The sequence below is a fragment of the Streptomyces albiflavescens genome, assembly GCF_014645835.1.
GTDB lineage: Bacteria > Actinomycetota > Actinomycetes > Streptomycetales > Streptomycetaceae > Streptomyces > Streptomyces albiflavescens.
Genome location: NZ_BMMM01000001.1, coordinates 57,318 through 172,660, shown reverse-complemented (window position 1 = coordinate 172,660; position 115,343 = coordinate 57,318). Strand labels below are relative to the sequence as shown.

The following is a 115,343-nucleotide window of genomic DNA, read 5'->3' as shown; positions in this document are numbered from 1 at the left end:
GCACCATCTGCACGCGGGCGGCTTCAGCGGGCGCCTGTTCGCCGTGAACCCGAAGGTCACGTCGCTGTTCGGCGTGCCCTCCTATCCGTCGGTCAGTGCGCTGCCCAAGGTGCCCGATCTCGCGGTCCTCGCGATACCGGCCGACGCCCTGACCGCCACGGCCGAGGAGTGCGGCAAGGCCGGCGTACGAGCCCTGCTCGTGGTGTCCGCCGGGCTCGACAGTGATCAGGCGGATGGGCTCATGGCGGCGTGCCGCACCTACGGTATGCGGCTGGTGGGACCCAACTGCCTGGGCATCTCCAACACGGACCCCAGGCTCCAGCTCGACGCCACCTTCGCCGCCGACCACCCGCGCCCCGGCACGGCGGGCGTCGCCGTGCAGTCCGGCGGCGTCGGCATCGCCCTGCTCGACGGGCTGTCCCGGCTCGGCATTGGCGTCTCGTCCTTCGCGTCCCTCGGAGACAAGTACGACGTCAGCGGCAACGACATGCTCCAGTGGTGGGAGAGCGACGGCCGCACCGACCTGGCCCTGTTGCACCTGGAGTCCTTCGGCAACCCGCGGGCGTTCTCGCGCACCGCCCGGCGCGTAACTCGCCGTATGCCCGTCCTGACCGTCGACGCGGGCCGCACCGAGGCCGGTCGCCGGGCCGCCGCCTCGCACACCGCGGCCGCCGCGACCCGGACCATGACCCGGCAGGCGCTGTTCACGCAGGCGGGCATCACCGCCACCCGCTCGGTGGGCGAACTCCTCGAATCCGCTGCTCTGTTGCACTCCCAGCCGCTTCCGGCCGGGACCCGGGTGGTGATCGTCACCAACGCGGGCGGTGCGGGCGTCCTCGCGGCGGACGCGTGCGCCGAGGCCGGACTGTCCCTGCCGGCCCCCAGCCCCGAACTGATCGACGACCTGCTCGACGTGCTGCCCCAGGGCGCTGCCGTGGGCAACCCCGTCGATGCCACGGCGGCCGTTTCGGAAGAGCAGCTCAGGGACGGTGCGGACCGGCTCCTGCGGTACCCCGGCGTCGACGCCGTACTGCTGGCCCTCGTCCCCACCGCGGTCGCGGCAGCGACCGGCGACGACCTCGTCCGGGCCCTCACCGACGGGCCCGGCCGTCGGGAACGGCCGGTGGCCGTTGTCCGGCTCGAGCAAGACCTGCCGGTCAAGCTGCTGCCCGCGCGGGAAGGCGGCACCGTCCCGTCGTACGCCGAACCCGGCGCGGCGGCACGGGCGTTGGCGCACGCCGCCCGTCGTGCCGCCTGGCTGAACCGGCCGGCCGGCACGGTCCCGGAGCTCGCGGAGGTCGACTCTGCCCGGGCGCACACGGTCGCCGAGACCTACCTCTGCGACCACCCGGACGGCGGCTGGCTCGACCCGCGCACCTGCGCCGAAATCCTCGCCTGCTACGGCATTCCACAACTGCCCTGGGCCTGGGCCGAGACCGAGGACGACGCCGTCATCGCCGCCGAACGGCTGCGCGGCCCCGACGGCCGCGTGGCCATGAAGGCTCACTGGCCCGGCCTGCTCCACAAGAGCGAACAGCGCGCCGTGCACCTCGATCTCCAGGGAGACGCCCAGGTGCGCGCCGCCTTCCGGGACCTCGAGACCCGATTCGCCGGACTCATGACCGCAGTGGTGGTCCAGCCGCTGGCCGCGCGCGGCACCGAACTGTTCGCGGGCGTCGTCCAGGACGAAGTCTTCGGCCCGCTCGTGCTGTTCGGGCTCGGAGGCACCGCGACCGAGGTGCTGGCCGATCACGCCGCGCGCCTCGCCCCGCTGACCGACCACGACGTCCACGACCTGATCACCGCCCCGCGCTGCGCACCGCTGCTGTTCGGCGCACATGGAAGCAGGCCGACCGATCTCGAAGGCCTCGAACAGCTCCTGTTGCGCCTGTCCCGCATGGCGTGCGATCTGTCGCAGGTCGCCGAAATCGACTTCAACCCCGTCCTCGCGACACCGGCCGCAGTCACCGTGCTCGACGCACGTGTCCGCCTGCTGCCGCGCCGTGCCCAGGACCCCTATCTGCGCCGACTGCGCTGAGGAGGAACAGACATGAGGCAGAACAAGGTCGGATCCGTGATGGCGACGGAGGTCGTCACGGCCGTATACGGCACCCCGTTCAAGGAAGTGGTACGGCTGCTCGCCGAGCACCGCATCAGCGGGCTGCCGGTGATCGAGGAGGACGACAAGGTCCTCGGCGTGATCTCCGAGACCGACCTGATCGTCCGGCAGGCGGAGACACCGGACCCGTACGGGTCGAAGCGCCGCTTCCGGCTTGCCGAACTGACACACCACGCCCGCCGACGGGCCGCGAAGGCGCACGCCCGGACCGCTGGACAGCTGATGTCCGTGCCACCGGTCACCGTGCACGCCGACAACACCATCGCCGAGGCCGCCCGGACCATGGCGGAGCACCGCGTGGAGCGTCTGCCCGTGGTGGACGAGGAGGACCGCCTCGTCGGCATCGTCACCCGCCGCGACCTGATCCAGGTCTTCCTGCAGCCGGACGACGTGATCCGCCGTGCGGTCATCGAAGAGGTGCTGGTCCGCTCGCTGTGGCTGATGCCCCGGACCGTTGAGGTCTCCGTGGTCGAGGGTGTGGTCACACTCGACGGCCACGTGGAGCGCAAGAGCGAGGCGGAGATCGCCGTCTCCATGACCAACCGCATCGACGGCGTGGTCGCTGTGGTCGACAAGCTCTCCTACCGGCAGGACGACTCGCACCTGCGGCCGGACGAGCCCGCCATGCACGGGGTCACTGAGGAATGGCTGCGCAAGCTGTGAGGGGAGGCGCACCGTCATGCCGAGCAACGTGCTGGTCACCTACGGAACGACCAACGGATCGACCGCGCGCATCGCCGAGACCATCGCCGAAGTCCTGCGCAAGCAGGGGGTCTCGGCCGAGGCGATGCCCGCTCCGTCCGTGACGAACATCGAGTCGTACGACGCCGTGGTGGTCGGCGGCGGTCTGTACGCGGGGCGCTGGCACAAGGACGCCCGCCGCTTCGTCCGCCGGCACCGCCGCGCGCTGGCCGGGCGGCCCCTGTGGTTCTTCAGCAGCGGTCCGCTCGACGCCACGGCCTCGGAGCGGGACATCCCGCCCGTGCCCGGCGTCCGCCGCGCCATGAACCGGCTCGACGTCGAGGAGTACGCCACGTTCGGGGGCTGCCTCGAAGCAGGGGCCAAAGGATTCGTCGCCAGAAAGATCCTCTCCTCGGGCAAGGGCGGAGACTTCCGTGACTTCGGGCAGATCGAGGCATGGGCCGTCCGCATCGGCGCCGAACTCGTGAACGAGTCGCAGACGAGCTGAACCGTGCAGGCCGCCTCCCGCCCGCCACCTCCATGCCCTCGCTCGCGGACGAGGGCGTGGAGGTGGCGGAAGGACCAACTGAGGCGCCGCGGCGACATCGTCGAGGCCCGGGCGGATGTGTTGTTCGCCGTCGTCCCGTTGGTCGGCACACCCTTGGTGGTCTGCTTGTACTGCGTACAGGATTCCTGTCTTCGGCGCTTTGAATGGTGATGACCAGGACTCAGGGACAGTACGGCGAAGGCACGGGCAACTCGTCCGAGCTGCTTTGTCTGTCGTGCCGGTCGGAGGAAGCGACGAGCGGGGATGGGCGCGGTGGTTCCGAGCAGCATCCGACCAAGCTGCGACTCGATGGGCTGCTGGGGGAACTACGGGTGAGCATCTATGCGGTGTGCGGTACCCGGGATCGCTTGCACGGCCTGCTGGAGGCGGTGCCGTCGGTGGGGCCGGGGCTGGATCTGCCGCAGATCGGCGATGGGTGGAGAGGGCAGATCGGGGCGCTGCCCAGCGGGCATGGGCTGCTCGGCGAGCTCATCCGGCAGTCGGAGCCACTGCGGTTGCCTGAGCTCCTGGAGCGGCCGGCGTCCTATGGCTTTCCGGCCAATCACCCGCAGATGCACTTCTTTCTCGGCGTGCTGATCCGGGTGCGCAACGATCCCCGCATGGGCGAGGGTGAATTCCAGTGGTCCGGGCTCGGGCCCATGGTGGCGGTGCCCTCCTGGGCCGCGGGCACCGGCCTTCGCCCTCCAGGACCGGAAGAGCGCTGATCTGCCACTGCTCCATCAGTTGCACGATCTCCTTGAAGTTGGCTCCACGGCCGATAGCGGCGACGGTGTGGGTCACCACATCGCTCACGATGTGCGGACTGCCGTGCACCGTGGCTCCTTCGTCGATTCCTACTGTTCCGTGGGTGCGCCGACGCGGCAATTGTGGTCAACGGGGGCTGCCACTGCCGTAGGGGGCGTACAGGTCCAGCAGCCGGGTCCGGGTCGACCGCAGCCGGTGGGCGACGATGCCGCCCACCCACTCGGCCACCCTCAGGCCCAGCGCGGGATCGTCGTGGCACATCGCCCGCACCGCTACGGCGTCGAACTCATACGCGCGCACCGGGCTCGTCGCCTCGGCCCCCAGATGCCAGGTGTGCGGCCCGAACAGCCAGGACCAACCGATGAGTTCGTTGTGCCCGAGGGTCTCGATGACGGCCGCGCGGCGGCCCGGCACACGTATGTCGAGGGCCACGGTGCCGGTCCGGATGATCCAGAACCGGTCCGCGCGCATGCCCTCCTCGAAGAGGCGTGCCCCCTGTGGGAACGACACCTCCCGGGCGATGTGCATCAGCTGCTCCCGGTGTTCGGCAGGCAGCACCCGCAGCATGCTGGATGTGGGGGTAGCGTTCATGGTCCTGCCTCTTCCTGGAGCGCGGCTCCGCCAACTCCAACCTCGTCTTGAGCACCGGCTTTCGCTATGGGCCACCCGGCCCCGAGGCGGGGCCGCATGGCATTGGCCACCATCCGGCATGGCTCGTTCTCGGGTGGGTGGGGTGAGGAACGCCGCGGGCTCGCCCACGTGGGACTCCACCGAGGCTGAAGTTCCCTCGCAAAGGCCTGCCCGGCCCCAGCGCATGCGCCCGCCCCGGCACCAGGCTCGATGGGCGAAGAACAATCCACTGGCAAGCATTCAGGAGCTGCGGATCACGGTTCGACGCCGGTCGGCTCGGCTCGGTACGACGAGTTCGCCGGACCACCGTCCGAGACGGTGGCCGCGAGAAAGAAGCCGATGACGACGTACTGCGGGATGGCCAGGATCCACCACTTCACGAGCACGACGCCGCGGGAGAGTCGCTGTGGGTAGGGGCGATGTCGGGTCGCGCGGGGTAGTCCGGGTCCTCGCCGAGGCTGAACGTCACGCTTGCCACGGTGAAGCCGATCCAGAGGACGGACAGCACCACGTAGTGGGAGATGGCCAGGATCCGCTTCAGCAGCCGCAACCACCAGGACGACGGCGCGTCAAGACGTGCCATCACCCGGACCGGGCGGTCCGGGAGCCCCAGGGTCGTCCAGCACCTTCACCCCGGCCATGAGCCGCCGGTTTGGGCCCATGGCCCGTCCTGGCCGCCTTCCGCGCGACGCCGCGAGGGCCGTGTGGGGCCTCGATTGGGAGGCCTGCCGGACTCCCCTGGCCCAACCGGCCCCGGATCAGGTGGTCCGGTGCCCCCACTGCGGTCCGAACTGGTCCCACTCCCGGTCCCACTGCTCGTAGCGCCGCTGGTCGAGCCGCCAGTGTGCGACGCGCCCCGCGGCGTAGGTGAGGCAGCCGAAGGCGAGCGCGGCCCCGGCGCCGAACAGGGGCGCCTCGGTGGCCGCCGCCGAGGCCGTCGAAGGCTCCGTGGTGAGCTGCCCCTTGGCGTCCAGCCAGATCACGACCTTCGATCCGGCCTTCTGCCCGGAGTCCATCAGCGCCCGGCCGGTGCGGAGGGAACCGTCCGACGATGTCCAGCGGACCTTCGCCCGGACCCGGTCGTAGGTCGTGCCTTCCCCGGTCGTCATCGCCCCGGCCGTGCTTTCGACGAGGACGGCTCCGACCGAGTGCCGCTCATGGCGCAGCTGCGCGATGGATTCATCCGGCTGGGGGACCACCGGCTCCCTGCCGAGCCGATCTCAGGCGGCTTCAGTGCCTTTCCCTCAGCCGAATGTCACATGCGCTGCAGCCCGCGCCCCGCCCGCTGCGCAGCACTCGTGGTTCAGCGATCTGTTGGTCCTGACGGCCGCACTCGGTCCGGCAAAGGGGAGCGGCCGGCCCATGCGGACGCCATCTGTCGGCGTCCTCATCCGGCTTGCCGACGTCCTGGGGACCGGCGTGGCAGCTCTGCGTGGCGGCGACGCTGCCCGGTGCCGGCCAGGCTGCCCGCCATGCCGAATTGATCGAACCGAGCACCGAGGAGTGCCGGGTACGGTTCTTGGGGCACGGCATCGGAAGGCTCGCGATAGACACCCCGGAGGGGCCGTTCGTCGCAGCTACACCTTCGTCGACGGTTCGGTCACCTTTAGGACGGCACCCGATTCGCACCACGGCCGTCGGAGCCGATGTCGCCTACGAGGTCGATCACATCGACGAGGCACTCAGCCAGCGCTGGAGCGTGCTGATACGCGGCCGTGCCTGGGCCGTGACGGACCCGGACATCGTGCACAGGCTGCAGGCGCTCGCGTACAGCGGTCCCCGGGCTGGCGGCGAGCGTGGCATGTGGGTGAGCCTCGATCCTCGCAGCATCACCGGGCGCCGGATCGCCGTGCGCTGAGGGTCCGGTGCCGAACGTCGAGGTCGCTGTGGGCCACTCTCCGGACGTGTTGGACCGATGGGCCCTCGCCCTTGATCCTTTCCGGCCCGCAGGATGAACGCCTACGGCTGTACTGCGTGAAAGTTGAACCCGGCTATGTACCCCAACGACGGCTTCCGTGAACTCGACCGGAGTGAGTGCCTGGGCCTGCTGGCCACGGTTCCCGTCGGCCGCATCGTGCACACGCGTCATGCTCTGCCTGCGGTCCTACCGGTCAATTTCTGCCTGGACGCTGATTTCGCCGTACTGCTGCGTACTTCGGAGGACTCGGAACTGGCCTGTGCGATCGATGGTGCGGTGGTCGCCTTCGAAGCGGACGAAGTCGACGCCGCAGCGCACTCCGGCTGGAGTGTCGTGGTCACCGGCCGCGCCACGGTGGTGACCGACCCCGACGAGCACCGTCGGTTGTCGCGGACCGGTCCGCTGTCGTGGGTGGCCTCACCCAAGGAGGCCTTCATACGCATCGAGTCCGAACTGGTCACCGGCCGTGAGCTCGTCGGTGGGCGCACGGTCTACGGGGTGGATCTCCAGTCCTGAGAATGGGATGGACCTCCAGTCCCGAGAGTCGTCGGCCCGGCGCCGCGAGCTGCGGGAACCGTCCAGGGGCCGCGTGTCGTCTTTGACCGCGCGGAGAGCTCTGCAATCGGAGGGCTGAGTGTCGGCTGCACGCCGGGCAGAGGCCGTGCTCATAGCCACCCTGGAGGACCGACTATTGGCATCGTCGTCGCTTTTGGCGGCGACGCCCTGCTGCACCGGGACGAACGCCCCGACGCGGAGACCCAGCGGCCCCACATCGACCGAGCCGTCACCGCACTCGCGGCTCTCGCCCATGACAACGACTGTCGTCGTGACCCACGGCAATGGGCCCGGGTTCTCGGCGCGCAGCCCCAGGGCGTGATCGGCTTCGACCGGCCGGCCAAATTCATCGGTCAGGCGTACCCCCGTGACCCGGCCCAGTCGCTCGCCGTTCGCGACCCAGCCACGCCAACTACACCAGTACGAGGGCGACGCGGACTTCCTGGCCGGCCCGACCGAGCGCACCCGGGCCGTGCAGGAGATGACCGGTGAGCTGTTCCCGGAGGAGCGGCGCAGGGCCGGTGCCGCATCGTGACGAGAAGTACAGCGCTCGGCTCGTGCAGATCGTGTTCCGCGACAGTGCCCGGCTCCAGGTAGAGGCCGCCGAGCACGCGAATGAGCTGGGCGGTCCAAGCAGCGGCCCGCGCAGCGGCTGTACGACGACGGAGACGTCGACCGCACCCTGAACTCCTCCACACCGGACCGACCGGCACAGGGCCGCCATGGCCCGCGGAACCTGGCTCACGCCGCACCACGCCGGACAATTCCTCGGGTAGGCATGGGCCCGTCTCATCCTGGAGAGGGGGCAGACCCCGGACGTAGGCGTATCCGAGTGGGGATGGGAGCCCCGGTGGTACAGGGGCCCCTCCAGACCTGAGGTCGAGCCCCTCGGCTCATGTGCCCTGTCCTGCATCGGAGTTGGCTGAGAGTGAAGGAAACGACGCCGATGCGAAGGGAGTTGAGAACAGTGGGTACAAGTCTCACACCGCAGTTCTGGGAGATGTTCGCCGTACTGCTGGTTGCGGCCGTGGGTGTGACGTTCGTTGCCATGGTGGCGCTCGACGCGCTCGCCGTCCGGCTGCTGCGGCGTCGCGTACACAGGTCGCCGACGGCGGCGTCGCCCCGGCCGGTGACGGTGGACCACCGTATGCCTGTCGGCCACTGAGGTCTGGCACAGAGACCGAAGCTGGGAAGGTGGCGCGCCTTGAGCACTGGCCGAACGGCGGTGCCGCCGTCGGACGCCCGGTACTGCCGTTCGCTGGCGGGTCCCAGGAGGCCGACGGCTACCGGGCGACGCTCGCGGACAGCCAGGCCACGTCGAGTCGGCGGCTGCTGGTCGCCGCCGAGCGGGCCGGTCGGCGCAGGACGGCCATGCACGGCTCCTGGACCTCACCGCTGAGCTGCGGGCCGCCAGGACCGGATACGCGAGGAGGGGCACGGGGGTGATGCGGATTCGCTCCGGCACCGGCGTGACGCGAGTGACCCGCCTGGTGCGGGCAATGTACGCGGTGTTGGCCCGGTCAGCTCGGCTGCGGAGGATTACGGGCGTGATCGACGGCGTACCGGTGTGCCGGTAGGGCCCGAGGCGCTCCATCTCGAACTCGCCGTCGGGCCGGGGGACTTCGGCTCACAGATGCACGGTCGGCCATCCGCAACACCGTGCAGCGACGGTTCGGGCTGACGCGTCCTAACGGCCTCGCCGACCGACAGCAAGGCGTACACGGGCACTTGGTGCATGTCGGTCATGGCGAGTCGTCCCTCCGGACCTCGGGTGCTGCGACCCGCTGAGGTGGCCGGGCCTGAGCAAAAGCGGGCACGCGGGCGAGCCGGACGTCCTCAACTCCCGCTCGTCCGGTCCGGCAAGGGCTCTCCGAGTTCGGTTTCGATTGCGTCGGCCATCGCGCGCAGTACATCGAGGGTCCGCTCGGCCTCGGTCTCGTCGACCTCGGCGATGGCGAAGCCGACATGGACGATGACGTACGTTCCGACGTTCGCCTGTGGCGCGTAGGCGAGACACACTTCGCGTCGTACGCCGCCGAAATCGACCGTGCCCATCCGCACACCCGCGCTGTCGCGAACGTCGAGAATCCGGCCGGGGATACCCAAGCACATGGCGCTCATCCTTCCGTGGCTTGGTTCGCGAGGAGGGCGGATGCCACGGCCGCCTGCCCGTAGCTGATGCCCCCGTCATTGACCGGGACCGCGTTGCCGGTCAGGACCCGCAGACCCTGGGCGCGCAGCAGGCGGCTCACGTCGGTCAGCAGCCGTCTGTTCTGGAAACAGCCGCCACCCAGGCATACGGTGTGCGGGGCCCCGGCGGCGACGGCACGCTCGACGAGCGCGGCGGTGACCTCGGCGACGGTGGTATGGAACGCGGCGGCGAGGTGGGGCACTTCGGCCTGGTTGGCGAGTCCTTCGAGCAGGGCGGTGAGTGTGGGGGAGGGGTCGTACACCCACAGGCCGTCCGCCCGCGTCAGGCGCCAGGGGAGCGCGTCCGTGCGGAGGTTGCCCGCGGCGCTCTCCAGGGCGACAGCGGCCTGCCCTTCGTATGAAACCGCGTTTCCGAGGCCGAGCAGACTCGCCGCGGCGTCGAACAGCCGTCCCGCGCTGGAGGCCCGCGGGCAGTTGACCCCGCGCTCCACCATGGCATGGACCGAGTCCACCTCCCGCACGTCAAGTCGGCGCGTGAACGGCTGCGAGAGCCATGGTGCGGGCCGGGGTACGCCCAACGGCTCCGCTCCGTAGAGATAGCCAAGTGCCATCCGGGCGGGGTTGCGGATCGCGGCCTCCCCGCCGGGCAGCGGCGCGCGGCCGAAGCGCCCCACGCGGCGATAGTCGGTCAGGTCGGCGACCAGAATCTCGCCGCCCCAGAGGGTGCCGTCGTCACCGAGGCCGAGGCCGTCGTAGGCGACGCCGAGGAAGGGCCGCTTCAGGCCGTGCTCGGCCGCGACCGCCGCGACGTGTGCGTGGTGGTGCTGCACGGGGATCCGGTGCTCGGTGGGCTGGGCGTATGCCCATTGTGTGGACGCATACCCAGGATGCAGATCGTGGGCGACCGCGCGCGGGGCGACGCCGGTGAGACGGGTGAGATCCCTGTACGAGGTCTGGAAGGCGTCGTATGTGGCCGCGTCCGCCAAGTCTCCCGTGTGTGGACCGAGATGGGCCCGGCCGCGCTCGGCCAGCGTGAACGTGTGCTTGAGCTGGGCCCCGGTTCCCACCAGGGGGAGGGCGGCGGGGACCGGGAGCGGAAGGGGCGCGGGGGCGTACCCTCGCGCCCGCCGGAGCGTGAGCACGCTGCGGCGGACTGTCTGGACGACGGAGTCGTCATAGCGGGCGCGGATCGGCCGGTCGTGGGTCAGAAAGCCGTCCGCGACCGCTTCGAGCGTCCGGCATGCCTCGGCGTCGTCCGTGGCGATGGGCTCGTCCGTGAGGTTGCCGCTGGTCACGATCAGCGGTCGATCCAGCTCGCGCAGGAGGAGATGATGAAGCCCTGTGGTGGGGAGGAAGAGGCCGATTCGGTGGGTGCCGGGGTGAACCTCGGGAGCGATGAGCGTGCCGGTGCCGCCGACCCGCTCATCCGGACGGGCCGGAGAGTGCCCCTGGGGACGTCGTGGCAGCCGTGCGGAGAGCAGCACCACGGGCCCTTGCGGCGAAGCGAGTACGTCGTGCTCCGTGCGGCTGAGGTACGCCAGGCGTCGTGCGGCTGCGAGGTCGGACACCATGACCGCGAACGGCTTCGCGGGCCTCCGCTTGCGCCGCCGCAACTCGGCCACCGCCACCGGATGGGTGGCATCGCACACCAGCTGATAGCCGCCGATTCCTTTCACCGCGACGATGCCGCCGCTCGCGACCGTCTTCACCGCAGCCCGCAGAGCCTCGTCCTCCCTCAAGCCGCCCCAAGCGAGACGAGGTCCGCACACGGGACACGCGACAGGCTCGGCGTGGAAGCGCCGGCCGGCCGGGTCTTCATACTCTGCGGCGCAGGCGGGGCACAACGGAAAGCGTCGCATGGTGGTGCTCTCGCGGTCGTACGGCAGGTCGTCGATCACGGTGGCCCGTGGGCCGCAGTCGGCGCAGTTGATGAACGGATAGCGGTAGCGGCGGTCCCCGGTGTCGAACAGCTCCCGCAGGCAGGCTTCGCAGGTAGCCGCGTCCGGCGGTATCTCGCGCGGCAGGACGGCTGCGTCCGTGTGGCTGGCCCGCACGGCGAACCCACCGAGAGTGCGTGTCATATCGCTGGGCACATCCGTCACCCGCACGTGCCGGACGGCAGCCAGAGGTGGTGCCTGCTTGCGGATCCTCGCGACCAGGTCGCGCAGGACGGCAGGGCGGCCGGAGGCGGTCAGCTCCACGTGGCCGTCGACGTTGCGCACCCATCCGTCGAGGCCGAGCGCGGTGGCTGTCCGGTGCACGTGCGGCCGGAAGCCGACTCCCTGGACCCGGCCGAAGACTTCGATGTGCTGTGTAATCCGTTCGCTCATGGTGCGTCCTCGCGGGGACCGCGCGCGGTGTCACTGCGGTGCCGCGCGATGTCCCCCTCCACGCTGAGGGCCAGGGCGTCCACCTGAGCCGCGACCGGATCGGAGAGACCTGCGCCGAGACTCCTGTCGGCGCCCTCGACGGCGTACACCACGAGATGGCCCGGCAGCCGGTCGAGGACGCGGGAGAGCTCGATGGCCTCGCCGAGGCCCAGGCCGTGCGAGCTCGTCGCCCCCGCCTGCCTCCACTGCGCTCCGCCGAGGGACAGTCGGTGGATGCGACCGGGGCGCGGAGGCTCGGCGTGTGCGGCATCGACAACCACGGCGAGCTCGGCGTTCTCCCACAGGCCGAGCAGGCGGCCCGGGTCGCCGTCGCAGGTCTCCAGGACGATTCCGGGCGGCAGCGGGCGGCTGATCGCACGCTCGGCGAGCCGTGTGATCACCGCCCACCCCACCCCGTCGTCGTGGCGGAAGTCGTTGCCGACACCGATCACGACGATTCGGGCCGCGACAGCCATCCGTCCGCTCTCTTCGCACCCTTGGGGCATGTGGTCATACTCGGCCTCTCCGATAGGGGACAGCACGGGCCGAACGTCCCCGGCAAAGGCCGAACCGCCCCTACATCTCCCCGGGCGACGGTGTGACGGTGACGGTGAACCCCTCGGCTGCGCGATCTCCGCAGCCGGACGAAAGGCGGTGGGGAGGATGGAACTGCCCCTGGTCGTGGGTGTCGACGGATCGGATTCAAGCCTTCTTGCGATCGACTGGGCGGTGGACGAAGCGGCCCGGCTCGGCCTGCCGCTGCGGCTCGTGTACGCCTCCCTGTGGGAGCGCTACGAAAGCGCCGCGCTACCGGGCAGTCTGGAACGCCCCTCCGAGCGGGTGGTGGCGGAGAACATCGTCGGATCCGCGGCGGAGCGCGCCCGACGGCGCAATCCAGGTCTGAAGGTCTCGACGGAGCTGGTGCCCGAGGAGCCGGTGGACGCCCTGCTGCGCGAAGGCCGCAACGCGACGGCCGTGGTGACGGGATCACGCGGCCGCGGTCAGCTGAAGGGCCTTCTGCTCGGCTCGGTCGGCCTGGCGGTGGCGGCTCGCGCCCACTGCCCCGTGATCGTGGTCCGCGGCGACAAGGCCGGACTGGAGGACGCGCACGAGCGGATTCTGCTCGGCGCGGGGGACTCTGCCACCGGTGCTGAGGCGGTGCGGTTCGCCTTCCGCGAAGCCGAGGCACGTAAGTGCGTTCTGGATGTCGTACGTGCCTGGCGCTGCCCCGCGTACGAGACCACCGACCATCCCCGGCTTGCCGACGAACCGGAGCGTTACCACGAGGAGCGGGCATCGGCCCTGCTCGACGCCGTGCTCCACGACGCGGTGGCGGACCACCCTGGTGTCCGGGTCCGCCGGACGACGGTCGAAGGGCCGGCCCGCAAGGTGCTCCTGCACCGCTCTTCCGCCGCGGACCTTCTGATCATCGGGGCCCAGCGCAGGCACGGCCACTTCGGCCTCCAGCTCGGACGGGTGGGCCACACCCTGCTGCATCACGCGGACTGCCCGGTGGCGATCGTGCCGCAGCCTGCGTGACAGTGTCCCGGGCCCAGTCCCTGGGCCCGACCGTCGGTCAGGAATTTACGGCTCACAAGCGTACGAGTTCGAGAGCCCGGACCTGGGGTGTGTCGCTTCGGCGAACTCGGCGGCTGCGTCCGCTGCTTCATGGGCGTCGATGTCGAGCGTGACTCTGTCCGGCTGATGAGGCGTGCATGTGCGGGCGACGGTGCGCGGCAGCGATATCACAGGGCAGTAGGAGGACCCGGCGGCGGCCGGGTCCGTCGCCCTGGTAGCCGGCGAAGCCCCCCTCCTCGCGCAGTGCCGCCGCGGCCGCTCCGACGAGCCGCCCCCGCCGGTCAACGCCGGTTGCCGGACGGTGAGTTGAGCCTGAATGGGTTCCATCATGGCCTCTGGGGGACGGCCGCTTCTCAGGCGCATCCAGTCCGTTCGGCGGCGAGACATGGACCATCCGTAGCCGCAGCCCGCGCGGCAGGCCTCGTGCGCTGCCCGGTCGGCTGAGCAAAGATCGCTCGATTCCTGCAACGACCGCTCCCTCCATGACAGTTCACCTCCCGGGCGGAGGGCACGGCCTTCTGGCATTGACATCGGTCTTCAGTGCCCGCGTGTGCGCAGGGGCCGGATGGCCTGGGCGAGGGCCTCGCGGCCACTCCCAACGGGACTGAGGCGGCGAGACGCTGGCAGGGCACGAAGGAGCTGGATCCAACAGAGGAGGTGTGCGACATGCTTGTGCCCGTCGTCGCTGGAATCGACGGTTCCGCCGAGAGTCTGGCCGCTGCCGAGTGGGCCGCCCGCGAAGCCGTGCGCCGCGAGTGTCCGCTGCGTCTGGTGCACGCCTGGAACTGGAGCCCACGCTCGGCGGACGGAGCAACCGACAACGCTGCTCAGCGGCATCTGGCGCGGCGTGTCCTGCACCAGGCGGAGGGCCGCGTCCAGGGCGCGCATCCCGGCGTGCGCCTCTACGAGGAGCAGGTCGAGGGTCCTGCGACCGCGGCTTTGCTGAACGCCGCCGAACAGGCCGAACTGCTGGTGCTCGGTTCGCGGGGACTGACCGGTCTCAGCGGGTTCCTGGTGGGCTCGGTAGCCCTGGGCGTGGTGGCGAAGGCCACCCGTCCCGTAGTCCTCGTGCGAGCCGGCGAGGACCAGGAGGACGAGCATCTCCCGGCGGATGACGGGAGCACGTCCATGCGGACCGGCTATCGGGACGTCGTCCTGGGCATCGACCTGGGCGATCCGTGCGACGAGGTGATCGAGTTCGCCTTCGAGGCGGCGAGGTTGCGCCATGCTCGTCTCCGGGTGATCCATGCCTGGCAGCCGTCTTCTCCCGTCAGCCTCGGACCTGGGGACATCGGTCTGGTGCGCCCTCCGCAACGCGAGGGGGAATGGGAGGGGTTCCTCAAGGCCGTGCTGCAGATCTGGCGGGACAAGCATCCCGAGGTTGACGTCGTGGAGTCCGTGTCGGAGGGCAAGGCCTCGACCGCAGTGATCCGCGCCGCCTCCGGAGCGAGCCTGCTCGTCGTCGGCCGCCGTACCACCGAGCGGCCGGTGGGACGACGCATCGGTCCCGTCGCGCACGCCGCAATCCATCACGTCAGCTGCCCTGTGGCCGTTGTCCCGCACGACTGAGATACGGGATGGGCGATGAGCGCACGCACGGACATCACTCGTGCGGGGGCCGGGTGGCCTGACGCACGGCGGCTGTTCAGTGCCCCGGACCGCCCGTGCCTGCGGCCGTCGCGGTCGACGCGGCGGCCGAGCACCGGGTACGAGCGGCACGAACCATGTGTCAACCGACCCTGGACGGGGGCTCGGTGGCCCCTCCACGCGGTCCTTTGGCTGCGAGACGCTGCTGGTAGAGGGAGGTGAGGACGATGCTCAAACCGATCGTGGTGGGTTTGGACGGCTCGCCTGAGAGTGTCGCCGCCGCGAGCTGGGCGGCCCGGGAGGCGGTGCGCCGCGGGCTGCCGCTGCGGCTCGTGCATGCCTGGGAGGGGCTGCCGAGTGACGACGAACCCGTCACCCTGCCCGAACTGCAGGTGCCCCAGTACTGGGCGCGCAGGATTCTGCGCAGCACGCTGGACCGGGTCACCGAGACCTGTCCGCAGTTGTATGTCAGCGCCGAACAGATCAACAAGCCCCCGATCGCCGCTCTGTTGGCCGAGGCGGAGAAGGCGGAGCTCCTGGTTCTCGGCAACCAGGGGCTCGGGGGACTCAGCGGATTCTTCGCAGGCTCCGTGGCATTGGCTTCGGTGGCGCAGGTGCGGCAGCCGGTCGTGTTGGTGCGCGCGGGCTGGAGCGCGGCGGACGATCACATGCCGGACAGTGACGGCCGCCCCTCTGTACGGACGCCGTGCCGCGAAGTGATGCTGGCCGTTGACCCGAAGAACGACTGCGGCGCGGTTCTCGACTTCGCTTTCGAAGCAGCCAAGCATCGCGGCGCGTCCCTGTCGGTCATCCACGCCTGGCAACTACTGCTGCACAGCCCGGGCGGCACGGACCAGGAAAGCGACGCGTCCGCCCAACGGGATGCGGAGAGCGCCCTCGCCCAGGTGATCGCACCCTGGAGGGAGAAGTATCCGACCGTGGAGGTCCGGGCGCAGGCGCACCATGGCCGTCCGGCGCCTGCGCTGACGCGAGCCGCACAAGAAGCAGGCCTGCTGATCGTCGGCCGCAAAGTCCGCCGCCAGGCGGTGGGGAGCCACACGGGACGTGTTGCCCACCTGGCGATCCACCACGTGACCTGCCCGGTCGCTGTCGTCGCGCACGACTGAGCCACGATACGCCAGGCACCTGAGCACAGCCCGTTGGCGTTCGGAGCGGGGCCGGCGGTGGCCACCTTGGCCGTAAGGAGACACGTCGATCTCGCGCGTTCCACGATGCCCGCCTGATCGAGGTGTCTGCACGGCAGCCACCGTTTACCCGCGGGGTCCGCGCGGACGAAATCGACAAAGAGCAACGGCGTGCGCACGGAGTCCACGGCGGGAGGGCAGACAAATATCCCGCTCGCCCGGGGACACCCCCACCGGGCATGGCCGGCGTCTGTCCGACCTTGCCAAGGCCGGGGCAGCGACTGCGGAGGAGTTCATGAACACCCCCGCTGTCACGGTGCACCCTGGCGCCACCTTGGCCCAGGCGGCCAGGATCACGGCCATCAGGCGCGTCAAGCGGCTTCCTGTGGTCGACGACGAGGGCATGCTGCAGGGCATTGTCCGCCGTGCCGATCTGCTGAAGGTCTTCCTGCGGCCGGACGAGGAGATCGAGGAGGAGGTCAGCCGGACGGTGGTGTCCCCCTCTTCCCGGCCTTGAGCCACGGCATCCACGTGAGCGTGCACGAGGAAGTCGTCACCCTCCGCGGAACGGTTCGCGACACCTCGCTCGCCACGCGCCTGGTTCGCGCCGTGGAGGGTGTCGTGGACGTCGAGTCTCAACTCTCGGACGAGTCCGCCCCGGCCGGACCGGAGAGCGCGGAGTCACCTTTCGCGAGTCCGTGAAGCCGTCGAGCGGGTTCGCTCCTCGGCCGTCGCGGAATCTCGCGGTGGAATGCCCACGGGGAAAAGACGGCAGACCCGTTGCCCATCACTGATCTGGCGGGCTGATGCGGCGCCCCGTGAGGCGTGTGGGCCGGATCGACACCCACATCTCGCGTTCGCCTCCAGCCCATGGCTTGCTGTGGACGCGGTCGGCCAGCCGTCGCGCCGCGTCGGGCTCCGTAACAACACGCGCGGGGCCGACCACGAGCACGCTCCAGCCCTGGCTCATAGCCTCGTCCACATGGTCGACTTCGAAGGCGACCTCCGTTCCCACGGCCGCAGCCGGGGCCGAATCCGGCGCGGTCCGGAAGACGATCGAGTCGTCGACGACCGTGTAATTGACCGGAATGACCGCCGGGCCGTCAGGGGTCGACACCGCGACGCGCCCCAGGCCATGTGTGGAAAGCCGGGCTCGGCATTCCTCCGGGCTGAGGTCCCGCAGTTGAGGATCGAGGAGTGCCTGGCCCTGGCCGGGCGGTAGATCGATTCCGCCCCCGCGCAGGGCGGCGACGGAGGTGCCCAGTGCGGCGGCAAGTCTGATGACACTTGCCAGGCTCGGTTCGGCCGGCCGCTCTTCGAGGTATGCCAGGTACTGCGGTGCCATTCTGGCGCGGCGGGCTGTCTCTGCCCGGGTGAGCCCCTGCCGCCGACGTTCGGCGGCCACACGTCGGCCGAAGTCACTGGGGCTGGACGCCCCTTCGGGCGGGGTCGAGACGGACACGGCACCCACCTGCTGACGTGCCTCACTCGTGCTCGGCCCAAGGTGGGCAGGGTTCCCTCCTGATCCGTGCTCGAGGTGATGGATGTGCGCGTCCGGCCCGGGGAACACGAGCGTCACCTCGTCCGTATCCGACCAGTGCACGTCGTAGGGAGGGGTTCCGTCCTCGTGGTGGAGTCCGACAATCTCGCCGTCGCGCCTGGCGCCGCCGGTGGCCGGGCTTTCGACAACGAGTTGATCGCCGAGGTGAGCTCGCATGATCGCCGCCCTTTCCTCAGAATGGTGCTGTACCCAACGTGCCACGCGCGGCGTGCCGCCGCACGGCCCGGGCAGCCCCAGCCGGGGGGCCGAACGGACCCGTCTCCGGCCGACCGGCCTCCAACTGGTGCCGATGCCTGCGGGCGTCTGGTTTCTGAGACGGTTGACGCGTGACCACGCGTGACCACGTCTCACCGCCACGGCCTGGAAGGGAGAGGCGCCCTCTCTCTGGCACCACTACGTCGCCTACCGCGCGTTCGTCCGTGCCAAGGTCGGGCTGATCCAGTCACGCCAGGCCGCGGTCGGCGCGGAGGCAGCGGCACGCCGACTGATCACAGCGACCCTGCGGCACCTTCGTACAGCCGCTGTCAGCCTGACGCTCGTGGGCGGGCTCCCGGGCAGCGGGAAGTCCACGCTCTCCGGCGCACTGGCCGACCGCCTGGGAGTGACACTGCTCAGCAGTGACCGCCTCCGCAAGGAGCTGGCGGGCATCCCGGCCGAGGCGCCCGCGGCCGCCGGCTACGGCGAAGGCCTCTACACGCCGGAGTGGACCGACAAGACTTACGCGGTCCTGCTCGACCGCGCATCCGCCCTGCTGTCCTGCGGTGAGTCCGTCGTCCTGGACGCCACCTGGTCCGCTACGGGACAGCGTGAAGCCGCCCTGCGCATGGCGGAACGCGCCAGCGCCGACCTGGTTGCTCTGCACTGCCAGGTTCCGGGTGAGGTGTCGGCGGCCCGCCTGACCACCCGCACACCCGGGGCATCCGACGCCGGCCTCGAGGTGGCGGCCGCCATGGCGGCCGCGGAATCGCCATGGCCCGAAGCCGTCGTCGTCGACACGAGCGGCCCCTTGGAGGCCTCGATCGTCCGGGCGCTGTCAGCCGTTCGCCCTTACGGCATCGACCGGGCCCCGTATTCCGCCGCCCCTACATGGAGCCGGACTAGGAGGCCGGCTGCGACCATGCGGCGGCGACCTGTGTGCGGGCGACGTCCAGGCGCGCGGAGACGGGCACCGCGGTCAGGATGTCGATCTCGCCGTACAGCTCTACGACGAGGGCCCTGCCGACGGCATGTTCGCGCAGGAGGGGTGCGGACTGGATCTGGGTCTTGCGCATGTGCCCCAAAAGAGTGGGAACGAGGGGCGGGTCGGGAGGGCCGATTAGTTCCCCTGAGGTGCCATATGGGCACTTTCGACGGCCGTGGGGCGAAGACGAGGATGTGACCAGTCGCGTCCCGCGGCGTGGGGGCACCGCGCGTCTGGTGCAAGCCAGTGGAGCCTGTACCTTTGCGGGAGTGGCGCAGGGGACGCTCCCGCAGGGAGCACCGGGGTGTCGACGTTCAGCGTCCGGTGCGGCGGCCCCCGTGCTGTGTTCCCTCCACACGCCTTCAGGGGGAGAGCTCAGCGGCGCGGAGAGTCGGTCTCGGTGGCCGGGCCGTCGGTGTCGTCGACCTCGAACCTCAGGTCTTCCAAGACGTCGACCACCCCATCCACACCGCGACACAGCCGCAGGGCGACCGGAATGACGCTCTTGCGGTCTACGGTGCCACGCAGGGTGACACGTCCGTCGACGACATGCGCGGTCACCGTGTCGGGCGGGAAGCCCAGCGCGCGGATCAGCACATCTCCGGTGATCTCCTCGCGGATGGCGCGGTCCCCACGGAGGAACACCCGCAGCAGGTCGGCGCGGCTGACCACGCCGATCAGTCGACCGGACTCGTCCACCACCGGCAGTCGCTTGACCCCGCTCCGCTCCATCGCCTGGGCCGCCTCGACCACGGTCCATTCGGGGTGCGCGACGACGGCCGGGCTGGTCATCAGCCCGTCTGCCGTGGTCGCCTCAGCTTTGGTGCGCTCGGCCGACCGTGGGTGCAGGGAAGGCAGCAGTCCGGCTGGATCGAGTCGGCTCGCCTCTCTGCGCAACAGGTCCGCTTCGGACACCACTCCGACGGGCCGGTCGGTGTCGTCCACGACCGGAACGGCCGTGATGTCGTGCTCCGCGAGCAGTTTGGCGATCTCCGTGAAGGTCGCGTTCTGCTGCACGCTCACGACAGCTGTCGTCATCAGCTCGCTCACAATGCGGTGCCGCATGGCGTCTGCCTCCTTCGGCGTTTCCCCATCTCTACACTCCGACATTTCGGGTGGCCTCGTACGGAAGCCTGGGCCACACCTGAGGCCGCCCTGCCCGGCCCAACCTGACCGTGCGGCCGATGATGGCCGCCGGACGCCTGCCCGCGTCGTTCCTGGTCACCCACACCTTCCCGCTGAACCAGATGGAGGAGGCGTACGACGTCTTCTCCCGGGCCGCCGACACCGGCGTGCTCAAGGTCGTCCTCGGGGAGCAGCCCCACGACACCGTGGCCGTCAAGGCTGCCGACCAAGGGAAGCGAAGGAGGATGTCCGACCAGACACCCTCATGGATGCCCTCGCGCACTCCGGCCGGAGCGTCGTAGTAACTGGTCGCGCCTCTTTTCCGGACTAAAGAATTGATCACGAGACGGCCTCCTCGGTCCCGGACTCCTACCTCTGGACCTGACGACAAGTAACTGGTGGGTGGCTTTCGGGTAGTCAGGTGACCCGCTTCCCCCTGACCGCCGTCTCGTTGGGCTGAACGAATGGCCCGCGATTGACGACGAAGGGGCGGACCTGTGGCGGGAGTGGTTGCCAGAGGACGTCGTCGAGTGGTGGAGGTTCCAGCGGCTCGGCCTCCCGCTGTCGGTGCCGGCGGCCGGCCCGTGCCAGATGGTCGGCTTCGCCGGAAAGGCCACCCCGGGAAGCTGATCACCACGTTGGCGCCGGTCTGGGCGCTGCGGGAGAGTGGACATTCCAGGCGTTTCACCCGAGGAGGCCCTATGAGGCTTCTCATTCCGGTGTTCTCGCCCTTGATGGGGACCTGGGGAGGTCTGACGCGCGTTTTCGCCGTGGCCGAGGGAGCCCTGGCGGCCGGCCATGAGATCGCATGCTGCGCTTCGGGCGACCTGGAGTCCCGCCTGCGGCAGCGTGGGTACCGGGTCTTCAGCGGCCCGCCCGCGACGATGTTCGGCCTCCCGGCTGCGCTCTCACCGCGTCCATGAAGACACAGCAGCAGGTAAGTCATGGCTAAGCGGTTGGGGGACCGGATCCGCTCCTACACAGGGGCGGCCGGGGGCCGTCGAGGCCATGGCCAAGACCTGGAATCTGTGAACACGGACCGTCGCGCGCTGTCGAACAAGAGCGCGGCCAATCATGGCACCGAGGGCCACGCCACAGACCTACGATGACATGGTCCGTGTCGGCTTGGGGGGCGACGCGTAACTGAACATGCCGCGACGTGATTTGAAGTCGCCGGCAGGGTGGTCGCCGACACAATCCGCAGGTCACCGGCTTGCTCAACGGGTGCTCACCGGCATCGTGACGCGGCGCGGCCGACGACCGAAGGCTCCTGCGGCAATGCGGCATCCGGCCCGCGAGTGCAGCGTGAGACCCCAGCCAGCCTTTGGCGGCGTTCCAAAGTCATGGCGCAACTGGGGTTCAGTGGGCTGAGCCTCAGGGCCCATCCCGTCGCGTACGTCAGGGGCGCGGGGTGTCGGTGAAGACGGGCATTCCAAGGTCGACCGGTTGCGGCCGCGGCCGTCTGCGGGGGCCCGGGTGAGACTGGTGACCCCGGCGCGGTGGCGGGATCGAGGCTGCCCTGGAGTCCTTCGACTTCGCCGAGCCTGTCACTGCCTCGGGCCTCGCGGATGCGTTCGCGGAGGTTCTGGATGATCTCGAGAAGGCGGGGCCGCTGGCGGGCGTCGATCTGGAGGACGGGGCAATGGATGCAGGCGTGTTCGTGCTCGCAGGGGTGCCGTAGGGCCGTCCGCAGGTGGCATGAGAGACCTTGCGCAGCTCGAAGTACTGCTGGAAGTCGTGCCATTCCTGCTCGGCGGGCTCGCGGTGTCCCTCTTGCGGGCGCTCGGCTCGGTGGCGGTCAAGGAAGCGGGTTGCCCGGTCCCATTCGACTTGGATCACGCGCATCCACCGCCACCAACGCAAGCGGGTCGTAGGCGTAGCTGAGGATGTTCCCAGCCCGGTTGTCCCGAGCGACAAAGTCGATCAGGAACCTGCTCACCGGCTCCATCGCCTTTCCCTGCTCGTCGAAGGCACAGCCCCGGTCCCTTCGGCCCGCCCGTCCCCAGCGCGGTGGGCGGACCGACTGGATATCACGTGATGTCGCGTCCAACTCCGTTGCGCCCCTTCATCGTTCGGATGCGCAACAAGTAGCCGCTGGACCAGGCAGGCGCTGCACACGACTTCGGCACATCGCCCCGTAGTCCCGTCGGGCCTCGGTGGTGACTGAACCCGCAGAGCATGAGCGGTTGCCCGGACCGGCCCTCGTTCCTGGATGGCAGTGGGGGACCGTACGCATACGTCCGCGAGGCCTTCGGTTTATGCGGCGGATTCATCAACGCCTGGCCGTATGGGATTGTCCACGGCACGTCGGGCACCCTCGTCCAGCCCGAACGGCCCATCCGCTAGCGGCGCAGTGGGTCGGGTACTGGCCTGGCAGAGGGGGCAGCCCAAAGGCGGAGGTGCGGGGACGGCAGCAGGCGCGCTCGCGTGGGCGCCGCGTCGACGCGGCGCTCATCCCGCGTCGACCTGTAGCGGTACTGTCCATTCCAGGAGGGTGCCAGTGGGCTCGTTCGGCATGAGGGCGAAGGTGCCGCCGAGATTCTCGGCGCGGGTGGCGATGTTGGCCAGACCGCTGCGGCGGGTGGCTGCGGGGTCGATGCCGCGGCCGTTGTCGGCCACCCGCAGCCGCAAGGTGGCATCGGTGCCTTCGACTCCGATGTCCACGGCACTGGCGCCGGCATGCCGGGCGGCGTTGGAAAGGGCTTCGCGCAGCACCGCGAGAAGCTGTTCGCGGTGGTCCTCCGGGACGTCGGTGTCCAGCAGGCCGCTCATGCGCAGAGCGGGGGCGAAGCCAAGCGTCTCCGCCGCCTGGCTCACCTCGGCCACCAGCCGGGCACGCAGACCGGTGGCTTTGGAGCGGTCACTTTCGCGCAGGGCATAGATAGTGGAACGGACGACCTTGATCGTGTCGTCGAGGTCGTCCACCACCCGCTGGACGCGGTCGGCCACCTCAGGTCGGTCGGTGAGGCGGTTGAGGACCGATTGCAGACTGAGCCCACTGGCGAACAGCCGCTGGATGGCCAGATCGTGCAGGTCGCGGGCGATGCGATCGCGGTCGTTCAGGACGAGCAGCTGCTCGGCGTCACGGCGGTGTTCGGCGATCTCCAGAGCGAGCGCGGCGTGACCGGCGAACCCGGCGATCATCTCGACGGTGGCATCGGGGAACGCGGGGCCGCCCTGTTGGTTTGCGACCTGCAGGACACCGCGGACGCGCTCGGGAGTGCCCAGCGGAATCAAGAACGCCGGACCCAGTTCCAACGCAGAGGCACTCTCGGCCTCCGCGCGCGGATCCTGGCTGAGAGACGTGCTGACGATCGTCTCACCGGAGCTGAACACCTTGGCGGCCAGGCTGGTGCCGTCGGGCAGGGCCAGGCCCTGCAGCCGGTCGGCGTCGGTTCCGTCCGCTGCCTCGATGACCAGGTTTCCCGCCGCGCCCACCGGCACTGCCAGGGTGACCAGGTCCGCGCGGGCCAACTCCCGCACCGTGGCGGTGAAGGAGCGCAGGACCTCGGCGGGATCGGCGCCCGACAGCAGGGTACGGGTCAGCTCGCTGCTCGCCGCCAGCCAGCGTTCGCGGCGGCGCGCGTCGTCGTAGAGCCGGGCATTGTCGATCGCCACGCCGGCCGCCGCGCCGAGCGTGCGCAGTACTGCTTCGTCTTCTGCGTCGAACTGCGCCCCGCCGTTCTTCTCAGTCAGGTACAGGTTGCCGAAGATCCGGTCGCGGACCTGGACCGGAGTTCCGAGGAATGTGGTCATCGGCGGGTGGCCGGGCGGGAAGCCGACGGAGTCCGGGTGATCGCTGAGTACAGAGAGGCGCAGCGGGTGGGGCTTTCGGATGAGCAGGCCGAGGATGCCCTCGCCCAGCGGATAGTGGCCTATGCGGGCGATGGTCTCGTCGTCCACTCCCACCGTAATGAACTGCTTGATGCCGCCCTCGTCGCCGACGACCCCGAGCGCCCCATAGCGGCAGTCGACCAGCTGCACCGCGGACTCCACGATCTGATGCAGCACCACGTCCAGGTCCAGGTCGCTGCCGATGGCCAGGACCGCGTCCAGCAGGGTGTGCACCCGGTTCTGGGTGCCACGGACGCGCTTCACCTGCTCCTGCAGCTCCTCCAGCAGTTGGTCCAGGCGCAGCTGCGGCATCGATGGACCAGCGGCCGGTGCCTGCGGATCGTGCGCGCTCTGGTCCATTCGTGTCCCCCTCCCTCACACCGTGGTCCCATCATGCCCGAGTGGCCCCTTGCGCAGTCGAGCGCCTGTACTGGACGCGGTAGGCATCGGCCCACTGGCCGGGACGTACCCTGCCCGGCCGATGGGCCGCCGAATGGGCCGAAACCTGCCCGGAGCACTGGCAGCGGATGCGCTACTCACAGAGGTTGCTCCGCTCGAGCCACGGCCCGGAAGCCGCGTGCACGCCGCAGGCCCCGGCAACGGCTGACGGCGGCCGGCCCGGCAGACCTGAGTGTGAGAGGTGTCATCCGCATCAGTCGCGTTGGAACTGTGCTTTTCCGGGACTTTCACTCTGCTCCCTGCCAGTGCGAACGCACCGCCGGGCTCATCCATGAGGGCGTTGTGGAGCTTTTGTCAGACAATGGCGGGGGAAGGGGCCTCGCCCGTCCCGTCCGGGCGCAGTCGGAGAGTCCACCTGTCCGAGGGGCTCCAAGGTGCAGGCGAGGCTCGCCGGACGAGAGCCGCCCGTTGGTCCCCAGGGAGGTGTCATGCCGGTGCCACCGCTTGAGATCACGTCCGTTTCGGCGCTGGTCGCCGACGCGACTGCCGCTCCGTCGATGCATAATGCGCAGCCCTGGAGATTCCGCTTCCTACGCGACAGCCAGACCGTGCAGCTCCGTGCCGACCTGGAGCGCGCCATGCCCGGTACCGACCCCGACCGCCGCGCGCTGCATCTGGGCTGCGGTGCGGCCCTGCTCAATCTGCGCGTCGCCGCGATGCGGGCGGGCCGGCGGCCGGACGTTCAGCTGCTGCCCGACTCCACGGACCAGTCGCTGCTCGCCGCGGTTCGTCTGTCCGATCCTGTCGACGCTGAGGCCCCAGACTCCCTGGCTGAGCTGTATCCGGCGATCCGCCGACGGCACACCAGCCGTTGGCCGTTCGCGGACACCGACATCCCGGCCGACGTTCAGGCTGCCCTCGTCGACGCCGCCCGGGAGGAAGGCGCCCAACTGCTCTTCCCCTCCGCATGGCACGTGGATCTGTTGGAGGAGCTGGTCCACGACGCCGAGGGCCGCGACGCGGTGGACCCCGGCCGCATGGAGGATGTGGCGCGCTGGACGCGTATCGGCGCCGACGAGGCGGACACGGCGGTCGAGGGCATCCCCGAATACGCCTTCGGCCCCCGCAAACGGGACGGCAAGGCACCGGTGCGCGACTTCGCCGGCCGCCGGGCGGTGGCCGACCGCGGAGCCACCGCCTTCGAGCGGAACCCGCACCTGGCGCTCCTGGGGACACGGGAGGACCGGCCGAGGGACTGGTTGTGCGCCGGACAGGCAATGGAGCGCGTCCTCCTGCTGGCCACCCACCACGATCTGGCCACCTCCCTCACCTCGCACGCCCTGGAGTGGCCGGATCTGCGTGGCCTGGCGCGCGATCCGCTGTCGGACATGGGCCACGTACAGATGGTCCTGCGCCTCGGGTACGGCCCGCAGGGCCCGGCCACTCCACGCCGACCGGTGCGGGATGTGCTGGACGTGGAATAGGCCGGTGCCGGCGCTTCCGGCCCACCAGCGCATCCACGGGGGTACTCGTAGCCCGCAGCTCGTGAGGGCTGTCGTGCCCCGCGGCCATACGCCAACTCGACCGACACTCGGCGGATGGAACGGTTCCTGTTCAAAGTGCACCGGATCTCGGGCCCGATGCGACAGAACCCGTACTGCGGGACCAAGGTCCCGGCAACTGGGACCGGTCGCCTCAAGGCGTCCCACGCGACGAGGGATTGACCCGTGCACGGCACACCACGACAGCCCCGAGGCCGACTCCTAGTCCGCGACAGCGGCTTCGGCGGCAAGAACATCCGGACTCCGACCACACGCCCGCCCGGAGTTTGCGGCGCCATCGCGAGACCGGCGCCACGCGAACTACCTCCGGTGCAGGGTCTCGAGCGCGCCCGCCAGTACGTGGGGATCGTGGTGCCCCTTGTAGACCTCGGGCGGCCGCTTGTCGAGCCCGAGGAGTTGAGCGACCGCTGTCCACGCGGTGCGTACGGAGTACTCGACGGTGAAGACGACGTCGTCGGGCACCTCGGCGAACTGACCGATGAAGGCGAGGTTCACCGACCCCTTGGGCACGACCTCGGGGCGGTCGTCGCGGCGTCGGACGAGGAACTGGCTGGTGATGTACGGCATCAGACAGGGCACGACGGTGGAGGTCTTCCGGACGCGGTCCGTCACGTGCTTGTCGAACCGCAGATGGTGTAGGACCTCCTCGAGGATCTCCCCGCCCGAGCACATCGTCATCGGCTTCACGGTGTGGTTGCCCGCCCGGCCGGGGAACAGGCCGTAGCCCCACCAGACTCCGACGTCCTCGGGCTGGTCGCGGTAGACGGGCTGGCGGTTGGCGACGATGGTGAGCAGCCAGTTGGAGTCGGTGAAGGTCATCAGGCCGCCCTTACCGGTCTCCCGGCCGCTGAACTCCTTGAGCGCGTCGAGGAAAGCCGGGTCCTTGGTCGTGACGGTGAACGACTCCCACCGGGACTCCTTGACGTGCTTGTCGAAGGCGTCCGGATTGCCGAAGTCGTCGCGTCCCCTGGCCAGTCGGTGCCAGAGCAGCCACGCGTCCGAGCGCCGGGGAGGCGGCGGCGGTGCCGTGGTGTGCGAGCCGAGGCTGGAGGCGTCGGTCATGGAACCGTTGGTGACCAGGACGAGGTCCGAGGGAGCCACGTCGATCTGCTCGTCGCGCCCGTTGCGGGACAGGTAGAGACGGTCGACCGTGGTGCTCCGGTGCCCCGGCACGAGTCCCAGGTCGATGACGTGGCATCCGGTGTGGAGACTGACGCCGCGGTCCCGCAGCCAGTCCGTCAGAGGCCGCACGATGGAGTCGTACTGGTTGTAGCGGGTCCGGTAAATGCCCGACATCGACGAGAACTCGGGGAGGAGGTGGATGAAGCGTCTGAGATAGCGGCGGAACTCGATGGCGCTGTGCCAGGGCTGAAACGCGAACGTGGTGCACCACATGAACCAGAAGTTCGTGGTGAAGAAGTGCTCGCCGAAGCAGTCGGTGATGCGCTTGCCGTCCAGATGTCCCTCCGGGACTGCCAGACAGCGGACCAGGTCCAGCCGGTCCCGCTCGGAGAACCCCATCGAGCGGGCGTCGACGATCTTTCCCTCCTCGTCGACGAGACGCGAGATGTCGTTCCAGGCGAACTCCTCGTGCCCGGCGAGGATGTCCTGCGTCACCGACACCGCGGGGTCGTCGAGTGAGGGAATGCCGGACAGCAGGTCATACGTGCAGCGGAATTCGGCCTCGAACATCCGCCCGCCGCGCATGCTGTAGCCGGCGTCCGCCGTGCCGCCCGCGTCCAGGCTGCCGCCCATCCGCCGCTGCTCCTCGAAGAGATGGATGTCCGTTCCGTCGAAGCCTCCGTCACGGATCAGGAACGTCGCCGCGGCCAGCGCCGCGATGCCGCTGCCCACCAGATACGCCTTCGCCATCACACAACTCCTCGTTCTCGCCCGTCGACCGGGAATCACACAGCCCACGGTTTCCTGCGGCCGTGGCCGCCGTCAGTGAGCCGTAGGTCACCGGTGTGGTCCGGTCGGCCCTGGAACGGCCCTGCACAGCGCCCGCGCGCAGGCGCGCGAAGAGGATTCGGCCCGGTCGGTGGGCCGTCACCGACCGGGGCTGTGCGCACCGGACGCTCACGTCCCGTGCGGGTCCGCCGCGTTGCCGCTCGCTTCGGAAGGACGGGAGGCCGGGTCGGCGCCGCGCCAGGGCGGGGTCGTCGCCCGGTGGCCGCTGTCCCGGGCGGCCTTGGCGGTCTGACGGCGCAGCCGGTCCTGGAGCTGGTCGACGAGCTCGTGGCCGGTGGCCTCCTCGGCGTGGACGACCACTTGGCGGTCACCGACGTGCAGCTCGGCCGTGGCCGACCAAGGGCGGTCCGCGTGATGGGCGGCTGCCTTGGTGATCCGCACCTCACCGGTGACGGCGGGCAGTCCCGGCCGGCCCGCGACGGCGTCGATCTTCACTCGCGCGTACGTGAGGGTCTCCTCGTCCACCGCGCCGTCGGAGCGCAACCGCACCGCGGAAGTGGTTCGGGCTTGGGCGTGGTCGCCGGTCATATGGATTTCTCCTTCAGAGCATCAGGATGTCCGTCGTGGTTCAGGCGATCGGACCGGGCAGCCACAGGTCGGGGCCGAAGACTTCGTACCGGACGCGCCGTGCCGGGACTCCGGCGCGCAGCAACTGGCCGCGCACTGCGCGCATGAACGGCAGCGGGCCGCACAGGAACACCGTGGCGCCGTCGGGCAGTTCGACTCCGTCCAGGTCCATCAGGCCGACGCGGGCGGCGGGTTCCTCCGGTCCGGGGTGCTCGTACCAGAACACGGCTCGGGCGGCCGGCAATTGCTCGACGAGTCCCCGCGTCTCGGTGCGCAGGGCGTGTTCGGCAGGGGAGCGGTCGGCGTGCAGGACGAGGACCCGCCGGCTGGATCCGATGGCGGTGAGATGAGCCAGCATGCCCGTCATGGGCGTGCAGCCGATGCCCGCCGAGACGAGCACGAGCGGAGCGGTGGCGTCGGCCGGATCGTCGAGGACGACATCGCCGAAGGGTGCGGAGAGCGTGAGCTCGTCGCCCGTGCGAACCCCGTCGTGCAGCAGGTTGGAGACCTCGCCGTCCGGCCCGCCGGCCGGGCCGGCGACCCGCTTGACGGTGATCCGCCGCAGTTCCCCGCCCGGGTCCGAGGACAGACTGTACTGGCGCAACTGGAGTACGCCGTCGGGCATGCGGACGCGAATGCTCACGTACTGACCGGCCCGAGCCCTCGGAGCGGGTTCATCGTCGGCCGGACGCAGCACGAAGGACACCACGTCCGGGGTCTCGTCGCGGCGTTCGACGACCGTCCATTGTCGCCAGGTCCGGCCGGGCAGCATTCCCGCGTTCTGATACAGCCGGGCCTCCTGGCCGATCAGGGCACCGGCCATCAGCCAGTACACCTCGTCCCAGGCGGCGGCCACCTCCGGGGTGACCGCGTCGCCGAGGACCTCGGCCATCGCGCCGAACAGGTACTTGTGCACGATCGTGTACTGATCGTCGGCGACCCCGACAGCGGCGTGCTTGTGGGCGATACGGCTCAGCAGGGCGTCGGGCCGGACATCCGGCTCCTCCAGCAGCGCGGTCGCGAACACGGCGATCGAGCCGGCCAGGGCACGGCGCTGGGCGCCGTTGGCCTGGTTGCCGCGGTTGAACATCCCGTCGAGCAGCTCCGGCCGGTCGCGGAACATGGCGCCGTAGAAATGGCTGGTGATCTCGTCAAGTGACTCGGCCACCACGGGCAGTGTGGCCCGCACCACGTCGGCGGACTCTGTGGACAGCATGAAGCCTCCCGGGAAAAGGGGGGATGAGAGAGCAAAGGGGCCGCGTCGACTGGGCGGCGGTCTCTGTGTAGCAGTCGTCGGCCTGCGATTCGGCGTCGTTTCGCGGCACCGGGCGAAGAGGGGCCGAACGGCCCCAGCGACTCGTCCCCATCGGCCCCAGGGGACCTGCTCGTGACGGGGCCGTACGGCGCCGCACCGGGCTCCCGACGGCCCTGTCCGCCGTAGCTGCCGGGGACAAGCATCGAAACCGGAGACGTCCGAGGAATCCCGCGGACGGTGTCGGGAACGTATGCGGAGGCAAGCGATGACGACGGTGGCCTCGATAGAAGCGTCGGTGTGGCGTGGGTTCGTGGGGGAGCGCTGGCGCGACCGCGTGGACGTGCGCGACTTCATTCAGGCCAACTACACACCGTACGAAGGGGGTTCGGCGTTCCTGGTCGGTCCCACGGGGCGCACTCTTGCCGTCTGGCGCAAGGTCAGTGCGCTGTTCCCCGAGGAGCGGCGGAAGGGAATCCTGGATGTCGACCCCGGCACTCCGTCCACCATCACCTCGCACCGGCCGGGCTTCATCGACCGTGAGCGGGAATTGATCGTCGGCCTGCAGACCGACGCCCCGCTCAGGCGGGCGATCATGCCCAATGGTGGACTGCGGATGGTCGAGAACGGGCTGAAGGCGTACGGCTACAAGGCCGACCCTTTCGTCACACGCGTGTTTGGGACCTACCGCAAGACCCACAACGACGGTGTCTTCGACGCCTACACCCCCGAGATGCGCGCCGTCCGTAAGGCCGGGATCATCACCGGACTGCCCGACGCCTACGGCCGCGGCCGGATCATCGGCGACTACCGGCGGGTGGCACTCTACGGCACGGCACGGCTGATCAGGGCCAAGCGGGCCGAGCGGGCGCTGCTGGACGAGCGGCCCTCCGGCGCGGATGTCATCCGCGACCGCGAGGAGCTCGCCGAGCAGATACGGGCGCTGGGTGAGCTCAACGAGATGGCGACCTCCTACGGCTGCGACGTCTCCCGCCCCGCCGCCACCGCCCAGGAGGCCGTCCAGTGGCTCTACCTCGGCTTCCTTGCCGCGGTGAAGGAGCAGAACGGCGCCGCGATGTCGCTGGGCCGCACCTCCACCTTCCTGGACGTCTACCTGCAGCGCGACCTGGAGGAGGGCTCGATCGACGAGTCCCGTGCCCAAGAGCTGATCGACGACTTCGTGATCAAGCTGCGGATCGTACGCTTCCTGCGCACCCCCGAATACGACGCGCTGTTCTCCGGTGACCCGACCTGGGTGACGGAGTCCATCGGCGGCATCGGCGCGGACGGCCGCCCGCTGGTCACCCGCACCTCCTTCCGCTTCCTGCAGACCCTCTACAACCTCGGTCCCGCGCCCGAGCCCAACCTGACGGTGCTGTGGTCGCCCCGACTGCCGTCTGGGTTCAAGGAGTTCTGCGCCCAGGCATCGATCGACACCAGCGCCGTCCAGTACGAATCCGATGAGCTGATGCGCCCGCGCACCGGCGACGACACCGCGATCGCCTGCTGTGTGTCGGCGATGGCGGTGGGGAAGCAGATGCAGTTCTTCGGGGCACGGGTCAATCTCGCCAAGGCACTGCTGTACGCGATCAACGGTGGCCGGGACGAGATGAGCGGCGAGCAGATCGCTCCCGAGGCTCCCGCGCTGACCGGTGAGTACCTGGAGTACAAGGAACTGTCGGCGGCGTACGACCGGATGCTGGACTGGCTCGCGGCGACCTATGTCAACACGCTCAACGTCATCCACTACATGCACGACAAGTACGCCTACGAGCGCATCGAGATGGCGCTGCACGACCACCCGGTGCACCGCTTCATGGCCTGCGGCATCGCGGGTCTGTCGGTCGCCGCGGACAGTCTGTCCGCCGTCAAGTACGCACGGGTGAGGGTCATTCGGGACAGCACGGGGCTCGCTGTGGACTATGAGACCGAGGGGGAGTGGCCCGCGTACGGGAACAACGACGATCGCGCGGACGCCATCGCGATCGGGCTGGTCGAGTCCTTCATGGCGAAGGTCCGCGAGCACCCCACCTACCGGAACGCCGAGCACACCCAGTCGGTGCTGACGATCACCTCGAACGTCGTCTACGGCAAGCACACGGGCAACACCCCCGACGGCCGGCGCGCCGGACAGCCCTTCGCACCCGGCGCGAACCCCATGAACGGCCGCGACCGCCACGGAGTGGCCGCCTCCGCGCTCTCGGTCGCCAAGCTCCCGTACGAGCAGGCACGTGACGGCATCTCGTTGACCACGACGATCACCCCGGAGGGGTTGGGCCACGATCCGGTCGAGCGGGCCGGGAACCTGGTCGGCATCCTCGACGCGTACGTGTCCTCGGGCGGCTTCCACATGAACGTCAACGTCCTGGACCGGGCCACGCTGGAGGACGCGATGGAACACCCGGAGAAGTACCCGGAATTGACCATCCGGGTCTCCGGGTACGCCGTCAATTTCGTCCGCTTGACGCGCGAGCAGCAGCTCGACGTGATCAGCCGCACCTTCCACGGAGCGCTGTGAAGACCGTGACCAGCGGCCGGATCCACTCCTGGGACCTGTCCACCGGCGTGGACGGTCCCGGGACCCGGTTCGCCCTCTTCGTCAACGGCTGCCCGCTGCGCTGCCTCTACTGTGCCAACCCCGACACCTGGCACATGCGCGACGGGCGAGAGGCCACCGTCGACGAGGTGATGGCGGAGATCGACAAGTATCGGGCCTTCGTCACCACGGCCGGGGGAGGAGTGACCATCACCGGCGGCGAGCCGCTGCTGCAACCGGCCTTCACGGGTGCGGTGTTGCGTCGCTGCAAGGAGTCCGGACTGCACACCGCGCTGGATACCTCGGGCTTCCTCGGCGCCCGTGCCACCGACGAACTGCTCGCCGACACCGACCTGGTGCTCCTGGACATCAAGTCCTTCGACATCGGCACCTACCGGAAACTGACCGGCGGAGAGCTCGCCCCGACCCTCAACTTCGCCACGCGTCTGGACCGGCTGGAGACCCCGGTCTGGATCCGCTACGTCCTGGTCCCCGGCTGGACCGACGACGAGAGAGCCGTCGCTGGACTCGGAGCCTTCCTGGCCGGACTGCGCAACGTGCAACGCGTGGACGTCCTGCCGTTCCACAAACTTGGCGCCCACAAGTACGACGCGCTGGGGATCCCCTTCCCGCTGCGCGACACGCCCGTGCCGGACCCGGATCTCGCCGCGCGCGTGCGCGGGCAGTTCAGGGAGTACGGCCTGCGGGCGCTTTGACGAGAGACGGGCAACCGAGTACGGGAGGGAACGGAAATGACTGCTCACCATGTGGTCGTCGGAGTGGACGGCTCCCTGGTCGCCACGCGGGCGCTGGACCGAGCCACGGCAGAGGCGAAGCGGCGCGGCGCAGCCCTGCACATGGTGTACGCCGTGCCCGACCGGGACGAGGCCGGACCGGTCCTGGCGGCCGCCGTCTCACGGGTGCGCGACCGGCGCCCCGATCTGCCGGTCATGGCCTCGGCCTTCGAGGGCCGCGCCGTGGACGCATTGCTGCGTGCAGGGCGGGGCGCCGATCTGACCGTCGTCGGCACCCGTGGGCTCGGCGGCATCACCGGCCGCTTGCTCGGCTCGGTGAGCCTGCGTCTGGCCGCACACACACGCAGCCCTCTGCTCGTCGTACGAGGCGACCATCTGTCGCGGGAATGCGGCAAGGTGCTGCTTGGTGTCGAGAACGACGCCGACGCGGCGGCGTATGCCTTCGCGGAAGCCGAACGCCGCAGTGTGAGTCTGAACGTCCTGCACGCACGGACGAACCGGCACCTCACACCCGAACTGCCTGCACTGGTATCCGCCACAAGCCCGGGCCAGGTGGAGGCTGTCCGTCTCGCCCGGAGCGAGGAGGCGGTGCCCCGTTTCACTGTGGCAGAACTGCGGGAGCGGTACCCACACGTCGGCGTCGACACCCGCACGGTCCGTACCGGCCCGGCGCACGCGCTCCTCCAAGCGACCCGCGACGCCGATGTCGTCGTCATCGCCGCGCACCGCCGCCCCGGTCGGCTCCGGCCCTGGCCGGGCTCTGTGACCCGCACCTTGTTGCACCACTCCCACTGCCCGGTGGTGGTGGTCCCGGTCGCGGTGGGCGACGGCCCGAGCTCCTGAACCGATCACGGCCCGGATCGGGGCCGAAGGCCCGTCTCTTCGCCGGGAGGCCCACGGATGGGCCCACCAGGGGGCCTGAGCGGGACCGACCGGCCCTGTCCGCGGCAGGGCGGGTGGACGCAGGGTGGGGTCAGTGCGGACCGGCACGTGACTTCGACCCGGAGGGAATCCACCATGCCCGACGTCCTACCGCAGCAGGCGCCCGCCCCGATCACGGACGGGGAACTGCAGGCCCTGGACGCCCACTGGCGTGCCGCGAACTATCTGGCGGTCGGTCAGATCTACCTGATGTCCAACCCGTTGTTGACCGAGCCGTTGCGCGCGGAGCACGTCAAGCCGCGACTGCTCGGCCACTGGGGCACGTCGCCGGGCCTGAACCTGGTCCACACCCACCTCAACCGTGTCATCAAGACGCACGGTCAGGACGCCCTGTGCATCTGGGGTCCCGGGCACGGTGGCCCCGCGGTTCTGGCCAACTCCTGGTTGGAGGGTAGTTACAGCGAGACCTATCCGGATGTGAGCCGCGACGGGGCGGGCATGGCGCGGCTGTTCCGACAGTTCTCCTTCCCGGGCGGCGTGCCGAGCCACGTCGCGCCCGAGACACCCGGCTCCATCCACGAGGGAGGTGAACTCGGCTACTCCCTCTCACACGCGTACGGCGCCGCCGTCGACAACCCGGATCTGCTCGTTGCCTGCGTGATCGGCGACGGCGAGGCGGAGACCGGCCCGCTGGCGGCCTCCTGGCACTCGAACAAGTTCCTCGACCCGGTGCACGACGGTGCGGTCCTGCCGATCCTCCACCTCAATGGATACAAGATCGCCAATCCGACGGTGCTGTCCCGGCTCCCCGAGCCCGAACTCGACGAACTCTTGCGGGGATACGGCCACGTGCCGATCCACGTCACCGGCGACGACCCGATGACGGTGCACCGTGCCATGGCCGCCGCCATGGACGACGCCCTGGACCGCATCGCGCTCATCCAACGCACCGCGCGCGAGGAGGGCATCCGCGAACGGCCCCACTGGCCGGTGATCGTGCTGCGCACCCCCAAGGGCTGGACCGGTCCGGCCGAGGTCGACGGCCTTCCTGTGGAGGGAACCTGGCGCGCCCACCAGGTCCCGCTGGCGGCCGTGCGGGACAACCCGGAGCACCTGCGGCAGCTGGAGACCTGGCTCAGGTCGTACAAGCCCCAGGAGCTCTTCGACGAGCACGGCCGTCCCCGCGAGCAGGTGCTGGCCTGCGTTCCCGACGGCGCCCGGCGCCTGGGCGCCACCCCACACGCCAACGGCGGACTCCTGCTGCGCGAGCTGCCGCTGCCGCCTCTGGAACGCTACGCCGTCCCGGTGGACAAACCCGGTGCGACCCTGCACGAGCCGACTCGTGTCCTCGGCGATCTGCTGGAGCATGTCATGGAGTCCACCGGCGAGCGCCGTGACTTCCGGATCGTTGGCCCGGATGAGACGGCTTCCAACCGGCTCCAGGCAGTCTTCGACGCGAGCGGCAAGGCCTGGCAGGCCCAGACTCTGGAAGTGGACGAACACCTGGACCGGCACGGCCGGGTCATGGAAATTCTCTCCGAACACCTCTGCCAGGGCTGGCTGGAGGGCTATTTGCTCACCGGCCGGCACGGGCTCTTCTCCTGCTACGAAGCCTTCGTGCACATCGTCGACTCGATGGTCAACCAGCACATCAAATGGCTGCGCGTCACCCGGCGGCTGCCGTGGCGCGCGCCCATCGCCTCCCTCAACTACCTGTTGACCTCGCACGTGTGGCGCCAGGACCACAACGGCTTCTCCCACCAGGACCCGGGGTTCGTGGACCACGTACTCAACAAGAGCCCCGAGGTCGTACGGGTCTATCTGCCACCGGACGCCAATACCCTGCTGTCGGTGGCCGACCATGTGTTGCGCAGCCGCGACTACGTCAACGTCGTGGTCGCCGGCAAGCAGCCCTGCTTCGACTGGCTCACGATGGACCAGGCCCGGGCCCACTGTGCCAGGGGCGCCGGTATCTGGGAGTGGGCCGGCACGGAGAACGGTGAACGGGAACCGGACGTCGTGCTCGCCGCCGCGGGCGACGTCCCCACCCAGGAGGTGCTGGCCGCCGCGCAGTTGCTCCGTACACATCTGCCGGCACTGGTCGTGCGGGTCGTCAACGTCGTCGACCTGGCCCGGCTGCTGCCCGCCGAGGAGCACCCGCACGGCATGCCCGACGCGGAGTACGACGCACTGTTCACCCGCGACAAGCCGGTGATCTTCGCGTACCACGGCTACCCGTGGCTGATCCACCGCCTGGCCTACCGCCGGGCCGGCCACGCGAATCTCCACGTGCGTGGCTACAAGGAGATCGGCACCACGACCACTCCGTTCGACATGGTGGTCCGCAACGACCTGGACCGCTACCGCTTGGTGATGGACGTCATCGACCGCGTGCCGGGCCTGGCCGTACGTGCCGCCCCCGTACGGCAGTTGATGGAGGACACCCGGCTGCGCCACCACGACTGGATCCGCGCACGTGGCACCGACCTGCCCGAGGTAGCGGACTGGACCTGGGGTAGCTGACCGGGCCCTTCACCGAGGGACGTTCGGCCTCATCGTCAGGGCCCCGCAGACCCTCTGAACTCCCGTGCCGCAGCGGGACATTGGAGGTGAAACGAGAGTCGGAACGTCCTCTCGAAACGGCTTTCTGGAAGGGATGAGCATCATGGCAGTCCACGAGCACCCCCACCGGCACACGGGGTTCCGCCTCCCGTCATTTCGCAGGACAGGCACCGCGTCCGTTTCCGGTGCGACGGCGGCTGCGGCGGTCACGGCGACCCGCTCGTATGTCTTCGCGGGCCTGCGTCTGTTGACCGGGTTCGTCTTCCTGTGGGCCTTCCTGGACAAGACATTCGGTTTTGGCTACGCGACCGGATCTGGCAAGGGCTGGATCGACGGAGGCTCGCCGACCAAGGGCTTCCTCAGCGGTGTCGCCGCGGGTCCGATGGAGTCCACGTTCCACGACTGGGCGGGTGCGGGCTGGGCCGACTGGCTGTTCATGCTCGGCCTGCTCGGTATCGGCCTGGCGCTCGTGTCCGGTGTCGCGCTGCGGTTCGCCGCGGTGGCGGGCACCGCGATGATGGCGCTGATGTGGATCGCGGAGTGGCCGCCGGCCAAGCATCTGTCCGACGGCTCGCTCAGCATGTCGACGAACCCGTTCGTCGACTATCACCTCATCTACGCGGTGGTCCTGATCGCCCTCGCGGCGGCGGGCGCGGGCGCCACCTGGGGTTTGGGCAAGGTGTGGGCGCGGATCCCGTTCGTCAGCCGCAACCCCTGGCTGCTCTGACACAGCCAGTCGGCCCGGATCGGGGCGCCACCGCGATGACGCGGTGGCGCCCCGTTTGCGTGGCTGCGGGCCATGGGCCACGGATGGTGCCGGCTCGGGCCGTGTGCCACCGCATGGGCCGGTCGGCCCCAACCGGGGACCAGCGGCCTCTCCAGTCGCACGGCTCCGGCCGCGAGACTCGAATGCATCCGCGCCTGAGAGAGGTACTTACATGCCCCGCAACGTCACCACCGGCTTGGACGGCACGCCCGAGAGCCTTGCCGCGGCAGACTGGGCCGCCCGCGAGGCGCTGCTTCGCGGCCTGCCCCTGCGCCTCGTACACGCCTGGAAATGGCAGCCCTACACGTACACCCCGCTGGGCGGGGTCTCCTTGCCACCGGAAGCGATCGATACCGAGCGCAGCTGGGCCAAGCGCGTGCGGGACGAGGCCGAGGCCGTGCTCTCGCGCCGCTATGCCGACCTGCGGATCAGCGCCAGCGAGGTGGCGGAGCAGCCGGTCCCCGCTCTTCTGGCCGCTGCTGAGGAAGCCGAGGTGCTGGTACTCGGGTCTCGTGGACTGAGCGGAGTCGCCGGTTTCCTGGTCGGCTCCGTCGCACTGGGCGTCGTGGCCCGCGCCGAGCGGCCGGTCGTCCTCGTTCGCGCAGGTGAGCGCGCCGACAACGAGCATCTGCCGGACACCGGCGGCATCGCGTCCGCCGCTACCCCGTACCGCGACGTCGTGCTTGGGCTGGACCTGGAGAACCCCGACGACACCGTGATCGAGTACGCGTTCGACGCTGCTGCGCGTCGTGCGGCGAACCTGCGCGTCGTCCACGGTTGGACCCTGCCGCCCTACTACTACGGCTACGGCGGTGCTCTCGACCCTGAGCTCAACGCCGAACTGGCGGCGCAGGTGCGGCGCAGGCTGACCGACGCGCTGCGGCCGTGGCGCGGGAAGTTCCCGGGCGTCGAGGTGAACGAGCAGGCTGTGATCGGCGGAGCGGGCTCCCATCTGGTGGACGCCTCCCGTGACGCGGCCCTGGTCGTCGTCGGACGCAGGAAGCGTCACACGCCATTCGGCAGCCATGTCGGTGCGGTGACCCAAGCAGTGCTGCACCATGCCTCCGCGCCGGTCGCGGTGGTCCCACACGACTGAGCGCACGCTCTGCACGGTTCGTGCGGCCCCGGGAATGAACTTCCCGGGGCCCGCGTGTTGTCGTGTGGAGCGGCGGCGGCACCGCATGACCTGGGCTGTGAGCGGTGGTTAAGCAGACGGCGTCGGGCCAGGTGGATGCCACCGCGATGATGTCACCCACGTCCAGCAGCACGCCGACGCCGAGCCACGGCTCGAACCAGATCGCCTTGAGGACAAGCCCGCTTGAGGCCGAGACAAGTGCCGACGCTGGCCCACCAGTCACTGCCTGCGATCACCCCGGCGCGGGCCGGCTTGCCGGTCTGCTGCGCCGCGGCCGCGAGGGAGGTGGGCATCTCCCATGTCGTGGAAGGGCGGGTTCCGGTGCGGTCCTGCGCCGCGCCGTGGATGGCCGCCTGCCGGGCCAGGCCAAGGGAGGCGAACAGGGGTCTCGGCGGGTGAGGTGCAGGTTGCGGGCGACGGCGTTGGCGGCGAGCGCGTCGGCGGGGCGGCCCATGTGCTGGCACATGGTTCCCGCGTGACTCCAGATGCGGAACTTGATCGCCTGGTCGCCGGACATCTCGGCGAGGGCCTGGGCCTCACGCCTGTGCGCCTTGGCGACGTCGTAGCGTCGGCCGTCGATGGCGGCCCACATCGCCGAGGAGCGGAAGGCTGCTGCGGAGGCGTAGAGGTTGCTGCGTACGCGCTGGGTGGCGCTGCCCGCGTTCTGGAGGTTCAGCGCCTCGTCGGCGAGGGCGGCGGCCCGCTGCTCGATGCCGAGTTGTCCGCCGTGGCGGTGGTCGCTGGCGATGATCTCGGCGAAGCGCTTGTTGAGGCGGTTGACGTCACTCATGCCGATGCGGCGCGGTGACGCGGTGCCGGGCGCGGCTGCTGCTGCGGCGGCAGCCGCCGCAATGCCGCCGACGAGGGTACGGCGCTTCATGTCGGGGTCCTCCTGCTGCGGTGGGGCTGGGGTGGACGAAGGCGGCCCCGTGGCACGAACCCTAAAGCGATGGCGGGTAGTCCGGTGACGTCCTCAAGTGCCTTGCTGGTAGCAGACTTTGGCCACGTGACCCGGCCTGCTTTCCAGGCCCGGACCGATGAGCCGTCGAGGCCGCCTGGCCGCCCGGTCAGCCTCTCTAAAGCCGTGTTCACAGCGTCGGCAAGGCTGTTGGAGCTGTAGCCGCGTTCGGCCATCCACGCCTCAAGAACAGTGTTGCGCGTGGTGTCCATTCACGCACGGTAACTCTCACGCCCCAGATCTCGGCCGAGCGCGACACGGGTACGTGTCGGGGTCGCGGACGAAGAACCGTCGCGCCTGCCGGCGCTCAGCCAGACCGATGAGGACGACGAGTCGGGCCGCGGACTGCTCCTCATCGATGCCGTCGCCGACCGCTGGGGCTACGACCTGCAAGGCTCCGGCAGACGCCCATGGGGCAACGGGGCGGCGCCGTCCTGTCCGGCGCCGCGTGTACCGGCCACACCAGCATCCGACCCCGACCCGACCGCCGACCATGATGGCCCGACCACGGTCACGATGCGACAACACCCCTGACGACCAGGCCGACATCCCCGCCGATATCCCCTCCGACAACTGACAGCGTGCTGCCACGCCGTGGGCGGCATATCCACAGGTCACCACGCCCGTCTGGCCGTGGTCGGAAGCCCGACATCCCCCTCTGCACGCCCCCGCGCTCGCCCCAAAACATGAAGAGAAACAGGTGACAGGGGACGACGGGCGAACGAGGCGGGCGCGCGCCGACGGGGATCGGGGCCGCCGTTACCCGTGTTGCGCGTCGGCGGAGCCTCCGCGCTCGTGCACCGGACGCGGCGCACACCAGCAGTACCACCAGGGCCTGGGTGTCGGATTCGTTCACCTCGGCCAGGATCGCTGTGCCGTGGGTGCTATGTGCTGTGCGAAGCGGCCGCCGGCGCGGGTGACTTCGGAGGCCCGCCAGTAAGTGCGCATTGCGCTGGACGATGCGATACATCCGCGCAGGCCCGCGCGCGCTTCTATGGTTCTGGTGGGCGGGTCAATGAGTCGGGGAGCCTGGGTGAGGCTTCGCGCAGTTGCGGTGCGGGGGAGGGGAACGGCATCGCGACCGGCGTGATGGCCTGGACCACGGTGACGCTGCAGCCCGGCCGTTATGAGTTGGTCTGCAACTTCGCCGGTCACTACACGGTCGGCATGTACACCGAGCTGGATTGCTGGCCGACGGTCGCCGTGAGGTGTCTCAGCGCAGCAGGAGAGGTCGGGCCTCCGGTCACCTGCTGTCGCCGGCCTCCGTCTCGGGGAGTGCGGCCCGCCCGGCCTCCAGGCGGGCGACGGGGACGCGGAACGGCGAGCAGGAGACGTAGTCGAGTCCCGCGCTGTGGAAGAAGTGCACCGAGTCCGGGTCGCCGCCATGCTCGCCGCAGACTCCGATCTTCAGTCCGGGCCGAGCGGCGCGGCCCTCGGCGACCGCGATCTCGACCAGGCGTCCCACGCCTTCGCGGTCGATCGTCTCGAAGGGGGACACCTTGAAGATGCCCTTGTCGAGATACGCGGAGAAGAACGCTGCCTCGACGTCGTCGCGGGAGAAGCCCCATGTGGTCTGGGTGAGATCGTTCGTGCCGAAGGAGAAGAATTGCGCTTCCTGGGCGATCCGGCCGGCGGTGAGGGCCGCCCTGGGCAGCTCGATCATCGTGCCGACCGGGCAATCGACAAGGACGCCGGTGACCTTGCTGACCTCGGCCAGTACTCGCTCGATCTCCTCCCGCACGAGTCGCAGTTCCTCGACCGTGTCGATCAGCGGAACCATGATCTCCGCCCGCGGATCGCCGCCGGCCCGCTTGCGTTCCACGACCGCCTCGGCGATCGCCCGCACCTGCATGGCGATCAGGCCCGGAGCCACCAGCCCCAGACGTACGCCGCGCAGGCCCAGCATCGGGTTCTCCTCGTGCATGCGGTTCACGGCGTCGAGCAGCTCGGCGTCGTGCGTGCTGGGCGCCTTGCCGTGCGCCTCAGCGGCGGCGATACGCACGGCGAGTTCCGTGCGGTCGGGCAGGAACTCGTGCAGTGGCGGATCCAGGAGACGGACGGTGACCGGCAGACCGTCCATTGCCGCCAGGATGCCGACGAAGTCCCGCCGTTGCAGCGGGAGGAGCGCGTCGAGCGCCCGCTCACGTTCGGCGTCGGCGCGGGCCAAGATCATCGCCTCGACCAGCTGCCGCCGGTCGCCGAGGAACATGTGCTCGGTGCGGCACAGCCCGATGCCCTCGGCGCCGAACCGGCGGGCTCGGGCGGCGTCTTCGGGGTTGTCCGCATTCGCCCGCACCCCCAACCGCCGTACACCATCAGCCTGTTGCATGGCGCCCACCACGGCGTCGACCAGCCCGGCCGAGCGCTCGCCGGTTTCGAAGTACCGCATCACTGCGGAGTCGACCAGCGGAGCTGCGCCTGAGTAGACGGTGCCCTCGGAGCCGTCGACGGAGATGACCGTGCCCTCTTCGACGATGGTGTCGCCCACCCTGAAGCGGCGCTTCTGCGTGTCCACGGTGATCTCCTCGGCACCGCACACGCACACCTTGCCCATGCCGCGGGCGACCACGGCCGCGTGGCTGGTCTTGCCGCCGCGACTGGTCAGGACGGCCTGGGCGGCGACCATGCCGGGCAGGTCGTCGGGGGTCGTCTCCTGCCGTACGAGGACGACCTTCTCCCCGGTGGAGGCCCGGCGGACCGCCTCGGCGGAGTCGAACACCACCGCGCCTACGGCGGCGCCCGGCGAGGCCGGGATGCCGTGCGCGAGCGCGTCGCCGACCGCTGAGGTGTCGAAGCGGGGGAACATCAGTCGGGCGAGCCCGTCCCCGCTGACGCGGGCCAGGCCCTCGTCGGGGGTGATCAGATCCTCGTCCACCAGCTCGGCGGCGATCGCGAACGCGGCCTCGGCGGTACGCTTGCCGACCCGGGTCTGCAGCATCCACAGCGTGCCGCGCTCGATGGTGAACTCGATGTCGCACAGATCCCGGTAGTGGTTCTCCAACGTCCGCAGGTGGCCGCACAGTTGGGCGTACGACCGGGGATCCAGGTGCTCCAGGTCGGTCAGTGCAACGGTGTTGCGGATGCCCGCGACGACGTCTTCGCCCTGCGCGTTGGGCAGATAGTCGCCGTACAGGCCGCGGCGGCCGGTGGCCGGGTCACGGGTGAAAGCGACTCCGCTGCCGGAGTCGGATCCCAGGTTGCCGAAGACCATGCGCTGCAGATTGACCGCGGTGCCCAGGTCGTCGGGTATGTGCTCGCGACGCCGGTAGAGCCGGGCGCGCTCGCCGTTCCAGGATTCGAAGACGGCGAGGATCGCCCGCCGCAACTGCTCTGCCGGAGCCTGCGGGAAGTCCTCGCCGGTCTCCTGGCGGATCAGCTCCTTGTAGGCCTCGACGAGCCGCGAGAGGTCGGTCGCGTCCAGCTGCAGGTCGTCGGCCGCGCCGCGCGCCTCCTTGAGGCGGGCCATGGCGTTCTCGAACCGCGCGCTGTCGACGCCCATGACCGTGCTGCCGAACATCTGCACGAGACGGCGGTAGGAGTCCCAAGCGAAGCGCTCGTTCCCGGACGACTTCGCCAGGCCGAGCACCGAGTCGTCGTTCAGGCCGATGTCCAGGATCGTTTCCATCATGCCGGGCATGGAGAAGCGGGCCCCGGAACGGACGGAGAGCAGCAGCGGTTCGTCCCGCTGCCCCAGCCGCCGTCCGGCGGCCTGTTCCAGAGTCGTCAGATGGTCGGAGACCTCGAGGGCCAGTCCCGTCGGCTCGGCCCCGGTGGTGAGGAAGGCCCGGCAGGCCTCGGTGGTGACCGTGAAGCCGGGCGGCACCGGCAGACCCATTCGGGTCATCTCGGCCAGGTTGGCGCCCTTGCCGCCGAGCAGGCCGGCCATGTTGCGGTCGCCCTCGCTGAACTCGTACACGTACTGGACCATGACGGTGCTGTTCCTTCCGGCTTCCGAAAGAATTGGGACCGGTCCTCCGCCGCGCGTCGTGGCAGGGTGGCGCACGACGTGCGGCGTCAGGCAGCAGGGGCTCACATCTCGAATACGATGCGTGCCTTGACCCGTCCGTCGAGGACCTCGGCGATGGAGTCGTTGACGGTGTCCAGAGGGCGGGTCTCGTAGATCACCTGGGTGCGCCCGGCGGCGTGCAGTCGGAACACTTCGTCCAGGTCCTGCCGGGTGCCGACGATCGAGCCGATGACGGAGGTGCCGTTCAGGACGGTGTCGAAGATCGGCACCTGAATGGTGCCGCCGGCGGGCAGGGCGACCATGACCAGCTTGCCGCCGCGCCGCAGACCGCCGTACACGGAGACGAAGGCCTGCTCGTTGACCGCCAGCGCAAGGGCGGCGTGCGCCCCGCCGTGCTGCTTCAGGACCTCGGCCGGGTCCTCCTTACGGGCGTCGATGAGGATGTCGGCGCCCAGTTCCCGGGCGAGTTCGAGCTTGTCGTCGGTGACGTCGATCGCGGCGACGGTCGCCCCGGCGATCTTTGAGTACTGCACGGCGAGGTGGCCGAGGCCGCCGACGCCGGAGATCGCGACCAGCTGGGTCGGACGGACCCCCGCGATCTTGAGGGCCTTGTACGTGGTCACACCGGCGCAGGTCAGCGGGGCCGCGTCGCACGGGTCGATGCCGTCGGGGACCGGCGCGGCGAAGTCGGCGGGCGCGAGCATCTTCTCGGCATACCCGCCGTCCACGCTGTAGCCGGTGTTCCGCTGCTGCTCGCACAACGTCTCCCTGCCGGACAGACAGTACTCGCAGCGCCCACAGGCCCATCCCAGCCAGGGAACGGCCACGCGTTGACCGACAGCGAGGTGGGTCACCCCCTCGCCGAGCGCCTCCACGATGCCGACACCCTCATGGCCCGGGACGAAAGGTGGGGTGGGCTTGACCGGCCAGTCGCCCATCGCGGCGTGGATATCGGTGTGGCACAGCCCGGACGCCTCGACACGGATACGGACCTGGCCAGGGCCTGGCTCCGGGTCGGGGCGCTCTTCGATCACGAGCGGCCGGCCGAATGACCGGACGACTGCTGCCTTCATCTGACGCTCCTCAGGTCTGGCTGTTCGGTGCGCGTCCAGCGTCGAACGGACCCTGGCGCGGCGGCAGGTACTGGACGGCCTCGGCGGTGGGGCCGCTTGGCCCTCAAGCCCGACGAAAACGGCCCGCAGTCGTGCGGGATTGCGGCCGGGGCAGCTGCGTGAAGCAGCACGGCGTGGACAATCGGACCACCGTCGTGCTCGGCGGCCGATCGAGCGTTCGACGGCACCATCACCACCGGGCGCCGGACCCGGACGAGCACCTGTTGCCCGACGGAGTCGAGCAGGAGACCGGCGACGGCGCCGTGGCCGTTGGAGCCCACCACCAGCATCTGTGGTGTCCAGGTCCCCGCGCGGCGGGCCCATCGTGTGGCTGCCGGATCCAGGCGTGCACCAGATGCGGAGGCGGCGTGCGGCGCTGTGTCTCACGGGCGGCGCGGTCGGCTGCGGCCAGAATCTCGGCGGAGCTGTCCGGACCGACGGTGGTAGCGGCCGGATCTGGGTAGGCGCCGGAAGCGGACATCCCATGGAACGGCGGAACACCAGAGGAAAACGGGCCGACCGGCCCTGGGAGTTCGCCCCGGGATCGCGCAAGATCTGCGACAGGAGAGGGCCGGTCCCACCCAGCAGGTGGATTCCGGACCAGGACAGGGACGACGCAGGACAGGAGCCGTTGATGACGGACAGCGAGCAGACCGCCCCCAAGGCCCCGATCCGGGTCTTTCTGCTGGACGACCATGAGGTCGTACGGCGAGGGGTGCACGACCTGCTGGACGACCAGCCGGACATCACCGTGGTCGGCGAGGCCGCCACCGTCGAACAGGCTCTGGTCCGCGTCCCCGCCCTGCGCCCGGACGTGGCCGTGCTCGACGTCCGCCTGCCCGACGGCGACGGCGTGACCGTCTGCCGGGAACTGCGCTCGCGCATGCCCGACCTTGCCTGCCTGATGCTCACCTCCTTCGACGACGAGGAGGCGCTGCTCGACTCGATCATGGCCGGCGCGTCCGGCTACGTACTGAAGCAGATCCAGGGCTCGGACCTGGTGTCGGCGGTGCGCACGGTGGCGGCCGGCCAGTCCCTGCTCGACTCCAGCGCCACCAGCAAGCTGATGGCCCGTCTGCGCGGCGAGCAGACCAAGGAACCCGAACCGGACGCCCTGCCGGACCTGACCGGACGCGAGCGGGAGATCCTCGCCCTGATCGGCGAAGGCCTGACCAACCGTCAGATCGGCCAGCGGCTCTACCTCGCCGAGAAGACCGTCAAGAACCACATCTCCCGCCTGCTGGCCAAACTCGGCGTGGACCGGCGCATCCAAGCCGCGGTCATCGCCACCCAGGCACAGGAACGGCTGAAGCAGGACAGGCACTGAGACGCCTTGTTGTACGGGGCCGCGGTCCACTGGCCCGAACGTCCCTCACCCGGCCCCCGTACGGCCCAAGCCCGATCCGATCCCTGCGAGCAGGCTGGCAGCGCACACCAGACGCGGACCGATCGGGAGGACAACGGACATGAGCGTGCGGGTGGGAATCAACGGCTTCGGCCGCATCGGGCGCAACTATCTGCGCTGCGTCCTGGAGCGCGCAGAGAGTGGGAACGGCACGCAGGTCGAGGTGGTGGCGGTCAACGACCTCACCTCCCCGGCGGCGCTGGCCCACCTGTTGGAGTACGACTCGACCTACGGCCGACTACGCCGCACCGTCGAGCACGACGACACCTCACTCACCGTCGACGGGCATCGCATCACGGTATCCGCGGAAGGAGACCCCGGAGCCCTGGCCTGGGGCAAGCTCGACGTGGACGTGGTCATCGAGTCGACCGGCCGCTTCCGCACCCGCGAGGACGCCGGACTGCACCTGAAGACCGGCGCGCGCAAGGTACTGCTGTCCGTACCGGGCAAGGGAGTCGACGCCACCCTGGTCATGGGTGTCAACGAGGACACGTACGCCCCGGAGCGGGACCACGTGGTCTCCAACGCCTCCTGCACCACCAACTGCGTGGCACCCATGGTGAAGGTGCTGGACGAGCAGTTCGGCATCGACAAGGGCCTGATGACCACCATCCACGGCTATACCAACGACCAAGTGGTCCTGGACGGCCCGCACAAGGACCCGCGCCGCGGCCGGTCGGCCGCCGTGAACATCATCCCGACCAGTACCGGCGCAGCCCGCGCGGTCGGTCTTGTCCTGCCGGAGCTTGCGGGCACTCTGGACGGCATCGCCGTCCGTGTGCCGGTCGTGGACGGCTCGTTGACGGACCTGACCGTGGTGCTGAACCGGCCCGCGACCGCGGACGAGCTCAACGCCGCGTTCCGCCAAGCCGCCGACGGACCGCTCAAGGGGATCCTGCGTGTGTCCGATGCCCCGATCGTCTCCCGAGACATCGTCGGCGACCCTGCCTCGTGCGTCCTGGACGCCCCGCTCACCCAGGTGCACGGCGAACTGGTCAAGGTCTTTGGCTGGTACGACAACGAGTGGGGGTACACCAACCGCCTTCTCGACCTCACCGAGTACGTAGCCGCCCGGCTTCCGCAGACCTGACAGACCGAGAATCGAGAGGCGGCAGGTGGCCGCCGACCTGGGCATCGCGGCCGGTCGGCGGCAACACGCGGTTGCGCAGCGTCCCCCGGCTGATCTTTCCAGAGGACCAAGTTCTGGAAGGAGATCAGCGCGATGACCGCATCACAGGGTGTGCCCTGGTTAGGCGAGTCAGTCGGTCAGGGCATCGAAGGCGGAGCGGTAGCAGGGCAGGATCGGCGTTCGGCCTGGCGTGGAGGGAGACTGAAGGCGCTTGCCGGCTTCAGCGGGAGACCGAAGGCGCTTCTTCAGCCTCGGCCAGTGTCCGCTGCGCCGTGCGACGGGGCGAACGGGGCCCCTCCGGGCCGTACCCCAGGCGGATCATCATCTGCGCGTGATCGCGCCGGTCGCTCGTCGGCGGTACGAGCTGCTCGCGCAGATCGGGCCACTCCAGTCCTTGGTGCAGCAGCGACGCCCGTATGCCATGGGCGGTGGCCACCAGCAGGACGCGTTCGAGCGCCTGCCCGGCGCGCAGCCAGTCGGTCCGCCGATCGTGAGCCGTGGACAGCACGACGATCGACGGCTGCTTCTCGAAGAGGCGCGCGGCCAGCACGGCCGGGTGCCGGTGGGCGTGAAAGTCCCGCATGGGGACGCGCTCCCGGAAATCCTGTGGTCCCAGAGCCTCCGGCGGCATTCCCAAGGCCGTGCGGTCCGGCTCGTGCACCCAGCGGCGACTTTCCGCAGCCCTGTCGGGGTCGGCGGTGTTGCGGTGTTCCGCCTCGGTGGTGATCTGCAGCAGGCGGTCGGTTTCACGGGGCGAGGGACGGCTCAACCGCGCGCCTTCGGTGTGGGCGGCCTCGGCGAGTTCAGTGAGTACGGCGGCGGGCAACGGCCGCTCAGAGAAGGGGAGACGGCTGCTGTGCCGACGCCACAGAGCGGCGTACAGGTGCGCGGGCGAGGGAGTCCTGGCGGGGCCGCCGAGGCGTACGGTGCCAAGGAGGTCCGGCTCGTCGGGACGGGGCAGCAGGCGGGTCACCGGTTCCCAGCCGAAGTGCGTGACCGCCACCTGCAGATTGAGGAGGGCGCAGCCGACGGAGACGTGCAGGGCGCGCCCGGCCGGATCGGCGTAACGCAGACCGCGGCTCGTAGCGGCGCGGATCTCCAGGGCAACGGTGTCCCGGTCGAGCCGGAAGCGCCAGGGCTGAGTGTTGTGGATCGAGGGGGCGGCAACAGCCGCGGAGACCAGGGTCTCCAGGGTCGGGACGTCGAGCGTCGGGGTACTCATCGGGAACTCCTCCCGGCCCCGCGCCGCGCGGGCGGCGGGGCTTTTCGGTTGGCGCTCCCAGCGTGAGGCGTCCGGGAGTGGCGGCAGGAGGGGCCGTGAGGCCTCTCGCGGCGCCGGATGGCCCAGCTGTGTGTCACCTCGGGGGACGCTCACCGGAATCGGGCTGGTCCAGCTAGTGCCGCGACAGGCAACGTTCGCCCCGTCGCGACGCCCGGCACACACTCTCGCCGCACCGGGCACAAGCCCAAGTACATCCAGTACGAGGGCTTGCACCCGGCACGCCGAGAGCACGCACCGGACGCCGCTCCTTGACGGGCAAACGTTGCCTGCCGCGGCACTAGGAGGCGAGAACCGCCGCCTGACCCGGCGGTGGACGCCCAGCTTGGCCAGCGGCCGGGAAATGCGGTTCTTGACCGTCTTCTCCGAGAGGTAGAGCTTCTTGCCGATCTGACGGTTGGTAAGGCCGTCCCCGATGAGCGCGAGGATGTCCCGCTCACGCGGTGAAAGGCCGGCCAGTTCGGGGGCGGTGGCCGGAGCATCGGCGGGACCGCGCGAAGGGAGCGCATCAGCCGGGCGGTCGTCGCGGGATCGAGCATGGACCAGCCCGAGGCGACGGTGCGCACAGCCGATGTCAGATCGGAGCCCTTGATCTGCTTGCGCACATAACCCGCAGCGCCGGCGCGTCGAGCAGGGCGTCCTCGTCGTCGAACGATGTCAGCACCAGCACGGCCAGCTCCGGCAATTGGCTGCGCAGTTCGCGGCAGACCGCGATCCCGTCTCCGCCGGGCAGACGTACGTCGAGTACGGCGACATCCGGGCGGAGCACCCGGCCACGGACGAGCGCGTGTTCGGCATTCTCGGCATCGCCGACCACGGGATGTCCGGTTCGGCCTCCAAGAGGTCGGACAGTCCGCGTCGTACGACCTCGTGATCGTCCAGCAGGAAGACCCGGATCGGGTTCTGCTCCGTGGAGGTGCGTGCCTTGGTCATGACGCCCCCTTAGTTCCCATGTGGCTGACGGACTACGGGCTGTCCGTCACGACGGTCACCGCCCGCCGGGACCGGGTGCACCAGGGCCGACCGGCCCCACTCCTCTCCATCATCTGCCCTGTCCTGCCCACTCGCCGCGGACCAGCGGCCCCTCCCGGCGACGATCACCCGGTGACACCGTTCATGCGGTGACGGAACTCGTGCTTGTTGTGCCGGTGAGGGGGTGTGACCGATGCGGAAGGTAAAGCGCACGAAGGTCCGAGGGTGGCGGTGGCGGCACAATGCGCTGCGGCGGCATAGCGATGCGGTGGAGGCGTGGGTCGTCCTGGCCACCTGGGCGACAGCGACGGTCGGCGGTGCTGCTGTCGGCGTTGTCGGGGCGCACGCCATGGAGAGCGCGGTCCAACACGAGCGCGCGGGGCGACACTCGGTCGTCGCCGTGCTGCTGGAGACTGCGCCGACCGGCGTGCGTGATGTGGCCACCGGCGTGAAATATGACCAGGTGAAGACAAAGGTGCGCTGGACGGACAAGGACGGGACGGTGCGCACGGCCCAGGCTGCCGTGAAGGCCGGCGCCAGGGCAGGCGCCACAGCGACCGTGTGGACGGACGGACACGGTCGGCTGGTGACGGCTCCCACCAGCCCGACGGAGGGGGCGGCGCGTGTGGCGCTGGCCGGAACGGGGGCCGCCCTGGCCGGCGGCTTCTTGATCCTCGTGGGCGGACTCACGGCGCGTCTGCGCATCGAGCGTCGGGCCACCGAGCGATGGGGCGAGGAATGGGACCAGGTCGGGCCGCAGTGGGGGCGCAAGACCAGGTGAGGGCCCGACGCGGTCGGGCTTCCACCGCGTCCTCTCCCGCTCCACGTATCCGGGGTCGACTGCGCTGATCCAACGCGCCAACCGAGCCGTCGGCGACCGGCGTGCGGCTGGGCGACGGTCCCCGAGCCGGAGGTGCGCGCGGCGGGCGACCGGTACCCGTGGGCCGAGGCTCGCCCCGGTACGCCGGGACCGGGACGGGGATCAGCGCCTGCAGCGCTCGCAGCGCAGGGGATTGTGGAACCGTCGGTGAGGCAGATCCGCACGACTGCGGCTCCGCCGGGGACGTCCGCCGGGACGATGAAGCTGAAGCTGGAGTGGGTGCTCGAGCCACACACGACGTTGGGGCTGAGTTCGTCCCCCAACTGCCCGTCGTGGGCGTCGAGGGTGTGCGCACGGGGCGCCCGGCAACTGGCCACGTCGGCCGCGCTCACCGACTTGTGCTCCCCGTCCACAACGACCGACGGTCGTACCAGGTGATGAGGTCTCTCGCGTACGTGTTCCCGACGGTGATGTCGAATTCGCTGATCGGGTAGTCGGCGGTGTGGGCGTCGGCCGCGAGGGCGCCCAGGAGCGTGCCGGTGGTGGCTGTGTCACTTCTCGTGGATGTCGTTTCGACGCGAGTTCGGGAGCCACGTGGCGCGCATTTGCATGATCAATGTCGGTGAGAATCGATGTCACTGTGCCGCTGTGTCAGCCCGTCAGGGTCGGCACAGCGGGCTGGTCATGGACGTGAGCGTGTCCATCTCGAGCCAGGGCGCGGTGCGAAGGTTTGCCGTGTGATGCCGGAGATGATGGCTCACTGCGGCTCCAGCAGTTGGGCGGTGCGTCCCACGCCACCTTCCGCCTCGGCATGGACAAGCGGCTTGGCCTGTCTGCCCACGGAAGCTCCGGCTGTGGGTTACCGCTGGCTGGTGGCGATGTAGGTGCCGTGCCAGGTGTGATACCAGACCTGTCCGGTGGAGGAGTTGACCGACAGCATGCCGGTGATCTTCCCGGACTTCATGGTATGCAGGGTGTAGTAGCCGGGGTAGGACTCCGGATCGCCTGCGGTCAGTGTGCTGTCGTGGTCGTGGAGCCACTGCTGGGCGATGTACTGGGCCTGCGCGGCCGAGATGCGGGCCGTGCTTCGGCTGCCGTAGTGCATGCCGTAGTCGGTGTTCCACATCATCGCCGGCCCGTACTCGATCTGAACGGCTCCGTCAGCGGGGTTGACGAGGACCTCGGTGGCCGGATGGCCGTCGGTGGTCTGCAGTTCGGCGTAGAAGTTGCGGGAGAACTGCATGATCTCGCCGACCCGCAGGCTGAGCCGGTCGGCGAACGCTGTCGCCCGCTGCCTGGCCTGGTCAAGGGTCTGTACCCGGTTGCCGTTGCCCGCCAGCCACCAGTTGCCCATCATGCCGTTGCCCATCATGCCGGGCCCCCACGAGCCGGAGGAGCCGCCCATCATGTTGGAGCCGCCGTTGTCGCTCCACACATCTGGGCCCCACCCGCTGGTCGGGCCCGCCGGAGTGGAGGTGTCGCCGGGAGTGCTCGGTGTGCTGCTGCCTGGGGCGGTGGGGCTGGCCGAAACTGCGGGGGTGTGGATGGCGGCTGCACCGGAGGAGGGGCTGCCGTTCTGGCCGCAGCCACCGATGGCCACGGTGCCCGCCAGAGCCAGGGCCGCCACAGCAGCGACATGTACACGCCTTGGGATCATGCTCATCACCTCCGAGTCCGGCCCCCCGTCGGTGGCCGCCGGACGGTGGCCGCCGGTGTCTCTGCTTCCCAGCCTCCCCCGGCCGGCCGGCCGACACCCAGGGCCGTTCGGCCCGCACCCGACGACGAGCGACCCTCACGCTCTGACGGTGGCCTGGACACAAGCCAGCCCCGGCCCCTCTCACCAGATGGGCCGGACACCTCGACCGATTGCGGCCGACGTGGCCGTGTCCTGACGCGGACTGTGCGTGTTGGGGCTGTGACAGACCCATGCATGTGCCGTCGGTACCAGCTCTCCGCCGGCCTTGGTCCGGGGGCCGTAACTCAGCCGGACGGCGACCGGTGGCGGGAGACCCCGGGCTGTCGTGGCCCTCGACGGGTCCCGGAGTCTTCCGCCTGCCTGGTCAGCCGACGACGGTTTTTTCGGCCAGGGCCTTGGTGTGGGCCAGGCGGTAGGACTCGGTGCCGGTCTGGATGATCGCGCCGTTGAAGGTCAGCCGGTCGACGATCGCGGCGCGATCTCGGCGATGTCCAGGGCGTCGTGGAGGGGCTCACACCCTCGGCACCAGAGCGCCCGCGGCGACCCAGCCACGTACTTCACACAGGCGAGGCGGAGGCGGGCGAAGGATGAAGCGGAGCTCTGCGGGTCGCGCCGCTGTTGGTAGCTGCGACGCGGACGACCAGGCCGGACGCCCCGCGGCAGATTGCGGCGACCATGGGCGTTCATGACATCGCTCACGATGTGGGGCCGTGTGTGGCGACTCCTTGGTCGCGGCGGTTCGTGGGTCGGTCATCGATGACCGCCGCTGCCGTACGGGGCATACAGGTCCAGCAGCCGGGTGCGGGCCGAGCGGAGACGGTGGGCGACGATGCCGCCCACCCATTCGGCGACCGCGAGGCCCAGCTCGGGGTTGTCGTGGCACATCGCCCGTACGGCCATGGCGTCGAACTCGTACGCGCGCACCGGGGTAGTCGTCTCCGCCCCCAAATGCCAGGAGTGCGGTGCGAACAGCCAGGACCAGCCGACGAGTTCGTCGGGTCCGAGGGTCTCGATGACGGCCGCCCGGCGGCCGGGTACGTGCATGTCGAGCGCGATCGTGCCGGTGCGGATGATCCAGAACCGGTCGGCGCGCCCACCCTCGTGGAAGAGGCGGATTCCCTGGGGGAACGACACCTCGCGGGCGAGATGCATCAGCCGCTGCCGGTGCTCGATGGGCAGTGCCCGCAGCATGCCGGCGGTGGAGGGAGCGTTCATGACCGGCCTCCCGGACGGACGGACGAACCTGCCGCTTCCATTCTGTGCCGGGGCTTCGGCCCGAACCATGGGCCACCTGGCCCCACGCCCGGTACACCCGGCATCACGCGCCGTCCTCGGCCGCAGTGCACGCTCCGGCCGGCGTCTTCGGCTGCGGCGCACGCCTCGGCCGGCGTCTTCAGCTGCAGTGCACGCCCCGGTCGGCGGCAGCAGGCGTACGTCGTGCCGCGCGCCCGCGCATGCGTCGACAGCCGACTGCGCCGATCGCGGAGGCCGTGAAGGTTGCCGCCCCGGCGGTCAGTCATAGGGCCGATCGGCCCCCGCCGAGTACCTCTGGCCCCTCCAGCACGAACACCCTGGACACGACGCTGGAATCGGTTCCCCCGATTCAGGAGGTGGAGACCATGCCCCACACCGTGACCGCCGGCCTCGACGGCTCGCCCAAGAGCCGGACGGCCGCCGAATCGGCGGCCCGTGAGGCCGAGATGCGCGGACTGCGGCTGACGCTGGTCCACGTCCGGGAGCCCGAACCGGACCGTGTCGAGGCTCCGCGCCCGTGCCACCGCGTGATCGGCTCCATCGTGGGTACCCGGCAGGCCCCCGACGAGGTGTTCCGGCCACCCGCCGCGGGCTGCAGCCGGGTGGTCTCCCCGTCCCGCCCCTCGGCCTCGGCCGACGCATCCTTCCAGGACGTCCCGCACGGCCAGATCGACGCGCGGACCGTCTTCGAGTTCCCCGACGGAAGGTGAGGATCATGGAGCTGCCGCTGGTCGTGGGTGTCGACGGTTCCGAGCCGAGCCTGCGCGCCGTGGACTGGGCGACGGACGAGGCAGGCCTGCGCGGACTACCGCTCCGGCTGGTGTACGCCTCGCTCTGGGAGCGCTACGAGGGCACCTCGCTCGCTCAGGGCCTGGACCGCCCCTCGGAACAGGTGATGGCCGAGGACATCGTCGACGCGGCCGCTCGGCGGGCACACCGCCGTGACGCGGAGGTGAAGGTCTCCACCGATGTGCTGCCCGAAGAGCCGGTCTCCGCACTGCTGCGAGAGAGCCGCAGCGCCACCGTGATGGTCCTGGGCGCCCGAGGCCGCAGCGCCATCGCCGAACTGCTGCTCGGGTCGGTCGGTCTCGCCGTCGCCGCCCGCGCCCACTGCCCGGTGATCGTGCTGCGCGGCAGCCACGACAACCAGGCGAAGTCCGGAACCCGACAGCGCATCGTGCTGGGTGTCGGCGAGGAGCCGCAGAACTCCGCGGCCGTGCGCTTCGCCTTCCAGGAGGCGGAGACACGAAAAGTCGCTCTGGTGGCTGTACGGTCCTGGCGCCACCCTCCGCACGAGACCACCGGCCACCCGTCGCCGGCCGGTGAACCCGCTGGTGTCCACGAGCAGCGGGCCACGGACACCCTGGACGCCGCGCTGAGCGAGGCCGCCGCGGACCACCCGTCCGTGGAGCTGCACCGGCGCACCGTCGAGGGCTCCGCCCGCAAGGCGCTGCTCGACGCCTCGGCCACCGCCGACCTGCTCGTCGTCGGGGCCGAGCGTCGCCAAGGCCACTTCGGGCTCCAGCTCGGCAGGGTGGCGCACGCCGTGCTGCACCACGCGGCCTGTCCGGTCGCCGTCGTACCGCAGCGGATGCGAACGCGGTGACCGGCTCGGAGACCTGCCGCGTGATCGGGAACGCGGCGATCGGGATCGCGCGGTCGGGCGCATGTGCTCGACACCGGCGCGGCCCGCCGCGCGGCGGCTCATGGCGCGGTCCGCGCGACCCGGGGTCCCCCAACGCTCGGAGACCTCTTTGGCCGTGCCCTCGGACACGCCGCCCGCTCCGCCCGATGACGTACCTCGACGACACCTCTCGATGACGTACCTCTATGACTTACGGAGTGACCATGCCCAAGGTCGAAACCCAGGCCAACACCGTTCTGACCGACGAGGAACTGCGCACCCTGGACGCCCACTGGCGGGCCGCCAACTACCTTGCCGTGGGCCAGATCTACCTGCTGGCCAATCCGCTCCTGACCGAGCCCCTCACCCCCGCGCACATCAAACCGCGGTTGCTCGGCCACTGGGGTACCTCACCCGGCCTGAACCTCGTCCACACCCATCTCAACCGCGTCATCACATCTCGCGGTCTCGACGCGCTGTGCGTGTGGGGCCCCGGCCACGGCGGGCCCGCCGTCCTCGCCAACTCCTGGCTGGAGGGCAGCTACAGCGAGACCTACCCGGACGTGACACGGGACGCGACGGGCATGGAGAGGCTCTTCCGGCAGTTCTCCTTCCCCGGCGGAGTACCCAGCCACGTGGCCCCCGAGACGCCGGGTTCGATCCACGAGGGCGGTGAACTGGGCTACTCGCTGGCTCACGCGTACGGGGCGGCCCTCGACAACCCGGATCTGCTGGTGGCCTGTGTGATCGGCGACGGCGAGGCCGAGACCGGGCCGCTCGCCGCCTCCTGGCACTCCAACAAATTCCTCGACCCGGTGCACGACGGCGCCGTCCTGCCGATCCTGCACCTCAACGGCTACAAGATCGCCAACCCGACCGTGCTCGCCCGTCTCCCCGAGCACGAACTCGACGCGCTGCTCAAGGGATACGGCCATGAGCCGATCCACGTCACCGGCGACGACCCGCACGAGATCCACCGCGCCATGGCCGACGCCTTCGACCAGGCCCTCGATCGCATCGCGCTCGCGCAGAGGTCAGCACGTGAGAACGGTGTGTCCGAGCGGGTGCGCTGGCCCATGATCGTGCTGCGTACGCCGAAGGGCTGGACCGGGCCCGCCGAGGTCGACGGGGTACCCGTGGAAGGCACGTGGCGCGCCCATCAGGTGCCCTTGGCCGGTGTCCGCGAAAACCCGGATCATTTGCGGCAGTTGGAGACCTGGATGCGCTCGTACCGTCCGGAGGAGCTCTTCGACGCCGAGGGACGGCCCACCGCCGACGTCCTCGCCTGCGTTCCCGACGGCTCCAAGCGCCTCGGCGCCACACCGCACGCCAACGGCGGTCTCCGCGTCCGTGACCTGCCGATCGCGCCCCTCGACCGCTTCGCCGTCCCCGTCGACAAGCCGGGCGCCACCCTGCACGAGCCCACCCGGGTCCTCGGCAAACTCGTCGAACAGGTCATGAGGGACACGGCAGATCGCCGCGACTTCCGGCTCGTCGGCCCCGACGAGACCGCCTCCAACCGCCTGGAGGCGGTCTTCGGTGCCACCGGCAAGGCCTGGCAGGCGCAGACCCTTCAGGTGGACGAACACCTGGACCGGCACGGCCGGGTCATGGAAATTCTCTCCGAACACCTCTGCCAGGGCTGGCTGGAGGGCTATCTGCTCACCGGCCGGCACGGGCTCTTCTCCTGCTACGAAGCCTTCGTGCACATCGTCGACTCGATGGTCAACCAGCACATCAAGTGGCTCAGGACATCGCGGGAGTTGCCGTGGCGCGCCCCGATCGCCTCGCTCAACTACCTTCTCACCTCGCACGTGTGGCGCCAGGACCACAACGGCTTCTCCCACCAGGATCCCGGCTTCGTGGACCACGTACTCAACAAGAGCCCGGAGGTCGTACGGGTCTATCTGCCGCCGGACGCCAACACGCTGCTGTCCGTGGCAGATCACGTCCTGCGCAGCCGCGACTACGTGAATGTCGTGGTCGCCGGCAAACAGCCCTGCTTCGACTGGCTCTCCATGGACCAGGCCCGCGTGCACTGCGCCCGCGGTGCCGGAATCTGGGACTGGGCGGGGTCCACCGACGGAGACCGAGAACCGGATGTCGTCCTCGCCTGCGCGGGAGACGTCCCGACCCAAGAAGTCCTGGCCGCGTCCGATCTGCTGCGCCGCCATCTGCCCGAGGTCGGCGTCCGTGTCGTGAACGTCGTGGACATGACTCGGCTGCTGCCGCGAGACGTACACCCGCACGGGATGAGCGACTTCGAGTACGACGGACTGTTCACCTCCGACAAGCCGGTCATCTTCGCCTATCACGGCTACCCCTGGCTGATTCACCGGCTCGCCTACGGCCGCACCGGCCACGCCAACATGCATGTCCGCGGCTACCGGGAGATGGGCACCACGACGACGCCGTTCGACATGGTCGTCCGCAACGACTTGGACCGCTACCGCCTGGTCATGGACGTCATCGACCGGGTCCCCGGCCTCGGCGTCCGTGCCGCCGCCCTACGCCAGCAGATGGCCGACGTCCGCACCCGGCACCACGCCTGGATCCGCGAACACGGCACCGACCTGCCCGAGGTGGCCGACTGGAGCTGGACCGCCTGAAGACAGCGGCTCTCCTCTGCGCCCCCTGGTGCCGTGGGGCGCAGAGGCGAGCCGCCCGAAGGACTACGAACCGGTCCGGTCGGTCACGTCCCTGACCTTCCACCGCTGGTTGGATCCGGAGTTCGGAGTCCACATCGTGACGGCGGTGACTCCGATGGATCCCAGAAGCCGTCGTGTGCGGGTACGGCGTGCCGAGATGTGCTCCCAACTCGTCGGTGGACGTTTCGGTGACGAAGCCCCGTCCTCTGGTCGCGGGCCGCCGCAGCACGGCGACGACCCTCGGGGAGAGGACGGGGCCCCGTCGTCAGGTCGCGGGCTGTCGCAGCACGGCGACGTCCCTCGGGGAGAGGACGGGGGCGCCGTCGTCTCCGGCGTGACCGATCAGGAGTTCCCCGGAGAGTCCGGTCAGCGGCACCGTCTCGTCGGTGCGGTTGACCAGGAACAGATAGCGGCTGTCGGCACCGCGGCGCACGATCAGCTCGACGCTGCCCCGTGCGCCGTCGGGCAGTTCACTGCGGACATCGGCCGGGGCGAGCAGCCGCGGCAGCAGGCCGGTGAGGCCGTCCACGCCGAGCCGGGTGGAGACGTACGCGGCCGAACCCCGGCCCACCGTGCGCCGGGTGACGGCGGGGCGACCGGCGTAGGGGCCGCCGCGGTAGTGGGACAGCACCTCCACCTCCGGGTCGGTGACGGTGATCCGGTCGGTCCACAGGGTGCCCGTGGTGCCGCCGTCCGGCCCCGGTTCCAGCTCGACCGTGTCGCCGTCGAGCAGCGGCCCGAACTCCTCGATGCTGATGCCGAGCAGCTCGCGCAGGGCTCCCGGGTATCCGCCCAGCCAGATGTGGTCGTTCTCGTCCACGACGCCGGAGAAGTACGTGGTGACCAGGTGACCGCCGTGCTCGACGTACCGCGTGAGCTCCTTGGACAGCGCCGCGGACACCATGTGCAGCACGGGGGCGATCAGCACCTCGTACCGGTCGAGGTCGGTCCGCGTGGTCACGATGTCGGCGCGCACGCCGAGAGCGAGGAGGGCGGAGTACCAGTCGAGCGCCTCCTGACGGTAGTCGAGGCGGGAGGTCGGGTGGGAGTCCTGCTCACTCGCCCACCACGACTCCCAGTCGAAGACGATGCCGACCCGGGCCGGCTCGCGCTCGGTTCCCGCGACCGGAGCCAGCGTCCGCAGGGTGTGGCCGAGGTCGGCCACCGCACGGAAGACCTCGCTGTCGCGCCCGGCGTGCGGAACCATCGCCGAGTGGTACTTCTCGGCGCCGGCCGCCGACTGGCGCCATTGGAAGAAGCACACGGCGTCGGCGCCGTGCGCGACGTGCAGCAGCGAGTCACGGGCCAGGTCGCCCGGCCGTTTGGCCAGGTTGACGGGCTGCCAGTTCACGGCACTGGTGGAGTGCTCCATGAGAAACCACGGACGCCCGCCCGCGACCCCGCTGACGAGGTTGGCGGAGAAGGACAGCTCGTCCCGGTCCTGCGGGCCGGGCAGGACATAGTGGTCGTTGGAGACGAAGTCGATCTCGTCGGCCCAGTCGGCGTAGTTCATCCCCTTGGTGCCGCCCATCACCATGAAGTTCGTGGTGACCGGAACACCGGGCGTGATCTCGCGCAGCAGGTCCCGCTCCGCGCGCAGATACTCCTTCAGCGCGTCGGAGGAGAAACGCTTGAAGTCCAGCTGCTGCGTCGGGTTCGGGTAGGAGGCGGCCAGCCGGGGCGGCAGGATCTGCTCCCAGTCGCTGAACCGCTGGGACCAGAACGCGGTGCCCCAGGCGTGGTTGAGGCCGTCGAGTGTGGAGTAGCGGGCGCGCAGCCAGTCGCGGAAGGCACGGGCCGCGTCGTCGGAGTAGTCGTAGATGTTGTGGCAGCCCAGCTCGTTGGAGACGTGCCAGGCCACCAGCGCGGGATGGTTCGCGTACCGCTCGGCCATCTTCCGCACCAGGCGGAGCGCGTGGTCGCGGAAGACGGGCGAGGTGGGACGCCAGTGCTGGCGGCCCCCCGGCCACAGCGTCTCACCGGAGGCGGTCACCGGGAGGATCTCCGGGTGCGCCGTGCTGAGCCAGGGCGGCGGGGAGGCGGTCGCGGTGGCCAGATCGACCCCGATACCGCCCGCGTACAGCAGGTCCATGACCTCGTCGAGCCAGGTGAAGTCCCACTCGTTCTCGGCCGGCTGGATGCGCGCCCAGGAGAAGATTCCCACCGAGACGATGGTGACGCCGGCCTCGCGCATCAGCCGTACGTCCTCCTCCCACACCTCGCGCGGCCACTGCTCGGGGTTGTAGTCGGCGCCGTACGCGAGGCGTGGGGTGGGGTCACCGTCCGGCCCGTGCTGCAACTGGGACAGGAGGGTGGAGATCATGGTGGTCCTTCCGGTGTGCTGCACGGGGCGGCGCGAGGTACGTGGTTGTTTCCGAGCGGCTGCCGCTGAGCGCCTGCTCCTCAGCGGCAGCCTTCAGGCGGTTACTTCTGGACGGTGAAGCCCTGCTCGTTTCCGTACTTGACGGAGGCGTCCTGCCAGGACTGCAGACCGGCGGTCAGCTTGGTGCCGGAGACATAGGCCTTGCCGACGGTGTCGTTGAAGATCGAGTTGGCGTAGACCTGGTAGGGCAGGTACGACCAGTCCGAGGCGACGTTCGCGGCCGAATCGGCGAAGATCTTGTTGGCCTTCTGCCCGCCGAAGTACGGGAATTCGGTGTTCTGGAAGGTGCTGGACTGAAGGTCAGCGGTGGTCGCCGGGAAGGCGCCCGCCTTGAGGCGGGTCTGCACGCCCTTACCGGCGTTCGCGTACTCGGCGAAGGCGTAGGCGAGTTCCTTGTTCTTGCCCAGGGTGGGCAGTGCGAGGGAGCTGCCGCCGTTCTCCGCGCTGGCCTTGTCGCCCGCGGTCCACGCGGGCAGCGGTGCCGCGCGCCAGTCGCCGGAGGCGCCCTTCACACCGGTGGCGAAGTTGGCGGGCATCCAGGCGCCGGTGGCGAGGGTGGCGATGGTGCCGTCACCGAGCCCCTTGTACCAGTCGTCGGTCCAGCCGGAGATGGGGGCGAGCAGCTTCTCGTCGAGGAGCTTCTGCCAGACGGCGGTGTACTTCTTGGCGCCCGCGTCGGAGAAGTTGATCGTCACCTTGGTGCCGTCGACCTTGTAGGGCCGCGAACCGGCCTGCCACAGCAGGCTGGTGGTCTCGCCCGCGTCGCCGGTGTCATTGGCGATGTACGCCTTGGGGTCGGCCTTGTGCAGGGCGCGGGCCGCGGTGAGGTACTCGTCCCAGGTGGTCGGCACCTTGATCTTGTACTTGTCGAAGACCTTCTTGTTGTAGAACAGCGCCATGGGCCCGGAGTCCATGGGCAGGGCGTAGATGTTCTTGGTGCCGGCCTTCACGGCGTTCAGCGGGCCGGGGGAGTACTTGCTCGCGAGCTTGTCCGCGCCGTACGGCGTCAGGTCGTCGAGCCCCTTCGTGAGGGCGTACTGGCCCAGCGCGTAGTACTCGATCTGCGCGACGTCGGGGACGCCCTTCTTCGCCGATATGGCGTTCTGCAGGGCCTTGTACTGGTCGTTGCCGGTGCCGGCGTTGACCAAGTTGACGTGGACCGCGGGGTGTTCCTTCTCGAAGTCGGCGGCGACCTGCTTGAGCGTGGGCTCCCAGGCCCACACCGTGAGGTTGCCGCCCTTCTTCAGGGCCGCGTCGACGTCCTTCGCGGAGACCGGCTTCGAGCTGGAGCCGCTGTCGTCGGAGCCTCCGCAGGCGGTCGCCCCCAGGGCGAGAGCGGAGACGAGGGCGAGGCCGCGCAGCAGGCGGCGAGGGTTCATGTGCATGGACGTGCTTCCACTTCGTCGTGGCCGAAACCGTGCCTGATGAGGGTTGAGAACTGTGCGAGAGAGGGGTTGTTGCGGGGGCTTGAAGGGGGTTACTCCTTGACGCTTCCGGCGGCGAGCCCGGACTGCCAGTACTTCTGGAGCAGGAGGAACGCGGCGATCAGCGGCAGGATCGTGATCAGTGAGCCGGTGATCACCAGGTGGAAGACAGGGGTGCCGCCGGCGGTCGCCGCCTGGGCGTTCCAGCTGTTCAGGCCCAGCGTCAGCGGATACCAGTCGGGGTCCTTGAGCATGATCAGCGGCAGGAAGTAGTTGTTCCAGGTGGCGACCATCGTGAACAGTGAGACGGTCACGATGCCGGGCGCCAGCAGCGGCAGGACGACCTGGAAGAAGGTGCGCAGCTCGCCCGCGCCGTCGATGCGGGCGGCCTCCATCAGCTCCGCGGGCACGGCCTCGGTGGCGAACACCCACATCAAGTAGAGGCCGAAGGGGGAGATGAGGGAGGGGATGATCACCGCCCACGGGGTGTCGGTCAGCCCCATCTTGCTGAACATCAAGAAGGTGGGTACGGCCAGGGCGGTGCCCGGCACCGCGACGGCACCGATGACGACGGCGAACACCGCACGCTTGCCCGGGAAGTCGAACTTCGCCAGCGCGTAACCGCCCAGCACCGCGAGCAAGGTGGCACCCCCGGCCCCGAGCGCCACGTACAGCACGGTGTTCAGCAGCCAGCGGGAGAAGACGCCGTCGTTGTAGGTGAACGTCTCCTTGATGTTGTCCCACAGGGCGAAGTCGCCGTTGAACCACAGCCCGAACGAATGGGCCAGCCCCTCCTGGGTCTTGGTGGCGCTGATGACCAGCCAGACCAGTGGTACGAGGGAGTAGAGCAGGATCAGTCCGGTGAGCACGGTCAGCAGCACACTGCGCCGGGGGCGCCCGGGACTGTGCCGACGCGGCTTGCGCAGCCGGGGCACGGCGCCGGACGAGCCGGCCGAAGGACGTGCGGGCTGGGAGACGGTGGTGACAGAGCCGCTCATCGCTTCACGCTCCCTTGCGCATGCCGCGCAGCTGGACGACGTAGGCGATGACCATGGTGATCACGCCCATGACGATGGCGACCGTCGCGGAGTAGTTGTTCTGCTGGCCCGAGAAGGACAGCGAGTACGTGTAGTAGTTGGGGGTGTAGTCGGTGGTGATGGAGTTGGGCGCCAACTTCTGCAGGATGCTCGGCTCGTTGAACAGCTGGAACGTGCCGATGATCGAGAAGATCGTCGCGATGACGAGGGCGCCGCGGATCGCCGGGAGTTTGATGGCGGTGATGACGCGGATCTGTCCGGCGCCGTCGATCTGCGCGGCCTCGTACAGCGAGTGCGGGATGACGCGGAGCGTGGAGTAGAAGATCAGCATGTTGTAGCCGACGAACTCCCAGGTGACGATGTTGCCGATCGATGCCAGGATCAGATCGGGCCCGAGCGGGTTGGGCAGCGAGACGCCGAAGGCGTCGTTGATGTCGCTCACCAGGCCGAAACGGGTGCCGTACATGAAGCCCCACATGAGGGTGGCGACCACGGCGGGTACCGCGTACGGCAGGAAGATCGAGATCCGGAAGAAGTCCTTGCCGTACAGCCGTCCGCTGTCCAGCGCGAGCGCGACGAGCAGGGCGATGCCCAGCATGATCGGCACCTGCACCAGCAGGAACAGCGACACACGTGCCAGGGAGTCCCAGAACTGGTGGTCCTGCAGGGCCTGTTGGTAGTTGTCCAGGCCCACGAAGGTGGTGCCGCCGATGAGCTGGGTGCGGAAGAGGCTGAGGTAGATCGAGTACGCGATCGGAGCCAGGAAGACGAAGGCGAAGACCACCGCGAACGGGCCGATGAACCCCCACCCTGTCCAGGAACGGCGGTCCCGTTTCGCCGGAGGTGGGGTCGGGGGCCGTGTCGCGGCCGCGGGCGGTTGTAGCGTCGTCATGTCGTTCCTCGCTCGTCCATCTCGGAACCGGCGTCGTACGCCGTCGCGATGTTTACGCAAACATCAAGGTCCGGAGGATGCCTCCGGCTGTTATGTTTACGTAAACATCTGATGGCGGCATGTCTACACTGCCCCAATGTCGGCGGTCAAGGGTCGCCTGATGAAACAGCGACTCAGGTAATCGAGGGAGACGGGTGGACACAGCGGACGGTGCCTCGACGAGCAGGGATCGGGCACGCACGCGTACGGAGAAGCGGGCCGCGCGGCGCACACAGAGTGCGTCCATGGCGGATGTCGCGCGCCTGGCCGGCGTCTCCTCGCAGACGGTCTCCCGGGTGTCCAACGGTTACGCGGGGGTCAACGAGGAGACCCGGCAGCAGGTGCTCGCGGCCATGAAGGAGCTGGGCTATCGGCCCAACAGTGCCGCCCGCGCCCTCAAACGCGGCGAGTTCCTCACCATCGGCGTCATCACCTTCAACCTCTCCACCACGGGCAATATGCGCACCCTGGAGGCGATCGCCACCTCCGCGGCGCAGGAGGGTTACGCCGTCACGCTCCTGCCCGTCGCCGTTCCCACCCAGGACGAGGTGCGTGGCGCCTTCTCCCGGCTGGGCGAGCTCGCCGTCGACGCCGTCATCGTCATCATGGAAGTGCATCTGCTCGACGCGGCGACCATCTCCCTGCCGCCCCACGTCCAGGTCGTGGTCGCCGACTCGGACGCGGGCGACCGCTACACCGTGGTCGACACCGACCAGGCCGGCGGAGCCCGTGCCGCCGTACGCCACCTCCTGGACCTGGGGCATCGCACGGTCTGGCATCTGGCCGGTCCCGAGGAGTCGTTCGCGGCACAGCGCCGTGCCGACGCCTGGCGCCTCGAACTCGCCGATGCGGGACGCGTCCTGCCACCCGTCGTACGAGGCGACTGGTCGGCGGAGTCCGGCTACCGCGCCGGTCTGCGACTCGCCGGCGAGAAGGACTGCACCGCGGTGTTCGCCGCCAACGACCAGATGGCACTCGGGCTGTTGCGGGCCCTGCACGAGCGCGGCCGCAAGATCCCCGACGACGTCAGCGTCATCGGCTTCGACGACATCCCCGAGGCCGGCTCCTTCCTGCCTCCCCTGACCACCGTCCACCAGGACTTCGCCGAGGTGGGACGCCTCTGCGTCGAGGGAGTGCTGCGGCGGATGCGCCACGAGGGGGCGGAGCACGGCACCACGCTCGTCCCCACGAAACTCGTGGTGCGCGACAGCACCGCGCCGGCCCCTCTTGCCGCGGGCGAGTAGAACGGCGCCGCGGCGCGCAGGGCCGCCGCGAGCAGCACGGAGGGAACGCCGTTCTCCCTCGCGCAGGCCGCCTCGCCCGGCTGCAGGAGGCATGGCCCCCCCGCCCGGCCGGGGCCCGGCGGCCGCCTGGACGTCACCGCTCGCCGCCCTCTGACCTCACGCGCGCGTGCGCGACACGCCCGTGTGACCGATCATGGATGTTCAGCGGGTCGCAGACTCCCGGGACCCGAGGAGGATGCCGGTGGCGCCGGACGTTCCTGCCGCGCAGCCCCTGATCTCCAGCGACGTCGAGGCGGTGCTGGCGGCGGCGGGCGGCCTTGTCGCGGGCCTGCCGCTCGGCCGTGAGTACCGAGTACTGCGCCGGATCTTGGAGGGCACAAGGGCGGGAGTGGCCGTACTCGACACCGAACTGCGCTTTCTGTACGTCAACCCGCGCATGGCCCGGGTGGACGGGCTGCCGGCCGAGGCCCACCTCGGCCGCACCCTCACCGACGTCCTGCCGGGAGTGCATCACGCCGAGCAAGTCCTGCGGGAGGTGCTCCGGGACGGGCGGCCCCGCCAGCTGGTCGCCACCGGGTTCACCCATGCTCCCTCGCCTCCCGCGCGCCGCGTGTGGCGGGCGACGTACCACCGGCTGGAGGACGAGCACGGCAGGATCGTCGGGCTGGTCGGCGTCGCTCTGGAGATCACCGAACCGAGCCAGTATCTGCGCGAGTTGGAGCGCGCCCAGCAGCGTATGGCGCTGTTGGACACCGCGGTCACGCGGATCGGCACGACCCTGGACGTCGAGGCCACCTGCGCCGAGCTGGCCGACTTCGTGGTCCCCGGGCTCGCCGACGCCGCAGGCGTGGAGCTGTTCCAGCAGGATCGGCCCTCCGGGCGGCGCGGGACTCCGCCCGGAGTGATGCGGCTGCGCCGGGCCGCGGCCAGCTTCGCACCGCAGCTCAGGTCCGCGCTGCGGGAGATCGGCGCGATCGGTGTGTCTATGGAATACGAAGCGGGGTCACCGATCCGGCGGCGGCTGGACGCCGGAGAGTCCTGGATGCACGACCTCTCGGCGGGCGACGTGCCCGAGGGACCGTATGCCGGCCGGGTCGCCCGGTATCGCGCCCTCGGGGTCCATTCCCTCCTCATCACACCCCTGGGCACCGAGGACCGTCTCCTCGGCACCCTGTCGATGATCCGCGCCGGACCCTCACCCTCCTTCACGCGCGAGGACGCCGTGGTGGCAAAGGAGTTGGCGGCCCGCGCCGCCCGGGCCCTGGACCGGGCCGTCCGCTATGCCCGCGACCATGCGATGGCCCTGGAGCTGCAGCGGGCCCTGCTGACCGAGCCGACCGTCCCCCACCCGAACCTGGAGACGGCCTTTCGGTATCTGCCGGCGGACGACACCACGGTGGTCGGCGGCGACTGGTTCGACGCCCTTGCCCTGTCCCGTGACCGCAACCTCCTGGTCATCGGCGATGTCATGGGCCACGGAGTCGAGGCGGCCGTCGCCATGAGCCACTACCGGTCCATGATGCGGGCGCTGGCGGACACCGGACTGCAACCGCACGAGATGCTCCAGCACGCCGACCGCATGGTCGCCGACGCCGGCTTCGACCGGGTCGCCACCTGCCTGGTGGCCCTCGGCGATCCCCATGCCAACACCGTCTCGTACGCCAACGCGGGACACCTGCCTCCCCTTCGGCTCACTCCGCAGGGACACCCCGAGATCGTGCCCCTTCCGGTGGGTCCACCGCTGGGCACCGGGTTCGGCTCGTACGAGACCGTCACGCGCCCGGGTGTGCCCGGCGGGACCCTGCTGCTCTACACCGACGGCCTGGTGGAACGCCGGGACGAGGACATCGACGAATCCCTCCGCCGCCTCACTCGGCTGAGACTCTCTCCACGAGACAGTCTCGACAAGATCGTCGACGATGTCCTGGCCCAGCTGATGAGCGGTCCCGCGGAGGACGACGTCGCCGTGCTCGCCGCCCGCGTGCACCGCCTCACGCGCCACTGAGGCACGTGGGCGAGGTGCACGCCGGTCTTCTCGCGCAGGAAGACCGACAACTTCCTGGGGGAGCGCCCTCGGTGTGTCAGCGATAGAGGGCGGGGCGCTCGATCAGTCGGACCTCCGTCCGGCGGCCCTCCGCCTGGGCGCGGACGCCCGCCTCGCAGACGGCTGCCGCGGCGTATCCGTCCCAGCTGCTGGGCCCGGTGACCTCGCCGCGCAGCGTGGCGTCGACCCAGGCCTGGACCTCGCGGTCGTAGGCGTCCACGAACCGCTCCACGAAGTCCGGGGCGACGGAACCGCCCCACCGTCCCGCCGTGTTGACGAGCATCCCGTGGGCCTCGCCGATCCGTGCCGTGCCGTTCTCGCAGACCGCTTCGGCCTGTACCTGGTAACCGAAGCGGCAGTTGACGTAGATCTCGACGTCGACCAGGGTGCCTCCGTCCGTCTCGAAGACGACGAACTGCGGGTCGGACAGGCCTTCGGGCGCGTTGCCGGAGGGCTTCGGCTTCATCACCGTGACCGCGGTGATCTCCTGATTCAGCAGCCAGCGGGCGACGTCCATCTCGTGCACCACGGAGTCGTTGATCAGCATCTGCTCGGTGAAGTACGGCAGGACGTCGGCGTTGCGGTGCCGGTTGTGCAGCATCAGCGGCCTGCCCAGTTCGCCGCTGTCCAGCAGTGACTTGAGCTTCAGGTACTCGGCGTCGTACCGCCGCATGAATCCGACCTGGACCCGCCGGTGGCCGAGCTTCTGCTCGGCCTCCATGACGCGCAGCGCGGAGGCCGCGTCCGGTGTGAGGGGCTTCTCGCACAGCACCGGCAGGTCGTGCTCGAAGGCGGTGAGCAGCGCCGCCTCGTGGGCCGGGCCGGGCGAGGCGATGATCACGGCGTCGACGTCGTCCGCGGCCATGGCGGCGGACGGGTCGGTGTACGCGGTGCAGCCGTCGATGCCCGCGGCGAGTTGCTTGGCCCGTTCCGCGTCGAGGTCCGCGACGGCGGTCACCCGTGCCCCGCTGATGACCTCGGTGATACGGCGTACGTGGTCGGCCCCCATCCGGCCGGTGCCGATGACGGCGATGCCGAGCGTTCCGCGCTGGGTCATGGTGTTCGGTGGTCCCTTCGGGTGGTTCAGGCGCCGCAGGAGCGGAGGAACGTGCGGGTGCGCACGGCGATGGGCAGCGGCTTGTCCGGTTCGCAGGGGTACATGTCCTGCTCGACGATGGCGAACAGTTCGACGCCCAGGCGCTGGGCCGCGACCAGTACCGGCTCCAACTCCGGTACACCGGAAGGGGGTTCGCACATCACGCCGCGCTGGACGGCGGGACCGAAGGGCACCTCGTTCCTGACGACGTCGGCGAGGATGTCGGGGTCGACCTGCTTGAGGTGGAGATAGCCGATCCGCTCGCCGTAGGTCTCGATGAGCTTCACGCTGTCGCCGCCGCAGTAGGCGTAGTGCCCGGTGTCCAGACAGAGGTTGACCAGGTCGGAGTCGGTCGAGTCGAGGAAGCGCTCGACGTGTTCCTCGGTGTCGATGTGGGTGTCGGCGTGCGGGTGGACGACGATGTCGAGTCCGTACGTCTCCTTGACCTCGTGGCCGAGCCGCTCCATACCCTTGGTCAGGTGGGCCCACTGCTCGGCGGTCAGCTCCGGCGGCTCGAGGATCTCGGCGGTCTTGTCGTCCCGCCAGAAGGACGGGATGACCACCAGGTGCTTGGCGCCCAACGCCTGGGTGAGCGCGGCGACCTCGCTGACGTGCTTCCAGGTGGACTCCCAGACCGAGGGTCCGCGGTGCAACCCGGTGAAGATCGTGCCGGCCGACACCTTCAATCGACGCTTGTTCACCTCGTCGGTGAGCCGGGCCGGGTCGGTCGGCAGATAGCCGTACGGGCCGAGTTCGATCCAGGAGTAGCCGGCCTCGGCGACCTCGTCCAGGAACCGTTCCCAGGGCACCTGCTGCGGGTCGTCCGGGAACCAGACACCCCAGGAGTCGGGGGCCGAGCCGACCCGGATGCGGTCGAGGGGAGTGGTCATCTCAGGAGGTCCCTTCGGAGGAGGCCGCCACGGGTGCCTGGAGGTCCTCGGCTTCGGGGAGCTCCTCGACGTCGACGCCGCGGACTTGTGCCAACTCGTGCTTGAGGGCCGCGAGTTCGGCGCCGCCGGCCATGTGGTTGGTGAGCTCTTCCAGGCTGACCTCGCTGCGGTCGGCGCTGAGTTCCATGGTGCCGAGGCGCAGGACGCTGAAGTGGTCGCCGACCATGTAGGCGTGGTGCGGGTTGTGGGTGATGAAGATGACGCCGAGGCCGCGGTCGCGGGCGGCGGCGATGTACTTGAGGACGACGCCGGACTGCTTGACGCCGAGTGCGGCGGTCGGCTCGTCGAGGATGAGCACGCGGGCGCCGAAGTAGACGGCGCGGGCGATGGCCACGGACTGGCGCTGGCCGCCGGAGAGGGTGCCGATGGGCTGGTCGAGGTCGTCGAGGACGATGCCCATGTTGCGCAGTTCCTCGTCGGCGGTCTTCTTCATCTTCTCGATGTCCAGGCGCCGGACGGGCCAGGGGCCCTTGGTCATTTCGGAGCCCAGGAAGAAGTTCCGCCACACCGGCATGAGCGGGACGGTGGCGAGGTCCTGGTAGACGGTGGCGATGCCCTTGTCGAGGGCTTCGCGGGGGGTGGTGAACCGTACCGGCGTGCCGTCGACGAGGAACTCGCCCTCGGTGTGCTGGTGCAGCCCCGAGATGATCTTGATGAGGGTGGACTTGCCGGCGCCGTTGTCGCCGAGCACGCAGGTCACCTTGCCGGACTGGACGGTGAGCGAGACGCCGTGCAGGGCACGGATGTTGCCGTACGACTTCCCCGCGTTGCGGAGTTCGACGAGCGGCCGGTCTTCTTCGGGCATGGTGTCCTCGATGATGGCGCCGTGGGTTCCGGTTCCGTTGGTTGTCATGCGGTCACCTCCGGGTCGCCGTGCGCTGGACCCACAGATTGATCAGGACGGCGCCGAGCAGCATCACGCCGAGGAACGCCTTGAACCAGTCGGGGTTCCAGCCCGCGTACACGATGCCCTGGTTCACCATGCCGAACATGAAGGCGCCGAAGACCGGGCCGATCGCGGAGCCGTAGCCGCCGGTGAGCAGACAGCCGCCGATCACCGCCGCCGCGATGTAGATCAGCTCCTGGCCGACGCCTTCGCCGGACTGCACGGTGTTGAAGGAGAACAGCTGGTGCATGCCGACGAACCACGCGCCGAAGCCGACGGTCATGAACAGTGTGATCTTGGTGAAGTTCACCGGCACGCCGACCGCGCGTGCGCTGTCCTTGTTGCCGCCGACGGCGAAGATCCAGTTGCCGTACTTGGTGCGCAGCAGGACCCAGGTGGCCAGGGCCGCGAAGACCAGCCACCACACGACGGTGATCTTCACCTGGACACCGCCGACGTCGAACGACGAGGCGAAGATCTTCTTCGCCTGGTCGAAGCCGTCCATGGTGCTGATGTCGTCGGTCGCGACGTTGCCGGTGACCAGCTTGGTGACCGCGAGGTTCACGCCTTGCAGGATCAGGAAGGTGCCCAACGTGACCAGGAAGCTGGGCAATCCGGTGCGGACCACCATCCAGCCGTTGAAGGCGCCGATCCCGAGCGACACGAGGAGTGCGACGATCACGCCCACCCACACGTTCATGGTCAGCTGGTAGCTGAGCATGCTCGCGGTCAGCGCCGAGGTGATCACAGCGACACCGGACGACAGGTCGAACTCGCCGCCGATCATCAGCAGGGCCACCGGCAGCGCCATGATGCCGATGGTCGACGACTGGTAGAGGACCGTGGCCATCGAACTGCCCTGGCGGACCGAGGGGGCCGCGATCAGGAAGAAGACGAGCACCGCGACGGCGCCGAGGAAGACACCGACCTCGGGCCGGGCGAGCAGCCGCAGCGCCAAGGGGCGCTGTGAGGTGCGGCCGTCGGTCTCTTTGGGGCCGGGGGCCGGCGGTGTGGTCACCGCCGGCGCAGCCTGGGGGGACATGCTCATCACCGAGTGCCCTTCGCGGCGAACGAGGCCACGGCGTCGACGTTGCTCTTGTCGACGAAGGCCGGGCCGGTCAGCACCGGCTGCTCACCGCCACCGCTGTAGTTGCCGTTGTTCTTGTACAGCCACAGGGAGTCGACGGCGAGGTAGCCCTGGAGGTAGGGCTGCTGGTCGACGGCGAACTGGATGTCGCCCTTCTTGATGGCCTTGGTCAGGTCCTTGTTGAGGTCGAAGGTCGCGACCTTCGCCTTGCTGCCCGCGTCGCCCACCGACTGGACCGCGGTCAGGGCGTACGGGGCGCCGAGGGTGACCACGTAGTCGATCGCGCTGTCCTGCTTGAGCTTGGCGGTGATCGTCGACTTCACGGAGGGCATGTCGGTGCCGTTGACGTACAGCGTCTCGGTCGTGCCCGAGAACGTCTTCTTCACACCGTCGCAGCGCTGGGTGAGCCCGATGTTCCCCTGCTCCTGGATCACACAGACGGCCTTCTTGGCGCCGATCGAGTTCAGCCTGTTGCCGAGCGCCTCGCCCGCCACGCCCTCGTCCTGTCCGAAGAACTCCATCAGGCCCAGCTTCTTCCAGTCGCTCACCCCCGAGTTGAGGCCCACCACCGGTATGTTGGCCGCCTTCGCCTTGCTCACGACGTCCTTCATGGCGTCCGGCTTGGCCAGGGTGATCGCGATGCCGTCGACCTTCTGGTCGACGGCGTTCTGGACGAGGTTGGCCTGGCTGCCCGCGCTCGGGTCGGCGGAGTAGACCAGCTTGATGTTGTCCTTGGCCGCGGCGGCCTCGGCGCCCTTGCGGACGATGTCCCAGAACGTGTCGCCGGGAGCCTGATGGGTGACCAGCGCGACTGTCATGCGAGGGGTGTTGGCCTTGCCGGCCGACGCGGCGGCGCCGCTTTCCTCTGCCTTCTTGCCTCCCGAGCCGCTGGAACAGCCGGCGACGAGGAGGGCGGATGCCGCCGCGATCGCTACGACTGGGGCGATTCTGCGAGAGCGGGGGTGAAACGTGCGGTCCATCTTTCCAGCACCTCACTGTGCGACAGGGGAAGGGAACGGGACGGCGCGGGGCGCGGTGCCCGTGCGGGCCCGGACGGGCAGGTCCGGATCTTGAGCCGGTGACGAGGCTGTTTCGTTGGGACGGGATACAAGTCCCTGTTGCACCCACCTGTCAATACTTTGTTAAGACATCATTTCCTGAGCAGGTCCGAATGTCAGTACAAAGTCTTGACAGGAGCTTGCTGTGCGTCCTACACCTAAGAGGCATCGGGCGCCCCTTTGCCCGCATCCCACGCATCAGGAGCGTCACGCATGCCTGAGTCCGCTGAATCCTTCGACGTCATCACCATGGGACGTATCGGCGTCGATCTCTACCCCCTGCAGACGGGTGTGCCGCTCGCGCAGGTCGAGTCCTTCGGAAAGTTTCTCGGCGGCTCGGCGGCCAATGTCGCGGTGGCCGCCGCGCGCCTGGGCCGCGCCACCGCGGTGATCACCCGCACCGGCCAGGACCCCTTCGGCACCTATCTCCACCAGGCGCTCAAGGAGTTCGGCGTCGACGACCGCTGGGTCACGCCCGTCGCCGCGTATCCCACGCCGATCACCTTCTGCGAGATCTTCCCGCCGGACGACTTCCCGCTGTACTTCTACCGGCGGCCCAAGGCGCCGGACCTGGAGATCCACACCGACGAGCTGGACTTCTTCGCCATCCGCGCGGCCCGCATCTTCTGGATCACCGGCACCGGTCTGAGCGAGGAGCCCAGCCGCTCGGCCACGCTCGCCGCCCTGAAGGCGCGCGCCAAGTCGGGCACCACGGTCTTCGACCTCGACTGGCGCCCGATGTTCTGGAAGGACCCCGACAGCGCGCGCCCGTACTACGCCGAGGCGTTGCGCCATGCCACGGTCGCCGTCGGCAACCTCGACGAGTGCGAGATCGCCACCGGGGTACGCGAACCACGGGCCTGTGCCCAGGCTCTCCTCGACGCCGGTGTGGAACTCGCCGTCGTCAAACAGGGTCCCAAGGGAGTCCTGGCCGTCCACCGTGACGGCACCGTCGCCGAGGTCCCGCCGGTACCGGTGGAGGTCGTCAACGGCCTCGGCGCCGGAGACGCGTTCGGCGGCTCGCTCTGCCACGGTCTGCTGTCCGGCTGGGAGCTGGAGAAGACCATCCGGTACGCCAACGCGGCCGGCGCGCTTGTCGCCTCCCGGCTCGCCTGCTCCTCCGCGATGCCGACCGAGTCCGAGGTCGAGGACCTCCTCGTACGCGGCTGACCGAGTCCGAGGCCGAGGCGCACCGCGAACGCGGCCGACCGACGCCACCCCTGAACGGAGCCTGTCTTGAGCATCAGCATCCCCGACCTCGTCACGGTGCGCGCCCGGCACCCGGAGGCCATCGCCGAAGCGGCCGCCCGCCGTGTCCGCCGCCCGCTGATCGGCGACAGCGGCCGCCTGATGATCGTGGCCGCCGACCACCCCGCGCGCGGCGCCCTCGGTGTCGGCGAGCACCGCCTGGCCATGGCCAACCGCGCCGACCTCCTGGAACGCCTCTGCGTCGCGCTGTCCAGGCCCGGTGTGGACGGGGTGCTGGCCACCGCCGACATCCTGGAGGACCTGCTGCTCCTGGGCGTCCTGGAGAACAAGGTCGTGATGGGCTCCATGAACCGTGGCGGGCTCGCGGGCGCCTGCTTCGAGATGGACGACCGCTTCACCGGCCACCGCGCCGAGGACATCGAGCGGCTCCGCTTCGACGCCGGAAAGCTCCTGCTGCGCATCGACTACGACGACCCCGGCTCCCTGGAGACCCTGCAGACGACGGCCCGCGCCGTCGACGACATGGCAGCCCGCCGACTGCCGCTGTTCGTCGAGCCGTTCATATCCCGCCGGGTGGAGGGCACGGTCCGCAACGACCTGAGCGCCGAGGCCGTCACCCGGTCCATCGCCATCGCCTCCGGGCTCGGTGGCACCTCCGCCTACACCTGGCTCAAGCTGCCGGTCACCCACGACCCCGACGACATGGCCGAGGTACTGGAGGCGTCCACCCTGCCCGCCGTGCTGCTCGGCGGCGAGGTCGGCAGGGACCAGGAGGGGGCGTACGAGAGATGGCGCAAGGCCCTGCGACTGCCCACCGTCCAGGGCATGGTCGTCGGCCGGTCGCTGCTCTACCCCGCCGAGGGCAGCGTCGAGACCGCGGTGGACACCGCGGTCGGCCTGCTCTGAATGCCCGTTCTGCCCTTTCTGAACCCCTGTTCAGCTTGTTCTGAGCCCCGTACAGGAGCCACCCGATGACCACCACGCACCACCTTCCCGCGGGCAAGGCCACCGCCGACGCCTACACCGTCGACGTCACCCCCGAGTCGGCCGGCTGGGGCTACTCCAGCCTGCGTGTCCTCGAACTGCCGCCCGGTGGCTGGCACGCCTTCGACACCGGCGACAGCGAGTGGATCGTGCTCCCGCTGTCGGGCGGCTGCACCGTCGCCGTCGGAGGCGACACATTCCGGCTCGCCGGGCGCGAGAGCGTCTTCAGCGGGGTGAGCGACTTCGCGTACGTCCCCCGGGACGCCCAGGCCTCGATCGCCTCGCGCGACGGCGGACGGTTCGCGCTCACCGGTGCCCGCTGCGCCCGCAGGCTGCCGGCCCGCTACGGGCCCGCCTCCTCCGTCCCGGTCGAGATGCGCGGCACCGGCAACTGCTCGCGCCAGGTCAACAACTTCGGTGCGGCGGCCCGTGCCGGAGGTGCTGATGGACAGGGTTTCGAGTGCGACAAGTTGATCGCCGTCGAGGTGATCACGCCCGGCGGCAACTGGTCCTCCTTCCCGCCGCACAAGCACGACGAGCACCGGCCCGGCGAGGAATCGGAGCTGGAGGAGATCTACTACTTCGAGTTCGCCGCCCACGAGGGCACGCCCGGCCTCGGCTACCAGCGGGTCTCGCCCTCGGGCCACGGCACCAACACCGACGTGCTGGCCGAGGTGCGCGACGGCGATGTCGTCCTCATCCCGGACGGCTGGCACGGACCGTCCATGGCCGTGCCAGGACACGACATGTACTACCTCAACGTCATGGCGGGTCCCGGGCCGGACCGGGCCTGGCTGATCTGCGATCACCCCGACCACACCTGGATCCGCGCCACCTGGCCCGAGCGGCCGGTCGACCCCCGCCTCCCCCTCTACACGGCACCGGAGAAGTCCTGATGAGCACCCCCACCCGCCGTCTGACCGTCGCCCAGGCACTGGTGCGCTTCCTGTCCGCGCAGTACAGCGAACGCGACGGCGTACGGCACCGGCTGATCGCCGGCACCTGGGGCATCTTCGGCCACGGCAATGTGGCGGGCATCGGCCAGGCGCTGCTGGAGGCCGGCGAGGACACCATGCCCTTCCATCAGGGCCGCAACGAGCAGTCCATGGTGCATGCCGCGGTCGGCTACGCGCGCCAGCTCAACCGCCTGTCCGCACAGGCCGTCACCACGTCCATCGGCCCCGGCGCCACCAACCTCGTCACCGGCGCGGCCCTCGCCACGGTCAACCGCCTCCCGGTGCTGCTTCTGCCGGGCGACTACTTCGTGACCCGCCCGGCCGACCCGCTGCTCCAGCAGCTGGAACACCCCGTCGAGGCAGACGTCTCCGTCAACGACACCCTGCGCCCGGTCTCCCGCTACTTCGACCGGATCACCCGCCCCGAGATGCTGATCCCGTCCGCCCTGAACGCGATGCGGGTCCTGACCGACCCGTCCGAGACCGGCGCCGTCACCCTCGCCATGCCGCAGGACGTGCAGGCGGAGGCGTACGACTGGCCGGAGGAGTTCTTCGCCGAGCGGGTCTGGCACGTACGCCGTCCCGCCCCCGATCCGGTCGAACTCGCCGAAGCCGTACGGGCGATCCGCGCAGCCGAGCGTCCGCTGCTCGTCGCCGGCGGGGGAGTGCACCACAGTGAGGCCGAGGGCGCGCTGAAGGCCCTGGTCGACGCCACCGGCATCCCGGTCGCCTCCACGCAGGCGGGCAAGGGCTCCCTGCGGTACGACCACCCCGCCGACCTCGGCGGCATCGGCCACACCGGCACCGCCGTCTGCGACGACATCGCCCGCACCGCCGACCTGATCATCGGGGTCGGCACCCGGTACACCGACTTCACCACCGCGTCCCACACGCTGTTCCAGGAGCCCGGCGTCCGGTTCGTGAACCTCAACATCACCGCCTTCGACGCCCACAAGCTCGCCGCCCGCACATTGGTCGCGGATGCGCGGGCGGGCCTTGAGGCTCTCACCGAGGGGCTGTCCGGCCACCGGGTGGACGAGGCGTACGAGGCCGAGTACCGCGCAGGCAAGGCGCGTTGGGAGGAAGTGGTCGAGACCGCCTACCGGGCCGAGGACTCCGCCGTGCCCACGCAGACCCAGCTCCTCGGCGCCCTGGACGCGGTCGTCGGCGACGACGACGTGGTCATCAACGCGGCCGGCTCGCTCCCCGGCGACCTGCACAAGCTGTGGCGGGCGCGCGGCCCACGCCAGTACCACCTGGAATACGGGTACTCGTGCATGGGCTACGAGATCCCCGCGGGCATCGGCGTCCAGCAGGCCGCCCCCGGAACACCGGTCTGGTCGCTGGTCGGCGACGGCACGTATCTGATGATGCCCACGGAGATCGTCACCGCGGTCCAGGAGGGCCTGCCCGTCAACCTGGTGCTGATCCAGAACCACGGCTACGCCTCCATCGGCGGCCTCTCCGAGGAGACGGGAGGCGAGCGCTTCGGCACCGCCTACCGCTACCGCGCCGCCGACGGCACCTTCTCCGGGGCCCCGCTCCCGGTCGATCTCGCCGCCAACGCCGCCAGCCTCGGCATGGACGTCCTGCGCGCCAAGACCGTACGGGAACTGCGGGACGCGCTGGCCACGGCGCGCGCCTCGGACCGGCCGACATGCGTGTACGTCGAGACCGACCGGACGCCCACCGCCCCTCCGGCCGAGGCCTGGTGGGACGTACCCGTCGCCGAAGTGGCCTCGCGCGAAGCCGCGTTGAACGCCCGTGAACGGTACGACGGCCACGCCGCAGCGCGCCGCCGCCACCTCTGACTCCTCTGACCTCCCCGCCCACGAAAGGCCCCCGCACCATGAAGACCATCACCCACTGGATCGGCGGCAAGCCCGTCAAGTCTTCCTCCGGACGCGTCGGCCCGGTCTACAACCCGGCCACCGGCGCCCAGGAGAAGCAGGTCGGCTTCGCCTCGGTCGACGAGGTGGACACCGCCGTCGCCACCGCGAAGGCCGCGTTCGAGAGCTGGGGGAGCGCCTCGCTCGCCAAGCGCACGGCGATCCTGTTCAAGTACCGCGAACTGCTGGACGCCCACCGCGACGAGATCGCCGAGCTGATCACCGCCGAGCACGGCAAGGTCCACTCCGACGCGCTCGGCGAGGTCGCCCGCGGCATGGAGATCGTCGAGCTGGCCTGCGGCATCTCGGAGAAGCTCAAGGGTGAGCTGTCCACGCAGGTCTCGACCCGGGTCGACGTCGCCTCGATTCGCCAGCCGCTGGGCGTCGTCGCCGGCATCACGCCGTTCAACTTCCCGGCCATGGTGCCGATGTGGATGTTCCCGCTCGCCATCGCGTGCGGCAACACCTTCGTGCTGAAGCCGAGCGAGAAGGACCCGTCGGCCTCCTTCAGGCTGGCTGAGCTGGCCTCCGAGGCCGGACTGCCGGACGGCGTGCTGAACATCGTGCAGGGCGACAAGGTCGCCGTGGACCGCCTCCTGGAGCACCCGGACGTCGTCGCGGTCTCCTTCGTCGGATCCACGCCCATCGCCAAGTACATCCAGCTCAAGGGTGTCGAGCACGACAAGCGCGTGCAGGCCCTGGGCGGAGCCAAGAACCACATGCTCGTCCTGCCCGACGCCGACCTGGACTTCGCCGCCGATCAGGCCATCAACGCCGCGTACGGTTCGGCCGGTGAGCGGTGCATGGCAGTGTCCGTCGTGGTCGCGGTCGGCGACACCGGCGACGAACTGGTCGGGAAGATCGCCGAGCGCGCCAAGGGGCTGAAGATCGGCCCGGGCAACGACCCCGCCTCGGAGATGGGTCCGCTCATCACCGGCGAGCACCGTGACAAGGTCGCCTCCTACGTGGCGAGTGCGGCGGCCCAGGGTGCCGAGGTCGTCGTCGACGGCACCGGCTACGCCGTCGAGGGCCACGAGAACGGCTTCTTCCTCGGCGTATCGCTGCTCGACAAGGTGCCGGTGACCGCGGACGCGTACAAGGACGAGATCTTCGGCCCGGTCCTGTGCGTGGTGCGCGCCGACACCTACGACGACGCCATCAAGCTCATCAACAGCTCCCGTTGGGGCAACGGCACCGCGATCTTCACCCGGGACGGCGGCGCCGCCCGCCGCTTCCAGCTGGAGGTCCAGGCAGGCATGGTCGGCATCAACGTGCCGATCCCGGTGCCCGTCGGCTACCACTCCTTCGGCGGCTGGAAGGACTCCCTCTTCGGCGACCTGCACATCTACGGCAACGACGGCATCGCCTTCTACACCCAGGGCAAGGTGATCAACACCCGCTGGCCCGACCCGGCCGACGGAGGCATCAACCTCGGCTTCCCCAGCCACTCCTGAGCCTTTTCCCGCGTCAAGCGGCGGCCGGTGCGGGAACGGATCCGCAGCCTTCCGCACCGGCCGCCTTCAGGACCGAACGTCAGGACGATGCGATGGCAAGGGTTTCCCCCCACCGGACCGCCGGATCCACACGAGCGAGCGCCGCCGCCACGCTCGCCGGCATGGATTTCGCACTCGACCGGAGCAGCCCCGTCCCGCTCTACTACCAGCTCGCACAACAGCTGGAGTCCGCGATCCAGCGCGACGTGCTGAGCCCCGGGAGCCTGCTCGGCAACGAGGTCGAGCTCGCGGGACGGCTCGGTCTGTCCCGCCCCACTGTCCGTCAGGCCATCCAGACCCTGGTCGACAAGGGGCTCCTGGTCCGCCGCCGCGGCGTGGGCACCCAGGTGGTGCACAGCCAGGTCAAGCGTCCACTGGAACTGAGCAGTCTCTACGACGACTTGGAGACCGCCGGCCAGAGCCCCACGACCCAGGTGCTGCACAACGAGGTCGAACCGGCCTCCCCGGAGGTCGCCGCTGCCCTGGGCATCGCCGAGCGCAGCGGCGTGCACCGCGTGGACCGACTGCGCCTCACTCACGGCCAGCCCGTCGCGGCCCTGTGCAACTACATTCCGGAGGGACTGCTGGACGTCGACACCGCCCGGTTGGAGTCGACCGGCCTGTACCGCATGATGCGCGCGGCCGGCATCACCCTGCACAGCGCCCGCCAGTCCGTAGGAGCCCGCTCGGCCACACCGGAGGAGGCCGAGCGGCTGCACGAACCCGCGGGCGCCGCCCTGCTCACCATGCGGCGCACGGCCTACGACGACACCGGCCGCGCGGTCGAGTACGGCACCCACATCTATCGCGCCTCGCGGTACGCCTTCGAGTTCCAGCTGCTCGTCCGCGCCTGAGACAGCGCGTGCGGGCGTACGGTCCTGGAGTCTCGTACGTTCCTGAAGTCGCCCCCGCCGTGTCAGTCGGCCGCGGTCGTCGTGCCCCTGACGACGGGCCGCGGGGCGAGGACGGTCTCGCGCGCGGTGGTCCGGCCCTCCAGGCGGCCACGGCCGACTTCTGACCCTTCCGGCGGCCTCCCGGCTCCCGTCCGTGCTGCGGTCGGGAGCCGGTTCCGGGCTCCCTCCTACTGCCCGGAGTCGCGGCGGGCCTGTCCGCGGCGACGCAGCAGGAGCAGGCCGCCCGCGAGGGCGGCGACGCCGGTGGCGGCGGTCCAGGCGGGCAGGTCCGAGGATCCGGTGGCGGCCAGGTCGCCGCTCCTCCCGCCGAGCGGGCTCGCGCTGGAGGAAGGGGCGGCGGACGCGACTCCGGAGCCCGACGCGTCGGATCCGGTGGTGGAGGGTGTCGGCGATGCCGTCGTCCCGGCCGTGGTGGCCCGGCCGCGGGTGAACGCCAGGGTGCCGAAGCCGAGTTGGTCGTAACCGCCGCTGTTGGGGCCGTAGTCCCCGCCGCCGCCCTCGGGCGCGAAGCGGGCCGCGATCCGCGTGAGGTACTGCGCGTCCAGTCCCCGGCGCTTGGTGTAGTGGTTGGCGATCATGGCCCAGATCGGCCGGGCCATGGCCGGGTCGACGGCCGCCGCCGCGGAAGCGGTCTCCGTGCCCGACCAGATGCCGGGCGCGCCCTTTTTCCGGGTGTACGGGGTGTAGGGCACGTCCGCGCCCAAGCTCCACTTGGCCACGTACTGGGCGCCCTTGAGGAAGCGGCTGTCGTCGTAGCCGTACAGGTCGATGCCCTGGTTCCAGGCCATCTCGCAGATGGTGCCCATCAGGCCGACGCCCAGCAGGGCATGGCCCTGGTCGCGGCCGGCCTCGGCCCACTCGGCGAGGCCGTCGGAGTACACGACCGGGATGGCGTTCTTGATGGAGCCCATTCCTGCCCCGTGCTTGAAGTACGCGACGGCCCGATCGACCTTGGTGCGGTCGTCGCACAGGATGCCGATGGCGAGGACGGAGGCGATGTTCGTCAGGTCCCAGTTGGCCCAGTAGTTGCTGATGTAGGCGCCGTTGTGGTTCGCCAGGAAGTCCTCGCTCAGCGGATGGAAGACATTGAGCATCATCTTCTGGAAGCGGGCCAGCTCGAAGCCGCCGTGGCCGCGGATGAGCTCGGCGGCGTTGGCGAACTGGTAGCCGTAGAGGCCCGAGGCGAGGAACCGGTCGGCGCTTCCGTCGAGTCTGGTCAGCTTGGCCGACCAGGCGTTGAGGATGTCGCGGGCGGTGTCGGCGTGCGCGGTGTGCCCGGTGATGTGCCAGCGCAGGGCGTTCTGGTAGGCGGCGTGGATGTCGTTGTAGAGCGTGGCGTAGTTCTCGGGCGTGCCCGAGCCGCGATAGACGGTCGCCTGAGGGTTGGCCGTCCAGGTGCTCTGCGCATGCCGGTTGGCCGTCAACTTGGCGAAGCCCGCCGTGTAGGGTTGCGCCCCCGCCTTCACCTTGGCCGCCATGCGGGCCAGGTCGGCCTGGGTGTGCAGCATCCCGGGATGGGCGAAGACACCGCTCGCCGCCGACGCCGGGGCCGCCGCGACGGCAGTGCCGGCTCCGGCGGCGCCCGCGGCCGCACCGGCGATCTTCAGCATGGTTCGGCGACTGATCTGTGCTGTCACTGACGTGGTTCCTTAGCGCTCGGTGCCTGGGATGCCTACGCACAGGAGACGCCGTGGAACGCGGCCGATAACAAAAAGTCGGGCAACTGCGGGACGCTGCGGACCGGTCCGAGAAGGGCGCCGAGCGATCAGCACCGCACGTCGCGCGAGTCCGGGGCCGCGCATGCCGATCCCCGTCGTCGACCGTGGCCGACCTCCGCCTCGGGCGCGGCTGAGACACGCGGCGCCTTCGCCGAACCGCGCCGTCCGGGGCTCATGTCGCCCCGTGCAGCACGGTGGTCGTTGTTCTGGTCACGTCGCCCACGAGAAGGGTGCCGCGTGACCGTTGCGGCCGGTGAAGTCCCAGGACCGGCCGTGTACGCCCTTGCCGACAGCCCGGGTGGACCGGGCGATGGTCAGCGTGCTGTTCGCCGGGTGGAACATGCCGGTCAGCCCCATCACCGGGCCGTCTTCGCCGAACTGCGGGGCCACCTGGTCCTCGATCGCGATGTCGATGGCGTCGGCCACCTCCACCGTGTGGCGGCGACCGTCGTTGCGGAACTCGATGGGGACGCGTTCGACGCCGAGGACCTCGCCGATGAGGGGGACGAGTGCCGCCATCGGCCCGCCCACCTGCCCGGAGAAGACCTTGCCCAGCGCATCCGCCTGGCTGTCGTCGGCGGAACCGTCGACATACAGCGCCACCTGCCAGCCGCCCTCGGCCATCACACGAGGCGTGTCGGCGAAGACGACGACGCTGCGGTCCGACACGTCCACACCGTCGACCTCGCCGCGGTCGACGTGGAACGCCAAAGTCACCTGGCAGCGCTCGTGGTCTGCGGGTGCGGTCATGCCCGAGGTGGTGCATGGACACACGGAGTCGCAGTTGCAGCTCTCCAGATAGGTGCCGCTCAGATTCCAAGTCATTTCTCTTCACCTGCCTGATGTGCAAGCCTGCCGACCACGCGAAGTGGTACCCCGGCGGCAGAGCACGTACAGCCTGGTGCGGACGTCGGCCACGTACCGCGCCCAGAAGTCACCGGAGAAGACGGGACCGTGGACGCATACGGCGCGCCCGCCCGGCCACAAGATCGACATCGGGAGAGCCTCTAGGGCCTGTCGTCACATTCCCGTCTGCCCCGCGACGCCTGGCACGCACTCTCGCCGGCGAAAGCCCAAGTACGTCCAGTACGAGGACTTCCGCCCGGCACGCCGAGAGCACGCACCAGACGCCGCGGGGCCGCCCTTCGGGCGACGACGTGAATGTGACGACAGGCCCTAGGCGAATCCCTCGGTGCGCGCGGCCGCCCGAGCACTTCTCAGCCTAGTCCGGCTTCTCGCACAGCACCGGCTTCCGGCCCGTACGGCGGCGATGGGCCAGGTCGGCGTGGGGGAGTACGCCCCCCGCGTCCTCAGGCCAGTGACACCCAAGTTCCCCGCTCGGCCGAGCGTGACATGGCGTCCAGCGCGGCCGCGCTGTGAACCGCGTCAACCAGCGTCGCGCCGTACGGGGTGTTGTCAGCGATGGAGCGCAGGAAGTGGTGCGCCTCGATGACCTTGAGGTCGTCGTAGCCCATGGCGTTCGCCGAGCCCGGCTGGAAAGCCGCGTACTCTCCGTCCCCCGGACCGACGTACACGGTGCTGACCGGCTGGTCCTGGTACGACGTACCCCGGCTGACCCCCAGTTCGCCCATCCGCCGGAAGTCCCAGAAGACCGCGCCCTTCGTGCCGTGCACCTCGAAGCCGTAGTTGTTCTGTTCGCCGACGGAGACGCGGCAGGCCTCCAGCACGCCCCGCGCGCCGGAGGCGAAGCGCAGCAGGCAGTTGACGTAGTCCTCGTTCTCCACCGGGCCCAGCTCACCGCCTGCCGCGCGTGTGTGACCGGCGGTCGCGCCCGTAGGGCGGGCCCGCTCCGGCAGGAAGATCGCGGTGTCCGCGGTCAGCGCCGCGATCTCGCCGAGCAGGAAGCGCGCCAGATCGACGCCGTGCGAGGCCAGATCCCCCAGGACCCCGCTGCCGCCCCGCTCCCGCTCGTACCGCCAGGTCAGCGCGCCCTCAGGATGCGCCGCGTAGTCGCTGAACAGCCGGATGCGGACATGGGTGACGGCGCCGAGCTCGCCCGAGGCGATCAATTCGCGGGCTGCGGCGACGGCAGGCGCGTTGCGGTAGTTGAAGCCGACGGTGCCCTGGACCCCGGCCTTGGCCACCGCGTCCGACACCGCGCGGGCGTCCTCGGCGGTCAGGCCCACCGGCTTCTCGATCCAGATGTGCTTGCCCGCCTCGGCCATGGTGGTCCCGATCTCGCGGTGCAGGAAGTTCGGCGCGGCGATGCTCACCGCCTGGACCCGGGAGTCGGCGGCGACCTCACGCCAGTCCCGGGCCGCGGTGGCGAAGCCGTACTGGGCCGCTGCCTCCTCGGCGCGGCCGGGCACCTCGTCGGCGACGGCGACCAGCTCGGGCCGCAGGGAGAGCCCCGGGAAATGGTGCGGCACGCGGGCGTACGCCTGGGTGTGCACCCGTCCCATCCAGCCGAACCCCACGACGGCAACGCCGAGCGAACGCACCATGACTGCCTCTCTTTGGACCGGTCCAACAAGTTCGGGCCTCACATTGAACGTCGTTGTGTGAGGTGTCAAGCCCTTTGACAACCTCGACCGCCGTGTGGAACGGTCCAGACCATGAGAGCACCGACGATTCGCGACGTCGCCGAGCGGGCCGGAGTGTCGAAGTCGCTGGTCTCCCTCGTGCTGCGCGGCTCCGACCAGGTCCGTGACGAGAAGCGGCAGGCCGTGCTGGCCGCCGTCGAGGAGCTCGGCTACCGGCCCAACGCCGCCGCGCGCAGCCTCAGCGAACGGCGCACCCGTACGGTCGGGGTGCTCCTCAACGACATGCGCAACCCCTGGTTCGTGGAGCTGCTCGACGGCCTGAACTCCCGGCTGCACGACTCCGGGCTGCACATGCTGCTCGCCGACGGCCACCTCACCCGGCGTCTCGGCGAAGACCTCACCCGTACCTTCATGGACCTGGGGGTCGACGGGCTGATCGCCGTCGGCACGCTGCCGGTCTCCGAGGCACTGCGTACGGCGGCCGGGCGGATTCCCACCGTGGTCGCGGGTGCCCGGGAGCCCGTGCTGCCCGGCGTGGACATCGTCGCGGGTGACGACGAGCGCGGCGCCCGCCTCGCCACCGAGCACCTCATCGGCCTGGGCCACCGGCGTATCGCCCACATCGCGGGGCAGGGCATGGTCGGTGAGCTGCGCCGCCGCGGCTTCGAGGCGGTCATGCGCGAGCACGGACCGGCCGAGGCGGCGATCGTGGAGCAGGGCGACCTGACCGAGGAGGGCGGCTACCGGGCCACGGTCCGGCTGCTCAGCGCCCCTGAACGCCCCACCGCCGTCTTCGCGTTCAACGACATAGCCTGTGTCGGCGCCCTGTCGGCCGCCGAGGAGCTCGGCCTCCAGGTGCCGCGCGACCTTTCCCTCGTCGGCTACGACAACACGTACCTCTCACGCCTGCGGCACCTGTGGCTCACCACGGTGGACAACGCCAGCCATGACGTCGGCCGCCGCGCCGCCCAGTGCCTGCTCGACCGGATCGACGACCCCGCCCGCCCCGGCGAGGTCGTCCTCACCGCCCCGACCCTCGAAGTCCGCGGTACCACGGCACCACCGCGCGGTCGGGCCGGTGCCAAAACGGCGGTGGCATTGAGCTGATCGGCAGTGCTCGGCTACGGCCCCGTAGCGCAACTGGCCCCCTCTTGGAGCGAGTTGGGCCGAGCCGGACCGGGCCCGACCGAGGCGCCCAGCAACCCGGTCAGCAACGCGTCCGTCGCCGGGGCGAGCAGGCGCCTGCTGTCGGGCGCCGACTCCAGGCCGACGACCAGGGCGAGGCAGATGTCGGCGGCTTCCGCGGGCTCGACGCCGGCCGGGGAGACCGCCTCGGCGAAGAGGGCGATCAGGAGGCGACGCAGATCCCCGGTGAAGGTGTGGCAGACGTCGCCGAACAACCGGGCTTTCTCGTCGAGGAGTTCGGCCGTGTGCGGGGAGGCGCCGGCCAGCTGCAGCACCAGGTCGAGCTTGGCGGCGAGGACGCCCCGCACGCGCTCGGCGGGCGGGGCGTCCTCGGCGGCCGCCTCCCGGGCCCGGCCGAGCGCCTGCTCGTGCAGGCGTGCGGCGAGGCGGCGGAAGGCGTCGTCCTTGCTGCGGACGTACTGGTAGACCGCCGAGCGGGACACGCCCATGGTGGAGGCGATGTCGTCCATCGTTGTGCGCCGTACGCCGTACCGGGTCAGGCAGTCGTAGGCGGCGTCGAGGACCTCGTCGAGCCGGTCGGTGGCCATGAGGGTCAGCCCAGCTTCTTGAGCAGCTCGGCCGCGAGCGGGGCGGAGGAGGACGGGTTCTGGCCGGTGACCAGGTTGCGGTCGACGACCACCTTGGGGGCCCACGGCTCACCCTCCTGGAAGTCGACGCCCGCCTCGACCAGCCGGTCCTGGAGCAGCCACTTGGCCTTGTCGGCGAGACCCGCCTGGGTCTCCTCGGCGTTGGTGAAGGCGGAGACCCGGTAGCCCGCGAAGGCGTTGCCGCCGTCCTCGCGGGTGGCGGCGAGCAGCGCGGCCGGGGCGTGGCACACCACGCCGAGCGGCTTGCCCGAGTCGAGCGCAAGGGTGAGGAGCCGTCCGGAGTCGGCGTTGACCGCGAGGTCCTCCATGGGGCCGTGGCCGCCGGGGTAGAAGACGGCCGCGTAGTCGTCCAGGTCCACCTCCTCCAGCTTGATCGGCTGCTGGAGTTCGACCATCGAGGCAAGGACGTTCTCGATCCGGTCGGCGCCTTCCTGACCGCCGTTCACCTCGGGCGCCAGGCTGCCCCTGTCCACGGTCGGCACGACGCCGCCCGGCGTGGCGACGACGACCTCGTGGCCCGCGGCCTTGAAGGCCTCGTACGGGGCGACGGCCTCCTCGGCCCAGAAGCCGGTCGGGTGCCGGGTGCCGTCGGCGAGCGTCCAGTAGTCGACGCCGGTCATCACAAAAAGGATCTTTGACATGGTGTGTCTCTCCGAGGGTGCGGGCCCTGACGGACCTGAGGGCGGTGTCTTGGTCGTACGCCGCCCTGAACGGGCTCAGGCGGTCGAACGCCCTGAACGGGTGCAGGCGGTCGAACGCCCTGAACGGGTGCAGGCGGTCGAACGCCCTGACGCTGCGCGCTCAGATCGTCAGTGCGGCGATGTCCTCGACGGTATGCGGGCCGGACATAGGTGACCAATAGGGAAGCCGTTTGCAGGTATAGGACTTCCAATGGCTGGCCGGGAACCGGGGAGCGACACTCATGCAGTGCCGGGGGAGCCGAACTGTCGCGGTACGGAGGCGCGCTGTTCCAGGATCAGCAGAGCCTGCTCGGCCCAACGGATGTTCTCCCGCTCGTACGCGCGGCCCCCCATCAGCGTGAGATACGGGCCGACGCGATCGGCCCCGGCCAGATACTCGTCCTCGGTGCGCCCGTCGAGGAGCCGGGCACGGATCCGGTCGTAGTGGGCCAGCTTGCCGCGAGCCCATTCGAGTCGCTCGGTGATCGCCGCCCGTACGGCCTCGTCGTCCCCCTCGTCGACGGCGTAGACCTTGACCATCAACTCATCTCGCATGGCCGGGGGCTTCGCCGGCTCGGCGGTGAACGCGCGCAGGGCGCCGCGGCCCGCCTCGGTGAGGGAGAACACCCGCTTGTTCGGCCGACGTTCCTGCTGGACGAGTCGGGCCTCGATGAGCCCCTCGGACTCCATCCGGTCCAGCTCCCGGTACAGCTGCTGTGGAGTCGCCATCCAGAAATTGGCCACCGACGCGTCGAACCCCTTGGCCAGGTCGTATCCCGACGCCTCGCCCTCCAGAAGCGCGGCCAGGACCGCGTTGCGCAATGCCATGCCCCAAGGCTAGACGGCGCACATCCCCGCGACTAATCTGATGCGCACCTAATCAATTAGTTGAGTATCAAGAGAGGCGGGCGTGATGCATTCCTTCCGCAAGGCCGTGGAGGCGGGAGACTTCGCCGCGATCGAGGACATGCTGGCCGACGACGTCGTGTTCACCAGCCCCGTCGCCTTCAAGCCCTACCCGGGCAAGGCGATCACCGCGGCCATCCTGCGCGGCGTCTCCCGCGTCTTCACCGACTTCCGGTACGTCCGTGAGATCGCCGGTGCCGACGGCCGGGACCACGCGCTGCTCTTCGTTGCGAAGGTGGGAGACAAGGAGATCAACGGCTGCGACTTCCTGCACTTCGACGAGGACGGCCGGATCGACGACCTGATGGTCATGGTCCGCCCGCTGACCGCCGCCCAGGCGCTCTCCGAGGCGATGGGGGCGCAGTTCGAGCGGATCTCGCGCGAGGCGGCGGAGGCGTCGGGCGCGTAGGCAACGCTCCTGCGGCGCTCAGGGTTTGACGCGATTCCCCCCGGCTACCCGTGCCTGGTGACATCGACGACATCTCAGCAGCATCAGCGATACCGGCAATCCGAGCGGGAGTCCATCCGGTTCCTGGAGGACCGCTTCGCCTGCGCGCAGGCCTGCACCGAGTGCGCGCGGGCGTGCGCGCTGCGCGCGAGTGTGATGGATCCGGACGGGCCACGGGAACAGGAACTCCTGCGCCGCAAGGGGGTCATGTGCGCGGAAGTGTGCGACGCGACCTGTCTCGTACTGTCCGAACAGCTCCAGGACGAGAACGGCATCCGCGCCCGCGTGGAGTGGTGCCGCACCGTCTGCCTGGAGTGCGCGCAGGCCTTCGACCGGTATGCCGGCGCGGAGGACGGGGCGAAGGCCTGCCGCGAATGCGCCCAGGCGTGCACGGATTTCCTCGCGACGCTGCGCTGAGGACAGTGCGTGGGAAAGCCCGGTCCCGGTCGTGGAACGCGCATCGCCATTCCCAATTTCTGAAACGCGTTCTACGGTGTGCGCCGTCAGGTCGGCCTTGGGGAGCCAGGAGGCGCCGTGCATCTCGAATACACGCCGGAGCAGCAGCGGTTGCGCACCGAACTACGCGGCTACTTCGCCCGGTTGGTGCCGGACAACGCCTACGCCCGCTACGCGGACCCGGCCGCGCAGAAGCGCTTCTACCGTGAGACCATCCGCCGCCTCGGCGGCGACGGCTGGCTCGGCGTGGGCTGGCCCAAGGAGTACGGCGGGCGCGGGCTGAGCCCCATGGAGCAGTTCATCTTCTTCGACGAGGCGGCCCAGGCGGGCGTCCCGCTGCCGCTGATGGCGCTGAACACCGTCGGTCCGACGATCATGCAGTTCGGCACGGAGGAGCAGAAGGCGTACTTCCTGCCGAAGATCCTCTCCGGCGAGATCGACTTCGCGATCGGCTACAGCGAGCCGGACGCGGGCACGGACCTGGCCGCGCTCAAGACCAAGGCGGTGAGGGACGGCGACGAGTACGTCGTGAACGGGCAGAAGATCTGGACGACGAACGGCGACACCGCCGACTGGGTGTGGCTCGCCGTCCGCACCGATCCGGACGCCCCGCCCCACAAGGGCATCACCATGCTCCTGGTGCCGACCTCGGACCCCGGCTACTCGTGCACGATCATCAACACCCTCGCCTCGCACGACACCACCGCGAGCTACTACGAGAACATCCGCGTCCCCGTCTCGCGCCGGGTCGGCGAGGAGAACAAGGGCTGGCGGCTGATCACCAACCAGCTCAACCACGAACGCGTCACGCTCGCCGCCCACGGCACCATGGCGATCCGCGCCCTGCACGACGTCCAGCGCTGGGCCATGGAGACCAAGCTCGCCGACGGCCGCCGCGTCATCGACCTCTCGTGGGTGCGCCGCCGCCTGGCCCAGACCCACACCAGGCTCGACGCCATGAAACTCCTCAACTGGCAGATGGTGAACGCAGTCCAGGAAGGCACCCTCACCCCGCAGGACGCCTCCGCCGTCAAGGTGTACGGCTCCGAGGCGCGCCGCGACGCCTACGCCTGGCTGATGGAGGTCGTCGCCGCACCCGGCGTCCTCAAGGAGGGTTCCACCGGAGCCGTCCTCCACGGCGAACTGGAACGCGGCTACCGATCGGCGGTGATCTTCACATTCGGCGGCGGAAACAACGAGATCCAGCGCGAAATCATCTCATGGATCGGTCTGGGGATGCCGCGGGTCCGGCGTTAGCCTGCTGGTGTGGAGGCCTTTCAGACTGGTGACCCGGGGCTCTTCGGACCCTCCTCGGTGACCTGGCAGATGCACGGCGACCCGATGATGTGGGTCGCCGGGATCCGCGCGCTCTATCTCCAGGCCCTGCACCCGCGCACGGTGCGCGGGGTCATGCAGAACTCGGACTTCCGACGCGACGCCTGGGGCCGGTTGATGCGGACCGCGAACTTCGTCGGGACGACCACGTACGGCACCGGCGCAGCCGCCGAGAAGGCGGGCGCGCGGGTGCGGAAGATCCATACGATGCTCAAGGCCACGGACCCGGGCACCGGGGAGCGGTACCGGATCGACGAACCCGAGCTGCTCCTGTGGGTGCACTGCGCGGAGATCGACTCCTATCTGCATGTCCTGCGCCGGTCGGGGTTCCGTCTCACGGACGCGCAGGCCGACCGCTACATCGGTGAACACCGCGTCAGCGCCCGGCTGGTGGGGCTGGATCCCGCCGACGTGCCCGCGAATCAGGCGGAGTTGGCGGCCTACTTCGAGAAGGTGCAGCCGGAGCTGGCGGCGGGGCCCGAGGCGCGGGAGGTGGACGACTTCCTGGTGCGTCCGCCGACCCACCCCTTGCTCGTCCCGGCGCGCGCACTGCTGTGGCGGCGCGTGGCGCATCTGGCGTACGCCTCTCTGCCGCCGTACGCCCACGAGTTGTACGGCAGGGCGGCCCCGCCGCCCGCCGCAGTGACTCGGCGCCTGCGTGTCACGGGCACCTTGCTGCGCTGTATTCCCGCACGTCTGCGCTGGCAACTCCCGCCCAAACACATTGTGCGCGCCATGTCACGGCTCGGCCCCGGCTCGCGCCCCGCGCCATACAAAGTCGGCAGATAGGTCGCCATACTGGACGGACCGGGGGAGGGCGCGGGGCTGAGCAGCGACGGGGGCGATCGCACGAGATGGCGGAGACCAGGCTGATCCAGAGCCGGTACCGACTGCTCGATCTGATCGGGCGTGGCGGCATGGGCGAGGTGTGGCGGGCGCGCGACGAGTCGCTGGGCCGGCAGGTGGCGGTCAAGTGCCTCAAGCCGCTCGGCCCGCACCACGATCAGTCCTTCACTCGTGTCCTGCGGGAGCGGTTTCGGCGGGAGGCCCGGGTGGCCGCGGCTCTCCAGCACCGCGGGGTGACCGTCGTCCACGACTTCGGCGAGTCGGACGGCGTGCTGTATCTGGTGATGGAGCTGTTGGAGGGCCGGAATCTGAGCCAGCTCCTGGAGGACAACAAGCAGCATCCGTTGCCGGTCGCCGATGTCGTCGAGATCGCCGAGCAGGTCGCCGCCGCGCTCGCGTACACCCACCAACAGGGCATCGTGCACCGGGACCTGAAGCCCGCGAACATCATGCGACTCGCCGACGGCACGGTGAAGATCTGCGACTTCGGGATCGCTCGGCTCGGCCATGACATCGGCTTCACGGCACGGCTGACCGGCACCGGCATCGCGATGGGCACCCCCCACTACATGTCGCCGGAACAGATCAGCGGCGCCCATGTCGACCAGCGCAGCGACCTGTACTCCTTCGGATGCGTGCTCTACGAAATCGCCACCGGGGCGCCGCCGTTCGACCTCGACGACGCCTGGGCCGTCCTCGTGGGTCACCGTGACACGCCGCCCGCACCGCCCCGCAGCCACCGGGCCGAACTCCCCGAGTACGTCGAGAAGATCATCCTGGACCTGCTCGCCAAACGGCCCGACCAGCGCCCGCAGGACGCCCGTGAACTCGGCCGCCGCATCAGCGCGGGCCGCACCACACCCGTGTACGTGCCGACCGTGGTGACCCCGGCCCTGCGGCACCCCGCCGCGGAGCAGGGTCCCTCGGCGGCCGCGGCGTCCCGCCCCGAACTGCCGCCGTCCCGCGAACCCCGGTTGCCGTCCTGGACCCGGGGCATGACCACCGGTCACAAGGCGACCGGCGCCGGACTGCGCACCACCCCGCCGGACGCGGCCGCGGGCCTCACCGGAGAGTGGATCGCCCGCCCTTCCACGGCCCTCGCACGCGAGCCCGAGCGCCACGAACGGCCCACCCCCTCACCGGAGTTGATCACCACCTTGGTGGGGCGGCACAACGCCGGTCTGAGCCTGGGGCGGCTCGGCCGGTGGACCGAGGCGGGCGAGGTGCACCGCGCGGTCGCCGCAGAACGGGAACACGCCCTCGGGCCCGACCACCCCGACACGCTCGCCAGCCGGTACGAGGTCGGCTTCACCCTCAGCCGCACCGGACGCCCGGCCGAGGCGCTGCGCGAGTACGCCCATGTCGCCCAGGTCAGGGAGCGGGTGCTCGGCGCCGACCACCCCGACACACTGGCAGCCCGCCAGGAAATGGCGTACGTACTGGGCCAGTTGGGGCGCCATTTCGAGGCGCACCAGGCCTACACGTCCGTGCTCGGCGTCCGGGAGCGCGCGATGGGGCCCGACCACCCCGACACCCTGCGCTGCCGTCACAACCTCGCCTTCAACCTGAGCAGGCTCGGGCGCCTGGAGGACTCGTACCGCATGGCGACCGAGGTCGCCGCCGCCCGCGCCCGGGTGCTCGGCCCGACCCACCCCGACACGCTCGTCACCCGGTACGAAGTCGCTTACGCGCTCGGCCAGTTGGGGCGCTGGCCCGAGGCTCTGCACACCTACCAGGAGGTGGCCGAGGCCCGTGCGCAGGCGCTGGGCCCCGACCACCCGGACACGCTGGCCGCCCGCTACGAGGTAGGCATCAGCCTCGGCCGGCTAGGCCGCAGTGCGCAGGCTCTGGAGCTGTACCGCGACCTGATCGACGACCGCACCCGGGTGCACGGTCCCGCGCACCCCGAAACCCTGCGCGCCCGGCACGGCCTCGGGGTGAACCTCGGCCGCATGGGCCGCTGGGAGGAGGCCCTCGCCGAGTCCCGCGACGTCTGCGCCATCCGCGAGCGTGTCCTCGGCGCCGACCACCCGGACACCCTCGTCAGCCGCCGAGAGGTCGCCGTCGGCCTCGGCTGGCTGGGCCGCTGGGGCGACGCGCTCATCGAGTACCGCCGCGTCGCCACCGCCCGCGAGCGGGTGCTCGGCGCCGACCATCCCGACGCCCTCGCCAGCCGGAACGACGAGGCCCACTGCCTGGAGCAGCTGGGGCGTGGCCAGGAGGCCGTCGAACTGTATCGGCGGGTGGCGGCGTTACGGCAGCAGCGGGCGGCCGGGGGGCACTGAGCTTCTCCCCGCCTCGGGGCACCACGCCTGCGCCGAGGTGTCCACTTCCTCGTCCGGGTGCCCGCCGCTTGCCGCGCACCCCTGGCCGACCTAGATCATCACGTGCTACGAAGAACCATGCCTGCACACGAGGGATACGACGCCGTGATCGTCGGCGGGGGCCACAACGGACTGGTCGCCGCCGCCTACCTGGCCCGGGCCGGCCGGTCCGTGCTGGTGCTGGAGCGCCTGGGGAACACCGGGGGCGCCGCCGTGTCCACCCGGCCGTTCGCCGGGGTCGACGCGCGCCTGTCGCGCTACTCGTATCTGGTGAGCCTGCTGCCCCGGAAGATCGTCCGGGATCTGAGCCTCGACTTCCGGGTCCGTGGGCGCACCATCTCGTCGTACACGCCCGTCGAGCGCGACGGCCGGCCCACCGGACTGCTCGTCGGCGGCGGCGAGCGGCGCACCCGCGAGGCCTTTGCCCGGCTGACCGGATCGGACCGCGAGTACGAGGCCTGGCAGCGCTTCTACGGGATGACGGGCCGCGTCGCCCAGCGGGTGTTCCCGACGCTCATCGAGCCGCTCCCGGCGCGCGACGAACTGCGCGGTCGCATCGACGACGAGGACGCCTGGCGGATGCTCTTCGAGGAGCCGATCGGCACGGCCGTCGAGGAGTACTTCGCCGACGATCTCGTACGCGGTGTCGTCCTGACCGACGCCCTCATCGGGACCTTCGCCGACGCCCACGACCCCTCGCTGCGGCAGAACCGCTGCTTCCTCTACCACGTGATCGGCGGCGGCACCGGCGCCTGGGACGTGCCCGTCGGCGGCATGGGCGCACTCACCGACGCGATCGCCGCGGCGGCGCGCAACGCGGGCGCAGTGATCGCCACCGGCCACGAGGTGCTGCGGATCGAGACGGACGGCGAGGCCGCCGAGGTCACCTACCGGACCGTGGACGGGGAGGGCGTCGTCGCCGCCCGGCACGTCCTCGTCAACGCGTCGCCGCAGGAGCTCGCGCACCTCACAGGCGATGAGCCGCCCACCCCGGCCGAGGGCGCGCAGCTCAAGGTGAACATGCTGCTCAAGCGGCTGCCGAGGCTGCGCGACGCGTCCGTCGACCCGCGCGAGGCGTTCTCCGGCACCTTCCACATCGCCGAGGGCTACGAGCAGTTGGCACGAGCCCACGCCCAGGCGGCGTCCGGGGAGCTGCCCACCGCCCCGCCTTCCGAGATCTACTGCCACTCGCTCACCGACCCGAGCATCCTCGGCCAGGACCTGGTCGAGCAGGGCTATCAGACCCTCACCCTCTTCGGCCTCCACACACCCGCCCGACTGTTCGAGCGCGACAACGACTCCGTACGGGAGGAGCTGCTGAAGTCGACGCTGGCGCAGCTGGACGCGCACCTCGCCGAACCGCTCGCCGACTGCCTCGCGACCGATGCGGACGGCCGCCCGTGCATCGAGGCGAAGACCCCGCTCGACCTGGAGCGCGACCTGCGGCTGCCCGGCGGCAACATCTTCCACCGCGACCTCGCCTTCCCGTACGCGCAGGAAGGTACGGGCCGCTGGGGCGTCGAGACCCGGCACGCGAACGTGCTGCTGTGCGGGGCGGGCGCGGTACGGGGCGGCGGCGTGAGCGGGGTGCCCGGGCACAACGCGGCGATGGCGGTGCTGGAGGACAAAGCCCAGGTGTAGTGATCACGGGCGTTGACCACGCTCGTGATCAAGAGACCGGGCCGCTCTCGACCTCGCTGTGCGGCCGCTCGCCTTCAGTCCCGGGATGCCACCCAACCCACCGCCTCGATCCGCGCGGCGTCAGCAGGGCGTGCCTCGTCGAAGGCGACCCGGTCCCCGGCCTCGACCCGCAGCCCGTCGACGTACGCGCCACGGCCGACGTACAGCCGATCGGTCGTGTACCGCCAGCGCAGCGCGAGCCGCTGCGCCCGGGGCAGGTCCGCGGTGAGCCGGTGCCACACCCGCCCCGACCAGCCGGTGGCCGTACCGGCCGGATGCTCCTGCGGGTCCTCGCCCGGCAGTACCGTCCTGAACGGGACCGGCTGCCAGGTCGTCGCGTCGTCGGCCGAGGCCTCCAGGAAGAGCGGGTCCGACTGGGGTTCGGTGTCCCACCACAGGGCGCAGTCCATGCGCGCGGGGCCCGCCGTGGTGTCGAGCACGGGCAGCGTCAGTGTCGCCGTTGCCGCGCTCGCCATTCCGGAGAACCAGGACGTGCGGCCGCGCGCGGGGCGCACCGGTACGGCGCGCGCCAGGTTGTTCGCGGCGGCGACCCGGGGAGCGGAACCGGATCGCCAACCGCGCACCGGATGGACGGAGTTGCCGAGGACGATCAGGAAGGAGTCGGTCGTCGGGTCGAGGACGAGCGAGGTGCCGGTGAAGCCGGTGTGGCCCGCGGTGCGCGGCGTGGCCATCGCGCCCATGTACCAGTGCTGGTAGAGCTCGAAGCCGAGGCCGTGCTCGTCGCCGGGGAAGGCGGTGTTGAAGTCGGTGAACATCAGGTCCACCGTCTCCGGCTTCAGGATGCGCGCCTTGCCGTACGTGCCGCCGTTCAGCAGCGTACGGCCGAGGATCGCGAGGTCCCACGCGCAGGAGAAGACGCCCGCATGACCCGCCACCCCACCCAGGGAGTACGCGTTCTCGTCGTGCACCTCGCCCCACACGAGCCCGCGGTTCAGGCCCGACCAGGGCAGCCGGGCGTCCTCGGTGGCCGCGATCTTCGGTTTCCACGAGGCGGGCGGGTTGTAGCGGGTGCGGTGCATGCCGAGCGGGGCGGTGATCTCGTCGTGGAGGAGTGCGTCGAGGCTGCGGCCGCTGATCTTCTCGAGCACCAGCTGGAGCGAGATGAGATTCAGGTCCGAGTAGAGGTACTTGGTGCCCGGCGGGTTGAGCGGTGCCTCGTCCCAGATGAGCTGGAGTTTTCCCTCGCGGGTCGGCGCGTTGTAGAGAGGGATCCAGGCGCGGAATCCCGAGGTGTGGGTGAGGAGTTGGCGGATCGTGATGTCCTGCTTGCCGCCGCCGGCGAACTCCGGGAGGTACGAGGCGACCGTCGCCTCCAGTTCCAGGGCGCCGCGCTCCATCTGCTGCACGGCGAGGATCGAGGTGAACAGCTTCGAGACGGAGGCGAGGTCGTAGACCGTGTCCCCGGCGGCCGCGATCTGCTGATCGGCCGGGAACTCGACGCCGGTGTCCGTCTTCTCGTCGTACGCCGAGTAGCGCACCGCCATGCCGATCGGCTGATGCAGGGCCACGGTCCCGCCGCGTCCGGCAAGGAGCACGGCGCTCGCGTACCAGGGGTGCTTGGGGGAGGGGCCGAGGAACGCCTCCGCGTCGGTGACCAGTTGGCGCAGGTGCTCCGGCAGCAGACCCGCGCGCTCGGCCGTACCGTGACACAGTGTCGGGCGACCGGACGCGTCCGAGGCCGCCGCCGGTCCTGCCGGGAAAGGCGCGACGGCCAGGGCTCCGCCCACGGCCAGTACTCTTCGGCCCAGTTGACGACGGGTCAGCCCGTCGCATGCTCTGTCCTTCGCACCTTCGGTCATCGAGAGGCCTCCCGCCGCGCCGCCTGAAAGTATCTTTCCCGGTTCGCCTTGCGGAGTGAAACTTTCCTGTCAGGCGTGGGTGTGTCAAGACTCCCTGGATGGCTTGAAGGAATCTGACGGAGCATCAGAAAACCCCTTCCCTCGTCCGGAGGACTGCGGCATCCTGCGGCCATGCAGACGGAGCTGAGCAAGAAACTGGGAGTCGAGCACGCCATCTTCGGCTTCACGCCGTTTCCCGCCGTCGCCGCGGCCATCAGCCGCGCGGGCGGATTCGGTGTGCTCGGCGCGGTCCGCTACACCGCACCCGACGACCTCAAACGCGACCTCGACTGGATCGAGGCGAACGTCGACGGCAGGCCCTACGGACTGGACGTCGTGATGCCCGCCAAGAAGGTCGAGGGCGTCAGCGAGGCCGATGTCGAGGCGATGATCCCCGAGGGGCACCGGCAGTACGTCAAGGACACCCTCGCGAAATACGGCGTGCCCGAACTCGCCGAGGGCGAAGCGTCGGGGTGGCGCATCACGGGGTGGATGGAGCAGGTCGCCCGCACCCAGCTCGACGTCGCCTTCGACTATCCGATCAAACTGCTCGCCAACGCGCTGGGCTCACCACCCGTCGACGTGGTCGAGCGCGCCCATGACAAAGGCGTCCTGGTCGCCGCGCTCGCGGGCAGCGCCCGGCACGCGCGCAAGCACGCCGAGGCCGGCATCGACATCGTCGTCGCCCAGGGGTACGAGGCGGGCGGGCACACGGGCGAGATCGCCTCGATGGTGCTCACGCCCGAAGTCGTGGACGCCGTCGACCCGTTGCCCGTGCTGGCGGCCGGTGGCATCGGCAGCGGACAGCAGGTGGCCGCCGCGCTCAGCCTCGGCGCCCAAGGCGTGTGGCTGGGCTCCGTGTGGTTGACCGTCACCGAGGCCGAGATGCACTCGCGCGCCGTGACCCGGAAACTGCTCGCAGCCGGCTCCGGCGACACGGTCCGCTCCCGCGCCCTGACCGGTAAGCCGGCGCGCCAGCTGCGCACCGAGTGGACCGACGCCTGGGACGACCCGAACGGCCCCGGCACGCTCCCCATGCCGCTCCAGGGGCTGCTCGTGGCCGAGGCGGTCTCGCGCATCCAGAAGTACGAGGTGGAGCCACTGCTCGGCACGCCCGTCGGACAGATCGTCGGCCGGATGAACAGCGAACGCAGCGTCCAGGCCGTCTTCGACGACCTGACACGGGGCTTCGAGCAGGCCGTCGATCGCATCGACCGCATTGCCGGAAGGAGCGCCCAGTCGTGAGCACGCCGCCGAACGGTTTTTGGGCCCAGGCCGCCGCCGACCCCGGGCGCATCGCCCTCGTCACGCCGCGCGGAGAGGAATGGACAGCGGGACGGCTGCACGCCGCGGCCAACCGACTCGTCCACGGGCTGCGCGCCGCGGGCCTCGAACGCGGCGACGCCTTCGCGGTCGTCCTGCCCAATGGCGTCGAGTTCTTCGTCGCCTACCTCGCGGCCTCGCAGGCCGGCTTCTATCTCGTCCCCGTCAACCACCACCTCGTCGGCCCCGAGATCGCCTGGATCGTCTCCGACTCGGGTGCGAAGGTGCTCATCGCCCACGAGCGGTTCGCGGACGCCGCCCGGCACGCCGCGGACGAGGCGAAGGTCCCGGCCACGCATCGCTACGCGGTCGGTTCGGTCGAGGGCTTCCGGCCGTACGTCGAACTCCTCGACGGACAGCCCGAGTCGGCGCCGACGGACCGCACCCTCGGCTGGGTCATGAACTACACCTCGGGCACCACGGGGCGCCCCCGCGGCATCCGGCGCCCACTGCCCGGCAAACTCCCCGAGGAGTCGTACCTCGGCGGCTTCCTGGGCATCTTCGGCATCAAGCCCTACGGCGACAACGTGCACCTGGTCTGCTCGCCGCTCTACCACACCGCGGTGCTGCAATTCGCCGGCGCGTCCCTGCACATCGGTCATCGTCTTGTGCTGATGGACAAGTGGACGCCCGAGGAGATGCTCCGTGTCATCGACGCCCGCAAGTGCACGCACACCCATATGGTCCCGACCCAGTTCCACCGTCTGCTGGCGCTTCCCGACGAGGTGCGGGCGCGCTATGACGTGTCGTCCATGCGGCACGCCATCCATGGCGCCGCCCCGTGCCCGGACCATGTGAAACGAGCCATGATCGAGTGGTGGGGCCACAGTGTCGAGGAGTACTACGCGGCCAGTGAGGGCGGTGGCGCCTTCGCGACCGCCGAGGACTGGCTGAAGAAGCCCGGCACGGTCGGCAAGGCGTGGCCCATCAGCGAACTCGCCGTCTTCGACGACGACGGCAACCGACTGCCGCCCGGTGAACTCGGCACCGTCTACATGAAGATGAGCACCGGCGGATTCTCGTACCACAAGGACGAGACCAAGACGAAGAAGAACCGCATCGGCGACTTCTTCACCGTAGGAGACCTCGGCTACCTCGACGAGGACGGCTATCTCTTCCTCCGTGACCGCAAGATCGACATGATCATCTCGGGTGGAGTCAACATCTACCCGGCCGAGATCGAGGCCGCGCTGCTCTCCCACCCCGCCGTCGCGGACGCGGCCGCCTTCGGTATCCCGCACGACGACTGGGGCGAGGAGGTCAAGGCCGTCGTCGAGCCCGCCCCCGGCCATGAGCCGGGCCCGGCCCTCGCCGCCGCGGTCCTGGACCATTGCGAGCGGCAGCTCGCCGGGTACAAACGTCCCAAGAGTGTCGACTTCATCGAGGCCATGCCGCGTGATCCGAACGGGAAGCTGTACAAGCGGCGGCTGCGGGATCCGTACTGGGAGGGCCGCTCACGGGCGGTGTGACACAGGCTCCACTGTTGTGGCGCAGGTCACATTCGCGACCTGTCACACCAAGGCGCACTCGCCCGTCCTGATGCCGAAACGCCCCCGGGAGCCGTTCACCGGACTGCCCGGGGGCCCGACATCAGGAGATGGATTGCCATGCGTGTACTCGTCGCCGGAGCCACCGGAGTCATCGGGCGGGCGCTCGTCCCGCTGCTCACCTCGGTCGGCCATGACGTAGTAGCCCTGTCGCGTACGCCGGGTGACGGCACCGTCGCCGCCGACGCCCTCGACCGCTCTGCCCTGCACCGGGCCGTCCGCGAGGCGGCCCCCGACGCGGTGGTCAACATGCTCACCGCCATCCCGGCCGCCATCGACCCGCGCCACCTGGCCCGCGACTTCGCCCTGACCAACCGGCTGCGCACCGAGGGCACCCGCAATCTCTACGAGGCCGCACACGACGCCGGGGTCGAGAAGTTCGTCGCGCAGGGACTCGCGTATGCCTACGACCCGGCCGGTCAGGGCGCGGCGGACGAGGACGCCCCGCTGTGGCAGCGTCCGCCGAAGCAGTTCGTGCCGGTGCTCGAGGCGCTCAAGGAGCTGGAACTGCGCACCGCCGACGCCGGCGGCACGGTCCTGCGCTTCGGGCACCTCTACGGGCCCGGCACGATCTACGCCCCCGACGGCTCCTTCATGCGGCAGGTCGGGGCGGGGAAGGTCCCGTTGGTCGGCGGCGGACACTCGGTGTTTTCCTTCACGCACACCCATGACGCGGCCACCGCGGTGATCGCCGCGCTCGACAAGCCCGCGAGCCGCCCGTTGAACATCGTCGACGACCACCCGGCGCCGCTGCGCGAGTGGCTGCCCGAGCTGGCCCGCGTGATCGGCGCCCCGCAGCCCAAGAAGGCGCCGGCGGCGCTCGCACGGCTCGCCGTCGGCGGCTGGGGGGTGGCGTTCATGAACGGACTGCGCGGAGCCGACAACGCCCGCGCCGTGCTCACCCTCGACTGGCGGCCCCGGTACGCCTCCTGGCGCGAGGGATTCGCGGCCGAGTTGAATGGCGCGACGACCCCCCGGTAAGGCGTACAACCAGGAGGAAAGGAACGTGAGTTGGAGACTTCCGAGACGGCGGGCGAAGCTGCGGCGACCGAGCGGTTCGAGGCGTACCGCCCGCTGCTGCTCGGCCTCGCCTACCGGCTGCTCGGCAGCATGTGGGACGCCGAGGACGTCGTCCAGGACGCCTACCTCCGCTGGACGAGCACCGACCGGGCGGACATCCGCGAGCCGCGCGCCTTTCTCATCACCATCGTCTCCCGGCTCGCCCTGGACCAGCTGCGCTCGGCCCGCGTGACCCGGGAGGCGTACACCGGGCCGTGGCTCCCGGAGCCCGTCGCGACGGAGGCGCTCGGCCCGCTCGACACGGCCGAGCTGCGCGACACCGTGGCCTATGCGACCGTGCATCTGATGGAGCGTCTGTCGCCGCCGGAGCGCGCCGTGTTCGTCCTGCGGGAGGCCTTCGAGCTGCCGTACGACGAGATCGCGCGCGTCCTCGACACGACACCCGCCAACTGTCGCCAGATGCACCACCGCGCGGGCCGTCATCTCGCCTCCGGGCGCGACAAGTTCACCCTCTCCGACTCCGAACACGCCGAACTGCTCATCCGCTTCCTGGACGCCGCGCAGGGCGGTGACCTCGCCGGCCTGACCGACCTCCTGACCGAGGACGTGGTCGCGTGGAACGACGGTGGCGGCAAGGTCAGGGCGGCGCTGCGCCCGATCGAGGGGCGCGAGCACGTGATCGCGTTCATGGCCGGTCTGGTCGCCCGCTATCCGTTCGGCGCGGCACGCGTCGTGGACGCGAACGGGGCGCCCGCGCTGGCGCTGACGGTCGACGGTGTCGAGCAGGTCGTCACCGTCTCCGTGCGCGAGGGGCGCATCGACGGCGTCTACGCGGTGCTCAACCCCGACAAGCTGGGGCACATGGCGCTGTGACGCGTGGGGGCGCGGCGTCCGTACGCCGCGCCCCCTGTGGTCAGCGGTGGTCGCCGACCCGGATCACCCGCAGCCCCGGCGAGGACAGGATGTCCTTCTCGCAGAACCGCGACGTCACCCACCGCTCGCCCGAGAACAGCCGCGTCTGGTCGCTGTAGTGCGGCGAGTTCGGGTTCGACGACTGGGAATACGTCAGGAGGGTGCGGGCGACCGGGCAGCGGCTGCCGTCCCAGCCGACTGCCTGGATGTACGACGACCCGGTGGTGACCTCGGTGTATCCACCGGCCGCCGGGTTCCACACCGGCTCGACCTTGTTCCACACGCCGAGTGACTCCGTGCCACCCGGCACGGGAATGCGCTGCTCACCGCGCACGACGAACTGGTTCGCGCCGAGCCGCGCGTCCAGCGCGATGCCCGCCGTACGCAACTCGGTCACCGTGTCCGCGAGGGCCGTGGTGAAGCCCGGCGCATCGCTGTTGAGCGTGTTCGGGGTACGGACCGGGTCCGCCGCCGAGAACGGGACCTTCCACAGCTGCGCGGCCGGCACCGCGGCCGTCAGCTTCCGCCAGAACCGGTCGAAGAGCAGCGCGCCCCGGCTGTCGATGTTCATGGTGTGGTCCCACGACCCCAACACAGCGCAGGCCTCGGTCACATCAACGGCCTTGCCGCCACTGCCCGTTGCGGTGCCGCCCGGCAGTGCGGCACACGCACGCGCCGCGTCGTCCGCCACGAGATCACCCGCGGGCACCCGGTTCGCGAACTGCTGCGCCTGAAGGTCCCGTACCGTCAGACGCCCCTTCGCGGCCATCGCCGTGACGTCCTCGACCGCGCCGCGCGTGCGCGTCGAGCGCTGCGTGCCGATCGTGCCGAAGACCCGCTCGTACCCGGTCAGTGGCCGGTCCGCATTGGCCAGCCAGGCACTGTCGTTGGAATTCTCCGCGTACGGCGCGTCCGTGAGCACCGGCATCTTCGCGGGCCCGAAGATCCCCGGCTGTACGGCGTCCGGGTCGCTGCCCAGCGCGCAGTCCCCGCGCGAGCCGTCGAGGATCGCCACACCCGCCGACGGATAGGTGACCTTGCCCAGCGACGTCGAGCAGCGCTGCGCCAACTCGTCCGTGATGCGCGGGAGTACCTGCGATTGGGTGAACAGCGAGTGGCCGCCCGAATCGGCGGCGATCGTGTTCACCCACGGCAGCCCCTGGGTGTGCCGGAGGGCCGTGAGGACGTCGGCCGTGCTGTGGGCCTTGCTGAAGCCGAGCGCGGTGTCGGAGGCGCGGAGGTTGGCCGCGTTCGGGTCGTTCAGCGCGTACGCCGTCGTGGCGGTCCAGGGGAGCGGCAGTTGCGTGCCCAGTGAGGTGACAACCGGGCCGTACCGGGTCCACCACTGGGTGCGCGTCACCGGCGTGCCGTCCTTCACATCGACGGTCACGGTCCGCTTGGTCATGCGCTCCGGCGTGCCGTTCACCAGATACGTCGTCGGATCGGCCGGATCGAGCGTCAGCTGATGGAGGTTGAGCGTGACGCCCGTCGCGACGGTGTGGCTCCATGCCACGTGCGCGTTGTGCCCGATGGATATCGTCGCAGAGCCGAGCAGCGCACCGCCCGCCACGTTCAGCTCACCGGGGATGGTCTGCTGCATCTGCCAGAAGCGGCGGCCGCCCTGCCAGGGGTAGTGCGGATTGCCGAGGAGCAGGCCGCGGCCGTTCTCCGTCGTGGCACCGCTGAAGGCGACCGCGTTGGATCCCATGTCCGCGGTGTCGAAGAGTTCCCGCGCGGCTTCGGCGGTCTGCTTCGCGTCGGGGGCGGCGGTGCTCTGCTTGCCGGGTGTACTCGTGACAGTGGACGTCGTCGGCGCCTGTGCGGCCGTGATGCCGTCGACCGCGCGGCCCTGGCCCCCGAGGCCGGCCAGCGCGAAGTTGCGTGCGGCCACGTCCATGGCGGTGACCGGGCGGACCCAGGCGGCGCCCTGGCATGCGGGGTCCGTGATCCGGTTCCGGGCGAGCCAGGCGTTGTAGCCGGCCGCCCAGCCGCGCATCAGGTCCTTGACCTGGCGGCTCGGCCCCAGCGGTGCGGGCTCGGCCAGCAGTTTCTCCACCGTGCCCGTCTCCCGCACCCCGCGGAAGTACAGGTCGCTGGAGAGGTTCTTTGCCGCCGAGGACAGCGAGCCGTCGGGTGCCGCGTCGGGCCCGAAGAAGCGGGACCGCTCGCCGCGCACGGTCACGAAGCCGTCGGCGAGGGTGCACACCTGGTCGTTGGCCTGCGCCCAGCCGGTGCCGAAGCCGAGGTTCGCGTAGTCCTTCGCGACGATGTGCGGGATGCCGTACTCGGTGTAGCGGATCACGGCCGACAGGCCGCCGTGCGAGGGATGTTCCTGACGGCCCTGTCGCTGGGCCGCGGCGGCGGGCAGCGAAGCCGTGGCGGTGAGCAGGGCCACGGCCATGACGACGAAGCGTCTCAGGCGGGTGCGCATCGTGCCTCCCAACATCATGGGGGGAAGGGGTGGTTGAGCGTACCAACGGGTATGTGCGGCGGCGGGGTCGCTGTCACGATCTCCCTGCATCGGTTCCGGCCCTTCGAGTCCGGCTCGAAGTCGTCCCGTGTCCCCATCCTTGACGTCGTCCCTGCCTTCTCCTTGACCTCCCCGCGCCGCGGACCGAGGATCATGTGTCATGACGCCTGGACACGGCAGCACGGTTGACGGGGTGCTGCGACGCAGCGCCCGGCGCACCCCGGCACGCGTCGCGCTCGACTACCGCGAACGCTCCTGGACCTACGCGGAACTCGACGAGGCCGTCTCCCGCGCCGCGAGCGTGCTCCTCGACCAGGGGCTCGCCCCCGGCGACCGGGTCGGCGCCTACGGCCACAACTCGGACGCGTATCTGATCGGCTTCCTCGCCTGCGCCCGCGCGGGACTCGTGCACGTACCGGTCAACCAGAACCTGACCGGCGACGACCTCGTGTACATCGTCGACCAGTCCGGGAGCACGCTGGTCCTGGCCGACCCCGACCTCGCCGGTCAACTCCCGTGCGGCGTACGTTGGTTGCCGCTGCGCGACGCCGACGACTCACTGCTCGCCCGGCTGGACACAGCCCCACCGTACGACGGCGCCGAGCCGCGCGGCGACACGCTCGTGCAGCTGCTCTACACGTCGGGCACGACGGCCCTTCCGAAGGGCGCGATGATGACGCACCGCGCCCTGGTGCACGAGTACCTGAGCGCGATCACCGCCCTCGACCTGAGCGCGGGGGACCTCCCCGTGCACTCGCTGCCGCTCTACCACTCGGCACAGATGCATGTGTTCCTGCTCCCGTATCTCGCGGTCGGCGCGTCGAATGTCATCCTCGACTCGCCCGACGCCGACCAGCTCTTCGACCTGATCGAGACGGGCCGCGCCGACAGCCTCTTCGCCTCGCCCACCGTGTGGATCGGCCTGTCGAACCGTCCCGACTTCACGACGCGCGATCTGAGCGGGCTGCGCAAGGCGTACTACGGCGCGTCGATCATGCCGGTGCCGGTCCTGGAGAGGCTGCGCGAACGGCTGCCGAAACTGGCCTTCTACAACTGCTTCGGCCAGAGCGAGATCGGCCCCCTGGCCACGGTCCTCGGACCCGACGAGCACAAGGGGCGGATGGACTCCTGCGGACGTCCCGTCCTCTTCGTGGACGCCCGAGTGGTCGACGAGAACGGCAAGGACGTGCCCGACGGGACACCCGGTGAAGTCGTCTACCGCTCACCGCAGTTGTGCGAGGGCTACTGGGACAAGCCCGAGGAGACGGCCGAAGCCTTCCGCGACGGCTGGTTCCACTCCGGGGACCTCGCCGTGCGGGACGACGACGGTTACTTCACCGTCGTCGACCGGGTGAAGGACGTCATCAACTCCGGTGGCGTACTGGTCGCTTCACGCCAGGTCGAGGACGCCCTCTACACACACGACCAGGTCGCCGAAGTGGCCGTGATCGGTCTCGCCGACGAGCGCTGGATCGAAGCGGTCACCGCCGTCGTCGTCCCCCGGGGCGAGGTCACCGAGGCCGAACTCATCGCCCACGCCCGCGGCAAGCTCGCCCACTTCAAGGCGCCCAAGCGGGTCCTGTTCGTGGACGAACTGCCGCGCAACGCGAGCGGGAAGATCCTCAAGCGGGAGCTGCGGGACCGGTTCGCGGACCAGTCTTCCGACTCTTCTTCGAGCCCTTCTGCGGATGCCTGAACAGCACGGTCTCGTAGGCGAGTCCGGGGCCCACCGCGAGCACGACACCCCCAACTCCCGGGCTCGCAGGCGTCGGCCGGCGTGTCACGCAGGGCGTGCAGCACGGTAAAGGAGGCCATGTTGCCGCAGTGGGCCGGCAGCACGAGGCGGCGCGTGCGCGGGGTGATCCCGGAAGGTCGCTCTGGCGAGCCTCAATGCGGACGCAGGTCCACGATCCGTCTGATCTTCCCCACCGACCGTTCCAGCGACTCCGGTTCGACGATCTCGACCATGACCGACACGCCGATGCCATCCTTCACGGCCGTCGTGATGGCCTGTGCGGCCGCCTCGCGGATCTCGGGTGTGGCGCCGGACCGCGCTTCGGCCCGCACGGTGAGTGCGTCGAGGCGGCCCTCACGGGTCAGACGCAGCTGGAAGTGTGGGGCGACGCCCGGCGTGCGGAGCACGATCTCCTCGATCTGCGTCGGGAAGAGATTGACGCCCCGCAGGATCACCATGTCGTCACTGCGGCCGGTGATCTTCTCCATCCGGCGGAAGACCCGCGCCGTCCCGGGCAGCAGCCGCGTCAAGTCCCGGGTCCGGTAACGGATGACGGGCATGGCCTCCTTGGTGAGCGAGGTGAAGACCAGCTCGCCCTCCTCGCCGTCCGGCAGCACCTCGCCGGTGATCGGGTCGACGACCTCCGGATAGAAGTGGTCCTCCCAGATGTGCAGCCCGTCCTTGGTGTCGACGCACTCCTGTGCCACACCCGGGCCGATCACCTCCGACAGGCCGTAGATGTCCACCGCGTCGATCGCGAACCGCTCCTCGATCTCCCGCCGCATCTCCTCGGTCCACGGCTCGGCGCCGAAGATCCCCACGCGCAGGGAGGTGCCCCGCGGGTCGACGCCCTGCCGCTCGAACTCGTCGAGCAGCGTCAGCATGTACGAGGGGGTCACCATGATGATCTCGGGCTTCAGGTCCTGGATCAGCTGGACCTGACGGGCCGTCATGCCTCCGGAGGCGGGGATCACCGTACAACCGAGCCGTTCGGCGCCGTAGTGTGCGCCGAGTCCGCCGGTGAACAGCCCATAGCCGTACGCCACATGGACCTTGTCACCCGGGCGTCCGCCCGCCGCGCGAATCGAGCGGGCCACCATGTCGGCCCACATGGAGAGGTCGTTCTCCGTGTAGCCGACGACCGTGGGGCGGCCGGTCGTACCACTCGACGCGTGGATGCGCCGGATCCGGTCCTGCGGCACGGCGAACATTCCGTACGGGTAGTTCTCGCGCAGGTCGCCCTTGACCGTGAACGGGAATCGCGCCAGGTCGGCGAGCGCGCGGCAGTCGTCCGGGCGCACCCCCGCCTTGTCGAAGGACTCCCGGTAGAACGGCACGTTCTCGTACGCGTGCCGCAGCGACGCCCGCAGTCGCTCCAGCTGGAGCTCCCGCAATCCGTCCGCGTCGAGCCGCTCTCCGGCGTCGAGCAGACCCTTCGGGTCCCTGGAATCCGCCATAGGGACTTCTCCCTCACCAACCGCACGATTACGGGCGACCGATCATTCGGTCGAGCTGTTCAGGATCAGTAATTCAGGTGTCATGGCTCAGTGCAAGAGGTCGGTGACAAACTCGGTGGACAAAGATCGCGCCGGCGCAGACTGGCGCGATGGCCGGATCAGATCCCAAGGCAGACCTCCACCTCTACCTGCGGGACGCCCGCGATGCCCTGTTCGTCCGCGAACTCATCGACGGCGTCGCGGGACTGAGGAAGGGCGGCGACAACATGGCCTCCGGCGACTCGGCGTGGTGGGAGAGCCATCGTGATCGGCTGGAGCGCATCGCCGAGGAAGCCGGCCGAGGCATGTAGCCAGGCACTCCGGCGAACACCGTCCGGCCCCGTGGCGCTCCGCGCCGCGAGGCCGGGCCAGTGGCTAGCGCACCAGACAGGGACGCTTCGCGTCGAACTCCCAGCCCGGGACCAGGTACCGCATCCCGATCGCGTCGTCCCGGCCGCCCAACGCCTTCTCGCGGTAGAGCTCGTGCGCCGCGAGGAGGCGGTCCATGTCGAGCTGGAGGCCCAGGCCCGGGGCGTCGGGGACGGCGATCTCGCCGTCGGCGATGCGGGGCGGCGAGACGGTGAGCCGCTCCAGGCCCTCCTGCCAGATCCAGTGCGTGTCCAGGGCGTTGTACTCGCCCGGGGCCGCCGCTCCGCAGTGCGTGACCATGGCGAGCGAGATGTCGAAGTGGTTGTTCGAGTGGCAGCCCCAGGTCAGGCCCATCGCGTTGCAGAGCTGGGCCACGCGCACCGAGCCCTGCAGCGTCCAGAAGTGCGGGTCGGCCAGCGGGATGGAGACCGACTGCAGCGCCAGGGCGTGGGTCAGCTGCCGCCAGTCGGTGGCGATCATGTTGGTCGCGGTCGGCAGTCCCGTGGCGCGCCGGAACTCGGCCAGGATCTCGCGCCCGGAGTAGCCGTCCTCGGCTCCGCAAGGGTCCTCCGCGTAGGCGAGCGTGCCGACCAGGGGTGTACACAGCTCGATGGCCTCGCGCAGCGACCAGGCGCCGTTGGGGTCGAGGGTGATCCGGGCCTCGGGGAAGCGTTCCTTGAGCGCGCGGACGGCCCGGACCTCCTCTGCGCCCTCCAGGACACCGCCCTTGAGCTTGAAGTCCCGGAAGCCGTAGAGGTCGAAGGCCGCCTCGGCCTGCCGGACGATCGCCTCGGGCGACAGGGCCTCCTCGTGCCGGATGCGGTACCAGTCCACGTCCGCGTCAGGTTCACGGACGTAGTCCAGGTCGGTTCGGTTGGGGTCGCCGACGTAGAAGAGATAGCCCAACACTCTTACGGAGTCCCGCTGTTGGCCGTCGCCGAGGAGCGCCGCGACCGGCACGTCGAGGTGCTGCCCGAGCAGGTCCAGCAGCGCCGACTCGACGGCGGTGACGGCGTGGACGGTGGTCCGCAGGTCGAATGTCTGCGCGCCGCGTCCACCGGCGTCACGGTCGGCGAAGCGGTCCCCGATCTCGCGCAGGACGCGCTGGTAGTCGCCCACCTTCGCGCCGACGACGAGGGACCCGGCGTCCCGCAGCGTCCGGGTGATCTTCTCCCCGCCGGGGACCTCGCCGAGACCGGTACGGCCCTCGGAGTCCTTGAGGACGACGACGTTGCGGGTGAAGTAGGGGCCGTGCGCGCCGGAGAGGTTCAGCTCCATGCAGTCCCGGCCGGCGACGGGATAGACGGAGAACTCGGTGACGGTCGGCTGCTTGTTCATGCTTGTACTGATGCTCGTGTTCATGCTCATCGAAGTCCTTGTGTACGGGGGTGTTGCGGGCGCGGTGATCAGAGGCTGAGGACGTCAAGGGCCCACTCGACGGCCAGGACGCCGCCCAGGCCGAGGATCGCGAGCACCGTCGTATAGGTGGTGCGGACCTTGATCGCGTCGGTGACCGAGAGGTTGAAGTACTCCTTGAACAGCCAGAATCCGGGATCGTTGACGTGCGAGAAGGCGATGGAGCCGCAGGAGACGGCCAGCACCATCATCTCCGGGTGGGTCCCGCTGCCTGCCAGAAGCGGCAGCACCACGCCGGAGGCAGTGACGACGGCGACGGTCGCCGAGCCGAGCGCGATGCGGAGGATGACCGCGATGAGCCAGGCGAGGATGATCGGCGAGATGGACCAGCTGTCCGTGGCGTCCTTGATGTAGTCGGAGATCCCGCCTTCCACGAGGACGTTCTTGAAGGCACCCCCGGCGCCGATCACCAGGAGGATCATCGCCATCGCCTGGGCCGCCGAGGTGCACGAGGCGCTGACGTCGGCAAGGCTCCGGCCGATCCGCGGTCCGAACGCCCATACCGCCAGGAGCAGGGTCAGCAGCAGCGCGATCGGTGCCGAGCCGATGAAGGCGACGAAGTGCAGGAACGGGGTCTCGGCGGAGGTGGCCAGATCGGTCACCGCCGCGCCGGCGATCAGGACGACGGGGAAGAGCGCCACGCCCAGTGACCAGCCCAGGCCCGGCATCTCCTCGTCGGTGAACTCGCGCTCGCTGACCAGCCCCTTGGGCATGGCGGGGTTCATCGCCTTGATGAACGGCAGACGCGGCCAGACGAGCGCGATGAGGGCACCGACGGGAACGGCGATGAACAGGCCGTAGAACAGGGTCAGTCCGATGGACGCGTGGAAGGTCGAGGCCACGGCGGTGGGGCCGGGGTGCGGCGGCAGGAAGCTGTGCATGGTGGACAGGGCGATCGACATCGGCAGCCCGACCCAGAGCAGCCTCGCGCCGGTGACCCGCACCAGAGTGAACGCGATGGGCACGATGATGATGAAGGCGACCTCGTAGAACATGGTGACGCCGATGAGCATGGAGGTGACCACCATGGCCACCTGGACCCAGCGGGGGCCGAAGGCGTCCAGGAGCTTGCCGGCTATGCGCTGCGCGGCGCCGGAGTCGCCCATGACACGGCCGACCATGGCGCCGAGCCCGATGGTGAGCATCGTGTCGCCGATCTGGCCGCCGATGCCCTCCGAGAGGACGTCCGGGATCTTCTCCAGCGGAATCCCGCGGACGACGCCGACGCCGACCGCCACGAGGAGGAGGGCGGCGAAGCCGTTCAGTCTCAGCTTGGTCATGAGGAGCAGCAGAATCAGAACGCTGATCCCGACTACGAGGAGAGGCAAGGCAGTTCCCCTTTGAACTGTGGAACGGGCAGCCGGAGCACATGTGGGGGCGGCCCGGGTACCGTCCGGGCTGCGTGGGGGTCGCCTGCGGGGCGGTCGCAGGCGGTGAGGTGGGTGGTCTTTCGGCCTTCGTCAGCCGAGGCGTCGTACGGCGCCGACCAGGTTCAGGCCGTCGTCGAGGACCTTCTCCAGGTCGGCGAGGTCGGCCGGGCCGGGGTCGGTGAGCGGCGCGCGTACCGGGCCGACGGGCAGGCCGCGCAGCCGGGCGGCGGCCTTGATCAGCGAGACGGCGTAGCCCGGCACCCGGTCGCGTAGTTCGACCAAAGGGACGTAGAAGTCGCGCAGGAGCTTGGTCACGGTCGCGTCGTCGCCGTGGTGAAGCGCGGCGAAGAAGGCGTCGGCGATCTCGGGCGCGAAGGCGTGGACGGCCGATGAGTAGGCGGGGACGCCGACGGTGGCGTACGCGCGGGCCTGGATCTCCGCGGTCGCGGCGCCGTTGAAGAAGAGGAAACCGTCGGGGGCGGCGAGCGTGAGGCGCTGGAGCCGGTCGAGGTCGCTGTGCCCATCCTTGAGGCCGACGACCGTGGGGATCTCCGCGATCTGGCGCAGACCGTCGGGGGTGAAGGCGACGGGGCCGCGCTGGTAGGCGATGAGTGGCAGCCGGGTGCCGGCGGCGATTCGGCGCAGCTGCTCGACCAGACCGTCCTGCGGGGCCTCGACCAGATAGTGGGGCAGCACCAACGCGGCGTCCGCGCCGGCCTCTTCGGCGATCCGGGCGAACCGCAGCGCCTGTGCCCAGCCGTAGCCGATACCGGCGACCACGGGCAGCCGACCGCCGGCGATCTCGACCGTGGCCTCGAGGACCGCGCGGTACTCGTCCTCGTCCAGTGCGCTGAACTCGCCGGTGCCACAGGCGGGGAACACCGCACCCGGCGCGGTGGCCAACTGGGTGGTCAGGTAGGCCCGGTAGGACTCCAGATCGAGTTCGCCGCCTTCTCGGAAGCTCGTGAGCGGGAAGGACAGCACCCCACCCGCCATCCCGTCCCGCAGCCGCTGGACCACGCCCTCGACCTCTGCGCTGAACCCTGTCATGAATCTCATCCCTATATGCAGATGACGTCTACGTATGAGAATGGAGGCTAGGTTCGTGAACCCTGCGAGGTCAATGGGTGCGACGGCGCGGATTTACGATGGGGCCCATGCCGGAGAGCCCAGGGGTCCGTGGAGTGAAGTCGGCGGCCCGCACCGTCGCGCTGCTGGAACTGCTCGCCGACCGCGGCGACCGGCCCTCGCGCCTGGACGAACTCGCCGAGGAGCTGAGCGTGCCGCGCAGCAGCATGTACCAGCTGCTGCAGACCCTCGTCGACTGCGGCTGGGTGCGCACCGACACCACCGGCTCCCTCTACGGCATCGGGATCCGCGCGCTGCTCACGGGCACCAGCTATCTCGACAGCGACCGGTACGTACGGATGGTCCGCCCGTACCTCGACGAGGCCTCGGAGGCACTCGGCGAGACCCTCCACATGGCACGGCTCGACGGCCCGGACGTCGTCTATCTCGCGACCCGTGAGTCCCACGAGTACCCGCGCACCATCAGCAGGGTGGGCCGCCGGATCCCGGCCCACGCCGGCGCCCTCGGCAAGGCCCTCCTCGCCGAGCGCCCCGAAGACGACCTCCCGCTGCCCCCCGATCCGCTGCCCGCCCTCACCGAGAACACCCACACAGATCGCACCACCCTGTGCGCCGACCTCGTCGAGGTGCGCGACCGCGGCTACTCCATCGACCGTGAGGAGACCGTGCCCGGCATCGCCGGCTTCGGCTTCGCCCTGCGCTACGACACCCCGGCCACCGACGCCATCAGCTGCTCGGTGCCGGTGAACCGGCTCACGGGGGACCACGAGGCCCACATCGTCTCCGTCATGCGGGAGATCCGGGCGAAGATCGAATCCCTGCTGCCGCCGGCCTCGGGCGCTCCCGACTGGCGTTGACCGGGCGGGCCGGGCTCGGCGGTCGGCGCGCTGCCGACACGTTCGGCACGCTCGGCGGGTGGAGACCTTGCCTCGCGCTGTTTTTGGCCGACAAGGAGCCCTGCCTGCCCGGCAGTTGTAATCTGGAGAACCGCCCGGAAGCCCCGGGCCGAGGCTTGCGGGGGGAACATGAAGCCTCGTCTGGTGTTTGTGCACGGCATCGGCGGACCGCGGGACCCGGTCACCGAACTCGACGCATGGTTACGCGCGTTGGCTGCGGGCGCCCGCGCCTCGGGTCATTCACGCCGAGTCCTGGATCTGATCCAGGGATGGGCGGCCGACACGCGATTCGCCTACTACGGTGACCTGTTCGGCACGGCTCAAGGCCAAGGTGCGGAGCCGGAGGAGGACGAGGACGACCTTGTCGGCGAGTTGCTTCTGGAGGCCGTCGAGGAGCGGCTCGCCGGGCCCACCACGGACGACGAGGCGCGGGTGCTGCGTCGCGCCCACGCCCAGCTCACGCCTGAGGGCGAGCCGCAGGGCGCGGGCTCGGTCGCCCGACACGTACTGACCGCCGCCAATACCCTGCTGTCGTTGCCCGGCCTGCGCACCTTCGGCGGCTGGGCGAGCGCGGGGCTGATGGTGGGCCAGCTGCGTCAGGTAGCTCGCTATCTGCGCCGTGGTGAGCCGGACGAGGAGGGGCTGACGCTCGACGCTCGCATCCGCCGCCGGGTCGAAGGGACCCTCGACCCGTCCGGCCCCACCATCGTCGTCGCACATTCCCTGGGTACGGTCGTCTCACTGGAGACGCTGCACGCGCACCGGGCAAGGGTTCCGCTCCTGGTCACTCTCGGGTCGCCCATGGGAATGAGTGCGGCCGTGCGCCCTCGGATGCGCCCCCAGCCGTTGCAGGTGCCCGACTCCGTCGAGAGATGGCTCAACTTCTGGGACCGGGACGACTTCATAGCCGTACGGCCGCTACTGGAGAAGGTCGTACGGCCAGGCCGGCACTCTGTGCCTCCCCGCACCGGACGTGTGGACTCGGACGGCGTCTGGGTACACCCTGCCGCCAAATACCTCGCGAAGGGTGACGTCGCGGGTCCCGTCGTCGAGGCGATCGAGACGGCCACGCAACCATGAGAGCACCGACTCCCCGCCGCCACGTCCTCGTTGTCGCACCGCAGTGCCCGGACTTGGGACTGCTCGACGGACTGGAGGAGGTTGCCGGGTCCTTGCGCGGGCTGCTCGTGGACCAGTGGCGGGGAGCGTGTACAGGGAGCCTCGGGTCCTCGCTCTTGTGCGGTACGTCCGTCGAGCAGGCACAGATCGAAGCGGCGGTCCGGGGCGCCGCCGAACGTGCGGGGCGGGCCGGCGCCGTGCTCGTCCTCGCCCTCATCGGGCACGGCATCACTCCCGGCCGGAACTCCACCCTCTACTTGATGGCGGGCAACTCCCGGGCCGACGAGATCGGTACCGCGGTGAACGTCGGGGCACTGCTGACACAGGTGCTGGAAACACCGGGACTTCCTGGCGTGTTCGCCCTCATCGACACCTGCCACGCCGGCGGCGCGATACCCGACCTCGCACGGACGGATGGTGGGGTGCGCCAGGGCGCGGCCCGGTTCTCCATGATCATGTCGGTCGGCGCCGCGCAGAAGGCGTACCGGCTCGCCTTCTCGCGGGGCGTTGTCCACGTTCTTACGGAAGGCATCCGCGGAGCGGGCGAGTTCCTGCGGGCCGACGCGGTGCTCGACGCCGTACGAGACGCGGCACCGGGCCAGGACGCACGCCGGGTGGAGTATGACGGCGCCCTGGTGGGCGAGCAGCCGTGGCTCGCGCGCAACGCGAGCCATCTCGTGCGGTTCGGGTCCGTACTGGGGCCCGTGGGGACCGAGGCACTTGAGCAGGCGCTGGACCCGTTGGGCTGCTCGCAGCTGCTGGCGACCCCGGTCACCGGTGCCGATGTACTGGAATGTCTGCGCCTCGTTCTGCCAGAGCGTTCGTCGGGTAGCCGCAATGAGCTGAACTGGTGCTTGGGCGTCGTCGACGGGCTGCTGGACAGCCTTCGTACCATCGACCTGCTCACTTCCTGGCCGGGACAGCGGCTCACGTCGGAGCGGCTGCGGCGCGCCCTGTGGCTGGCCGCCGGCCGCACCACGGACGGGCTGCCGGACACGTCCGGAAGCGAACTGATGCGGGACGCGGTGGAGTATCTGCGACTGCGTACTCCGGCCGTTGATCCGGACTTCAGGCGGACACGCGCCGCTCCCCTCGCGGATTTTGTCGCCGCGCTCGCTGTCGAGGACCAACTGGCAGAGGACGTTGCGGAGTTGACCGCGTGGGCGAACGCGGTGGGTGTCGTAGAGCTGGGCGACGCCTTCGAGAGGGTACGGCGCAGGAGCGCCGGGATGCGGCTGAGGCTGGTCGTCAGTCTGCATGCGGCCGTCGCCGACGAGTGGCCGGAGACCCTCGAGGCGTGGCTGCTGGACCGCGGAGAGATGTACACGCACAGGGTGTTCCGTTGTGCGCCCGATCAGCCCGGGGTCGAGGAGAGGCTCGCAGGCATACTCAATTGGGCGTCCGTGCGAGCGAGGAAACTCGGCGTGCGGCTCCGCAGGGTCGAGATCGCCGCCTCCGCCGCTCTGCTGTTGAGCTGGCGGCCCGAGGAGACCTACTTCGGAGAGAGACTGGGTGAGCGGCACGACGTCGTACTGCGCTGGAGCGAGCGACTAGGTCCGCGCAGCCATCTGTGGTGGATCAACGATCGTGCCAGACAAGGGCTGGCGGCGATGAACGCGCACGGAGCGGGAGGCGCGCCTGTCGACTGGCTCAGCCTGCGTGAGACCGAACTGGTCAAGGATCTCAAGAAGAGACTGGGACGCAGCACCTACGCGCGAGCGGTTGCCCTGGAGCACCGGCCGCAGCGATTCGAACAGGTGATGGAGTTGCTCCTCGCACACACGCCGATCGTGCTCTGGCCGGGCGCCGAGGGCTGTGTGCCCGACAAATTCCGGGACAGCCTCGATACGGTCTGGCATCTCCTGCCCGCGGAATTCAGCAAGGCCTATCGTCGCAGCTGGGAGCAGGGAGCACAGGACGAGCTCGACGGCTTTGAGTATCTGGCCCAGTGGCGAACCGTCTGGCACGACGCCGAATGGCTCGACTTCTGCGACTGGTTCGAGCAGTTCACCAGCGAGGGGGAGAATTCCGCATGACCTGGCAGCCCTTCTACGTCGGCGACGGCACGCCGCGGGACGTCGATCTCGGCACACCGCCTCCCTGGCGGAGCTTCCCCCGGCAGGCACTCCACCAGCAGTTCCAACCGCCACCCGGCCTGGTCAAGGCCGTCAACGCGGCGCTCGTACTGCGTCGGCCGCTCCTGGTGACCGGTGCGGCGGGCTCCGGTAAGTCCACGGTGGTCGAGCAGGTCGCCGCGGAGCTCAAGCTCGGCGACGTACTGCGCTGGCACATCACCTCGCGCAGCACACTCAAGGAAGCGCTGTACCGATACGACGCCCTGGGCCGCATTCACGCGCAACGGCTCGCCGGCCCCGACGACAGCGATGACATCGCCCCCTTCCTGCAACTCGGGCCACTGGGGACGGCGCTGCTGCCGGTCGAGCATCCGCGGGCCCTGCTGATCGACGAGATCGACAAGAGCGACCTGGACCTGCCGAGCGATCTCCTCGATGTACTGGAGCGCGGTGAGTTCGAGATCCCCGAACTCGCCCGGTACAGCGATACCCAGGCCGTCGTCGAGGTACGCGAGTGGGGCGGCGATCCGCGCAATCCTGCTCGCAGCCCCATCACGGGGGGATTCGTGCAATGCGACAGCTTTCCCTTCATCGTGATGACGAGCAACGGCGAGCGTGACTTCCCGGCGGCCTTCTTGCGACGCTGCATCCGGTTCACCATGCCGAAGCCGTCGGTCGACGAGCTGCGCAGGGTGGTGGAGGCGCATCTACGGATCGGCGAGGGGCCGATGCAGGCCACGGTCGGCATCCTGGTCCAGGACTTCTACCAGCGCCTCACGGCGGGCGAGAGCCTGGCCATCGACCAACTGCTGAACGCCGCCCACTTGTTGACCGGTGGCACCCTCGCCGCGACGGAGAGGCAGGAAGTCATGGATCTGGTGCTGCGCGAGCTGTCCCGTGCCTGAACAGCGCTCCGCCGGGCCGGACGGGCTCGCGCGGGTGGTGGCGGCGCTGAGCGCCGCGGCCCCGGAGCTGGACGGCACGGCGCTGGCCGAGCTTCTCTGGCTCGCCTCGCGCATGGACAGGGACACGGAAGACGTGTCCACCGCGTCAAGAGAGCAGCACCACGCTCACGGAACACCCGCGCCCGAGACAGATCCCGAGGACGTGGCTTCACCCCTGCCCGACACGGGACGCGCACTGCACGAACGCCTGGGAGGGGCGGGCTCGCGCGTCCGGGGCGACCCAGTGGCGGTGGCAAGGGCTTCCGGCCTGCCGCTGACCCTGGAGGTGACCCGAGCGCTGCGGCCCTGGAAACGGCCCTGGCGCCAAGGCCGGCGGTCGGCCCTGGACATCGAGGCGACGGTGGACGACTACGCCCGCAGCGGCGAACTTCTTCCGGTGTTCGCACCGGCGCCCGAGCGGTGGTTCGACCT

General features: G+C 70.0%; 91 protein-coding genes and 9 pseudogenes (2 of these 100 cut by a window edge). 55 read left to right on the top strand and 45 right to left on the bottom strand.

What is annotated here, in order from left to right:
* The 4 genes and pseudogenes from IEY95_RS00715 to IEY95_RS00700 form a co-directional block, all read left to right on the top strand.
* Window positions 1-2,038, top strand: partial view of a bifunctional acetate--CoA ligase family protein/GNAT family N-acetyltransferase gene (locus IEY95_RS00715; RefSeq protein WP_189183831.1) — the 3' portion only. The gene continues 656 nt to the left of window position 1, outside the view; only the last 2,038 of its 2,694 coding nucleotides appear in the window; the start codon falls outside the window, past its left edge; its stop codon occupies window positions 2,036-2,038.
* A 12-nt stretch (window positions 2,039-2,050) separates the two neighbouring features.
* A complete protein-coding gene (locus tag IEY95_RS00710) occupies window positions 2,051-2,782 on the top strand; it encodes a CBS domain-containing protein (protein WP_189183830.1) in 732 nt (243 codons plus the stop codon).
* Window positions 2,783-2,798: 16 nt separating this feature from the next.
* The gene (locus IEY95_RS00705; protein WP_189183829.1) at window positions 2,799-3,308 is read left to right on the top strand and encodes a flavodoxin domain-containing protein; all 510 of its coding nucleotides are present in this window, start codon (window positions 2,799-2,801) and stop codon (window positions 3,306-3,308) included.
* Window positions 3,309-3,577: 269 nt separating this feature from the next.
* A pseudogene (locus IEY95_RS00700) lies at window positions 3,578-3,961 on the top strand (histidine kinase); the annotation flags it as partial.
* Between the two features lie 76 nt (window positions 3,962-4,037).
* Here IEY95_RS00700 and IEY95_RS51005 read toward each other — a convergent pair.
* The 5 genes and pseudogenes from IEY95_RS51005 to IEY95_RS00685 form a co-directional block, all read right to left on the bottom strand.
* Window positions 4,038-4,181, bottom strand: a pseudogene (locus IEY95_RS51005) (CBS domain-containing protein); the annotation flags it as partial.
* A 57-nt stretch (window positions 4,182-4,238) separates the two neighbouring features.
* Complete coding sequence (locus tag IEY95_RS00695) at window positions 4,239-4,703, bottom strand: cyclic nucleotide-binding domain-containing protein (RefSeq protein WP_189183827.1); 465 nt, start codon at window positions 4,701-4,703, stop codon at window positions 4,239-4,241.
* A 293-nt stretch (window positions 4,704-4,996) separates the two neighbouring features.
* Window positions 4,997-5,122, bottom strand: a complete 126-nt coding sequence (locus IEY95_RS50075; RefSeq protein ID WP_268240399.1) for a hypothetical protein — start codon at window positions 5,120-5,122, stop codon at window positions 4,997-4,999.
* Window positions 5,119-5,325, bottom strand: coding sequence for a hypothetical protein (locus IEY95_RS00690; RefSeq protein WP_189183826.1), 207 nt, complete (start codon window positions 5,323-5,325; stop codon window positions 5,119-5,121). The genes IEY95_RS50075 and IEY95_RS00690 overlap by 4 nt, the downstream gene beginning before the upstream one ends.
* A gap of 175 nt (window positions 5,326-5,500) precedes the next feature.
* Entirely contained in the window at window positions 5,501-5,941 is a 441-nt protein-coding gene (locus tag IEY95_RS00685) for an Rv1733c family protein (RefSeq protein WP_189183825.1), read from the bottom strand.
* Window positions 5,942-6,174: 233 nt separating this feature from the next.
* Between IEY95_RS00685 and IEY95_RS00680 the strand changes: the two genes are divergently transcribed.
* The 5 genes from IEY95_RS00680 to IEY95_RS00660 all read left to right on the top strand — a co-directional run bounded on the left by IEY95_RS00680 (window position 6,175) and on the right by IEY95_RS00660 (window position 8,380).
* On the top strand, window positions 6,175-6,600 hold the full coding sequence (locus tag IEY95_RS00680) for a pyridoxamine 5'-phosphate oxidase family protein (protein ID WP_229702493.1): 426 nt from the start codon (window positions 6,175-6,177) through the stop codon (window positions 6,598-6,600).
* A 135-nt stretch (window positions 6,601-6,735) separates the two neighbouring features.
* On the top strand, window positions 6,736-7,176 hold the full coding sequence (locus IEY95_RS00675) for a pyridoxamine 5'-phosphate oxidase family protein (RefSeq protein ID WP_189183824.1): 441 nt from the start codon (window positions 6,736-6,738) through the stop codon (window positions 7,174-7,176).
* 406 nt (window positions 7,177-7,582) lie between these two features.
* Entirely contained in the window at window positions 7,583-7,750 is a 168-nt protein-coding gene (locus tag IEY95_RS00670; protein WP_189183823.1) for a hypothetical protein, read from the top strand.
* On the top strand, window positions 7,737-7,901 hold the full coding sequence (locus IEY95_RS00665) for a hypothetical protein (protein ID WP_189183822.1): 165 nt from the start codon (window positions 7,737-7,739) through the stop codon (window positions 7,899-7,901). The genes IEY95_RS00670 and IEY95_RS00665 overlap by 14 nt, the downstream gene beginning before the upstream one ends.
* A gap of 281 nt (window positions 7,902-8,182) precedes the next feature.
* A complete protein-coding gene (locus tag IEY95_RS00660; RefSeq protein ID WP_189183821.1) occupies window positions 8,183-8,380 on the top strand; it encodes a hypothetical protein in 198 nt (65 codons plus the stop codon).
* A 671-nt stretch (window positions 8,381-9,051) separates the two neighbouring features.
* On the opposite strand, the gene IEY95_RS00655 is transcribed toward IEY95_RS00660, so the two are convergent.
* From IEY95_RS00655 to IEY95_RS00645, 3 genes are read right to left on the bottom strand one after another with little or no spacing between them, the layout of a single operon-like run.
* Window positions 9,052-9,327, bottom strand: a complete 276-nt coding sequence (locus IEY95_RS00655; protein ID WP_189183820.1) for a HypC/HybG/HupF family hydrogenase formation chaperone — start codon at window positions 9,325-9,327, stop codon at window positions 9,052-9,054.
* 5 nt (window positions 9,328-9,332) lie between these two features.
* Entirely contained in the window at window positions 9,333-11,696 is a 2,364-nt protein-coding gene (hypF, locus tag IEY95_RS00650) for a carbamoyltransferase HypF (RefSeq protein WP_189183819.1), read from the bottom strand.
* Entirely contained in the window at window positions 11,693-12,211 is a 519-nt protein-coding gene (locus IEY95_RS00645; protein ID WP_189183818.1) for a hydrogenase maturation protease, read from the bottom strand. Before IEY95_RS00645 ends, hypF begins: the two co-directional genes overlap by 4 nt.
* Before the next feature lie 187 nt (window positions 12,212-12,398).
* On the opposite strand from IEY95_RS00645, the gene IEY95_RS00640 reads away from it, so the two are divergent.
* The 4 genes and pseudogenes from IEY95_RS00640 to IEY95_RS00625 form a co-directional block, all read left to right on the top strand.
* On the top strand, window positions 12,399-13,274 hold the full coding sequence (locus IEY95_RS00640) for a universal stress protein (protein WP_189183817.1): 876 nt from the start codon (window positions 12,399-12,401) through the stop codon (window positions 13,272-13,274).
* A 705-nt stretch (window positions 13,275-13,979) separates the two neighbouring features.
* Window positions 13,980-14,882 (top strand): universal stress protein, encoded by a 903-nt coding sequence (locus IEY95_RS00635; protein ID WP_189183816.1) that lies wholly within the window; start codon window positions 13,980-13,982, stop codon window positions 14,880-14,882.
* Between the two features lie 245 nt (window positions 14,883-15,127).
* Window positions 15,128-16,027 carry a universal stress protein gene (locus IEY95_RS00630; RefSeq protein ID WP_189183815.1) on the top strand — a complete coding sequence of 300 codons (900 nt, stop codon included), beginning with the start codon at window positions 15,128-15,130 and terminating at the stop codon, window positions 16,025-16,027.
* Window positions 16,028-16,289: 262 nt separating this feature from the next.
* A pseudogene (locus IEY95_RS00625) lies at window positions 16,290-16,747 on the top strand (CBS domain-containing protein); the annotation flags it as partial.
* A gap of 85 nt (window positions 16,748-16,832) precedes the next feature.
* Here IEY95_RS00625 and IEY95_RS00620 read toward each other — a convergent pair.
* A complete protein-coding gene (locus IEY95_RS00620) occupies window positions 16,833-17,762 on the bottom strand; it encodes a pyridoxamine 5'-phosphate oxidase family protein (protein WP_189183814.1) in 930 nt (309 codons plus the stop codon).
* A 220-nt stretch (window positions 17,763-17,982) separates the two neighbouring features.
* Here IEY95_RS00620 and IEY95_RS00615 point away from each other — a divergent pair.
* A pseudogene (locus tag IEY95_RS00615) lies at window positions 17,983-18,707 on the top strand (P-loop nucleotide/nucleoside kinase family protein); the annotation flags it as partial.
* Here the strand turns inward: IEY95_RS00615 and IEY95_RS00610 are convergent.
* Window positions 18,704-18,877: a hypothetical protein gene (locus IEY95_RS00610; protein ID WP_189183813.1), complete on the bottom strand. Its 174-nt coding sequence runs from the start codon at window positions 18,875-18,877 to the stop codon at window positions 18,704-18,706. The pseudogene IEY95_RS00615 and the gene IEY95_RS00610 sit on opposite strands and share 4 nt — an antisense overlap.
* Window positions 18,878-19,161: 284 nt before the next feature.
* Complete coding sequence (locus IEY95_RS00605) at window positions 19,162-19,851, bottom strand: CBS domain-containing protein (RefSeq protein WP_189183812.1); 690 nt, start codon at window positions 19,849-19,851, stop codon at window positions 19,162-19,164.
* A gap of 107 nt (window positions 19,852-19,958) precedes the next feature.
* Here IEY95_RS00605 and IEY95_RS00600 point away from each other — a divergent pair.
* Window positions 19,959-20,213: pseudogene (locus tag IEY95_RS00600) on the top strand (hypothetical protein); the annotation flags it as partial.
* Window positions 20,214-22,362: 2,149 nt separating this feature from the next.
* Here IEY95_RS00600 and IEY95_RS00595 read toward each other — a convergent pair.
* Window positions 22,363-24,105: a sensor histidine kinase gene (locus IEY95_RS00595; protein WP_189183811.1), complete on the bottom strand. Its 1,743-nt coding sequence runs from the start codon at window positions 24,103-24,105 to the stop codon at window positions 22,363-22,365.
* Between the two features lie 527 nt (window positions 24,106-24,632).
* Between IEY95_RS00595 and IEY95_RS00590 the strand changes: the two genes are divergently transcribed.
* Entirely contained in the window at window positions 24,633-25,628 is a 996-nt protein-coding gene (locus IEY95_RS00590; protein ID WP_189183810.1) for an Acg family FMN-binding oxidoreductase, read from the top strand.
* 378 nt (window positions 25,629-26,006) lie between these two features.
* On the opposite strand, the gene IEY95_RS00585 is transcribed toward IEY95_RS00590, so the two are convergent.
* The 3 genes from IEY95_RS00585 to IEY95_RS00575 all read right to left on the bottom strand — a co-directional run bounded on the left by IEY95_RS00585 (window position 26,007) and on the right by IEY95_RS00575 (window position 29,460).
* The gene (locus IEY95_RS00585) at window positions 26,007-27,578 is read right to left on the bottom strand and encodes an oleate hydratase (RefSeq protein WP_189183809.1); all 1,572 of its coding nucleotides are present in this window, start codon (window positions 27,576-27,578) and stop codon (window positions 26,007-26,009) included.
* Between the two features lie 207 nt (window positions 27,579-27,785).
* Entirely contained in the window at window positions 27,786-28,205 is a 420-nt protein-coding gene (locus IEY95_RS00580) for a hypothetical protein (protein ID WP_189183808.1), read from the bottom strand.
* A 40-nt stretch (window positions 28,206-28,245) separates the two neighbouring features.
* Window positions 28,246-29,460, bottom strand: coding sequence for a globin domain-containing protein (locus IEY95_RS00575; RefSeq protein WP_189183807.1), 1,215 nt, complete (start codon window positions 29,458-29,460; stop codon window positions 28,246-28,248).
* 304 nt (window positions 29,461-29,764) lie between these two features.
* Between IEY95_RS00575 and pflB the strand changes: the two genes are divergently transcribed.
* The 6 genes from pflB to IEY95_RS00545 all read left to right on the top strand — a co-directional run bounded on the left by pflB (window position 29,765) and on the right by IEY95_RS00545 (window position 38,093).
* A complete protein-coding gene (pflB, locus tag IEY95_RS00570) occupies window positions 29,765-32,014 on the top strand; it encodes a formate C-acetyltransferase (protein ID WP_189183806.1) in 2,250 nt (749 codons plus the stop codon).
* Window positions 32,011-32,748 (top strand): pyruvate formate-lyase-activating protein, encoded by a 738-nt coding sequence (pflA, locus tag IEY95_RS00565; RefSeq protein ID WP_189183805.1) that lies wholly within the window; start codon window positions 32,011-32,013, stop codon window positions 32,746-32,748. The genes pflB and pflA overlap by 4 nt, the downstream gene beginning before the upstream one ends.
* A gap of 36 nt (window positions 32,749-32,784) precedes the next feature.
* Entirely contained in the window at window positions 32,785-33,630 is an 846-nt protein-coding gene (locus tag IEY95_RS00560) for a universal stress protein (protein ID WP_189183804.1), read from the top strand.
* Window positions 33,631-33,804: 174 nt separating this feature from the next.
* Window positions 33,805-36,192, top strand: a complete 2,388-nt coding sequence (locus IEY95_RS00555) for a phosphoketolase family protein (RefSeq protein WP_189183803.1) — start codon at window positions 33,805-33,807, stop codon at window positions 36,190-36,192.
* 142 nt (window positions 36,193-36,334) lie between these two features.
* A complete protein-coding gene (locus IEY95_RS00550) occupies window positions 36,335-36,958 on the top strand; it encodes a DoxX family membrane protein (RefSeq protein ID WP_189183802.1) in 624 nt (207 codons plus the stop codon).
* 211 nt (window positions 36,959-37,169) lie between these two features.
* Window positions 37,170-38,093, top strand: coding sequence for a universal stress protein (locus tag IEY95_RS00545; protein ID WP_189183801.1), 924 nt, complete (start codon window positions 37,170-37,172; stop codon window positions 38,091-38,093).
* A 350-nt stretch (window positions 38,094-38,443) separates the two neighbouring features.
* On the opposite strand, the pseudogene IEY95_RS00540 reads toward IEY95_RS00545, so the two are convergent.
* Window positions 38,444-39,012, bottom strand: a pseudogene (locus IEY95_RS00540) (NsdA family TPR-like regulatory protein); the annotation flags it as partial.
* 321 nt (window positions 39,013-39,333) lie between these two features.
* On the opposite strand from IEY95_RS00540, the pseudogene IEY95_RS48550 reads away from it, so the two are divergent.
* A pseudogene (locus IEY95_RS48550) lies at window positions 39,334-39,507 on the top strand (ATP-binding protein); the annotation flags it as partial.
* Between the two features lie 826 nt (window positions 39,508-40,333).
* Here the strand turns inward: IEY95_RS48550 and ppdK are convergent.
* From ppdK to IEY95_RS00525, 3 genes are all read right to left on the bottom strand, one after another.
* The gene (gene ppdK, locus IEY95_RS00535) at window positions 40,334-43,018 is read right to left on the bottom strand and encodes a pyruvate, phosphate dikinase (RefSeq protein ID WP_189183800.1); all 2,685 of its coding nucleotides are present in this window, start codon (window positions 43,016-43,018) and stop codon (window positions 40,334-40,336) included.
* A 101-nt stretch (window positions 43,019-43,119) separates the two neighbouring features.
* Entirely contained in the window at window positions 43,120-44,130 is a 1,011-nt protein-coding gene (adhP, locus tag IEY95_RS00530; protein WP_189183799.1) for an alcohol dehydrogenase AdhP, read from the bottom strand.
* Window positions 44,127-44,513, bottom strand: a complete 387-nt coding sequence (locus IEY95_RS00525; RefSeq protein ID WP_268240415.1) for a universal stress protein — start codon at window positions 44,511-44,513, stop codon at window positions 44,127-44,129. The genes adhP and IEY95_RS00525 overlap by 4 nt, the downstream gene beginning before the upstream one ends.
* Before the next feature lie 290 nt (window positions 44,514-44,803).
* Between IEY95_RS00525 and IEY95_RS00520 the strand changes: the two genes are divergently transcribed.
* Window positions 44,804-45,496: a response regulator gene (locus IEY95_RS00520; protein WP_189183797.1), complete on the top strand. Its 693-nt coding sequence runs from the start codon at window positions 44,804-44,806 to the stop codon at window positions 45,494-45,496.
* Between the two features lie 139 nt (window positions 45,497-45,635).
* Window positions 45,636-46,664 (top strand): type I glyceraldehyde-3-phosphate dehydrogenase, encoded by a 1,029-nt coding sequence (gene gap / locus IEY95_RS00515; RefSeq protein WP_189183796.1) that lies wholly within the window; start codon window positions 45,636-45,638, stop codon window positions 46,662-46,664.
* Window positions 46,665-46,923: 259 nt separating this feature from the next.
* Here the strand turns inward: gap and IEY95_RS00510 are convergent, their stop codons facing one another.
* A complete protein-coding gene (locus tag IEY95_RS00510; protein WP_189184576.1) occupies window positions 46,924-47,925 on the bottom strand; it encodes an Acg family FMN-binding oxidoreductase in 1,002 nt (333 codons plus the stop codon).
* Between the two features lie 357 nt (window positions 47,926-48,282).
* Window positions 48,283-48,915: pseudogene (locus tag IEY95_RS00505) on the bottom strand (response regulator); the annotation flags it as partial.
* A gap of 232 nt (window positions 48,916-49,147) precedes the next feature.
* Here IEY95_RS00505 and IEY95_RS00500 point away from each other — a divergent pair.
* The gene (locus IEY95_RS00500; RefSeq protein WP_189183795.1) at window positions 49,148-49,735 is read left to right on the top strand and encodes an Rv1733c family protein; all 588 of its coding nucleotides are present in this window, start codon (window positions 49,148-49,150) and stop codon (window positions 49,733-49,735) included.
* Window positions 49,736-50,633: 898 nt separating this feature from the next.
* Here the strand turns inward: IEY95_RS00500 and IEY95_RS48545 are convergent.
* The 3 genes and pseudogenes from IEY95_RS48545 to IEY95_RS00490 all read right to left on the bottom strand — a co-directional run bounded on the left by IEY95_RS48545 (window position 50,634) and on the right by IEY95_RS00490 (window position 52,685).
* On the bottom strand, window positions 50,634-51,431 hold the full coding sequence (locus IEY95_RS48545) for a hypothetical protein (protein WP_229702492.1): 798 nt from the start codon (window positions 51,429-51,431) through the stop codon (window positions 50,634-50,636).
* Between the two features lie 403 nt (window positions 51,432-51,834).
* Window positions 51,835-51,945, bottom strand: a pseudogene (locus IEY95_RS48540) (IS21-like element helper ATPase IstB); the annotation flags it as partial.
* Between the two features lie 275 nt (window positions 51,946-52,220).
* Window positions 52,221-52,685, bottom strand: a complete 465-nt coding sequence (locus IEY95_RS00490) for a cyclic nucleotide-binding domain-containing protein (RefSeq protein ID WP_189183794.1) — start codon at window positions 52,683-52,685, stop codon at window positions 52,221-52,223.
* Window positions 52,686-53,089: 404 nt separating this feature from the next.
* On the opposite strand from IEY95_RS00490, the gene IEY95_RS50330 reads away from it, so the two are divergent.
* From IEY95_RS50330 to IEY95_RS00475, 3 genes are all read left to right on the top strand, one after another.
* Window positions 53,090-53,434 (top strand): universal stress protein, encoded by a 345-nt coding sequence (locus IEY95_RS50330; RefSeq protein ID WP_189183793.1) that lies wholly within the window; start codon window positions 53,090-53,092, stop codon window positions 53,432-53,434.
* Window positions 53,435-53,439: 5 nt separating this feature from the next.
* Complete coding sequence (locus IEY95_RS00480; protein WP_189183792.1) at window positions 53,440-54,330, top strand: universal stress protein; 891 nt, start codon at window positions 53,440-53,442, stop codon at window positions 54,328-54,330.
* Window positions 54,331-54,572: 242 nt separating this feature from the next.
* Window positions 54,573-56,957 carry a phosphoketolase family protein gene (locus IEY95_RS00475; protein WP_189183791.1) on the top strand — a complete coding sequence of 795 codons (2,385 nt, stop codon included), beginning with the start codon at window positions 54,573-54,575 and terminating at the stop codon, window positions 56,955-56,957.
* A 304-nt stretch (window positions 56,958-57,261) separates the two neighbouring features.
* On the opposite strand, the gene IEY95_RS00470 is transcribed toward IEY95_RS00475, so the two are convergent.
* From IEY95_RS00470 to IEY95_RS00455, 4 genes are all read right to left on the bottom strand, one after another.
* Window positions 57,262-59,319 (bottom strand): beta-galactosidase, encoded by a 2,058-nt coding sequence (locus tag IEY95_RS00470; RefSeq protein WP_189183790.1) that lies wholly within the window; start codon window positions 59,317-59,319, stop codon window positions 57,262-57,264.
* Window positions 59,320-59,420: 101 nt separating this feature from the next.
* The gene (locus tag IEY95_RS00465; protein WP_189183789.1) at window positions 59,421-60,764 is read right to left on the bottom strand and encodes an ABC transporter substrate-binding protein; all 1,344 of its coding nucleotides are present in this window, start codon (window positions 60,762-60,764) and stop codon (window positions 59,421-59,423) included.
* A 92-nt stretch (window positions 60,765-60,856) separates the two neighbouring features.
* Window positions 60,857-61,801: a carbohydrate ABC transporter permease gene (locus IEY95_RS00460; RefSeq protein ID WP_189183788.1), complete on the bottom strand. Its 945-nt coding sequence runs from the start codon at window positions 61,799-61,801 to the stop codon at window positions 60,857-60,859.
* 4 nt (window positions 61,802-61,805) lie between these two features.
* The gene (locus IEY95_RS00455; protein ID WP_189183787.1) at window positions 61,806-62,732 is read right to left on the bottom strand and encodes a carbohydrate ABC transporter permease; all 927 of its coding nucleotides are present in this window, start codon (window positions 62,730-62,732) and stop codon (window positions 61,806-61,808) included.
* Between the two features lie 194 nt (window positions 62,733-62,926).
* Here IEY95_RS00455 and IEY95_RS00450 point away from each other — a divergent pair, with 194 nt between their 5' ends.
* Both IEY95_RS00450 and IEY95_RS50325 read left to right on the top strand, forming a co-directional pair.
* Window positions 62,927-64,015, top strand: a complete 1,089-nt coding sequence (locus tag IEY95_RS00450) for a LacI family DNA-binding transcriptional regulator (protein ID WP_373294415.1) — start codon at window positions 62,927-62,929, stop codon at window positions 64,013-64,015.
* Between the two features lie 241 nt (window positions 64,016-64,256).
* Window positions 64,257-66,020 (top strand): SpoIIE family protein phosphatase, encoded by a 1,764-nt coding sequence (locus IEY95_RS50325; RefSeq protein WP_308429262.1) that lies wholly within the window; start codon window positions 64,257-64,259, stop codon window positions 66,018-66,020.
* 76 nt (window positions 66,021-66,096) lie between these two features.
* Here IEY95_RS50325 and IEY95_RS00440 read toward each other — a convergent pair whose 3' ends face one another.
* Genes IEY95_RS00440 through IEY95_RS00420 form a run of 5 tightly spaced genes read right to left on the bottom strand, consistent with a single transcriptional unit; the run spans window position 66,097 to window position 71,058 of the window.
* Window positions 66,097-67,116 (bottom strand): Gfo/Idh/MocA family protein, encoded by a 1,020-nt coding sequence (locus IEY95_RS00440; RefSeq protein WP_189183784.1) that lies wholly within the window; start codon window positions 67,114-67,116, stop codon window positions 66,097-66,099.
* A 26-nt stretch (window positions 67,117-67,142) separates the two neighbouring features.
* The gene (locus IEY95_RS00435; protein ID WP_189183783.1) at window positions 67,143-68,045 is read right to left on the bottom strand and encodes a sugar phosphate isomerase/epimerase family protein; all 903 of its coding nucleotides are present in this window, start codon (window positions 68,043-68,045) and stop codon (window positions 67,143-67,145) included.
* 1 nt (window position 68,046) lies between these two features.
* A complete protein-coding gene (locus tag IEY95_RS00430) occupies window positions 68,047-68,958 on the bottom strand; it encodes an ATP-binding cassette domain-containing protein (protein ID WP_189183782.1) in 912 nt (303 codons plus the stop codon).
* Window positions 68,959-68,962: 4 nt separating this feature from the next.
* Complete coding sequence (locus IEY95_RS00425) at window positions 68,963-70,039, bottom strand: ABC transporter permease (RefSeq protein ID WP_189183781.1); 1,077 nt, start codon at window positions 70,037-70,039, stop codon at window positions 68,963-68,965.
* A complete protein-coding gene (locus IEY95_RS00420) occupies window positions 70,039-71,058 on the bottom strand; it encodes a sugar ABC transporter substrate-binding protein (protein WP_189183780.1) in 1,020 nt (339 codons plus the stop codon). Before IEY95_RS00420 ends, IEY95_RS00425 begins: the two co-directional genes overlap by 1 nt.
* A 291-nt stretch (window positions 71,059-71,349) precedes the next feature.
* On the opposite strand from IEY95_RS00420, the gene iolC reads away from it, so the two are divergent.
* The 6 genes from iolC to IEY95_RS00390 all read left to right on the top strand — a co-directional run bounded on the left by iolC (window position 71,350) and on the right by IEY95_RS00390 (window position 78,521).
* On the top strand, window positions 71,350-72,306 hold the full coding sequence (iolC, locus tag IEY95_RS00415; protein WP_189183779.1) for a 5-dehydro-2-deoxygluconokinase: 957 nt from the start codon (window positions 71,350-71,352) through the stop codon (window positions 72,304-72,306).
* Between the two features lie 66 nt (window positions 72,307-72,372).
* Complete coding sequence (locus tag IEY95_RS00410) at window positions 72,373-73,251, top strand: Cgl0159 family (beta/alpha)8-fold protein (RefSeq protein ID WP_189183778.1); 879 nt, start codon at window positions 72,373-72,375, stop codon at window positions 73,249-73,251.
* Between the two features lie 65 nt (window positions 73,252-73,316).
* Window positions 73,317-74,225 (top strand): 5-deoxy-glucuronate isomerase, encoded by a 909-nt coding sequence (gene iolB, locus IEY95_RS00405; RefSeq protein ID WP_189183777.1) that lies wholly within the window; start codon window positions 73,317-73,319, stop codon window positions 74,223-74,225.
* Window positions 74,225-76,096 (top strand): 3D-(3,5/4)-trihydroxycyclohexane-1,2-dione acylhydrolase (decyclizing), encoded by a 1,872-nt coding sequence (iolD, locus tag IEY95_RS00400; RefSeq protein WP_189183776.1) that lies wholly within the window; start codon window positions 74,225-74,227, stop codon window positions 76,094-76,096. The genes iolB and iolD overlap by 1 nt, the downstream gene beginning before the upstream one ends.
* A 38-nt stretch (window positions 76,097-76,134) precedes the next feature.
* Window positions 76,135-77,628: a CoA-acylating methylmalonate-semialdehyde dehydrogenase gene (locus tag IEY95_RS00395; RefSeq protein WP_189183775.1), complete on the top strand. Its 1,494-nt coding sequence runs from the start codon at window positions 76,135-76,137 to the stop codon at window positions 77,626-77,628.
* Window positions 77,629-77,789: 161 nt separating this feature from the next.
* Window positions 77,790-78,521 (top strand): GntR family transcriptional regulator, encoded by a 732-nt coding sequence (locus tag IEY95_RS00390; protein ID WP_189183774.1) that lies wholly within the window; start codon window positions 77,790-77,792, stop codon window positions 78,519-78,521.
* Window positions 78,522-78,748: 227 nt separating this feature from the next.
* Here the strand turns inward: IEY95_RS00390 and IEY95_RS00385 are convergent, their stop codons facing one another.
* The 3 genes from IEY95_RS00385 to IEY95_RS00375 all read right to left on the bottom strand — a co-directional run bounded on the left by IEY95_RS00385 (window position 78,749) and on the right by IEY95_RS00375 (window position 82,764).
* The gene (locus tag IEY95_RS00385; protein WP_189184574.1) at window positions 78,749-80,191 is read right to left on the bottom strand and encodes an alginate lyase family protein; all 1,443 of its coding nucleotides are present in this window, start codon (window positions 80,189-80,191) and stop codon (window positions 78,749-78,751) included.
* Between the two features lie 318 nt (window positions 80,192-80,509).
* A complete protein-coding gene (locus IEY95_RS00380; protein WP_189183773.1) occupies window positions 80,510-81,124 on the bottom strand; it encodes a DUF1326 domain-containing protein in 615 nt (204 codons plus the stop codon).
* A gap of 485 nt (window positions 81,125-81,609) precedes the next feature.
* A complete protein-coding gene (locus IEY95_RS00375) occupies window positions 81,610-82,764 on the bottom strand; it encodes a Gfo/Idh/MocA family protein (RefSeq protein ID WP_189183772.1) in 1,155 nt (384 codons plus the stop codon).
* 111 nt (window positions 82,765-82,875) lie between these two features.
* On the opposite strand from IEY95_RS00375, the gene IEY95_RS00370 reads away from it, so the two are divergent.
* The gene (locus tag IEY95_RS00370) at window positions 82,876-83,910 is read left to right on the top strand and encodes a LacI family DNA-binding transcriptional regulator (protein WP_189183771.1); all 1,035 of its coding nucleotides are present in this window, start codon (window positions 82,876-82,878) and stop codon (window positions 83,908-83,910) included.
* Window positions 83,911-83,924: 14 nt separating this feature from the next.
* On the opposite strand, the gene IEY95_RS00365 is transcribed toward IEY95_RS00370, so the two are convergent.
* From IEY95_RS00365 to IEY95_RS00355, 3 genes are all read right to left on the bottom strand, one after another.
* Window positions 83,925-84,536, bottom strand: a complete 612-nt coding sequence (locus tag IEY95_RS00365; RefSeq protein ID WP_189183770.1) for a TetR/AcrR family transcriptional regulator — start codon at window positions 84,534-84,536, stop codon at window positions 83,925-83,927.
* Window positions 84,537-84,541: 5 nt separating this feature from the next.
* Window positions 84,542-85,237 carry a type 1 glutamine amidotransferase domain-containing protein gene (locus IEY95_RS00360; protein ID WP_189183769.1) on the bottom strand — a complete coding sequence of 232 codons (696 nt, stop codon included), beginning with the start codon at window positions 85,235-85,237 and terminating at the stop codon, window positions 84,542-84,544.
* Between the two features lie 279 nt (window positions 85,238-85,516).
* The gene (locus IEY95_RS00355; protein ID WP_189183768.1) at window positions 85,517-86,104 is read right to left on the bottom strand and encodes a PadR family transcriptional regulator; all 588 of its coding nucleotides are present in this window, start codon (window positions 86,102-86,104) and stop codon (window positions 85,517-85,519) included.
* An 85-nt stretch (window positions 86,105-86,189) separates the two neighbouring features.
* Here IEY95_RS00355 and IEY95_RS00350 point away from each other — a divergent pair, with 85 nt between their 5' ends.
* From IEY95_RS00350 to IEY95_RS00325, 6 genes are all read left to right on the top strand, one after another.
* On the top strand, window positions 86,190-86,591 hold the full coding sequence (locus IEY95_RS00350; RefSeq protein ID WP_189184573.1) for a nuclear transport factor 2 family protein: 402 nt from the start codon (window positions 86,190-86,192) through the stop codon (window positions 86,589-86,591).
* A gap of 57 nt (window positions 86,592-86,648) precedes the next feature.
* The gene (locus tag IEY95_RS00345; protein ID WP_189183767.1) at window positions 86,649-87,047 is read left to right on the top strand and encodes a four-helix bundle copper-binding protein; all 399 of its coding nucleotides are present in this window, start codon (window positions 86,649-86,651) and stop codon (window positions 87,045-87,047) included.
* A gap of 117 nt (window positions 87,048-87,164) precedes the next feature.
* Window positions 87,165-88,343, top strand: a complete 1,179-nt coding sequence (locus tag IEY95_RS00340) for an acyl-CoA dehydrogenase family protein (protein ID WP_189183766.1) — start codon at window positions 87,165-87,167, stop codon at window positions 88,341-88,343.
* A 69-nt stretch (window positions 88,344-88,412) separates the two neighbouring features.
* A complete protein-coding gene (locus tag IEY95_RS00335) occupies window positions 88,413-89,210 on the top strand; it encodes an oxygenase MpaB family protein (RefSeq protein ID WP_189184572.1) in 798 nt (265 codons plus the stop codon).
* Between the two features lie 65 nt (window positions 89,211-89,275).
* Complete coding sequence (locus tag IEY95_RS00330) at window positions 89,276-91,552, top strand: serine/threonine-protein kinase (protein WP_189183765.1); 2,277 nt, start codon at window positions 89,276-89,278, stop codon at window positions 91,550-91,552.
* 117 nt (window positions 91,553-91,669) lie between these two features.
* A complete protein-coding gene (locus IEY95_RS00325) occupies window positions 91,670-93,232 on the top strand; it encodes a phytoene desaturase family protein (protein ID WP_189183764.1) in 1,563 nt (520 codons plus the stop codon).
* 74 nt (window positions 93,233-93,306) lie between these two features.
* Here IEY95_RS00325 and IEY95_RS00320 read toward each other — a convergent pair whose 3' ends face one another.
* Window positions 93,307-95,091 (bottom strand): serine hydrolase domain-containing protein, encoded by a 1,785-nt coding sequence (locus IEY95_RS00320; RefSeq protein WP_189183763.1) that lies wholly within the window; start codon window positions 95,089-95,091, stop codon window positions 93,307-93,309.
* Window positions 95,092-95,262: 171 nt separating this feature from the next.
* On the opposite strand from IEY95_RS00320, the gene IEY95_RS00315 reads away from it, so the two are divergent.
* From IEY95_RS00315 to IEY95_RS00300, 4 genes are all read left to right on the top strand, one after another.
* Entirely contained in the window at window positions 95,263-96,375 is a 1,113-nt protein-coding gene (locus IEY95_RS00315; RefSeq protein ID WP_189183762.1) for an NAD(P)H-dependent flavin oxidoreductase, read from the top strand.
* Entirely contained in the window at window positions 96,372-97,922 is a 1,551-nt protein-coding gene (locus tag IEY95_RS00310; protein ID WP_189183761.1) for an acyl-CoA synthetase, read from the top strand. Before IEY95_RS00315 ends, IEY95_RS00310 begins: the two co-directional genes overlap by 4 nt.
* A gap of 138 nt (window positions 97,923-98,060) precedes the next feature.
* Complete coding sequence (locus IEY95_RS00305) at window positions 98,061-98,981, top strand: NAD-dependent epimerase/dehydratase family protein (protein ID WP_189183760.1); 921 nt, start codon at window positions 98,061-98,063, stop codon at window positions 98,979-98,981.
* Between the two features lie 30 nt (window positions 98,982-99,011).
* A complete protein-coding gene (locus IEY95_RS00300; RefSeq protein WP_189183759.1) occupies window positions 99,012-99,893 on the top strand; it encodes an RNA polymerase sigma-70 factor in 882 nt (293 codons plus the stop codon).
* A gap of 40 nt (window positions 99,894-99,933) precedes the next feature.
* Here IEY95_RS00300 and IEY95_RS00295 read toward each other — a convergent pair whose 3' ends face one another.
* Window positions 99,934-102,363 carry a penicillin acylase family protein gene (locus IEY95_RS00295; RefSeq protein WP_189183758.1) on the bottom strand — a complete coding sequence of 810 codons (2,430 nt, stop codon included), beginning with the start codon at window positions 102,361-102,363 and terminating at the stop codon, window positions 99,934-99,936.
* 199 nt (window positions 102,364-102,562) lie between these two features.
* On the opposite strand from IEY95_RS00295, the gene IEY95_RS00290 reads away from it, so the two are divergent.
* Entirely contained in the window at window positions 102,563-104,098 is a 1,536-nt protein-coding gene (locus IEY95_RS00290) for an acyl-CoA synthetase (protein ID WP_189183757.1), read from the top strand.
* A 191-nt stretch (window positions 104,099-104,289) separates the two neighbouring features.
* On the opposite strand, the gene paaK is transcribed toward IEY95_RS00290, so the two are convergent.
* Window positions 104,290-105,594 (bottom strand): phenylacetate--CoA ligase PaaK, encoded by a 1,305-nt coding sequence (gene paaK, locus IEY95_RS00285; RefSeq protein ID WP_189183756.1) that lies wholly within the window; start codon window positions 105,592-105,594, stop codon window positions 104,290-104,292.
* Between the two features lie 149 nt (window positions 105,595-105,743).
* Between paaK and IEY95_RS00280 the strand changes: the two genes are divergently transcribed.
* Window positions 105,744-105,944 (top strand): hypothetical protein, encoded by a 201-nt coding sequence (locus tag IEY95_RS00280; protein WP_189183755.1) that lies wholly within the window; start codon window positions 105,744-105,746, stop codon window positions 105,942-105,944.
* 64 nt (window positions 105,945-106,008) lie between these two features.
* Here the strand turns inward: IEY95_RS00280 and IEY95_RS00275 are convergent, their stop codons facing one another.
* The 3 genes from IEY95_RS00275 to IEY95_RS00265 all read right to left on the bottom strand — a co-directional run bounded on the left by IEY95_RS00275 (window position 106,009) and on the right by IEY95_RS00265 (window position 109,838).
* The gene (locus tag IEY95_RS00275) at window positions 106,009-107,340 is read right to left on the bottom strand and encodes an enolase C-terminal domain-like protein (protein ID WP_189184571.1); all 1,332 of its coding nucleotides are present in this window, start codon (window positions 107,338-107,340) and stop codon (window positions 106,009-106,011) included.
* A gap of 68 nt (window positions 107,341-107,408) precedes the next feature.
* Entirely contained in the window at window positions 107,409-108,746 is a 1,338-nt protein-coding gene (locus tag IEY95_RS00270) for a gluconate:H+ symporter (protein WP_189183754.1), read from the bottom strand.
* A 132-nt stretch (window positions 108,747-108,878) separates the two neighbouring features.
* Window positions 108,879-109,838, bottom strand: coding sequence for a 5-dehydro-4-deoxyglucarate dehydratase (locus IEY95_RS00265; RefSeq protein ID WP_189183753.1), 960 nt, complete (start codon window positions 109,836-109,838; stop codon window positions 108,879-108,881).
* A gap of 107 nt (window positions 109,839-109,945) precedes the next feature.
* Between IEY95_RS00265 and IEY95_RS00260 the strand changes: the two genes are divergently transcribed.
* The 5 genes from IEY95_RS00260 to IEY95_RS48520 form a co-directional block, all read left to right on the top strand.
* Complete coding sequence (locus IEY95_RS00260; RefSeq protein ID WP_189183752.1) at window positions 109,946-110,734, top strand: IclR family transcriptional regulator; 789 nt, start codon at window positions 109,946-109,948, stop codon at window positions 110,732-110,734.
* Window positions 110,735-110,902: 168 nt separating this feature from the next.
* The gene (locus tag IEY95_RS00255) at window positions 110,903-111,853 is read left to right on the top strand and encodes an alpha/beta hydrolase (RefSeq protein ID WP_189183751.1); all 951 of its coding nucleotides are present in this window, start codon (window positions 110,903-110,905) and stop codon (window positions 111,851-111,853) included.
* Complete coding sequence (locus tag IEY95_RS00250; RefSeq protein ID WP_189183750.1) at window positions 111,850-113,928, top strand: vWA-MoxR associated conflict system protein; 2,079 nt, start codon at window positions 111,850-111,852, stop codon at window positions 113,926-113,928. Before IEY95_RS00255 ends, IEY95_RS00250 begins: the two co-directional genes overlap by 4 nt.
* Window positions 113,925-114,872: an AAA family ATPase gene (locus IEY95_RS00245; RefSeq protein ID WP_189183749.1), complete on the top strand. Its 948-nt coding sequence runs from the start codon at window positions 113,925-113,927 to the stop codon at window positions 114,870-114,872. The genes IEY95_RS00250 and IEY95_RS00245 overlap by 4 nt, the downstream gene beginning before the upstream one ends.
* On the top strand, window positions 114,865-115,343 hold the start of the coding sequence (locus tag IEY95_RS48520) for a TIR-like protein FxsC (RefSeq protein WP_229702489.1). 2,392 nt of this gene lie beyond the right edge of the window; only the first 479 of its 2,871 coding nucleotides appear in the window; the start codon lies at window positions 114,865-114,867; its stop codon lies off the right edge, out of view. The genes IEY95_RS00245 and IEY95_RS48520 overlap by 8 nt, the downstream gene beginning before the upstream one ends.

Excerpts from the sequence above, each read along its gene's own strand:
- IEY95_RS00710 (WP_189183830.1), top strand. The coding sequence starts at position 2,051 with ATGAGGCAGAACAAGGTCGGATCCGTGATGGCGACGGAGGTCGTCACG.
- IEY95_RS00705 (WP_189183829.1), top strand. The coding sequence starts at position 2,799 with ATGCCGAGCAACGTGCTGGTCACCTACGGAACGACCAACGGATCGACC.
- IEY95_RS00695 (WP_189183827.1), bottom strand. The coding sequence starts at position 4,703 with ATGAACGCTACCCCCACATCCAGCATGCTGCGGGTGCTGCCTGCCGAA.
- IEY95_RS00690 (WP_189183826.1), bottom strand. The coding sequence starts at position 5,325 with ATGGCACGTCTTGACGCGCCGTCGTCCTGGTGGTTGCGGCTGCTGAAG.
- IEY95_RS00675 (WP_189183824.1), top strand. The coding sequence starts at position 6,736 with ATGTACCCCAACGACGGCTTCCGTGAACTCGACCGGAGTGAGTGCCTG.
- IEY95_RS00655 (WP_189183820.1), bottom strand. The coding sequence starts at position 9,327 with ATGTGCTTGGGTATCCCCGGCCGGATTCTCGACGTTCGCGACAGCGCG.
- hypF (WP_189183819.1), bottom strand. The coding sequence starts at position 11,696 with ATGAGCGAACGGATTACACAGCACATCGAAGTCTTCGGCCGGGTCCAG.
- IEY95_RS00645 (WP_189183818.1), bottom strand. The coding sequence starts at position 12,211 with ATGGCTGTCGCGGCCCGAATCGTCGTGATCGGTGTCGGCAACGACTTC.
- IEY95_RS00640 (WP_189183817.1), top strand. The coding sequence starts at position 12,399 with ATGGAACTGCCCCTGGTCGTGGGTGTCGACGGATCGGATTCAAGCCTT.
- IEY95_RS00635 (WP_189183816.1), top strand. The coding sequence starts at position 13,980 with ATGCTTGTGCCCGTCGTCGCTGGAATCGACGGTTCCGCCGAGAGTCTG.
- IEY95_RS00630 (WP_189183815.1), top strand. The coding sequence starts at position 15,128 with ATGCTCAAACCGATCGTGGTGGGTTTGGACGGCTCGCCTGAGAGTGTC.
- IEY95_RS00620 (WP_189183814.1), bottom strand. The coding sequence starts at position 17,762 with ATGCGAGCTCACCTCGGCGATCAACTCGTTGTCGAAAGCCCGGCCACC.
- IEY95_RS00610 (WP_189183813.1), bottom strand. The coding sequence starts at position 18,877 with ATGCGCAAGACCCAGATCCAGTCCGCACCCCTCCTGCGCGAACATGCC.
- IEY95_RS00605 (WP_189183812.1), bottom strand. The coding sequence starts at position 19,851 with ATGCGGCACCGCATTGTGAGCGAGCTGATGACGACAGCTGTCGTGAGC.
- IEY95_RS00595 (WP_189183811.1), bottom strand. The coding sequence starts at position 24,105 with ATGGACCAGAGCGCGCACGATCCGCAGGCACCGGCCGCTGGTCCATCG.
- IEY95_RS00590 (WP_189183810.1), top strand. The coding sequence starts at position 24,633 with ATGCCGGTGCCACCGCTTGAGATCACGTCCGTTTCGGCGCTGGTCGCC.
- IEY95_RS00585 (WP_189183809.1), bottom strand. The coding sequence starts at position 27,578 with ATGGCGAAGGCGTATCTGGTGGGCAGCGGCATCGCGGCGCTGGCCGCG.
- IEY95_RS00580 (WP_189183808.1), bottom strand. The coding sequence starts at position 28,205 with ATGACCGGCGACCACGCCCAAGCCCGAACCACTTCCGCGGTGCGGTTG.
- IEY95_RS00575 (WP_189183807.1), bottom strand. The coding sequence starts at position 29,460 with ATGCTGTCCACAGAGTCCGCCGACGTGGTGCGGGCCACACTGCCCGTG.
- pflB (WP_189183806.1), top strand. The coding sequence starts at position 29,765 with ATGACGACGGTGGCCTCGATAGAAGCGTCGGTGTGGCGTGGGTTCGTG.
- IEY95_RS00560 (WP_189183804.1), top strand. The coding sequence starts at position 32,785 with ATGACTGCTCACCATGTGGTCGTCGGAGTGGACGGCTCCCTGGTCGCC.
- IEY95_RS00555 (WP_189183803.1), top strand. The coding sequence starts at position 33,805 with ATGCCCGACGTCCTACCGCAGCAGGCGCCCGCCCCGATCACGGACGGG.
- IEY95_RS00550 (WP_189183802.1), top strand. The coding sequence starts at position 36,335 with ATGGCAGTCCACGAGCACCCCCACCGGCACACGGGGTTCCGCCTCCCG.
- IEY95_RS00545 (WP_189183801.1), top strand. The coding sequence starts at position 37,170 with ATGCCCCGCAACGTCACCACCGGCTTGGACGGCACGCCCGAGAGCCTT.
- ppdK (WP_189183800.1), bottom strand. The coding sequence starts at position 43,018 with ATGGTCCAGTACGTGTACGAGTTCAGCGAGGGCGACCGCAACATGGCC.
- adhP (WP_189183799.1), bottom strand. The coding sequence starts at position 44,130 with ATGAAGGCAGCAGTCGTCCGGTCATTCGGCCGGCCGCTCGTGATCGAA.
- IEY95_RS00520 (WP_189183797.1), top strand. The coding sequence starts at position 44,804 with ATGACGGACAGCGAGCAGACCGCCCCCAAGGCCCCGATCCGGGTCTTT.
- gap (WP_189183796.1), top strand. The coding sequence starts at position 45,636 with ATGAGCGTGCGGGTGGGAATCAACGGCTTCGGCCGCATCGGGCGCAAC.
- IEY95_RS00510 (WP_189184576.1), bottom strand. The coding sequence starts at position 47,925 with ATGAGTACCCCGACGCTCGACGTCCCGACCCTGGAGACCCTGGTCTCC.
- IEY95_RS00500 (WP_189183795.1), top strand. The coding sequence starts at position 49,148 with ATGCGGAAGGTAAAGCGCACGAAGGTCCGAGGGTGGCGGTGGCGGCAC.
- IEY95_RS48545 (WP_229702492.1), bottom strand. The coding sequence starts at position 51,431 with ATGATCCCAAGGCGTGTACATGTCGCTGCTGTGGCGGCCCTGGCTCTG.
- IEY95_RS00490 (WP_189183794.1), bottom strand. The coding sequence starts at position 52,685 with ATGAACGCTCCCTCCACCGCCGGCATGCTGCGGGCACTGCCCATCGAG.
- IEY95_RS50330 (WP_189183793.1), top strand. The coding sequence starts at position 53,090 with ATGCCCCACACCGTGACCGCCGGCCTCGACGGCTCGCCCAAGAGCCGG.
- IEY95_RS00480 (WP_189183792.1), top strand. The coding sequence starts at position 53,440 with ATGGAGCTGCCGCTGGTCGTGGGTGTCGACGGTTCCGAGCCGAGCCTG.
- IEY95_RS00475 (WP_189183791.1), top strand. The coding sequence starts at position 54,573 with ATGCCCAAGGTCGAAACCCAGGCCAACACCGTTCTGACCGACGAGGAA.
- IEY95_RS00470 (WP_189183790.1), bottom strand. The coding sequence starts at position 59,319 with ATGATCTCCACCCTCCTGTCCCAGTTGCAGCACGGGCCGGACGGTGAC.
- IEY95_RS00465 (WP_189183789.1), bottom strand. The coding sequence starts at position 60,764 with ATGCACATGAACCCTCGCCGCCTGCTGCGCGGCCTCGCCCTCGTCTCC.
- IEY95_RS00460 (WP_189183788.1), bottom strand. The coding sequence starts at position 61,801 with ATGAGCGGCTCTGTCACCACCGTCTCCCAGCCCGCACGTCCTTCGGCC.
- IEY95_RS00455 (WP_189183787.1), bottom strand. The coding sequence starts at position 62,732 with ATGACGACGCTACAACCGCCCGCGGCCGCGACACGGCCCCCGACCCCA.
- IEY95_RS00440 (WP_189183784.1), bottom strand. The coding sequence starts at position 67,116 with ATGACCCAGCGCGGAACGCTCGGCATCGCCGTCATCGGCACCGGCCGG.
- IEY95_RS00435 (WP_189183783.1), bottom strand. The coding sequence starts at position 68,045 with ATGACCACTCCCCTCGACCGCATCCGGGTCGGCTCGGCCCCCGACTCC.
- IEY95_RS00430 (WP_189183782.1), bottom strand. The coding sequence starts at position 68,958 with ATGACAACCAACGGAACCGGAACCCACGGCGCCATCATCGAGGACACC.
- IEY95_RS00425 (WP_189183781.1), bottom strand. The coding sequence starts at position 70,039 with ATGAGCATGTCCCCCCAGGCTGCGCCGGCGGTGACCACACCGCCGGCC.
- IEY95_RS00420 (WP_189183780.1), bottom strand. The coding sequence starts at position 71,058 with ATGGACCGCACGTTTCACCCCCGCTCTCGCAGAATCGCCCCAGTCGTA.
- iolC (WP_189183779.1), top strand. The coding sequence starts at position 71,350 with ATGCCTGAGTCCGCTGAATCCTTCGACGTCATCACCATGGGACGTATC.
- iolB (WP_189183777.1), top strand. The coding sequence starts at position 73,317 with ATGACCACCACGCACCACCTTCCCGCGGGCAAGGCCACCGCCGACGCC.
- iolD (WP_189183776.1), top strand. The coding sequence starts at position 74,225 with ATGAGCACCCCCACCCGCCGTCTGACCGTCGCCCAGGCACTGGTGCGC.
- IEY95_RS00395 (WP_189183775.1), top strand. The coding sequence starts at position 76,135 with ATGAAGACCATCACCCACTGGATCGGCGGCAAGCCCGTCAAGTCTTCC.
- IEY95_RS00390 (WP_189183774.1), top strand. The coding sequence starts at position 77,790 with ATGGATTTCGCACTCGACCGGAGCAGCCCCGTCCCGCTCTACTACCAG.
- IEY95_RS00385 (WP_189184574.1), bottom strand. The coding sequence starts at position 80,191 with ATGCTGAAGATCGCCGGTGCGGCCGCGGGCGCCGCCGGAGCCGGCACT.
- IEY95_RS00380 (WP_189183773.1), bottom strand. The coding sequence starts at position 81,124 with ATGACTTGGAATCTGAGCGGCACCTATCTGGAGAGCTGCAACTGCGAC.
- IEY95_RS00375 (WP_189183772.1), bottom strand. The coding sequence starts at position 82,764 with ATGGTGCGTTCGCTCGGCGTTGCCGTCGTGGGGTTCGGCTGGATGGGA.
- IEY95_RS00370 (WP_189183771.1), top strand. The coding sequence starts at position 82,876 with ATGAGAGCACCGACGATTCGCGACGTCGCCGAGCGGGCCGGAGTGTCG.
- IEY95_RS00365 (WP_189183770.1), bottom strand. The coding sequence starts at position 84,536 with ATGGCCACCGACCGGCTCGACGAGGTCCTCGACGCCGCCTACGACTGC.
- IEY95_RS00360 (WP_189183769.1), bottom strand. The coding sequence starts at position 85,237 with ATGTCAAAGATCCTTTTTGTGATGACCGGCGTCGACTACTGGACGCTC.
- IEY95_RS00355 (WP_189183768.1), bottom strand. The coding sequence starts at position 86,104 with ATGGCATTGCGCAACGCGGTCCTGGCCGCGCTTCTGGAGGGCGAGGCG.
- IEY95_RS00350 (WP_189184573.1), top strand. The coding sequence starts at position 86,190 with ATGCATTCCTTCCGCAAGGCCGTGGAGGCGGGAGACTTCGCCGCGATC.
- IEY95_RS00335 (WP_189184572.1), top strand. The coding sequence starts at position 88,413 with ATGCACGGCGACCCGATGATGTGGGTCGCCGGGATCCGCGCGCTCTAT.
- IEY95_RS00330 (WP_189183765.1), top strand. The coding sequence starts at position 89,276 with ATGGCGGAGACCAGGCTGATCCAGAGCCGGTACCGACTGCTCGATCTG.
- IEY95_RS00325 (WP_189183764.1), top strand. The coding sequence starts at position 91,670 with ATGCCTGCACACGAGGGATACGACGCCGTGATCGTCGGCGGGGGCCAC.
- IEY95_RS00320 (WP_189183763.1), bottom strand. The coding sequence starts at position 95,091 with ATGACCGAAGGTGCGAAGGACAGAGCATGCGACGGGCTGACCCGTCGT.
- IEY95_RS00315 (WP_189183762.1), top strand. The coding sequence starts at position 95,263 with ATGCAGACGGAGCTGAGCAAGAAACTGGGAGTCGAGCACGCCATCTTC.
- IEY95_RS00305 (WP_189183760.1), top strand. The coding sequence starts at position 98,061 with ATGCGTGTACTCGTCGCCGGAGCCACCGGAGTCATCGGGCGGGCGCTC.
- IEY95_RS00295 (WP_189183758.1), bottom strand. The coding sequence starts at position 102,363 with ATGCGCACCCGCCTGAGACGCTTCGTCGTCATGGCCGTGGCCCTGCTC.
- IEY95_RS00290 (WP_189183757.1), top strand. The coding sequence starts at position 102,563 with ATGACGCCTGGACACGGCAGCACGGTTGACGGGGTGCTGCGACGCAGC.
- paaK (WP_189183756.1), bottom strand. The coding sequence starts at position 105,594 with ATGGCGGATTCCAGGGACCCGAAGGGTCTGCTCGACGCCGGAGAGCGG.
- IEY95_RS00280 (WP_189183755.1), top strand. The coding sequence starts at position 105,744 with ATGGCCGGATCAGATCCCAAGGCAGACCTCCACCTCTACCTGCGGGAC.
- IEY95_RS00275 (WP_189184571.1), bottom strand. The coding sequence starts at position 107,340 with ATGAACAAGCAGCCGACCGTCACCGAGTTCTCCGTCTATCCCGTCGCC.
- IEY95_RS00265 (WP_189183753.1), bottom strand. The coding sequence starts at position 109,838 with ATGACAGGGTTCAGCGCAGAGGTCGAGGGCGTGGTCCAGCGGCTGCGG.
- IEY95_RS00260 (WP_189183752.1), top strand. The coding sequence starts at position 109,946 with ATGCCGGAGAGCCCAGGGGTCCGTGGAGTGAAGTCGGCGGCCCGCACC.
- IEY95_RS00255 (WP_189183751.1), top strand. The coding sequence starts at position 110,903 with ATGAAGCCTCGTCTGGTGTTTGTGCACGGCATCGGCGGACCGCGGGAC.
- IEY95_RS00250 (WP_189183750.1), top strand. The coding sequence starts at position 111,850 with ATGAGAGCACCGACTCCCCGCCGCCACGTCCTCGTTGTCGCACCGCAG.
- IEY95_RS00245 (WP_189183749.1), top strand. The coding sequence starts at position 113,925 with ATGACCTGGCAGCCCTTCTACGTCGGCGACGGCACGCCGCGGGACGTC.